This window comes from Erwinia magellanica (assembly GCF_039023495.1).
In the GTDB taxonomy this organism is placed as follows: domain Bacteria; phylum Pseudomonadota; class Gammaproteobacteria; order Enterobacterales; family Enterobacteriaceae; genus Erwinia.
This window is the reverse complement of sequence record NZ_JBCHVC010000006.1, coordinates 1-115,343: the sequence shown is the minus strand read 5'-3', so window position 1 is coordinate 115,343 and position 115,343 is coordinate 1. Positions and strand designations below refer to the sequence as shown.

Here is a 115,343-nt window from a genome sequence, read left to right as displayed (position 1 = left end):
AATGTGCAGGAGTGGATCGATGAGCTGAAACAGGAATGGCGTAATGATGTGGCGGTGTTACGGGAATGGGTTTCGGAAGCTGGAAAAAAATGACCCCGACCGAAGCCGGGGTGCGCGAATACTGCGCCAACACCAGGGAAAAGGGTAACCTGCGCTATTCTGAGAAGAAGAGTTTAAAAGCACAGGCGCGGTATTGGGTAAAACGCTCAGGAAGTACCTTAGCAAATCCTGCATCACCTGTTACCAGATTCATTAAAATGTGTGATGTTGAGCAGCGATTTCAGACAGAAAACATTAATTTGATAACACAGTCAAGCGGGAAATGATTTTTCACGCATTATTGTCTGTTTTTTGCACAAATAGCACAGCTTTTTCGGCATATTCTGTGACCGCTCACGCAGGAAGAAGTCGCAGGCGCTAGCAGGGATGCTAATAAAATTTGCCATAAATCCGCAAAGTTTAACTGATTGTATAACATATTCTTTTTGTGAGATTAGGGTCTCGCCTCACTCTGGCTCTGCGGGGCCACCCTGATAAGGGTGTACACAAGGTAAGACCGATTGATCCGGGCTTTTTCAACGGCTTTAGCAATCGGGACAGATCAGCAGTGAAAAGGGCCTGTGAAAAGGCTGGGTGAAGATTCTCAACAGGTTTCCTGCCTGTTAAGATGAATTTTGCAGAAGCTTAGGCAAGGAACTTATAAGCAATGTAAACCATTCATTTTCACCTTTGCCCTCTGATATTCGCTTTGCAGTAACGCGGCAAAGAGGTTCGTTTTGTGCATGGAACCGATTCCGTAAGCGCGGAAGTGGTTGAAGCAGATAGAACATTTAGGATTAAGCCGGGGATTAAACTGGCTGACCGCTATTTACAGCGTTCTTCTGCTGAGGTTACTGGTTGAAAAAGCAGGTGGGTTCAGACCGCTTCTCTGACAGGAATTGATAAGATAGTTATGGATATTATTGTATGAAAGGGTCTCAAAAAAAGGGGTTTCATCGTCTTAAATCCTGGGGTTTACGGGCTGTATTTACTCTGGTGGGCTTATGGATAGCGGGAATTGTTCTTTTCTCTTTTCTCCCGGTTCCCTTTTCGGCGGTGATGGCTCAAAAGCAGGCAGGCGCGTGGCTAAGGGGCGATTTCGGTTATGTCGCCCACTCCGACTGGGTGGGTATGGACGATATCTCACCCTGGATGCCGCTCGCTGTAATCGCCTCGGAAGACCAGAAGTTTCCTGATCACTGGGGCTTTGATGTCCAGGCCATTCAGTCCGTACTGGACAGTGAGGGAGGCGGGCGGATCCGGGGAGCTTCCACGCTTTCTCAGCAAACGGCCAAGAATCTCTTTTTATGGGATGGAAGAAGCTGGGTGCGGAAAGGGCTGGAAGCGGGATTAACCGTGGGTATTGAAACGGTATGGACGAAAAGGCGTATCCTGACGGTTTATCTCAACGTTGCAGAATTTGGTGAAGGCGTCTTTGGCGTGGAAGCCGCTGCGCAGCGCTACTTCCATAAACCGGCAAGCCGGTTAACGATGTCAGAAGCGGCGTTGCTGGCGGCAGTGTTGCCCAACCCCATTCGCTTCAGGGCCAGCGCGCCCTCAGGTTATGTTCGCCAGCGGCAGCAGTGGATACTGCGGCAGATGCGGCAGCTTGGAGGAGAAGGCTTCTTGCGTCAGCATAAGCTGAAGTAGGCCGGGTGCCACAGGCATGATGTACGCCTCATGCCTGTTCAGGCCATCACTCTTCGTCAAAGCCGGCGTTAAACAATTCAATAACCGCTTTTAGCGCCTGCTCTTCCTCAGGACCTGAAGCTTCAATTTCAATATGCCCTCCCTTTGCCGAATCCAGCATCAGTAAGGCGATAACGCTGCTGGCTTCCGCCTCGGTGCCGCTTTCGTTTCTCAGCAGCACTTCGGCATCAAAGCTTTGTACCAGCTCAAACAATTTCATTGCCGGGCGCGCATGCATTCCCAGCTTATTTTGGATCTCTACAGTTTGCCTGACGGTCATTTGCGTTTTTCCAGCGTACGATGGCGGGATTGCACATTTTTTCCACGTGAGCGGAAGTAGTCAGCCAGCTGCTCGGCAATATAAACAGAACGGTGTTTACCGCCGGTACAACCGATAGCTACGGTAAGATAGCTGCGGTTATTGGTTTCCAGCATTGGCAGCCACAACTCAAGATAGCTTCGCGTCTGGTAGATAAAGTTATGGACTTCAGTGTGACGATCCAAAAAAGCGGCCACGGGGCGATCCAAACCCGTCATGGGACGCAGTTTAGGATCCCAGTGCGGGTTCGGCAGAAAGCGAACGTCAAACACATAGTCAGCATCAATAGGGATGCCGTGCTTAAAGCCAAAAGATTCAAACACCATGGTCAGCTCACGCTCTCGTTTACCCAGTAAACGCGTGCGCAGCATCTCAGCCAGCTCATGTACTGACATCTCTGAAGTATCAACAATCAGATCCGCTCGCGAGCGTAAGGGTTCGAGCAGATCGCTCTCTTCATCGATGGCACTTTCCAGCGAGAGATTTTTGCTGGAAAGGGGATGCAGGCGGCGCGTGTCGCTGTAACGGCGGATTAACGTGTTGCGATCGGCGTCGAGAAACAGCAGCTGAGGTGAAAAGCTCTCCGGCAGGCTGGTCAGCGCTTTCTCAAAAATTTCTGGTGACTCAGGCATGTTGCGCACGTCGATGCTGACCGCCGCAGAGATATTTCTGTCTGCCAGAGAGTTCGCCAGCTCAGGGAGTAAAACTACGGGTAAGTTATCCACGCAGTAAAAGCCCATGTCCTCCAGCGCTCTTAAGGCGACAGACTTACCCGAACCCGATCGACCGCTGACAATCATCAGCACCATGACTCTTTCTCCCGATTTTGCCTGTTCGCAGGCTTTTCATCCGGCACCCGTGTCGGCCAGAGGCTTCCAGGAGCCGGTATCAGCCAGCCTGGTGGCATCAGTGGCTCTCTTCAGGGCTTTCCGCCATGATTTCGTAAAGTTCTTCATCCGTCTGTGCCGCACGTAAGCGGCGGCAGATGGTTTTATCCGCCAGACGTTTAGCCACCAGCGAAAGCGTGTGCAGATGGGTTTTGCACTGATCGGCAGGCACCAGTAAGGCAAAAAGCAGATCCACTGGTTGATTATCAATAGCATCAAAAGCAATGGGCTGATCCAGGCGAATAAAAACGCCCACCGCACGCAGGGTATCTTCAACCAGCTTGCCGTGCGGAATGGCAATGCCATTCCCAATGCCGGTACTTCCCATGCGTTCACGAGTCAGAATCGCTTCAAAGATGGTCTGGTGCGGAAGGTTCAGCTGCTTAGCCGCCAGTTCACTGATGATTTCCAGCGCCCGCTTTTTACTCTGGCAATGTACGCCGCTGCGGGTGCAGGAGACGCTCAGGACCGAGCTCAGTTCCAGTGTTAATTCATTGTTCATCATAGTTTCACTTACGTGTTCACTTCTGCCTGGCAAAATGACTTAGCCTCTTTGCCACCCCAAAAGGGGGGAGGGAGCTAAGGCACGGCCGATTGATTAACGGCCCGCACCTGAAAGGAAGCGAGCCGGCTATCATACGTCACCACTTACCCTTAGATAAGGGTGACGAAGAAATAATCAATGTTTGAGTGAAATTTAGTGCTGCTTCAGCTTGTCTTTGTGTTTATTAAGTTGGCGCGTCAGCTTATCCAGCAGGCCGTCGATCGCCGCGTACATATCTTTTTCTTCCGAGGTGGCATGCAACTCACCGCCATTCACATGCAGCGTAGCATCCGCTATCTGCGTGACTTTTTCGACCTTCAGAACAATGTAGACCTGGTTAATATGGTCAAAATATTGCTCCAGCTTGGCAAATTTAGTGGTGACAAAATCCCGTAAAGGTTCAGTGATTTCCACGTTATGGCCAGTGATATTGAGTTGCATATGCTCTTCCTTATCTGTTCGTTCAGACCAGCTGTTTACGCTGGTTTGAGGGCGGGATGGATAAAGACTCTCGGTACTTCGCGACGGTTCGGCGCGCCACCATGATCCCCTGATCGGAAAGCAGTGTGGTGAGCTTACTGTCACTCAGAGGTTTGGCGGGATTCTCCGCCGAGATTAATTTTTTCACCAATGCACGGATTGCCGTGGAGGACGCTTCGCCTCCTCCCTCGGTATTGACGTGGCTGGAGAAAAAATACTTCAGTTCAAAAATACCGCGTGGACTGTGCAGATACTTCTGCGTGGTCACGCGGGAAATCGTGGACTCATGCATCTCCACAGCGCTGGCAATATCGGCCAGCACCATCGGGCGCATAAATTCTTCGCCCTGTTCGAAAAAGGCCTGCTGCTGATCGACGATACAACGTGTGACTTTCAGCAGCGTATCGTTTCGGCTTTCCAGACTTTTAATCAGCCATTTGGCTTCCTGCAAATTACTGCGAATAAACTGGCTGTCGCTGTCATTGCGGGTCGTCCCGCTAAGCGCGGCATATTGCTGATTAATCTTTAATCTTGGCACGCTCTCTGAATTGAGTTCAACCATCCAGCGAGGTCCCACTTTACGTACCAGTACGTCCGGGATGACATATTCCGGCTCGGTAGTATTGATCGACTGACCAGGGCGCGGATCCAGCGTCTGGATAACCTGCATCGCCATTTTTAACACATCTTCTTTCAGCCGCGTGACGCGCATCAGGCTGCGGAAGTCATGATTTGCCAGCAGATCCAGATGTTCGCTGACAATCAGCCGCGCCTCTTTCAGGCTTGGCGCGTCCGGAGCGAACTGTGACAGCTGTACCAACAGACAGTCACGCAGATCGCGGGCACACACGCCCACCGGGTCAAAGCGCTGAACGCGTTTTAACACCGCCTCTACTTCGTCCATGCTCAGCTCATCGTTACCGATGCTGTCCAGGATCTCCTCCAGGGAGGCGGTGAGATAACCTGTCTCGTCCACGGCATCAACAATCGAGGTAGCTATCGCCCGGTCGGTTTCGGTAAAGGGTGTCAGCCCAACCTGCCACATCAGGTAATCCTGTAGCGTTTGCGTGGTTTCGCCCTGATAGACCGGCAGCTCATCATCATGGTAATCAGTGCCGGTGCCTGAGGGCGTGCCGGCGGTGTAGATCTCATCCCAGGTCGCATCCAATGGAAGCTCTTCAGGCATATCCTTTTGTTCCAGCGCTTCCCTGGTATCCAGCGCCTCTTTCTCCTGATACTCGCGCGCGTCCACTTCCTCATGAATGTCGGTTTGTTCAAGCAACGGGTTACTTTCCAGCGCCAGCTGAATTTCCTGCTGTAGTTCAAGCGTAGAGAGCTGCAACAGACGAATGGCCTGTTGCAGTTGTGGCGTCATGGCAAGCTGTTGGCTAAGCCTGAGTTGCAAACCTTGCTTCATATTCAGGATACTGATTCCTCGAAAATCTTACCGGGTTTTAACACCTTATCAGAGTCTGAACTCTTCGCCCAAATAGACTCGCTTAACTTGTTCATCCTCCAGAATCTCTTCTGGCGAGCCGTGTGCGATCAAATGCCCCTGGCTTACGATGTAGGCCCGTTCACAAACCGCCAGCGTTTCACGCACGTTGTGGTCGGTTATCAACACGCCCAGCCCGCTGTCGCGCAGGTGCTCGATGATTTTTTTAATATCGATAACGGAGATGGGGTCGACGCCTGCAAAAGGCTCATCCAGCAGAATAAATTTGGGGTTGGCCGCAAGTGCGCGAGCAATCTCGACACGACGACGCTCTCCCCCTGACAGCGCCTGGCCCAGACTATTGCGCAGATGCTCAATGTGGAACTCATTCATCAACTCGTTGGCACGGTCTTCACGCTGCTCAGTCGTCAGATCTTCGCGGATCTGCAACACGGCCATTAAGTTGTCGTAGACGCTCAGGCGGCGAAAAATCGACGCTTCCTGAGGCAAATAACCAATCCCACGGCGTGCACGGGCGTGCAGCGGCAGAATACTGATATCTTCGTCATCAATAATGATGCGGCCCGCATCACGCGGGACAATGCCTACCACCATATAGAACGTGGTGGTTTTACCCGCACCATTAGGGCCAAGCAGACCAACGATCTCGCCGGATTTGACCTGTAGACTGACATCTTCGACCACGCGTCGGCCTTTGTAAGCCTTCGCCAGGTTTTCCGCAATTAAAGTAGCCATAGCTGATTAGTTACTCTTTTTTTGTCCGGAGGACTGGGTGCCTTTATCCTGCAACTGAGAAGGAACCAGCACCGTCGTTACGCGCTTACCGCTGCTGCCGTAAGCCTGCATCTTCTGCTCTTTTACCAGATAGGTGATCCGGTCGCCCTTCACGTTGCTGTCGAGCTGCTCCAGATAAGCGTTATTCGTCAGTTCGACAAAATCTTTTGCCAGTTCATAATGCATTTTCTGCGCATGGCCCTTCACCGGTTTACCGTCATCCTGCAACTGATAGAAGGTGGCCGGGTTGCCATAGGCATCCACGATGGTTTTATTGCTGTCGCCACCAGGACGGGTAACGACCACTTTATCCGCGGTAATTTTGATCGAACCCTGGGTGACAATAACGTTACCCGTAAAGGTCGCTACGTTGCCCTGCATATCCAGAGCCTGATTTTCTGAGTCAACATTTACCGGCTTTTCGGAATCTCCGGTCAGCGCCAGGGCTGGAAGGCTGGCAGCCAGCAGCAGGCCGAGCGTCAGAAACTTAAGATTATTTTTCATTTTGGATTTCATAAGAGGTTTTGACCTTTTCAATCAACTCGGCAGTTTTCTTCCGTAAATTTCCACGCATCTTCATTCCCGTAGAGTTAAAGCTACGGCCATAAAGCGTCACCTGATCTTCCGATGTGACATCCTGCGTCACGAGGTTTACTACGGCATTATCGGTCTTAATCCGCTCAAGTTGAGCGTCTTGCGTCAGGCTGTTGACCTCAACGTGACCATAGAGATAGAGCATACGATCGTTGGTCAGTTTGGCTTTGTCGGCGCGCACGGACCAGGTCGGGATCTTATTTTCATCGTAGGTCGTCATTACCGGGTTATCGAACCAGCTGACGGCCTCTGTGGAAAAATAGGTGACTTTATCGGAGACGAGCTTGTAGCTCAGGGCGCCCTGCGGGTTATACACCACCGTATCAGATGTCTGGCTGGTATAGGTGGGTTCCTGATCGTTGCTGGCAACCTGCGACCCGTTATCGTCCGGTCCCGCCAGATTCCAGCCGATCAGCACGATGGCCACCAGCGCCAGTAACAAGGTAATCCAACGTCTGGTTTTACTCATACAGACTGCCCTTTGGCTTCATCAAACTTATCCTGTGCCATCAAAATCAGATCGCAAATCTCACGAACGGCTCCGCGTCCACCCGCAATGCGAGTGACATAATCTGCGCGAGGCAGCAGAACCGGATGGGCATCAGCCACGGCGACGCTGAGACCCGATTCCGCCATCACCGGCCAGTCAATCAGGTCATCGCCAATATAAGCCACCTGTTCGGGGCGAAGTGCTAGTGTATCCAGAAGTTCGCGGAAGGCCAAAAGCTTATCGGTTTGTCCCTGGTAAAGATGCGTAATCCCGAGCGTTGCACAGCGATCTTCCAGCAGTTTCGCTTTACGGCCAGTGATGATGGCGACTTCCACATCAGAGGTCAGCAGGCAGCGGATACCATAACCATCGCGAACGTTGAACGCCTTCAGCTCTTCGCCATTATTGCCCTGATAAATCACGCCATCGGACATCACGCCATCAACATCACAAATAAGCAGCCTGACGTTGCGCGCGCGGGTCATGACTTCCTGGCTTACGTCGCCATAGCAGGTTTTCACCCAGCCTGTAACAGTACTCATTTCTCTCTTATTCCTTGTTAAACCACGCCAGCGCGCAGCATGTCATGCATATGCACAACGCCCAGCAGCAGGTCGCCATCCGCTACCATTACCGCCGTAATGTTGCGGCTTTGCATCAGGTTCAGCGCATCCACAGCCAGCAGGTTAGGGCGTACCCGAATGCCGCCGGTCGTCATAACGCTGGCAATGCTGGCCGTCTGAATATCGATTCCCATATCAAATACCCGACGTAAATCACCGTCGGTAAAAATACCTTCGATTTTCATCAGGTCATTGCAAATCACGGTCATACCCATGTTCTTGCGGGTTATTTCCAGCAGAGCATCGCGCAACGAGGCATCCCGGCTGACATGGGGGATCTCGTCGCCAGTGTGCATAATATCATTTACGGTGAGCAGCAACTTACGACCCAGTGCGCCGCCCGGATGGGAAAGGGCAAAATCTTCAGCGGTAAAGCCTCGCGCTTTCAGTAAGGCCACAGCCAGGGCGTCACCCATCACCAGCGTAGCCGTGGTGCTGGAGGTGGGGGCCAGGCCCAACGGGCAGGCTTCCAGCGGTACTTTAACACAGAGATGGATATCAGCGGCACGGCCCATTGCGCTTTCAGGCTTGCTGGTCATGCAGATTAACGACACGCGCAACCGTTTAAGTACCGGGATCAGGGCCAGAATTTCTGAGGATTCGCCGGAATTGGAGATGGCAATCACGATATCGCCGGCGCTGACCATTCCCAGGTCGCCGTGGCTGGCTTCGGCAGGGTGGACAAAGAAAGCTGGGGTGCCGGTACTGGCAAAGGTCGCCGCCATCTTTTTGCCGATATGGCCCGATTTGCCCATTCCCATCACCACGACTTTTCCCAGGCAGCTGTAAATGCGTTCGCAAGCCTGAGTAAAGTCCTCATTGATGTATTGGTCGAGCTGCTCAAGTCCCTGACGCTCAATGGTCAGAACCTCTTTACCAGCCTGCTGAAAGTCAAACCCAGGCTCAAGATTGCCAGGTGCCATATTTTCCATTCCTTTTTACCAGAGGGTAGCGGAGGGCAGCCAGTAGAGCAGGGCAACCCAGGCTACAAAACCAGAGAGCAGTAGTGCGCCAGCCACGCGGCCAATACAGCGGCTGCGTTGTAAGCAGATCAGGGTAAAGAGCGCGCTGACGCCAAGCATGACCCAGTAATCACGGGCAAAAGCGTGTATATCGATATCGCCCGGATGAATCAGTGCCGGAACGCCCAGCACAATGGCAATATTGTAGATGTTAGAGCCGATCAGATTGCCGATGGCGATGTCATCTTCACCTTTCAGCGCTCCCGCTATAACCGTGGCGAGTTCAGGCAGGCTGGTGCCCACTGAAATCAGCGTCAGACCGATAACCAGTTCGCTGATGCCAAAGAAGTCCGCAATCACCGTGGCATTATCAATCACCATGCGCGTCGACATCGGCAGAATAATTAAGGCAACCGCCAGCCACAAAAACGCTACCGTGTTGCCGCTGTCATCCTGTGGCAGCTCAGCCAGCTGCTCGCGGGTCAGTGAGTCGTTGTTTTCGCGCTCGGCTTTCCGCGCAATTTTAATAATAAACAACAAGTAAGCGATGGCGATAGCGATCAAGGCGATACCGTCCTGGCGACTGAGATTATTATCAAACAGCATAACGCCGCACAACAGCGTAACCAGCAGCATCAGCGGCAGTTCACGCCTGACCAGATTGGAGTGGACAGTCAGCGGGTGAAGCAGCGCGGCCCCGCCAAGAATAAGCAGAATATTGGTGATATTCGACCCCATAGCGGTACCCACGGCGATATCCATCTGTCCATGCATCGCCGCAGAGAAAGAGACAATCAGCTCGGGTAATGAGGTGCCAATCCCCACCACCGTCATGCCAATAATCAAAGGGGGAATGCCCAACGCCCGGCTCAAAATGGCGGCGCTGAATACCAGACGATCTGCACCATAGACCAGCAAAACTAAACCGATAACTAATAGTGCTATTGCAACGAGCATGGAATGTCCTTTGATCGGGTATAATCGTCGGCTCGCCTTGCGCGACGTGTAAAGCAAGGGCGTTATGTTAATGTGCTGATTTTGACGGTCTGAAAGCAAAAAGTAAAACTTATGCCAACTTTAGCCACGTCTGCGAGGTAAGTTTCTGTAAAAGTGTCGTGCCTGATAGGTTTTACGTTACCATCAGAACTAAATATACGCCTGAAATCGTGGAGAGATAACTATGAGCCAGACGGAAACGAATTTGGTTGATGTACGCGGCGTGAGCTTTGCGCGTGGCGATCGGCCTGTATTCGATAACATCTCGCTGACGGTTCCAAAAGGGAAAGTGACGGCCATTATGGGGCCATCAGGCATCGGTAAAACTACCCTGTTACGCCTGATTGGCGGGCAGTTACGCCCGGATAGTGGTGAAATCTGGTTCAACGGTGAAAATATTCCCAGCCTCTCTCGTTCGCGCTTATATGAAGCGCGAAAAAAGATGAGCATGCTGTTTCAGTCTGGTGCGCTGTTTACCGATCTCAGCGTCTTTGATAACGTCGCCTGGCCGCTGCGTGAACATACGCAACTTCCCCCGGCACTGCTGCGCAGTACGGTTATGATGAAGCTGGAAGCCGTTGGGTTACGCGGCGCCGCGCAGCTGAAACCTTCTGAACTCTCAGGAGGCATGGCCCGCCGCGCTGCCCTGGCGCGCGCTATTGCGCTGGAGCCTGACCTGATTATGTTCGATGAGCCGTTTGTCGGACAGGATCCCATCACTATGGGCGTGCTGGTTAAACTTATTGATGAGCTAAACCACTCTCTGGGCATGACCTGTATCGTGGTTTCGCACGACGTGCCGGAAGTGCTGAGTATTGCCGACTACGCCTATATCATTGCCGGGCAGAAAGTGATTGCCCAGGGCACGGCTAAGGCGCTGCATGAAAATGAAGACGCCCGCGTGCGTCAGTTTATCGATGGTATCGCCGATGGCCCGGTACCGTTTCGTTTTCCTGCAGGGGATTATCTGCAAGACTTAACCGGTCAGGGAGTTAACTAACAGATGTTATTACGTGCACTGGGACGGCAGGGAATCAATACCTGCGCTTCCTTTGGCCGCGCAGGATTAATGCTCTTTCACGCGCTGGTAGGCATTCCACGCTTTCGAAAACATGCGCCGCTGGTGGTAAAACAGCTCTACAGTATTGGCGTGCTTTCGCTGCTGATTATTGTGGTGTCGGGTTTGTTTATCGGCATGGTGCTGGGCTTGCAGGGCTATCTGGTCTTAAACACCTATGGCGCTGACAGCAGCCTTGGCATGCTGGTGGCGCTTTCGCTGCTGCGCGAACTTGGCCCTGTGGTGACAGCGCTGCTGTTTGCCGGTCGGGCAGGTTCGGCGCTGACAGCGGAAATAGGGCTGATGAAAGCTACCGAACAGCTCTCCAGTATGGAGATGATGGCGGTTGATCCTCTGCGACGAATCATTTCACCCCGTTTCTGGGCTGGTTTTATCAGCATGCCGTTGCTGACGCTAATTTTTGTAGCGGTGGGCATTATGGGTGGCGCCATCGTAGGCGTGAGCTGGAAAGGGATCGACAGCGGATTCTTCTGGTCGGCAATGCAAAATGCCGTTGACGTTCGGGCTGACGTGGTTAACTGCGTGATTAAAAGTGCGGTGTTCGCCTTTACGGTCACCTGGATAGCCCTGTTTAACGGCTATGATGCTATCCCCACTTCAGAAGGGATTAGCCGGGCAACCACTCGCACTGTGGTACACGCCTCTCTGGCGGTACTCGGTTTAGATTTTGTGCTGACTGCACTGATGTTTGGGAACTGATTCAATGCAAACGAAAAAAAGCGAACTTTGGGTAGGGGCATTTTTACTGCTGGCGCTGTGTGCGGCGCTTTTCCTGTGCCTGCGCGTGGCGGATTTGAAATCTCTGGGCAATGAGCCTACCTGGAAGCTGTATGCCACCTTCGACAATATCGGTGGCCTGAAGACTGGCTCCCCGGTAAAAATTGGCGGTGTGGTCATTGGGCGCGTCACCGATATTGCTCTGGATGACAAAACCTATTCACCACGTGTATCGATGGATATTGAAGAAAAATATAATCAGCTTCCCGATACCAGCTCGCTGGCGGTCAGAACTTCCGGATTGTTGGGTGAGCAATATCTTGCGCTGAACGTAGGTTTTGATGACCCGGATATGGGAACGGCTATGCTTAAAGATGGCAGCACCGTACAGGACACCAAATCGGCGATGGTGCTGGAAGATCTGATTGGCCAGTTCTTGTATAAGAGCGGCAACGGTAACGATAATAAAGATGCAGCGTCGGCGGCACCGGAAACTGACGGACAACCCGCGCCAGCTGCAACCACTACTCCTTAAGAGGATAATCAATGTTTAAACGTTTCCTGATGGTGGCAATGCTGGTTATTGCCCCGGTAGCAGCCAATGCCGCTGCGGATCAAACTAACCCCTATCAATTGATGAACGAGGCGGCAGGCAAAACCTTTACCCGTCTGAAAACAGAGCAGCCGAAGATTAAGCAGGATCCCAACTACCTGCGTCAGATCGTTCGCCAGGAGCTGCTGCCTTATGTACAGATTAAATATGCTGGCGCGCTGGTATTAGGCCGTTATTACAAAGATGCGACACCAGCCCAGCGTGAAGCTTACTTCGCCGCCTTTGGTGATTATCTGGCGCAGGCCTACGGCCAGGCGCTCGCCCTCTATAACGGTCAGACTTACCAGATTGCACCTGAGCAGCCCTATGCGGATAAAAACATCATCGCTATTCGTGTGACCATTGTGGACCCTAATGGCCGCCCGCCTGTCCGCCTGGATTTCCAGTGGCGCAAAAACAGCCGTACCGGCGACTGGCAGGCGTACGACATGATTGCTGAAGGTGTTTCAATGATCACCACCAAACAGAATGAGTGGAGCGATACGCTGCGCCAGAAGGGCGTTGAAGGTCTGACTCAGTTACTGAAATCCTACGCTAATCAGCCGATTACTCTGGATAAAAAGCAATAATGCGCGAACAACTGAGCTGGCACCTTGAGGCGAATCAGTTACATCTTACCGGCGAGCTACAACGGGAAACGCTGCTGTCGCTCTGGGACCAGCGCGAGACGGTCATGAAACAGATCGATACAATCGACGTTTCGGCGCTGGAGCGCGTGGATTCTGCCGGGCTGGCGCTGCTGGTGCATTTGCGCCAGATTGCGCTGGAGCAGGGCAAAGCGCCGCTGTTTACAGGCGTTAATGAGAAACTGCTTTCGTTAATCACCCTCTACAATTTGCAGCAGATCATTGTTTCTGACCGCTAAAAAGTCCGTCTGAAACTGAACAGAACGAGCCCCTGCCCCCGCAGGGGCTTTTTGCTTGTTTAAGATAGCGGCGCTTTCCACTAATATGTGTGCCTGTTTATCATTAACTAATTTAGAAGCCTCATGGAAACTAGTGAAATTCAATCCGTGCTGATGGGCGCGTTAGCTTTGCAGGAAGTCCACGTAACTGGCGATGGCAGCCACTTTCAGGTTATCGCCGTAGGCGAACTGTTCGGTGAAATGAGCCGGGTCAAAAAACAGCAGGCTGTCTATGCTCCGCTGATGGCATACATCGCAGATAACCGCATCCATGCCGTATCGATCAAAACCTTTACCCCGGAAGAGTGGGCGCGCGACCGTAAGCTGAACGGTTTTTAAGCTTCGCTAAGGCCCTCGCAGAGCGCTGCGGTGGGGCGGGCGGTACTTTATTGTTAAAAAAGAGAGCTGGTGCAATGGATAAATTTCGTGTGCAGGGTCCGACCCGTCTGAGCGGGGAAGTGACTATTTCCGGCGCTAAAAATGCAGCGCTGCCGATCCTGTTCGCCGCTCTGCTGGCGTCCGATCCTGTAGAGATTCAGAATGTCCCTAAACTCAAGGACATTGATACCACGCTGAAGCTGCTGGGCCAGCTTGGTGTGAAGGCGGAGCGTAATGGCTCTGTGCATCTTGATGCCAGCAACGTGGATATTTATTGCGCGCCGTATGAACTGGTGAAAACCATGCGCGCCTCTATCTGGGCGCTGGGGCCACTGGTGGCCCGCTTTGGTCAGGGACAGGTTTCTCTGCCCGGCGGATGTGCCATTGGTGCCCGTCCTGTTGATTTGCATATCACCGGGCTGGAGCAGTTAGGCGCGGTGATCAAACTGGAAGAGGGTTACGTTAAAGCCTCTGTTGATGGCCGCCTGAAAGGGGCACACATCGTCATGGATAAGGTGAGCGTTGGCGCTACCGTGACCATCATGAGTGCAGCTACCCTGGCAACCGGCGTGACGGTAATTGAGAACGCTGCCCGTGAGCCTGAAATTGTCGACACGGCTAACTTCCTGAATACGCTGGGTGCGAAAATCACCGGTGCAGGTAGCGACCGTATTACTATCGAAGGCGTGGAACGTCTGGGCGGCGGTGTTTATCGCGTGTTACCCGATCGCATCGAGACCGGGACTTTCCTGATCGCAGCGGCCATTTCTGGCGGTAAAGTGGTTTGTCGGGCTACTCAGCCTGATACGCTGGATGCCGTACTGGCAAAACTGCGCGAAGCGGGCGCGGAAATTGAGACCGGTGAAGACTGGATAAGCCTGGACATGCATGGCAAGCGTCCCAAAGCGGTCAACTTCCGTACTGCGCCGCATCCCGGTTTCCCAACGGATATGCAGGCACAGTTCAGCCTGCTGAACCTGGTGGCTGAAGGCACGGGCGTGATCACCGAAACAATCTTTGAAAACCGCTTTATGCATATCCCTGAGCTGATCCGTATGGGCGCTCATGCGGAGATTGAGAGCAATACGGCTATCTGTCACGGCGTTGAAAAGCTCTCGGGTGCCCAGGTGATGGCGACCGATCTGCGTGCTTCTGCCAGCCTGGTTCTGGCGGGCTGCATTGCAGAAGGTACAACCATTGTGGACCGCATCTATCATATCGATCGCGGTTATGAGCACATTGAAGATAAGCTGAAAGCGATGGGCGCGAACATTGAGCGCGTTCGCGGCGAAGAGTAATCTTCCTGCTAAATCAGAGTGCAAGGCGGTAGGAAACTACCGCCTTTTTTATTATCTCATCAGCTTTTTACGATCGATCAATTGCTGGGTGTGAGGATCGTAATAGCGGCTTGGCCAGATTTCAGCAGGATGAATATCCAGCGCATTGGCAATCAGCCATTCGCCTTTCGGCCAGGGGCGGAAAAGGGCATTTGCCAGGGTAGATGAGCTCAGCCCCGCCTTTCTGGAGACGCCAGCAAGGCTGGTTCCCCTTTTGCGCAGGTTCGCGATAATGTCTGCGTTATGCCAATCTTGTTTATCTTTACACATATGTGTTTCCTCCTTGTACACACAACAAAATTGCTATGAAGGGTCTCAAACCGGGCGGGCAGAGCGCTGTGCCGGAAAGGGCAGTGGGCGATAATCCGCTACAGGAAACCCGGAGGTTTTATAACAATATTTGGATAATAATTTCCAATAGTTTCTCAATAAGGGTTTGGATTTGTGCCCCATCGCGCAAAAGTTACGCAACCCTTTAAACCGTTACATTCATGCAGAGCGCGCGCCAGGCATCGGGGCGCAGAGGAAAGGGAAGGAGAGCAAAAAAGAGGGAGATAAGCGCGGCTGCCCGCGCCTGGGAATATCAGAAATCGCGCTGAACGGACATATGTGCCAGAGCTTCCAGAGCGCTGCGCCATGGCGACTCCGGTAGCGCCTTCAGCGCGGCAATAGCTTTGTCAGCTTCATTCTCCGCGGCCTGACGCGTCCACTCCAGAGAGCCACACTGGCGCATGGTTTCCAGAACGGGTTCCAGTAAATGACGACCGTTACCCTGCTCGATGGCTTCTCTGATCAGTTTTGACTGCTCAGCATTTCCATTTCGCATCGCGTGCAGCAGAGGCAGGGTAGGCTTACCTTCACTCAGATCGTCCCCGACATTTTTGCCCAGCGTTTTGCCATCCGCACTGTAATCGAGTAAATCATCAATCAGCTGGAAAGCGGTACCGAGATAGCGTCCGTAATCCTGTAGCGCTTTTTCCTGCTCTGAAGAGGCATCGGCAAGAATGGCTGAGGATTGGGCCGCCGCTTCAAACAGACGAGCCGTTTTACTGTAGATAACCCGCATATAGCTCTCTTCAGTAATATCCGGGTCGTTGCAGTTCATCAACTGCAACACCTCGCCTTCCGCGATAACGTTCACCGCTTCCGACATCAGCGCCAGAACGCGGAGAGAACCAAGGCTGGTCATCATCTGGAAAGCGCGGGTATAGATGAAGTCGCCCACCAGCACGCTGGCGGCGTTGCCAAAGGCGGCATTCGCCGTGGCTTTCCCTCTGCGCATATCCGATTCATCCACCACATCATCATGAAGCAGCGTAGCGGTGTGGATAAACTCAATCAGGGCGGCCACGGTAATATGTTGTTTACCTGTGTAATTAACGGCGCGCGCCGCTAACACAGCAATCATCGGGCGGATGCGTTTGCCTCCACCACTGATGATGTAGTAACCCAGCTGATTGATGAGGGAAACCTCTGAATTCAGCTGTTCGAGTATGGTTGCATTGACGTCCGCCATATCTTGCGCGGTGAGTTCGTTTATCTGTTCTAAGTTCATCAGTCTGTTCAGCTATTGCTCAGTATGCTGCTATGATAAGCGTCTTTACCCGTGCCTGCGGCATATAATGTATAACAGATTGTACTGGAAAATCGCCGTAACGAAACAATTGCCTGTGCTATGTGTTTTTTTTCTGCAATACAGCGCATCAGGCACTTGTCATTACGAGGGAACTTGCGTAGAATTCGCGCCCTATTGTGAATATTTATAGCGCAGCCTGAAACCAAGACGGCAAGCGCGAGAGCGGAGTTTTATATGTACGCGGTTTTCCAAAGTGGTGGTAAACAACACCGAGTAAGCGAAGGTCAGACCGTTCGCCTGGAAAAGCTGGACATCGCAACCGGCGAAACGATTGAATTCGACCAGGTTCTGATGATTGCCAACGGTGAAGACGTGACAATTGGCGCGCCTTTAGTTTCAGGTGGCGTGATCAAGGCAGAAATTATTGCCCATGGTCGTGGCGACAAAATCAAGATTGTTAAGTTCCGTCGTCGTAAACACTACCGTAAGCAGCAGGGTCACCGTCAGTGGTTCACTGACGTGAAGATCACTGGCATCAGCGCCTAAGAGGAGATCTGACAAATGGCACACAAAAAGGCTGGCGGCTCCACTCGAAATGGTCGCGATTCCAATGCAAAACGTCTCGGCGTTAAGCGTTTCGGCGGCGAAGCCGTACTGGCAGGTAGCATCATCGTTCGTCAGCGTGGAACCAAATTCCATGCGGGTACCAACGTAGGCTGCGGCCGTGACCACACCCTGTTTGCAACTGCAGACGGCAAGGTCAAATTCGAAGTTAAAGGCCCGAACAACCGTAAATTCATCAGCATCGTTGCTGAATAAGGTTTTCGTGCCTGAAAGCGGTACCTGATACCGCTTTCCGCAGCGAATCTGAAAGCCCCGCTTTGATTGCGGGGCTTTTTACATTCTGTCTTAAGCCCCCGGCGTAATTCCACTTGTGGGTAGACAGTAAAGACGATTTTTACTGTACACTTTATACTCAGCTGCACAATGTCTTGAGGCGGATCCCCTTTCTGGAATTGACGCGAAGACAGATTCTGCGGCACCAGACGCTCCGTCACAGGCATCTTTGTTTGCCACGACGGATCACCCCCGGACAGGCGTACCCGTGCCGGGCGAATGATTTACGGAGAAGTAACATGAAGTTTGTTGATGAAGCGACGATACTCGTTGCTGCGGGCGATGGCGGCAATGGCTGCGTCAGCTTCCGTCGTGAAAAATATATCCCAAGAGGCGGTCCGGACGGTGGCGACGGTGGTGACGGCGGCGATGTCTACATGCAGGCCGACGAAAACCTGAACACCCTGATCGACTACCGTTTTGAAAAATCTTTCCGTGCTGAGCGTGGCCAGAACGGCCAGAGCCGTGACTGTACCGGCAAGCGCGGCAAAGACATCACTATCAAAGTGCCGGTGGGCACACGCATCATCGATCAGGGCACTGGCGAAACGCTGGGTGACATGATGACCCATGGTCAGGTGCAGATGGTCGCTAAAGGCGGCTGGCATGGCCTGGGCAACACCCGCTTTAAGTCATCCGTTAACCGTTCTCCCCGTCAGAAAACGATGGGAACGCCAGGCGAAAAGCGCGATCTTCAGCTGGAACTGATGCTGCTGGCCGATGTGGGCATGCTGGGCTTACCTAATGCCGGCAAGTCGACCTTTATCCGTGCCGTTTCTGCCGCTAAGCCGAAAGTGGCGGACTATCCGTTTACCACTCTGGTTCCCAGCCTCGGCGTGGTGCGTATGGACAGCGAGAAGAGCTTCGTCATTGCCGATATTCCTGGCCTGATTGAAGGTGCTTCTGATGGCGCAGGTCTGGGCATCCGCTTCCTGAAGCACCTTGAACGCTGCCGCGTCCTGCTGCACACCATTGACCTGGCGCCGATTGATGAATCTGACCCGGTTGAGAATGCGCGCATCATCCTGGGCGAGCTGGAAAAATACAGCGAGAAACTGTTTAACAAACCTCGCTGGCTGGTGTTTAACAAGGTTGACCTGCTGGATCAGGAAGAGGCCGAGGCGCGGGCTAAAGCAATTGCTGAAGCGCTGGGCTGGACCGACAAGTATTACCTGATCTCTGCCGCTAACCGCGTAGGCGTCACGCCGCTGTGCTGGGATGTTATGTCCTTCATTATCGCTAATCCTAAGGAAGCGGAAGAAGAGCAGAAGCAGCCTGAAAAAGTGGAATTCATGTGGGACGACTATCATCGTCAGCAGCTGGAAGAAGCCGAAGCAGAGTCTGAGATTGAAGTGGAAGAAGATGACTGGGATGACGACTGGGATGAAGAAGACGACGAAGGCGTCGAAATCATCTACAAGCGTTAATTCTTAGGGACACCCAGTGTGTCCCTTTTTTTATGGGCAACGCGCGGGCCACTCTCTGAGACGAAATAACGCTTATGTCGTTATGCGCCTTCCGCTTGCGGCTAATTCAGCTTTTGCGGTAGCCAGCAGGTAGCGTCAAGGCCAGGGCGATCCTGGCGATTGGTTAAGCGCAGCTCGCCATGATGAAGCTGAGTAATGCGCTGGACAATATTCAGGCCCAGCCCACTTCCCCCAAACCGCTGATCCATTCTTCTGAAGGCTTTAGTCAACTCCTGCGAGGCTGCGGGATCGATACCCGGCCCCTCATCTCTGACGGTAAAGCTGCTGCCCTCATTATCCTGCTGAGCCAGCAGGGTGATGTGGCTGCCTTCCGGACTGTAGCGTGAAGCGTTTTCGATCAGATTACGCACCATCAGGCGCAGCAAAACGGCATCGCCCTGAACCTCCAGCGACAGATCGCCCGTTACCTCCAGCGTCTGCTTACGGCTGGCAAGCATCTCATTCATTTCCAGTTCAAGCGGCTTAAAAACGGTCTCCCAGTTCACCACCTGATAGTGACCGCCTGCCAGCGCCTGACCGGCGCGGGAGAGCATCAGCAACTGTTCAATGACATGCATTAACTGATCGATACGCTCAACCAGCATCGGGCCCTGGGCTACGCCTTGTTGTCCAAGCAATTCAAGGTGAAGCCGCAGGCCTGCCAGCGGTGTACGGAGTTCGTGGGCGGCATCGGCAGTGAAAAGCCGCTCCTGCTGCAAGGTGTGATCCAGCCTGCCCAGCAGTTGATTCAGTGCCCGCGTCACGGCGGCAATTTCATCCATATCGGAGAAATGGGGAAGGGGAGTGAGATTATCAGCGGAACGCTCTGAAAGGCTGTTTTGCAGCGACTTCAGAGGGCGAACAATCCAGCTTATCGCCCAGAACGAGAGCAGCAGGGTGAAGCAGACCATAACCAGGGAGGGCAATAACAGGGAGGCGATCGCTTCCCTGATTTCGCCTTCGACATGCTCGTTGCGGGAATGGGCAGAGAGCGTCTCGTTGACCAGAAAACCAATCTGTTCACGGCTTTCATGCCACAGCCAGGCTGCACTCATCATCTGGCAGGAGAGCAGGATCAGCGCCAGCATAATCAGTAAACGCCGACGCATACTGTTCAAGAGCGGTTTTCCAGACGATAACCCACGCCGCGCACCGTTTTGATCCGATCCTTACCCAATTTGCGGCGAAGATTATGAATATGCACCTCCAGCGTGTTGGAGCCGTTATCGTCCTGCCAGCTATAAAGATCCTGTTGCAGCGTTTCACGATGCACGGTTTGATCGATGCGCATCAGCAACCGGGTCAGCAGCGCAAACTCTTTCGGTGTGATTTCTACCGGCTGCGTGTCGAGCCAGACCTGCTGTGATGAGAGATTCAGCGACAAATCGCCATGTTGCAGAAGATTGTCGCTGCGTCCCTGATAACGGCGGATCAGCGCGCGCACTCTCGCTTTGAGTTCCGCAAGGGCGAACGGCTTGACCAGATAGTCATCGGCCCCCGCATCCAGACCTCCAACCCGATCTTCCAGCGCATCACGGGCAGTCAGGATCAGGACAGGCAGGTCAATATGCTCTTTACGCCATTGCCGCAGCAGCTCTCCGCCATCACGATCCGGCAGGCCAAGATCGAGCACTATCAGACTGTACTGGCCAGATTGCAGAAGCGCGCAGGCCTCTGCCGCTTTGGTCGCGGCATCAACGGCATAGCCTTCACTGGTGAGCGCCTGAACCAGGCCGCCCAGCAGCAGAGCATCATCTTCAACAATCAGCAGTTTCATCGGGGTCAGTTGTTCTGGTAAACATCCTTATAGAGCCGGCTTTCAAAACGCACCAGCGGAATACGGCGCTGACGCTGATCTTCCGGCGGGACAGCATAACCGGAAAGATACTGGACAAATGCCACGCGCTGCCCGCTGGCGGTAGTCATAAAGCCAGCAAGGTTATACACACCCTGCAAAGAGCCGGTCTTGGCCGAGACCTTGCCGTCAACGCCTGCTTCATGAAGACCACCGCGATAACGTAACGTTCCGTCATAGCCTGCAAGCGGCAACATCGAGATATAATTCAGCTCACGATCGTTTTTCGCAATGTACTGCAACACTTGCATCATGGTAGCAGGGGAAATCAGATCGTGGCGAGAAAGCCCGGAACCATCAACCTGGATGCTGTTACCTAAATCCACATTCGCTTTTTGACGCAGGATCTGACGAATAGCATCAGAGCCGGCACGCCAGGTGCCCGGAACGCCAAAGCGCTCATGTCCAATGGTGCGAAAAACGGTATCCGCGATCATGTTGTCTGACTTCTTCAGCATAATCTTCAGCAGATCGTGCAGGGGGGCAGACTGCGTTTGTGCCAGCACCGTAGCGGGGGGCGTTACCAGAGTCTGACGCAGCAGATGGCCGGAATAATCGATATCCGCAGCCTGCAACTCTGCTTTAAGCAGTGCGCCCGCGTAGCTGGCGCCATCCTGTATGGCAAAAGCCAGCGGCAGCGGTTCTGAGCGCTGGGTCATACAGCCGGTGAGTGTAAAGCGGTTCAGTTCACCCGGTACCACATCCAGTTCACAATACTGTGCCTCTGGCGAGCCTTTCGCCAGCGTACGTACCTGACTGAACATGTTCACCGGATAGAAGGATGCCACGCGGATAAACGCGTTATCCCCAGCCTTTGGCGCACTGTACAGCGAGACAGAGAAGCAGTTACGGTCAACGATAGCGGCAGCGGGTGGCGCGCTGAAGCACTGGGTCATATCGTTCCACGGCCAGCCCGGTGCTTTGTCATGGCTGGCAAACACCGAGGTGTCGATAACCAGATTGCCATCAATATGATTTACGCCCTGTTTTTTCAGGGTGGCGACCATATTGCGCAGATCCTGCCGCGTCAGAGTGGGATCGCCGCCGAACCGCGCTACCAGATCTCCCTGTAAGGTGCCATTACTCACCGAGCCTTTACTCTCAAGCTGGGTATGGAAACGGTAATCCGGCCCAAGCTGAAGCAGCGCCGCCAAAGCGGTTATCACCTTCATGGTACTGGCAGGAAGTGCCATTTGCTGGCTGTGATAATCGATAGAAGGATTAGCTGCGCCTATTTTTTGCACAATTAACGCCAGGTTCGCGCCATCCGGCAGATATTGGGTATAGTCTTCAACCGAACCCGCCTGCGCATTGAGTACAAATGCACAGGCCAGACCGGTAACAATTCGTGAAAATCGCATAATCTCGCGTTTACTGACAGGTGATGCCGACATACTACGGTGCATCGTTGTGGAAAGTAAACGATGACCCATAAGGAACTCTGGGTTAAAATACGTATCAAAATGCAAAACCACCAGGCCCTGGGTCTCTCTCGGGTCAGGTTTATTTCGTTTGTAATTCAGTAGCAAGCGCCGCAGAACGCTTTTTCTGCATTAACCTGTCAGGATGACGAAATTTTGCACAGGACAGATTTTACGAGGTATTGAGATGAATCAGATTCCGATGACGTTAAGGGGCGCGGAAAAACTGCGTGAAGAGCTTGAAGAGCTGAAAACCATTAAACGCCCCAGAATTATTGCCTCAATTGCTGATGCGCGTGAGCACGGCGACTTAAAAGAGAACGCTGAGTATCATGCAGCGCGCGAAGAGCAGGGCTTTTGTGAAGGTCGTATTCAGGAGATAGAGGCTAAGCTCTCTAATGCTCAGGTGATAGACGTCACTAAAATGAACGCGAATGGTCGGGTGATCTTCGGTTCAACGGTTACCGTATTGAACCTGGATTCGGATGAAGAGTCGACTTACCGCATTGTTGGCGATGACGAAGCTGACTTTAAGCAAAATCTGATTTCTGTTAACTCGCCAATGGCGCGTGGCCTGATTGGTAAAGAAGTGGATGATGTGACCATCGTCAAAACGCCCGGCGGCGACGTCGAGTATGAAATTCTGAAGATAGAATATCTCTGATTTCTGCTACGCTGGAAAGTGCAGGCGTATTGTAAAGAAAGGAAAAAGGCCGCTTAGCGGCCTTTTATCAACATCAGGAGCATGTCACCTTCTGCGCAAGCGTCAGTTTTTTACTGCGCCTCAGCGTGGAAGTGCGATCTTGCGTTCCTTCGTTGGACGGTACAGTACCAGCGTCTTGCCGATAACCTGCACGTTTGCTGCTTTGGTTTCGCGCACGATAGCCTCAACAACCAGTGCTTTCGTCTCACGGTCTTCCGTAGCGATTTTCACCTTGATGAGCTCGTGGTGCTCCAGTGCTTGTTCGATCTCGGCCAGCACCCCTTCGGTCAAACCGTTGTTGCCCAGCATGACCACAGGCTTCAGCGGATGGGCCAGTCCTTTGAGGTGTTGTTTTTGTTTGGTACTCAGATTCATCGTATTTTTTACTTACATTGGGATTGAAAACGGGTCATTCTACCGCCATCTCTGGTGTATCACCAAATCGGCATTGCTGATTTGCGCGGTTTATTTATCGCATACGCTGAATCATAGTTGGAAATTGTATGACTGGTAAAAAGCGTTCGGCCAGTTCCAGCCGCTGGCTACAGGAACACTTTAGCGATAAATATGTGCTTCAGGCACAGAAAAAAGGGCTGCGTTCGCGTGCCTGGTTTAAACTTGATGAAATACAGCAAGGTGACAAGCTGTTCAAGCCTGGTATGACGGTAGTTGACCTGGGTGCTGCACCCGGCGGCTGGTCTCAGTATGTGGTAACACAAATTGGGTCACAGGGCCGCGTCATTGGATGTGATATCCTGCCGATGGATCCTATCGCCGGTGTCGATTTCCTTCAGGGCGATTTTCGTGATGAACTGGTGATGAAAGCCCTGCTGGAACGCGTTGGCGACAACAAAGTGCAGGTTGTGATGTCCGATATGGCACCCAACATGACAGGAACGCCCGCGGTAGATATTCCCCGCTCGATGTATTTAGTTGAGCTTGCGCTGGAAATGTGTCGAGATGTACTGGCACCTGGCGGCAGTTTTTTAGTGAAAGTGTTTCAGGGAGATGGCTTTGAAGATTACCTCCGGGAAATTCGCTCCCTGTTTACGAAAGTAAAAATTCGTAAGCCGGACGCTTCGCGCTCTCGATCGCGTGAAGTGTACATTGTAGCGACAGGGCGCAAACTATAGTACCCTACGCTGTCTGTTAACACAGTTGTAATAAGAGGTTAATCCCTTGAGTGACATGGCGAAAAACCTGATTCTCTGGTTAGTCATCGCAGTCGTGCTGATGTCTGTATTCCAGAGCTTTGGGCCCAGCGAGTCGAATGGCCGTAGGGTTGACTACTCAACCTTCCTGTCGGAAGTGAACCAGGATCAGGTCCGCGAGGCACGTATTAACGGGCGTGAAATCAACGTTGTCAAAAAAGACAGTAACAAATACACAACTTATATCCCCGTCAACGATCCTAAGTTGCTCGATAACCTGTTGACTAAAAATGTAAAAGTCGTGGGTGAACCACCTGAAGAACCGAGCCTGTTGGCGTCGATCTTTATCTCATGGTTCCCAATGCTGTTACTTATCGGTGTCTGGATCTTCTTTATGCGCCAGATGCAGGGCGGGGGCGGCAAAGGCGCGATGTCCTTTGGTAAAAGCAAAGCCCGCATGCTGACGGAAGATCAGATCAAGACCACCTTCGCCGATGTTGCCGGTTGCGACGAAGCGAAAGATGAAGTGGCTGAGCTGGTGGAATACCTGCGTGAGCCAAGCCGCTTCCAGAAGCTGGGTGGTAAAATTCCGAAAGGTGTACTGATGGTCGGTCCTCCGGGTACCGGTAAAACGCTGCTGGCGAAAGCCATTGCAGGCGAAGCTAAAGTGCCTTTCTTTACCATCTCCGGTTCTGACTTTGTTGAAATGTTCGTGGGTGTGGGTGCATCGCGCGTCCGTGACATGTTCGAACAGGCCAAAAAAGCTGCTCCCTGCATCATCTTTATTGATGAGATTGATGCGGTAGGTCGTCAGCGTGGCGCCGGTTTAGGTGGTGGTCACGATGAACGTGAGCAGACCCTGAACCAGATGCTGGTTGAGATGGATGGTTTTGAAGGCAACGAAGGCATCATCGTGATTGCCGCAACCAACCGTCCGGACGTGCTGGACCCAGCGCTGCTGCGTCCGGGCCGCTTTGACCGTCAGGTTGTTGTGGGCCTGCCAGACGTGCGTGGTCGCGAACAGATCCTGAAAGTGCATATGCGTCGTGTGCCTCTGGCTACCGATATCGAACCTTCAGTGATTGCCCGTGGTACTCCTGGCTTCTCCGGTGCCGATTTGGCTAACCTGGTCAATGAAGCGGCGCTGTTTGCTGCTCGCGGCAACAAACGCGTTGTTTCAATGGTCGAGTTCGAAAAAGCGAAAGACAAAATCATGATGGGTGCGGAACGTCGCTCCATGGTGATGACAGAATCGCAGAAAGAGTCCACGGCTTATCACGAAGCGGGTCACGCGATTATCGGTCGCCTGGTGCCAGAACACGATCCGGTTCACAAAGTGACCATTATTCCTCGTGGTCGTGCGTTGGGTGTGACTTTCTTCCTGCCTGAAGGCGATGCAATCAGCGCAAGCCGTCAGAAACTGGAAAGTCAGATCTCCACGCTGTACGGTGGCCGTCTGGCAGAAGAGATCATTTACGGCGTGGAGCACGTTTCTACTGGCGCGTCTAACGACATCAAAGTAGCCACCTCTATCGCACGTAACATGGTGACGCAATGGGGCTTCTCAGAGAAACTTGGCCCGCTGTTGTATGCTGAAGAAGAGGGTGAAGTTTTCCTTGGTCGTTCAGTGGCAAAAGCGAAGCACATGTCTGATGAAACCGCACGTATCATTGACCAGGAAGTGAAATCTCTGGTTGAAGGTAACTACCAGCGCGCTCGCCGGATTCTGAATGAAAATATGGACATACTTCACGCAATGAAAGATGCGTTGATGAAGTATGAAACCATTGATGCTCCGCAGATTGATGACCTGATGGCACGACGTGAAGTGCGTCCGCCACAAGGTTGGGAAGATCCGGGTAGCACCAATAATTCTGATACCAACGGTACGCCAAAGGCGCCGCGCCCGGTTGATGAACCGCGCACGCCTAACCCTGGTAATACCATGTCAGAGCAGCTGGGCGACAAATAACACCTTTGTTCGTCTCAGCTCACCCCAAACCCCGGCCTTGACCGGGGTTTTTTATATCCTTAGATTGACCATCCTGACCGACCCGCAGAATACGTTTGGAGAGTAACCGTTATGAAGCTTTACGCCCGGGATACCGTGCTCGATTTGTCTCATCCTCATGTGATGGGGATCCTGAATGTGACCCCGGACTCTTTTTCGGACGGCGGAAAGCATAACGAGCTGGTGCAGGCGCTGACGCATGCCAACGAAATGATTAATGCAGGCGCCACCATTATTGATGTGGGTGGGGAATCCACCCGGCCAGGCGCTGATGAAGTCAGCGTTGAGCAGGAGCTTGAGCGGGTCATTCCGGTGGTGGAGGCGCTGTCACAGCGTTTTGAAGTCTGGATCTCTGTGGATACCTCCAAGCCAGAGGTGATCCGCGAGTCTGCAAACGCGGGGGCACATATCATCAACGATATACGTTCCTTGCAGGAACCTGGTGCGCTTGAGGCCGCCGCAGAAACGGGACTGCCAGTCTGCCTGATGCATATGCAGGGCGAACCCCGCACCATGCAGCAGGCGCCAAAATATACCCGGCTTCTACAGGATATCGACGCCTTTTTCGTACAGCAAATTGCCCGCTGTGAAGCGGCCGGGATTAAAAAAGAGCAGTTGATCCTCGACCCGGGATTCGGTTTCGGTAAGAATCTCTCCCATAATTATCAGCTGCTGGCCCATCTGGGCGATTTTCACCGCTTTGGGCTGCCGCTGCTGGCAGGAATGTCCCGCAAGAGTATGATTGGTCAACTGCTGAACGTCGGGCCGTCACAACGGCTTACCGGAAGCCTGGCCTGCGCGGTGATTGCCGCAATGCAGGGCGCGCATATCCTGCGCGTTCATGATGTTAAAGAAACTGTCGAGGCGATGCGCGTCGTCGAGGCAACACTGTCAGCGAAGGAAGAGTAACGCTATGAGCAACCGTAAGTATTTTGGCACCGATGGTATCCGCGGCAAAGTAGGCGAGTCTCCAATCACGCCTGATTTCGTACTCAAGCTGGGCTGGGCTGCGGGGAAGGTGTTAGCGCGTAATGGCTCAAAGAAAATTATTATCGGTAAGGACACACGTATCTCAGGCTATATGCTGGAATCGGCTTTAGAAGCCGGCCTGGCCGCCGCAGGTCTTTCCGCAGCCTTTACCGGCCCGATGCCTACGCCAGCCATTGCCTACCTGACCCGCACCTTCCGTGCAGAGGCCGGCATCGTCATTTCCGCTTCACACAATCCTTTTGACGATAACGGCATTAAATTTTTCTCCGTAGAGGGCACAAAATTGCCTGATGACGTGGAAGAAGCCATTGAAGCGGAAATGGAAAAGCCGATCACCTGCGTGGAGTCTGCGGAGCTGGGGCGCGCCAGCCGTATTGTCGATGCCGCTGGCCGTTATATTGAGTTCTGCAAAGGTACTTTCCCCAGCGAGCTTAGCCTTAATGGCCTGAAGATTGTGGTGGACTGCGCAAATGGCGCTACTTACCACATCGCGCCTAATGTGCTGCGTGAGCTTGGTGCCACCGTTATCACTATTGGCGTACAGCCAGATGGCATGAACATTAACAAAGAGTGTGGTGCCACCGATGTACGCCAGCTTCAGGCACGCGTACTGGCTGAAAAGGCGGATATCGGCCTGGCTTACGATGGCGATGGTGACCGCATCATGATGGTGGACCACCTTGGCTTCAAAGTGGATGGCGACCAGATCCTCTATATCATTGCTCGTGAAGGGCTTCGTCAGGGACAGCTGCGTGGCGGCGTGGTAGGGACGTTGATGAGCAATATGGGGCTGGAGCTGGCGCTTAAACAGCTCGGGATCCCGTTTGCCAGGGCCAAAGTGGGTGACCGCTATGTGCTGGAAAAATTGCAGGAAAAAGGGTGGCGACTCGGTGCAGAGAACTCGGGTCACGTCATCCTGCTGGATAAAACCACCACAGGTGATGGCATCGTTGCCGGTTTGCAGGTGCTGACTGCAATGGTGCGTAATCATATGAGCCTGCATGACCTGTGCAGCGGTATGAAGCTACTGCCACAAATTCTGGTTAACGTTCGCTTTAGCGGCACTACTGACCCGCTTGAGGACGAAACGGTTAAAACGGTCACCGCCGAGGTGGAAAAGGAGTTAAAGGGCAGGGGACGCGTGCTGTTGCGTAAATCTGGCACGGAGCCGTTGATCCGCGTGATGGTTGAAGGGGAAGATGAAGCTCTGGTGACCGGGCTGGCTCACCGGATTGCGGATGCGGTAAAAGCAGTCTGATGTCTGTCTGGGGTGGTGATGACCCCAGCTGCTGCAAAAGGCCTGCATTGCCTCCGGGGAGTGCAGGCGCAGAACTGTCTGCTGCGCTCACTTTTTTCTACCCTTTTGGGGATTAAAAGACGCGCGCTACTATTTCTCTTTTCCTGCACAAATACTCACCAGATGAGTGATTTACGCGCAGATTATCGCTACCTTTGCCGTTTTTTTCCGCAATCAGCAGCAGGGCAGTAAATTGCTCTTGCGCACTCAGGCGGCTTTAGTTAGTATTCACACCCGCTTCTGATGGGTAGTGAAGACGCTATCTCTCTAACTGGTTTGAAGCTTTTGATGTGCGGTTAACGCGCAAGGAAACAGGTTAATTATGTACGAAGCTCTCTTGGTAGTTTTCCTTATTGTGGCAATCGGCCTTGTGGGTCTGATTATGCTTCAGCAAGGTAAAGGCGCTGATATGGGCGCGTCATTTGGTGCAGGCGGTTCCGCTACGCTGTTTGGTTCTAACGGTTCAGGCAACTTTATGACCCGTATGACCGCAGTACTGGCGACATTGTTCTTTATCATTAGCTTGATTCTGGGTAACCTCAATAGCAACAAAACACAGAAAGGAAGTGAGTGGGAAAATCTGACTCAGCCTGCACAGTCGCAGCAGAGCCAGCCAGCTAAACCGGCTACGCCGGGTAGCGATATCCCACAGTAAGCAGTAAGGGTGTGATTTCGACACGACAGAAATAAAAAAGTCGTCTCTTTAGTGCCGTGGTGGTGGAATTGGTAGACACGCTACCTTGAGGTGGTAGTGCCCGCATGGGCTTACGGGTTCAAGTCCCGTCCTCGGTACCAAACTTCAGTATTGCTTGCATTTTATGCAAGATCGGCGTAGTATTTGCCACGTTTTCGGACGCGGGGTGGAGCAGCCTGGTAGCTCGTCGGGCTCATAACCCGAAGGTCGTCGGTTCAAATCCGGCCCCCGCAACCACTTTCCCTTAGAGTTCTTTTTCAAATATACTGTATGCATCGCACGGCGCATCTTCAGCAGATTTTGAAAAAAATTCTTTTGGATTGTGCCGAACCGCCAGATTTTTGGCGTACAGGGTCCAGTCGCATTAAGCCCCGATTTATCGGGGTTTTTTGTTATCAGGAAACAGCATACTGGGCTATTAAGCCCTTTTTTTATGTCTTGGGGGTGGCCTTGTCCACATTAGAGCAAAAATTAACTGAGCTGATCACAGCACCGGTAGAAGCGCTGGGCTACGAACTGGTCGGTATCGAGTTTGTACGCGGTCGCACATCCACGTTGCGCATCTATATTGATAGTGAAGATGGCATCAATGTTGACGATTGTGCTGATGTTAGCCACCAGGTAAGTGCCGTATTCGATGTCGAAGACCCGATAACCGTCGCTTACAACCTTGAAGTCTCCTCACCAGGCCTTGAGCGCCCACTCTTTACCGCTGCGCATTACGCACAATTTATTGGCGAAGAAGTGAGCCTGGTGCTGCGTATGGCCGTTCAAAACCGCCGCAAATGGCAGGGCATCATTAAATCTGTTGAAGGTGAAATGATCACTGTTGCTGTTGAGGGTAACGACGAAGTGTTCGCGCTGAGCAATATTCAGAAGGCGAACCTGGTTCCCCACTTTTAAAAGTCCGGATTGAGGCATACCAGGATGAACAAAGAAATCTTAGCTGTAGTTGAGGCTGTGTCGAACGAGAAATCACTCCCGCGCGAAAAGATTTTCGAAGCGCTGGAGAGCGCACTGGCAACGGCTACCAAAAAGAAATATGAGCAGGAAATCGACGTGCGTGTCAGCATTGACCGTAAAAGCGGCGATTTCGATACGTTCCGCCGTTGGGTAATCGTCGACGAAGTGACTATGCCGACGCGTGAAATCACGCTGGATGCTGCTCGCTACGAAGATGAGTCGCTGAATCTGGGCGAGTACGTTGAAGATCAGATTGAATCAGTGACCTTTGACCGTATCACCACGCAAACCGCGAAACAGGTTATTGTGCAAAAAGTGCGCGAAGCTGAGCGTGCGATGGTGGTAGACCAGTTCCGTGAGCAGGAAGGTGAGATCATCACCGGCGTGGTTAAAAAAGTAAACCGCGACAACATCTCTCTGGATCTGGGTAGCAATGCTGAAGCCGTCATCATTCGTGAAGATATGCTGCCGCGCGAAAACTTCCGTCCGGGCGACCGTATTCGCGGCGTACTGTACGCAGTGCGTCCTGAAGCTCGCGGTGCTCAGCTGTTTGTCAGCCGTTCCAAACCGGAAATGTTGATCGAACTGTTCCGCATTGAAGTGCCAGAAATTGGCGAAGAAGTCATTGAAATTAAAGCCGCCGCGCGCGATCCTGGCTCTCGTGCCAAGATTGCAGTGAAAACCAACGACAAGCGTATCGACCCGGTCGGCGCTTGCGTAGGTATGCGTGGTGCGCGTGTTCAGGCAGTATCCAGTGAGCTGGGTGGCGAGCGCATTGATATCGTACTGTGGGATGATAATCCTGCTCAGTTCGTGATCAACGCTATGGCCCCGGCGGATGTTGCCTCTATCGTGGTGGACGAAGATAATCACACCATGGATATCGCTGTTGAAGCCGGTAATCTGGCTCAGGCGATTGGCCGTAATGGTCAAAACGTACGTCTGGCATCGCAGCTGAGTGGCTGGGAGCTGAACGTGATGACGGTCGACGATCTGCAGGCGAAGCACCAGGCTGAAGCCCATGCTGCCATCGACGTCTTTACCAAATATCTCGATATCGATGAAGATTTCGCCACGGTACTGGTTGAAGAAGGTTTCTCTTCTCTCGAAGAACTGGCGTATGTTCCGATTAATGAGCTGTTGGAAATCGACGGTCTGGATGAAGAGACAGTAGAAGCGCTGCGCGATCGTGCGAAAAATGCGTTAACCACCCTGGCGCTGGCGAAAGAAGAGAGCCTGGGCGTAAACCAGCCGGCAGAAGATTTGCTGAATCTGGAAGGTCTTGAACGTGAGCTGGCATTTAAGCTGGCCGCAAAAGGCGTCTGTACGCTGGAAGATCTTGCCGAACAGGGTGTTGACGACCTGACAGATATTGAAGGCCTGAACGATGTGCGGGCTGGTGAGCTGATTATGGCTGCACGTAATATCTGCTGGTTCGGCGACGACGCGTAATAAACTGTAGCAGGAAGGAACAGCATGACAGATGTAACTGTAAAATCGCTGGCCGCAGAGATTCAGACACCGGTAGAACGCCTGGTACAGCAATTTGCTGATGCAGGGATCCGTAAGTCTGAAACAGACTCTGTGACGCAGCAGGAAAAAGAAACGCTCCTTACCCATTTGAATCGCGATCATAATGGCGGTTCAGGTAAACTGACTCTGCAGCGCAAAACGCGCAGCACCTTGAATGTCCCCGGTACCGGGGGTAAAAGTAAGTCGGTACAAATTGAAGTCCGCAAAAAGCGCACCTATGTAAAAGGCGATTCTGCAGAAGCTGAACAGGCTGAAGCGGAAGAGCAGGCACAGCGTGAAGCGGAAGAACTGGCTCGTCGCGAGGCTGAAGAAAAAGCCCAGCGCGAAGCTCAAGACAAAGCGAAGCGTGAAGCCGAGGAGCAGGCTAAACGTGAGGCAGCTGATAAAGCCAAACGTGAAGCAGCGGAAAAAGACAAAGTGAGCAATCAACATACCGACGAAGTAACCCGGGCGACGCAATCTGACAAAGCCCGTCGCGAAGCAGAAGCTGCAGAACTGAAGCGTAAAGCCGAAGAAGAAGCGCATCGCAAGATTGAAGAAGAAGCGAAGCGCGTAGCGGAAGAGGCTCGTAAAATGGCTGAAGAGAAAGGCACCGAGTGGACCGAAGTGAAAGAAGTGGAAGACACTTCTGATTACCACGTGACCACATCAACGCACGCTCGTGCGGCTGAAGACGAGAACGATGCTAAGGTTGAAGGCGATCGTCGTACCCGTGCGGTTCGTCCGGCAAAAGCGCCTCGCTCCAAGAAAGGCAACAAGCATTCTGAAGCGAAAACTGACCGTGAAGAAGCGCGTGCGCAGGTTCGCGGCGGTAAAGGCGGCAAGCGCAAGCCAAGCACCCTACAGCAGGGCTTCAACAAGCCAGCTCAGGCTGTTAACCGTGACGTAATCATCGGTGAAACCATCACCGTAGCGGAACTGGCGAACAAAATGGCCGTGAAAGGTTCTCTGGTCATCAAAGCGATGATGAAAATGGGCGCTATGGCGACCATTAACCAGGTTATCGATCAGGAAACAGCTCAGCTGGTAGCGGAAGAGATGGGTCACAAAGTGACGCTGCGCCGTGAAAACGAGCTGGAAGATGCGGTAATGAGCGATCGTGATACTCACGCTACTCAGGAATCCCGCGCGCCGGTCGTGACCATCATGGGTCACGTTGACCACGGTAAAACTTCACTGCTGGACTACATTCGCTCCACCAAAATCGCCTCTGGCGAAGCGGGCGGCATTACTCAGCACATCGGTGCTTACCATGTAGAAACCGATACCGGTATGATCACCTTCCTGGATACCCCTGGCCACGCCGCGTTTACCGCGATGCGTGCACGTGGTGCTCAGGCAACGGATATCGTTATCCTGGTGGTAGCGGCTGACGATGGCGTGATGCCACAGACTATCGAAGCGATCCAGCATGCTAAAGCGGCGAAAGTGCCGGTTGTGGTTGCGGTGAACAAAGTCGATAAGCCTGATGCCGATCCAGACCGCGTGAAAAACGAACTTACTCAGTACGGCATCATTCCGGAAGAGTGGGGCGGCGAGAACATGTTTGTTAACGTTTCAGCCAAAGCCGGTACCGGTATTGATGACCTGCTGAACGCCATCCTGTTGCAGGCTGAAGTTCTGGAACTGAGCGCTGTTCGTCAGGGTATGGCAAGCGGTGTGGTTATCGAATCCTTCCTGGATAAAGGTCGTGGTCCGGTTGCTACCGTGCTGGTACGTGAAGGTACGCTGAACAAAGGCGATATCGTGCTGTGCGGCTTCGAATATGGCCGTGTACGTGCGATGCGTGACGAATTAGGCCGTGAAGTAACGGAAGCGGGTCCTTCTATTCCTGTGGAAATCCTGGGTCTGTCAGGCGTGCCTGCCGCCGGTGATGAAGCGACCGTGGTCCGTGACGAGAAGAAAGCCCGTGAAGTGGCACTCTATCGTCAGGGCAAATTCCGTGAAGTTAAGCTGGCGCGTCAGCAGAAATCCAAGCTGGAAAACATGTTTGCCAACATGACCGAAGGCGAAGTTTCCGAGCTGAATATCGTGCTGAAAGCTGACGTTCAGGGTTCTGTCGAAGCTATCTCCGACTCGTTGCAGAAGCTCTCGACTGACGAAGTTAAAGTCAAAATCGTGGGTTCCGGCGTGGGTGGAATTACCGAGACGGATGCCACGCTGGCAGCAGCGTCCAACGCTATCCTGATTGGCTTCAACGTTCGTGCCGATGCTTCTGCTCGCCGCGTAGTGGATTCCGAAAGTCTGGATCTGCGTTACTACTCCATCATCTATAATCTGATTGATGAAGTTAAGCAGGCGATGAGCGGTATGCTGGCGCCTGAGTACAAGCATCAGATCACCGGTCTGGCTGAAGTGCGTGACGTGTTCAAATCACCTAAATTCGGCGCTGTCGCGGGCTGTATGGTGACGGAAGGCAACATCAAGCGTCACAACCCAATCCGCGTACTGCGTGACAACGTAGTTATCTATGAAGGCGAGCTGGAATCCCTGCGCCGCTTTAAAGATGACGTTAACGAAGTCCGTAACGGCATGGAATGTGGTATCGGCGTGAAGAACTACAACGATGTGCGTGTTGGCGATATGATCGAAGTCTTCGAAATTATCGAAATCCAGCGTACCATCGATTAATGGTCGCCTGAAAATGTGACTTATTTGGGAGGCCGTCGTGCCTCCCGAATTATTTGGAGAGTATTAATATGGCGAAAGAATTTGGTCGCCCACAGCGTGTCTCTCAGGAACTGCAAAAAGAGATCGCAATCATTTTACAGCGTGAGATCAAAGATCCTCGTCTGGGCATGATGGTTACTGTCTCAGGCGTCGATCTCTCTCGTGACCTGGCCTACGCCAAAGTGTTTGTCACCTTTCTGAATGACAAAGACGAAGACGCTATTAAAAGCGGTCTGCGCGCGCTGGGTGATTCCACAGGCTATATCCGCTCTTTACTGGGTAAAGCGATGCGTCTGCGTATCGTGCCGGAACTGACCTTCTTCTACGACAACTCGCTGGTTGAAGGGATGCGTATGTCTAACCTGGTCACTAACGTGGTCAGAAACGACGCCGAGCGCCGTGGGCCAGACGCAGAGCAGGAAGAAGACAAGAAGGAAGAGTAATGAGCCGTCCTCGTCGTCGCGGTCGCGACGTCCACGGTGTTCTGCTGCTGGACAAACCACAGGGGCTTTCAAGCAATGATGCCCTGCAAAAAGTAAAGCGGTTGTTCACGGCTAACCGCGCCGGTCACACGGGCGCGCTGGATCCTCTGGCTACGGGCATGCTGCCGATCTGCCTGGGTGAAGCCACCAAGTTCTCTCAATATCTTCTGGACTCCGATAAACGCTACCGCGTTATTGCCCGTCTGGGGCAGCGCACCGACACCTCTGATGCCGACGGACAGGTTATCAGCGAGCGTCCCGTTGCGTTTACCCAGCAGGAGCTGGATCGTGCGCTGGAGAGCTTCCGTGGGGAAACCCAGCAGGTGCCTTCCATGTACTCTGCGCTCAAGTACCAGGGGCGCAAGCTGTATGAGTATGCCCGTGAAGGTATTGAAGTGCCGCGCGAAGCCCGCAGCATCACGGTCTATGAGTTGCAGTTTATCCGCTGGGAAGGGGATGAGCTGGAGCTGGAGATCCACTGCTCAAAAGGCACCTATATCCGCACCATTACTGACGACCTCGGTGAGATGCTGGGTTGTGGCGCACATGTGATTTACCTGCGTCGTTTACAGGTTGCCACTTATCCCATTACCAGCATGGTGACGCTGGAGCAGCTGGCTGCGCTGAGCGAAGAAGCGTTCCGTACTGAGCGTGAGCCGGCAGAACTGCTGGACTCTCTGCTGATGCCGATGGACAGTCCGGCTGCCGCCTGGCCTGTAGTTAACTTGCCGGTAACCGTCTCCGCTTACTTTAAACAGGGCATGCCGGTACAGGCTGCTAATGCACCCGCCTCCGGGCTGGTGCGGGTAACGGAAGGCGATGAGCATAAGTTCATTGGCATGGCGGAAATTGCTGAAGATGGTCGCGTAGCGCCTCGTCGGCTGGTTGTAGAATATTCCGACTAGTCATTTGCGTAAGCCTGTGGCTCAGAGTAGAATAGTGCGGCTTTACCATTGGGTTGCTGAATTAGAGATCGGCACCTGTACATTTATCTTATAATTTGGAGTTGTATCATGTCTCTAAGTGTTGAAACTAAAGCGCAGATCGTTGCTGATTACGGTCGTGATGCGAATGACAGTGGTTCTACCGAAGTTCAGGTTGCTTTGCTGACTGCACAGATTAATCATCTGCAGGGTCACTTCTCTGAGCACAAAAAAGACCACCACAGCCGTCGCGGTCTGCTGCGTATGGTTTCCCAGCGCCGTAAGCTGCTGGATTACCTGAAGCGTAAAGATGTTGCACGTTACACCAGCCTGATCGAACGTCTGGGTCTGCGTCGCTAAATCTTAGAGTCTGCTACGCCGCTTTCGGCGCATCACGGTGCGCCAAACAGGCACCAGGGCAGATTCGTGCGAGTTTCGCTAAAAAGGGGCCTTTATGGCCCCTTTTTTCAGGCGAACCGCAGCATTTCAGGTCAAACTATTGTATTGTTGCAGCGTGTGATCTTCAGTTGCAGAGATTCGCGCGGCTAATGAGAGGCTTTGTCCCATAAGGGATTAGGGTTGTCATTAGTCGCGAGGATGCAGATGAGGATTGAAAATTAACGGCAGGGTCAGTGCCTTGCCAGTACGTTAAGGACATAATTTTGCTGAACCCGATCGTAAGAAAATTCCAGTATGGTCAGCATACCGTCACCCTTGAGACCGGTATGATGGCTCGCCAGGCAACGGCAGCCGTAATGGTAAGCATGGACGACACCGCAGTGTTCGTTACCGTTGTAGGCAAGAAAAGCGCCAAGCCAGGCCAGGACTTTTTCCCGCTGACCGTTAACTATCAGGAGCGTACTTACGCTGCTGGTCGTATTCCGGGTAGCTTCTTCCGTCGTGAAGGCCGTCCGAGCGAAGGCGAAACGCTGACTTCGCGTCTGATTGACCGCCCGGTTCGTCCACTCTTCCCGGAAGGTTTTGTTAACGAAGTCCAGGTTATTGCAACCGTGGTTTCCGTTAACCCGCAGGTCAATCCAGATATCGTGGCGATGATCGGTGCTTCCGCAGCGCTGAGCCTTTCTGGCCTGCCATTCAATGGTCCTATCGGTGCTGCTCGTGTGGGCTACATCAACGATCAGTACGTGCTGAACCCAACTACCGATGAGCTGAAAGAGAGCAAACTGGATCTGGTTGTTGCGGGTACTCAGGGCGCTGTGCTGATGGTTGAGTCAGAAGCGGAAGTACTGAGCGAGGATCAGATGCTGGGCGCGGTGGTCTATGGCCATGAGCAGCAGCAGATTGTTATCGATCAGATTAACTCGCTGGTTGCCGAAGCGGGCAAACCTCGCTGGGACTGGCAGCCAGAAGCTGTCAACGAAGCTTTACATGCGCGTATCAGCGCCCTGGCCGAGTCTCGCCTGAGCGAAGCGTACCTGATCACTGAAAAACAAGAGCGTTATACTCAGGTTGGCGTGATCAAGTCAGAAACCACTGAAGCTCTGCTGGCGGAAGATGCCACCCTGGACGCTGGTGAAATCAACGACATCCTGCATACGCTGGAAAAGAACGTTGTTCGTAGCCGTATCCTGCGTGGTGAGCCGCGTATCGATGGCCGCGAAAAAGATATGATCCGTGGTCTGGACGTGCGCACTGGCGTACTGCCACGTACCCACGGTTCTGCACTCTTTACCCGTGGTGAAACTCAGGCCCTGGTTACCGCAACGCTGGGTACTGCCCGTGACGCGCAGAACCTGGATGAGCTGATGGGTGAGCGCACCGATAACTTCCTGTTCCACTACAACTTCCCTCCGTACTCCGTAGGTGAGACCGGTATGGTGGGTTCGCCTAAGCGTCGTGAAATTGGTCACGGTCGTCTGGCGAAACGTGGCGTGCTGGCCGTGATGCCTAAAGGCGACGCGTTCCCGTACACCGTGCGTGTAGTGTCAGAAATTACTGAATCAAACGGTTCTTCTTCTATGGCTTCCGTGTGCGGTGCTTCACTGGCACTGATGGATGCAGGCGTACCAATCAAAGCAGCCGTAGCCGGTATTGCGATGGGCCTGGTCAAAGAAGGCGAGAACTATGTGGTCCTCTCCGACATTCTGGGTGACGAAGATCACCTGGGCGACATGGACTTCAAAGTAGCCGGTAGCCGTGAAGGTATCACCGCGCTACAGATGGATATTAAAATTGAAGGCATCACCCGCGAAATCATGCAGGTGGCACTGAACCAGGCTAAGGGCGCGCGTCTGCACATCCTGGGCGTTATGGAACAGGCTATCAGCACTCCGCGTGGCGATATCTCTCAGTTTGCACCACGTATTCACACTATCAAAATCAGCCCGGACAAGATCAAAGATGTGATCGGTAAAGGCGGTTCTGTGATCCGTGCGCTGACTGAAGAGACCGGCACCACTATCGAAATCGAAGATGATGGTACTGTTAAAATCGCAGCGACCGACGGTGACAAAGCGAAATTCGCTATCCGCCGTATCGAAGAGATTACTGCTGAAATCGAAGTGGGCCGCATTTACAACGGTAAAGTGACCCGCATCGTAGACTTCGGTGCCTTCGTAGCTATCGGCGGCGGTAAAGAAGGTCTGGTCCACATCTCTCAAATCGCTGACAAGCGTGTTGAGAAAGTGACAGACTATTTGCAGATGGGCCAGGAAGTGCCAGTGAAAGTACTGGAAGTTGATCGCCAGGGCCGCGTACGCCTGAGCATCAAAGAAGCGACCGAGCAGACGGCTGAGCCGGAAGCAGGCGTGGCACCGGTAGCTCCTGAAGCAGAATAATGTCGGACGCTCTCCCTGTCATCAGGGAGAGCTGTATCATCGCGAGGGTAGGACGACACCTTGTGCACGGCAGGCGGATGAAAGGATAGTCATCCCAATGTTGGTATTTGGGAGTGGGAAATGAAGCCTTTTTTGCGCTGGTGTTTCGTTGCGACAGCTTTAACGCTGGCAGGATGCAGCAACTCGGATTGGCGTAAGAACGAGGTTCTGGCTGTTCCGCTTCAGCCTACGCTGCAACAGGAAGTCATCCTGGCGCGCATGGAACAAATTCTTGCCAGTCGATCCCTTAGCGATGATGAACGCGCACAGCTGTTATATGAGCGCGGAGTGTTGTATGATAGTTTGGGTTTGAGAGCACTGGCGCGAAATGATTTTTCATTAGCGTTATCTGTCAGACCAGATATGCCTGAAGTATTCAATTACTTAGGCATATATTTAACGCAGGCAGGCAATTTTGATGCTGCCTATGAAGCGTTCGATTCTGTACTTGAGCTTGATCCAACTTACAATTATGCGCATTTAAACCGCGGTATCGCACTCTACTACGGTGGAAGGTTTAAATTAGCGCAAGATGATCTGCTGGCGTTTTATCAAGACGATCCTAACGATCCTTTCCGTAGCTTGTGGCTGTATCTCGACGAAAGAGAGATAGATGCTGACAAAGCGAGAGTAGCGCTGAAACAGCGTTATGAAAAAGCGGTCAGAGACCAATGGGGATGGAAAATTGTCGAGTTCTACCTGGGAAATATCAGCGAAAGTACGCTGATGGATAGTCTCAAGGCAGACGCAACGGATAACACCTCGCTCGCTGAACATCTCAGTGAAACCAACTTCTATTTAGGTAAACATTACCTAAGTCTGGGGGAGAAGGACGACGCAGAAGCGTTGTTCAAGCTGACGGTTGCAAACAACGTACATAACTTCGTTGAGCACCGATATGCATTGTTGGAGCTGGCGCTACTCGGCCAGACACAAGACGATTTATCAGAATCTGACCAGCAATAGCTGACGAACTTTTATTGCCCTTTTTTCTCGAATGTCATCATCTTAGCGGATGAGGGCTTTCTTGTTCGTCGAAACCACTAATTTGAGCCGGTTCACACTTTTTGATGAAAATTACTGAATGTTTTCACGACGAGTTATGTAGACTGGCCGCCGCAATCTAAGAGGCACGTGTACTACATGACTGATATTGAAACCACTTTTGCTGACCTTGGCCTGAACGCCGAACTCCTCGAATCTCTGAACGGTATGGGCTACGTTAAGCCTTCTCCAATCCAGGCTGAGTGTATTCCTCACCTGTTGGCTGGCCGTGATGTTCTGGGTATGGCACAGACCGGTAGCGGAAAAACCGCAGCGTTCTCGCTGCCACTGCTGAACAACATTGATAGCTCCCTGAAAGCACCTCAGATTCTGGTGCTGGCACCAACCCGTGAGTTGGCGGTTCAGGTAGGCGAAGCTATAACCGATTTTGCTAAACATATGAAAGGCCTTAACGTTGTCGCCCTTTACGGTGGTCAGCGTTATGACGTGCAGCTGCGCGCTCTGCGTCAGGGTCCACAAGTTGTTGTGGGTACTCCTGGCCGCCTGTTGGATCACCTGAAACGCGGCACGTTAGATCTCTCTAACCTGCGCGGTCTGGTGCTGGACGAAGCCGATGAAATGCTGCGTATGGGCTTCATCGAAGACGTTGAAACTATCATGGCGCAGATCCCAGAAGGTCATCAGACCGCTCTGTTCTCTGCAACTATGCCAGAAGCGATTCGTCGTATTACCAAACGCTTTATGAAAGATCCGCAGGAAGTGCGTATCCAGTCAAGCATGACTACCCGTCCGGACATCAGCCAGAGCTACTGGACTGCGTTTGGTCGTAAGACGGATGCACTGACTCGCTTCCTGGAAGCAGAAGACTTTGATGCAGCTATCATCTTCGTGCGTACCAAGAACGCCACGCTGGAAGTTGCTGAAGCGCTTGAGCGCAGCGGTTACAACAGTGCCGCGCTGAATGGTGACATGAACCAGGCTCTGCGTGAGCAGACTCTGGAGCGTCTGAAAGATGGTCGTCTGGACATCCTGATCGCTACCGACGTTGCGGCCCGTGGCCTGGACGTTGAGCGTATCAGCCTGGTGGTTAACTTCGACATCCCTATGGATGCGGAGTCTTACGTTCACCGTATCGGCCGTACCGGTCGTGCAGGTCGTGCTGGCCGTGCTCTGCTGTTCGTTGAGAACCGCGAGCGTCGTCTGCTGCGTAACATTGAACGCACCATGAAGCTGACTATTCCAGAAGTTGAACTGCCTAACGCAGCATTGCTGGGTGAGCGTCGTCTGGCTAAGTTCGCGGCTAAAGTACAGCAGCAGCTGGAAAGCAGCGATCTGGAACAGTACCGCGCGCTGCTGAGCAAAATGCAGCCGGCAGAAGATGAGCTGGATATCGAAACGCTGGCCGCAGCTCTGCTGAAAATGGCTCAGGGTGAACGTCCTCTGATCGTTCCTGCTGATGCGCCACAGCGTCCGCGCCGTGAGTTCAAAGAGCGTGATGACCGTCGTGGCGATCGTCCGGACCGCGGTCCGCGTGAACCACGTAGCGAAGCCGCTGGCGATCGTCCTCGTCGTGAGCGTCGTGACGTTGGCGATATGGAAGTTTACCGCATTGAAGTGGGTCGCGATGATGGCGTTGAAGTTCGTCACATCGTGGGCGCGATTGCCAACGAAGGTGATATCAGCAGCCGTTACATCGGTAACATCAAGCTGTTCGGTACCCACTCCACCATCGAGCTGCCGAAAGGCATGCCGGGTGACATTCTGTCGCATTTCACTCGTACGCGTATTCTGAACAAACCGATGAATATGCAGTTGATTGGCGATGCCGTGCCAAGAACTAACGAGCGTAGCGGTGGCGGTGAGCGTCGTGCTGCTCCTGGCGGACGTGGTGGCTTCGGTGGCGGTAACCGTGACGGTGCTGCTGCCCGTCCGGAAGGTGGTCGTCGCTTCAGCAACGATCGCAACGGCGGCGGTGAGCGTCGTAGCGGTAGCTTCAGCCGTGATGGCGGCAACAGCCGTGGTCCACGTCCTGAAGGTTCTGCACCTCCACGTCGTCGTGATGCATAATCACTGACGTCTGAAAAAAAACCAGCCTTCGGGCTGGTTTTTTTATGTCTGCTATAAACTGAAATCTGCACGCTGAGCGGGCAAAAAGGGCGATCCGGAAATGCTCCCGCTCACCCTGACTCCGCGGGCCTCAGAGCGACTTATGGGCTTCCATGGTCAGCTCAAAGGAGCGGACGCGGGCTTGCTGGTCAAAAATCTGGCCATTCACCATGATTTCATCAGCCTGGGTTTCGCGGATCAGCGAAATCAGCCCCTGACGGACTTTTTCCACATCCCCCACAATCGACATGCTCAGCGCCTGCTGCACGCCATACTGTTCTGAAGGTGACCAGAGGTTATCCATATTTTCGACCGGCGCCGGAAGTGGGCCGGGCCTGCCGCGACGCAGGTTAATAAACTGCTGCTGCATCGAAGTAAACATAAAGCGCGCATCCCGTTCGCTGTCGGCGGCAATCACGTTGACACAGACCATCGCATGCGGCTTCTCAAGGCGGGCAGAAGGTTTGAAGTTTTCACGATAGAGATGCAGCGCCTGATAAAGCATATCGGGCGCGAAGTGCGAGGCAAAGGCAAAGGGCAGGCCAAGCTGTGCAGACAGCTGTGCGCTGTACAGGCTGGAACCCAACAGCCAGACGGGGATCTTCAGACCCAGTCCCGGCACGGGTTGTACCGCTGGCTGCTCACCCTCTTTGGCGTCAAACCATGAAATCATCTCAGCCACGTCTGACGGAAAATTGTCGACGTGCCCTCCCATATGACGACGCAGTGCCATCATGGTGCGCTGATCGGAACCGGGCGCGCGGCCCAGCCCCAGATCAATACGGCCAGGATAGAGAGATTCCAGCGTACCGAACTGTTCGGCAATCACCAGCGGTGAGTGGTTAGGCAACATGACGCCGCCGGAACCCAGACGCAACGTGTTTGTGTTGGCAGCCAGATAACCAATCAGCACCGATGTTGCGGCGCTGGCGATCCCGGTCATGTTGTGGTGTTCAGCCAGCCAGTAACGGTTGTAGCCAGACTTCTCTGCCTGCCGCGCAAGAGCCAGCGAGGAGTGAAAAGCGTCACGCGCCGTTGCACCCTGAGGAATAGGGGCCAGATCGAGGACTGAGAGCGGAACATTTTTTTTATCAGACATAATTGCTCACTTGTTCGAAGGGCGGGACTAGCGCCATTGCAAATCTCTATCCTGGACGATTTTTTAGCAGAAGGATTGGCAATTTGAAGCACTTTTCAGCTGACAGGGGCAGCCTGAAAGGCGCGCCAATCCCCTGCAAAAACTCAGGACTTAGTGAGTCCAGTATACCCTTCGCACCCCATATTTAAACTCCATTTATTTTTAGGGGCATCAGGCCCGCGCGGCGATCAGTTCACCAGTTCCAGCCCCGCCACCTGCCACCAGTAGCCGTTGCAGTTTTGCCCGGCAGCCAGCGGTAAAGGATGTTTTCCCGTTTCATTGGCCCGGTACGCCTCCAGCATCGTCAGCGTCTCTTTCCCTTCAGGTGAAAGGCGAACAATATCAACCAGCCCCTGCATGGAGATAAGGTCATTACCCAGGTTATAGCAGTAGCCGCTCATGGTCTGAATACCGTTCAGCACGAACACCTGCTGCTCCTCCTGAGAACGCACCGCCCGACCCTGGGGCCACTTGATACAGCAGGTCTGGCAATCATCTTTCCCCCGGTTTTCTGCTCTGGCGGTAAAGCAGCGCGCCGAGTAAGCCAGCGGCAGATGCCCGTAGCTCAGCACCTCCACCTCAAATTTATGCCGGATCCCCAACTCTTCACACTGTGTGAGCAAATTGGCCAGCCAGTCGCGGGAGAGTTCCACAGGCATGCACCAGCGTATCATGCCCAGTTTCAGCAGCAGCCTCAGCGTCACGGCGTTGTAGCAGTTCAGCGCATGGCCGGCCACAAAGGGAAGTCCGGCACGCGCGGCCATATTCACCGTGCCCATATCATTGGCTTCAATCAGAAACTCGCCGTTATCAACATACTTTTTCAGTTCGTTCAGCTCGGAAGATGACTGCAACAGCGCCAGCGTACTGAGAACCACCTGTTTCCCTCCCGCCGCCAGCTCTCTTGCCATTGCCAGCCAGTCGGCGCTTTTCGTGGCGCGGCGCTTGCTGCATACCGTTTCACCGAGGTAGATGATGTCGGCCTGGCTTTCTGCTGCGGCCTGATAAAATGCCTGCAACGTCTCTTGTGGCCAGTACCAGAGCACCGGGCCTAATGCATATTTCATGGAATATCCTTTACTGCCATTCACGATGATAGGCGCCCAGCGTGGTTTGTGTGCCTTCGCTCAGAGCACTCAGGGCCTTCATCCAGTTGGGGTGCGCGGAGAAATGTTCAGGATCGGCTTTGCAGCTGTCGATTGCCTGGCGCCAGATGCGGGCGATCTGCGCCACATAAGCCGGACTACGCTGACGACCTTCAATTTTTACCGACGCGATATTGGCTGCCAGTAGCGTGGGAAGCAGCTCCAGCGTATTCAGGCTGGTAGGCTCTTCCAGGGCGTGATAGGGGGCCTCTTCAACTTTATAGCGCCCCTTGCAGAGCGTGGGATAGCTGGCATTTTCATCAGCGCCATAGCGATCGATCAGCACTTCATTTAACCTGGACTCCAGCCCGGCAGGGGTTTGCTGCCAGCGTACGAAGCGCGCCGGAGAGCAGGCTCCCACCGTATTAGGCGACTCGCCTGTAAGATAAGAAGAGAGATAGCAGCGCCCCTCCGCCATGATGCAGAGGCTGCCGAAAGCAAAGACTTCAAGAGGAACCGTCGTCGCCCGAGCAAGCTGGCGCACCTGGTGAACCGAGAGCACGCGGGGCAGAACCACCCTGGCAACCTCGAAATGGCGTTGATAAAAGTTCACCGCCTCTGCATTGGTGGCGGAAGCCTGGACGGAGACGTGGCGCTCGATATGCGGGTAGCGACTGGCTGCATATTCCAGCATCGCAATATCTGCCAGGATCAGCGCATCCACTCCCGCCTGCGCCGCTATATCTACAGCGCGTTCCCAGCGCTGATAACCCTGCGGATGGGCAAAAGTATTAATCGCAACGTGCAGTTTACGTCTATGCTGATGAACGTAACGGGCCGCTTCCTGGAGGCGTTTCTCTGTGAAGTTCAGACCGGCAAAATGGCGGGCATTGGTGTCATCTTTCAGGCCGATATAGACGGCATCCGCGCCGTTTTCAATCGCCGCTTTCAGGGCGGGCAGATTACCTGCGGGACAAAGCAGTTCCATATAAAGAAATTCCGGATAAACAGAGGAAACGTTGAGTTTAGTCAGCCTTAAGACGACAACTTTTGATTTAAGGCAGCTAATGGCGTATTGATGGGAAGAAGAATTACCGACAAAAACCGGAACGTTCGCGCGCTTTTTTGATCCACCTGCCCGATCTGTTTTGCTGATATGGCAGAATAGCCGAAATTTACTCAAAAGGAGTCAGAATGGTGTTGAACCCATTACGCGCTCAACTTGTACGAAAAGGCCCGCAATGGCTGCGAACTCCCGTACAATTTGCCCCTTTCATGCTGAAAAAACAGCTGTTGCAGCAGATCCTCAACTGGCAATTTCATTATGCTCTGGCCGAAGGTGAGTTAGACTTTCTACAGGGGCGCTGGACAGGCATTGAGATCCGCGATCTGGGGCTGCGCTGGGCAACAACGGTTGAGCAGGGGAAATTACGGGTAGCCGATCGCACCCAGGCGGACGTCTGGTTTCGTGGTGACGCGAACGATCTGCTGCTGGTGGCCGCACGCAGAGTGGATCCCGATACGCTGTTCTTCCAGCGCCGGTTAGTGATTGAAGGCGATACGGTACTGGGGCTTGAAGTGAAAAATCTGATGGATGCGATTGAGCTTGAATTCATGCCAGCGCCATTGCGCTTTGGCCTAATGCAACTGGCCGATCTGGTTGAGGCTGGACTGACCGAGGACGCGAATTCCCCAGCGGATCGCGCGGGTGCACCATGTTAATTCGTTCTGAAATAGGAGTTGATGCCGCCAGCATAGACAGCCTTTTGCGTCGCTGTTTTGCCACGCCGGCAGAGGCTGAGCTGGTTCAGCAGCTACGTGAAGATGGTCTGCTCACGCTGGGCGTTGTTGCCACAGACGACGAGGGGCAGGTGCTGGGTTACGCGGCATTCAGTCCGGTTACGCTGAATGGCGAAGATAACCAGTGGGTTGGATTAGCGCCCTTAGCCGTTGATGAAAGCGTTCGTGGCCAACAGTTGGGCAAACAGCTTATATATGAAGGGCTGGATACGCTTAATGAGTTTGGCTATGCCGCGGTGGTGGTACTGGGCGACCCGGCTTATTTCGGACGCTATGGGTTTGAGCCAGCCGCCCGCCACCAGTTGCGCTGTCGCTGGCAGGGAACGGAAGCCGCTTTCCAGGTTTATAAACTGGCAGACAATGCTTTCACCGGCACGGAAGGGTATATCGATTACGCCGAGCCTTTCAACCGCGTGCGTTAAGCCACAGACTTAACGAAACAGGCTGATGCTCAATCAGCCTGATCTTTTCCTGCCTTTTTAACTGCTTGACCTGATACTCCAGGCGTGAGGCGCTGGAACGATCGCCCGCATCACACTGAAACAGCAGCTCCAGCGGCCCTTTGCCACGCAGCGCTTTTGCCCCTTTGCCACTCTGATGCTGCACAAAACGCCTGGCCACATCGTTGCTAATGCCGGTGTAGAGCATACCGCTGGCGGTGCGCAGGATATAAAGCTGCCACGGCGCAGTTTCACTTTCACTCATTGGTTCAGCCATCTTGATTCCTCTCTGCGCAGCATAGCAAAACCCGCCGCAGATGTGGCAAAGTAACGTTTTCAGGGAGAAACCATGTTTGATAACGATCAACTGAGCGCAATTGCTCGCTATTTGAAAAAGCAGCATGTGTTGTCGGTTTGCGGCGGCAATCCTGTGTGGTGCGCTAACTGTTTTTATCTCTTCAATGCTGAGAAGGCCGCGTTCTGGCTGATGACGGAAACCACAACCCGGCACGGCGAGCAGATGAGAGAAGATGAGCAGGTGGCAGGCACCGTCAATGGTCAGCCCAAATCGGTGCTGCTGATTAAAGGCGTGCAGTATGCCGGACGAATAGCTTTGCTGGAAGGCGATGAGGAGCAGGCGGCGCGCAGGGCGTACATTAAACGCTTCCCGATTGCGGCCAGAGCGACAGCGCCGTTGTGGGAAATTAAGCTGGATGAGTTAAAAATGACCGATAACGCGCTGGGCTTCGGTAAAAAACTGAGTTGGACGCGGGAATAAAGGGCCGGGGAGTGCCCCGGCCAGTCTGCAATCAGACAGTTTCGAGAATACGCAGTGACTCGCGGTTAAAGGCGGGCAGATCGTCAGGCGTACGGCTGGTGACAAATTGCTCATTGTCCACCACCACTTCTTTGTCATAGAAGTCGGCACCAGCGTTTTTCACATCAATCGCAATGGCCTTCACGGAGGTCATTTTGCGGCCACGTACGGCATTGGCGCTGATAAGCAGCTGCGGGCCGTGGCAGATGGCGAAAATGGGTTTTCCCAGGTCCACAAATTTTTTGGTGAAATTAACGAAGCGGTCATCGCTTCTCAGGCTGTCCGGCGAATGGCCGCCTGGCAGCAGCAGAGCATCAAACTCTTCGGCGCTGACGTGATCGATATCTTTATCGATCTTCACGCTGGCCTTTCCCTGCTTACCGGTAACGGTAATCCCGGCTTTTTTCTCAATGGTCACCACCTGATGGCCTGCTTTGGTATAGGCTTCTGCAGGGGACGTAAATTCTGAGTCTTCAAATTCATCGGTAATCAGTACCGCAATCTTCTTGCTCATCTTTTCCTCCGGTGATTATGTTGTTCAACGCCCTTAAGTGTGGTTGGTGATCCTGAAAAATCAAGCCAGACTGAAAGTTAACGCTTAATCTTACTGATCATACTGAAGATTTAACGGCAGGGTTTGCCAGCCAGGCAGCACATCATTTATCACAAATGGGAGAGGTTTATGAGTCGGGTACTGCTAACCGGAGCGACGGGGCTGGTGGGGAAGCATCTGCTGCGTATGCTGATTGAAAAGCCAGAGGTCAGCGAAATTATCGCCCCCACGCGCCGCAAACTTCCGGACTACCCTAAAGTCACTAATCTGGTTGAGGAAGATCTCACTGACGTCCTCAGCCCTCTGCAAACGCAGGTGGATATAGTGTTCTGCTGCCTGGGAACCACCCGCAAACAGGCGGGCAGTAAAGAGGCTTTTGTGCATGTGGATTACACGCTGGTGGTCGATACCGCCATTGCGGGGCAACGGCTGGGGGCGCAACATCTGGTCGTCGTCAGCGCCCATGGTGCTAATGCGCACTCGCCGTTTTTCTACAACAAGGTTAAAGGCAAGATGGAAGAGGCGCTGCAAAATGAGCTGTGGCTGCGTCTGACTCTGGTCCGCCCGTCGCTGTTACTGGGCGAACGCGACACCAAAAGAAGCGGCGAATCGCTGATAGCGCCCCTGTTCCGGCTGCTGCCGGGCAACTGGCGTGCCGTGTCAGCCAGAGATGTTGCCGCAGTGATGATGCGGGAAGGATTCTCTTCCACCGGGCAGGGGCTAAAAATTATCGAATCTGCTGACATCCCACGAACCGAAGCGTGAGATGAGCCGCGATTAAATTATGGCAAGAGAAAGCGGCATACTGTGGCGGCACCGGGTGTGGCAGCTTTTAGCGTAAGTAGTGAATAATCTGGTTGCTGCTTCCCCGCCAGAGCAACGCCGGATCGCGCAGCTCCTCGACATACCTGCCATCAATCAGCACGTTGATCAGATCCACCGCCTGCCGCTGCGCTGCTGTCAGCTCCTCCAGACGATAGCCGGTCCACAGCCAGACATCCTTACCGGCACACTCACGCCGTATCCGCTTCAGCAGCCTTACTATTTCCGGTACGTTAGCGGGATGCAGGGGATCGCCTCCCGAGAGGGACAACCCCTGGCGTGGGATACGCGTGTCGTTGAGGTCGGCAATCAGCTGCTCTTCCTGCTGAAGGGTAAACGGCCTGCCTGAGTTCAGGCGCCAGGTGCTCTTGTTATAGCAGCCGGGACACTGATGCTCGCATCCCGCCACAAACAGCGTACAGCGGGTACCCGGCCCGTTCACAATATCCACCGGGTAGTAGCGATGAATATTCATCCCAGCGGCCCGTCCAGGTGTTTAACGCGGCGTCTGACCTCTTCCTGCTTGCCGGCATTGAACGGACGCGCGTCCGGGCTGCCCAGATATCCGCATACCCTGCGGGTGACGGAGACCCGGCTTGCATCGTGGTTGCCGCATTTTGGACAGGTGAAGCCTTTGCTGGTGCAGGAGAATTCGCCGGTAAAGCCGCAGTCGTAACACTCATCAATTGGCGTGTTGGTGCCGTAATAGGGGATGCGGCTGTAGCTGTAATCCCAGACATCTTCCAGCGCTTTCAGGTTGTGCTGAATATTGGGATATTCGCCGTAACAGATAAATCCACCATTGGCGAGGGGCGGATAGGCGGCTTCGAAATCGATCTTGTCGTAAGGGTTAACCTTTTTTTCCACATCAAGATGGAAGCTGTTGGTGTAATAGCCTTTGTCCGTGACGCCCGGCACCACGCCAAACTCGGCCGCATCCAGCCGACAGAACCTGTCGCACAGGTTTTCGCTTGGCGTGCTGTAGAGGCTGAAGCCATAGCCGGTTTCGTTCTTCCAGCGATCCGTTGCCTGGCGCAGATGGCTGACAATAGCGATGGCTTTATCCTGTAGCCGCTTGTCGTCATAAGGATGAATTTCACCCCCGCTCAGCGCATTCAGGGTTTCGTGCAGGCCGATATAGCCCAGCGAGATCGAAGCGCGTCCATGTTTGAATATCTCCGCCACGTTATCATCCGCTTTCAGCCGTACGCCGCAGGCGCCTTCCATATATAAAATGGGTGCCACCCGTGCTTTAACATTCTCCAGCCTGGCGATACGCGTCATCAGCGCCTTTTTCGCCAGCGCGAGGCGTTGATCCAGCAGCGTCCAGAAGCGCGCTTCCTCTCCTTTTGCCTCCAGCGCGATGCGCGGCAGGTTCAGGCTGATTACGCCAATATTATTACGCCCGTCATGGACCATTTCACCGTTCTCTTCCCATACCCCCAGGAAGCTGCGGCATCCCATTGGCGTCTTAAACGAACCGGTAGTTTTCACCACCTGCTCGTAGTTAAGAATATCGGGATACATCCTTTTGCTGGCGCACTCCAGGGCAAGCTGCTTGATATCGTAATTTATATCGCCCGGCAGGCGGTTAAGCCCCTCTTTGATGGCAAAAACCAGTTTGGGAAACACCGCCGTTTTATGATTTTTCCCCAACCCGGCGATGCGATTGCGCAGAATAGATTGCTGCACCAGCCGGGCAGACCAGCTGGTTCCCAAACCGAAGCCGAAGGTGACAAACGGCGTCTGGCCATTAGCGGTATGCAGAGTGTTGACCTCATATTCCAGCGACTGAAAAGCGTCAAAGCACTCTTTTTCGGTGCGCTGCTGGGCATAGGCTTCCGCATCCGCTATCTGCCACTCCTGCGCCGTTCTGCGGTGCTTCTCCAGGCTGGCCTCAACGAAAGGTGCCAGCACTTCATCTATCCGGTTAATCGTGGTGCCGCCGTAGATATGGCTGGCAACCTGAGCAATGATCTGGGCGGTCACGGCGGTGGCGGTGGAGATGGACTTCGGCGGTTCGATTTCTGCATTGCCCATCTTGAAGCCCTGGGTCAGCATCCCCTTCAGGTCAATCAGCATGCAGTTAAACATCGGGAAGAAGGGTGAATAGTCCAGGTCGTGGTAATGCAGTTCGCCACGCTCGTGGGCCATAACAATATCACGAGGGATAAGATGCTGAGTGGCATAGTGTTTTGCGACAATCCCCGCCAGTAAATCCCGCTGAGTGGGAATGACTTTGCTGTCTTTATTGGCATTTTCGTTCAGCAGCGCAGGGTTACTTTGCTCAACCAGCCCCCGGATAGCTTTATTCAGTTTGCCCCGGAGTTCCCTGGCGAGGTCGCGGTCGTGACGATATTCAATATAGGTACGGGCAAGCTCCGGGTAACGGCCAGCCATAAGATGATTTTCAACGGTTCGCTGAATATCGTTAATATCCAGGCTCTCGTGTTGCAGCAGCTGCCGGCAAATTTCTGCGGTGACTTCTGCACAATACGCCTCATCATCAATCGCCGCCGCACGGGCGGCTCCTTTGATCGCTTCGCCAATGCGTGACGCGTCAAATAACACGTTGCAGCCATCTCGTTTGATTACCCTGACCACTCGCCCTCTCCTTACCGGTAACTATATATAGTTTGCTTGGGGCATGATAAACCCTATATATAGTGATTGCGCGAGTTTAACTGGGGGTTTGTTGATCCAGGACATAGACTGGAAAACTCTGGAGAGTTCCTCGCCAGGCGGCCTTTTATAACCTCTTTTTTTCAGGCGCAGGAGAGAAGGGGCCGACCACGGACGGGACGATCGGCGTTGGGCAATCAGGCGTTGATGCCGCCATCCACGTTCAGACCTGTACCGGTGATCTGGCCAGCGGCCGGACTGGCGAGAAAAGTGACCGCTGCCGCGACATCTTCCGCCTTACCGTAATGTCCCAGTGCTATGTACTGACGCTGAGCCTCAGCGCCTTCACCCTCTGCCGGATTCATATCACTGTCCGTTGGACCAGGGTGCACCAGATTAACAGTTATGCCTTTTGGGCCAAGATCTCTTGCCAGGCCGCGAGTAAAAGAGAGCAGCGCGGATTTGGTCATTGAATAGATGCTGATCCCCTGCATCGGCACGCGTTCTGCCAGACAGCTTCCAATATTGATGATGCGGGCGCCCTGACCTAAATGTGGCAGCGCCGCCTGGGTAGTGAGAATAACGCCACGAACGTTAACATCCAGCATGAGATCAATATCCTCCAGCGACATCTCCTCCAGCATGCCGCCGCGCGCCACACCGGCATTGTTCACCAGAATATCCAGCCCGCCGAGGGCGTTTACTGTCTCCTCTACTGCCCGCTGGGTCTCTTCCGCCACGGCACTGCTGGCCTGGATGGCGACGGCGCGACGGCCCAGCGCTTCAATAGCGGCCACCACTTCGGCGGCTTTATCCGCTGATTTCTCGTAGGTGATGGCGATATCAGCGCCCTGGCTGGCGAGAGAGAGGGCGATAGCTTTGCCTAATCCACGGCTGGCGCCGGTAACCAGCGCGCGTTTTCCTGAAAGTGCATTCATAGGTAACCTCTATTATGTGTCGATCGGTATGTAATTATCCTATGTGCGGTTGCAGCGTTCCGTCAACCGGATTATCATAACGATCGACACAAAAATTGAGGGTGCTATGGCTGTAAGAGGAAGACCAAGAAGTTTCGATCGGGAAAAAGCGCTGATCGCCGCAATGTGCCTCTTCTGGCAGAAAGGTTATACCGCGACCTCAATGGCGGATCTCTATCAGGTCATGGGGATCAATTCTCCCAGCCTCTATGCCGCTTATGGCAGTAAAGAGGATCTCTATCAGGAAGTGATTAACTACTACGTGCAGCACATGGCACCACGCATCTGGTCGGTGCTGGCCTCCGCCAGCTCTGCGTATGAGGGCGTCTCTGGCTGGCTGAACCAATCAGCTGAAGTACTCACCTGCAAGGATTACCCTCCGGGCTGCATGGTCACGCTCTCAACGGTCGCCAGTGAAGGTAACGAGAGGCTGGGCGCCTGCGTCAAACGTTGTCGTCTTGAAGGGCAGCAAATACTGGCAGACCGGCTGAAACGGGCCGTAGCGGAAGGTGAACTGCCGGCAGCGACAGATACCGGAGCGCTGGCACAGATGTATATCAGCCTTCAGCAGGGAATGTCGTTGCAGGCGCGAGACGGTGCCAGTCGGGAGGATTTACAGAAGGTGGCGCGGCTGGCGATGAATCTCTGGCCAGAGAACGCGCAGGATCGCATTTTTTGCCTCCTGAAAAGCTAGCTTTGGTTGCATTAGTGGCAGAGGAATTCATATTATTGCCTGTTATGCAGAGCAAACAGGGTTTTGCTCAGGTCATCCCGGGATAGAGTCTGATGCCTTCTGTGACGTACAATGAGAAACAGGTTAGCCGATGGATCGGTGCGCGCACCGTTGCCAGGGCAAAAAGCCTGGTAGAAAAAGCGCAGAATATTCAATGGCAAAACGATCTGCTGACCGGTGAAGTGCCGGGCAGAAAGGTTGAACCGTTTCAGGTTATGGTGCATTTCAGCCGCCCGCAGGGCAAGCTCCATGCCAGCGGCGAATGCACCTGTCCGGTGAAGAACAACTGTCGTCATGTTGCTGCGGTGATGCTGGCTAACCTCCAGCACTCCGTTGCCACAGCGCCGAAAGAACCGATAGCTAACAGCCTCTCTGTTCAGCCAGTTCCCACGCTCAGGCTGGAGTCTCGCGCAAAGTTTGTCAGCGGGTTTGGTCGCTACGGCCACCGCCAGAAAAAGCTGGATTTCGCCGCGGTGCATTTTGACTATGGCGGGATCGCGGTGGCCGCTGGCAGCAGCGGCGAGCGCTTCACCGACCGCAAGGGCACGCCGTTCCTGATCCAGCGTCACTCGGCTCTGGAAGAGAGCTGGCTGAATGAGATCAATGCTGCCGGGCTGAACACTATCCCCGCAGGCCATATTTATACGCCGGAATCCGCACCTTTACCGCCCTCTATATTTGCGCCTGATACGCCATCCGGATGGCGGGAGTTCATTCGCCTTCAGCTTCCCAAACTACGCCGGCGCGGCTGGAAGGTGAGCATGGATGAAGACTTCACCTGGAACGTCACCGAGATTGCTGAAATTGCCGGGAAGGCCATTCAGGAGCAGGATGGCTGGTTCAGCCTGGAGCTGGAAGCCAGCGTAGGTCGCCGCCAGGTACGCATGCAGCCGCTGCTGGCGGGGCTGTTTCAGAAAGACCGACGCTGGTTTTCCGGCAATCTTAACCAGATCCCCGATGAGGAAGTGATCGAACTCAGAAGCGATCGCAACGAACGGCTGCATATCAGCGCTGGCGTGATGAAACCGCTGGTGGGCAATCTGGTCGATCTGTTTGCAAAGGGGATGAGCACGCCGCTGCGCATTGCGCCTTATGAGGCCGGTCGGTTAACGGCACTGCATGACACCGGGCGCTGGCAATTCCACGGCGAGAGCAGCGTATATCAGCTGGCGGAGCGGTCAGGCGCCAGCGGAGGCATTCTGCCCGTTGAGCCGCCAAAGGGGCTACAGGCCCAGCTGCGCGATTATCAGCAGCAGGGATTGAACTGGATGCAGTTTCTGCGCGCCCACGATCTCTCAGGCGTGCTGGCGGATGATATGGGGCTGGGGAAAACGATCCAGACCCTGGCGCACCTTCAGTTAGAAAAAGAGGCGGGCAGGCTGGATCGTCCGGCGCTGATCGTCGTGCCTACCACGCTGGTCTATAACTGGACGCAGGAAGCAAGCCGCTTCACGCCAGAGCTGAAAGTACTGGCGCTGACCGGGCCGGATCGTAAAGCCTTTTATGATGAGATCCAGCACTACGACGTGGTGCTGACCACCTATTCCCTGCTGTGGCGGGATCAGCCGCAGCTGCTGGGCCACAGCTATCACCTGTTGATCCTGGACGAAGCGCAATATGTGAAAAACAGCGCTTCCCGCGCCGCCTCGGTGATCCGCTCGCTGAAGTCACGCCACCGCCTTTGCCTGACAGGCACGCCGCTGGAAAACCATCTTGGCGAACTCTGGTCGCAGTTTGATTTCCTGCTACCCGGTTTTCTTGGCAGCGAAAAGGAGTTTACCCAGGAGTGGCGTATACCAGTCGAACGTAACGGCGATCGGGTACGCAGAGAGCTGCTGGCGCGGCGCGTCAGGCCGTTTATGCTGCGGCGGCGCAAGCAGGAGGTGGCGAAGGAGCTGCCGCCCAAAAATACCATCGTGCGTTCCGTAGAGCTGGAAGGCAGCCAGCGTGAGCTTTATGAATCGGTGCGCAGTGCGATACAGGAGCGTGTGCAGCTGGCGGTTCAGCAGCAGGGCGCGGGGCGCAGCCATCTGCTGGTGCTGGATGCGCTGTTAAAGCTGCGGCAGATTTGCTGCGATCCCCGTCTGGTGAAGATCGACAAAGCGGCGAAGGTAAAACATTCCGCCAAGCTGGCGCTGCTGCGGGAAATGCTCACCGACCTGCTGGCGGAAGATCGCCGCATTCTGATCTTCTCTCAGTTCACCGCCATGCTCTCTCTGATTGCTGAGGAGCTGCAAAAGGCGCGGATCCCGTTTGTGACGTTAACAGGCAGCACCCGCGACAGAACCGAGCCGGTAAGGCGTTTTCAGGAAGGGGAAGTACCGGTATTTCTGATTAGCCTGAAAGCGGGCGGCGTCGGGCTGAACCTGACCGCCGCCGACACGGTGATCCACTACGATCCGTGGTGGAACCCGGCAGCGGAGAATCAGGCAACGGATCGGGCCTACAGACTGGGCCAGGATAAACCGGTCTTTGTCTATAAGCTGATTGTTGCGGGCAGCATTGAAGAGAAAATTGTGGCGATGCAGCAGCAGAAAGCTGAGCTGGCAGAGGGCATTCTGGAAGATGAGCTGAGCGAGCCGGGCCAGTTCACCAGTGATGACCTGGCCGCGTTGCTTGCTCCTCTCTGACAGCCTCAGCGCTTCTGATACCACCAGACCGCTTCCCACGGACGCAGCATCACCTCGCCTGGCGTGACGTGGGTATCGGGGTAGTTGCTGATCAGCACATCCCACTGGCCGCTGTAGGCCGGTGGGTGCCACACCTGCGTCTCCGCACTGAAATTGGTGGCGACCACCAGCGTTTCTTTTTCATAGCGGCGGCAGTAGCACCAGAGCCAGGGATGCTCCGGCAGCAGATCGAGATAATCGCCCCAGGTGAGGATCGCATACTCTTTTCTCAGCTGGATCAGCCGCTGATAGGTGTAAAACACCGATCCTTTATCCGCGACCGCCGCCTGCGCATTGATGGTCTCCATATTGTCGCACATGCCAATCCACGGCGTGCCGGTGGTAAATCCACCGTTTTCACTCGCATCCCAGGGGATGGGCGTCCGGCCATTATCGCGTGATTTACTGGCGAGGATCGCCAGCAGGTTATCGCTGTCGCGCCCCTGCGAGCGCAGCTCTGCATACATGTTGTGGCTTTCAATATCCCGGTAATCCAGAATGCGGGTAAAATGGGGATTGGTCATCCCCAGCTCTTCACCCTGGAAGATATAGGGCGTGCCCTGCATACCGTGGAGCACCAGCGCCAGCATTTTGGCGGACTGCACGCGATACTGTCCTTCATCTCCCCAGCGTGACACCACGCGAGGCTGATCGTGATTACACCAGAACAGCGCGTTCCACGCCTTATTATGCATTCCCTGCTGCCAGTGGGTGAAAATCGCTTTCTGCGCCACCAGATCCAGCGGCGTCAGGGTCCATTTCTGACCGTTGTAAAAATCCACCTCTACATGATCGAAGCTGAACACCATCGACAGCTCTTCGCCTTCCAGCGAGCCGTAGCGCTGGCAATGCTCCAGCGTTGCCGAGGACATTTCGCCCACCGTCATTAACTCGCGCGGGCGGAACACGTCGCGGCTCATCTCCTGCATATATTCATGAATGCGCGGCCCATCGGTATAGAGACGCAGTCCGTCTCCGTTGGGATCGTCAGGAAAGTCCTGATGCTTGGAGACCAGATTCACCACGTCAAGCCGCAGTCCGTCAATGCCGCGGTCTGCCCAGAAGTTGACGATTTGCTTGAGTTCCGCGCGAAGATTCTCGTTTTCCCAGTTCAGCTCCGCCTGTTCCGGCGCCCACAGGTGCATATAATACTGGGCGCTCTCCGGATGCCAGCGCCAGGCGCTGCCGCCAAATTTTGACTGCCAGTTATTGGGCGGCTGGTTGGGCGTACCGTCCCGCCAGATATAGTACGAGCGGTAAGGACTCTCTTTATTCAGCGCTTCGTAAAACCAGTGGTGCTGCGTGGAGCTGTGGTTAAACACCATATCCAGGATAAGGCGCATTCCGCGGGCGTGCGTCTCCTCCACCAGCCGGTCAAAGTCGTTCAACGTACCAAAAATGGGATCGATGGCGGTGTAGTTCGCCACGTCATAGCCATTGTCTACCTGCGGAGAAATATAAAAGGGCGTCAGCCAGATAGCATCTACGCCCAGCTCCTTCAGATAATCCAGTCGCTGTATCACCCCCGCCAGATCGCCCATGCCGCTACCGGTGGTGTCCTGAAAACTCTTTGGATAAATTTGATAGATAACGCCGTTCTGCCACCACGGTGGAATTTTTGTCATTGCTCAATCCTGATTCTCAGGTGAAAGGGTCTGGCTGCGCACAATAGTGTTCTAAAGCCTTGTTGTTCTTCCTTAAGATTAGCCATTAACTCGCAAGGTGTCACAAAACAAGAAGCAGGTTGTTCCCGAAGCGATGTGTAACTTGATGTGTAAAGCGAATTATGTTTTATGGTTTTTTTGCTTTTTTTTGCCCGTCGCCCCTCTGGAGAAGTGTCATGATCGGAACCCTGCGTTTTACGTTGCTTGCCACCTCATTACTGGTCTCACTTTATGCTCATGCCACCCCTGCTGGCAACCTGCCGCTGATGCCCTGGCCTCAGCAGGTTGAACAGCCGGAAGGGGGCGGAAGCCTGGCGCTGAATAACCAGCTCTCTGTAAACATCCGGGGGGATGCACTGCCGGGTGCGGTGGATCGCTGGCGTCAGCGGATTGGCCTGCAAACCGGCTGGCAAATGCTGCCGCAAACCGGGGATGTGGCGAACGCCACCATTACGATAACCATCGCCAAAAGCGTCGATCCTCTTCCCCAGCCGGACAGCGATGAGAGCTATCATCTTCTGGTAAACAGCGAAGGCGTTAAGCTGGAGGCGGCTACCCGGTTTGGCGCACTGCGCGGCATGGAAACGCTGCTTCAACTGGTAGAAAACGGTGAGAGCAACAGCGCTATTCCTTATGTGGAGATCCATGACAGTCCACGCTTCCCATGGCGAGGGATCCTGATCGACTCCGCCCGCCACTTTATGCCGCTGGAGACGATCCGCAGGCAGATCGATGGTATCGCCAGCGCCCGCATGAACGTATTTCACTGGCACCTTACTGACGATCAGGGCTGGCGCTTCGCTTCCACGCACTTCCCCCAGCTCCAGCAGAAAGGCAGCGACGGCCTCTTCTATACCCAGGATCAGATGAAAGCGATCGTGCAGTATGCGGCGGATCGTGGCGTCCGCGTGGTACCGGAGATCGATCTTCCCGGCCACGCTACCGCACTTGCAGCGGCGATGCCGGAGCTGATCAGCGCGCCCGGCCCTTATCAGATTGAGCGCGGCTGGGGGGTGTTTAAGCCGCTGCTGGACCCCAGCAACGAGCAGGTTTATGCCTTTATCGACACGCTGATTGGCGAAGTCACCGCAGTGTTCCCCGACCCCTGGCTGCATATTGGCGGCGATGAGGTGGACGCCACGCAGTGGAAGGAGTCCAAATCCATTCAGGCGTTTATGCAGCAGAAAGGGCTGAAGGATGAACAGGCGTTACAGGCGTATTTCAATCAGCGGGTCGAGAAGATCCTGGAGAAACATCAGCGAAAAATGGTTGGCTGGGATGAGATTGCCCATCCCGATCTGCCCAAAAGCATCCTGATCCACTCCTGGCAGGGACAGGATGCGCTGGGGGAAGTCAGCAAGCAGGGTTATCGCGGCATTCTCTCCGCCGGGTTCTACCTTGACCAGGCACAACCTGCTGCCTACCACTACCGTAATGAAGTCTGGCCGGAGGGGCTGAACGGACAGGATCGTCTGGAGAAACAAGACACAGCCCAGAGCTGGCAGTTTATTCTGCCCCGCCTGAAGGGAAGCGCGGTGAAGGGCAGCTTTACGCTGGTGCAACGGGACGGGGAATGGCGGGGCTTTATTGATTTTGCCGGCAAGTCGCGCCGCCTGGTGCGCAATGTGGCGTGGCTGACGCCGCAGCAGGTCACCTTCAGCGTGGATACGTGGATGGGCGAATTGCAGCCGGTAGTCACTCTGGCAGGAGAGAAACTCACGGGCTACATGCGCGTAGGCAACGTGCGCTATCCCACGCAGGGCAGCAAGCTGAAGGCCGTGCCTGAAGGTATCCAGCCCAGCGTACCGGACGAGCAGCAGATGAAGGATAACCTGCTGGGGGGCGAAGTGGCGCTGTGGGCGGAAATTATCAACCCGCAGGTGATTGATGTGCGCCTGTGGCCGCGAGCCTATGTGGTGGCAGAGCGGCTCTGGTCGGCAAAAGATGTCACTGACGAGCAGAATATGACTCAGCGGCTGGCGCAGGTGGACAGCTGGTCCGCCGTTTCGGTGGGTTTACAGCAGCATGCGCAGGCGCAGACCCAGATGATCCGCCTGGCAAACAGCAGCAGCATCGTTCCGCTGGAAATTTTTGCCGAAGCGCTGGAGCCGGCTCAGTATTACACCCGCCAGCACCTGAAGTTCCAGGCGGGGCACTACACTCTCAGCGAGCCGCTGAACCGCCTGGCCGATCTCCTGCCCGCCAGCAGTAACAAGGTGCAGGAGCTGGAGCGGCAGGTGGATGCGCTGATTGCCGATCGCGGTAACCAACAGGCAATGCAGGCGATTCGTCACCAGCTGCGGCAGTGGCAGCAGAATGTGCCAGAAGTGATGCCGTTGCTGGCGCAGAATTATCAGCTACAGCCGTTAAAGCCGGTGGCGCAGCAGTTGCAGGAGATCAGCAGCACAGGGCTATCTTTGCTGGATGCGATAGAGCAGAACCGGACGTTTGGCGCAGCCGATATCACAGCAATGCAGGCGAAACTGGACAAGGCCGCCGCAGTTCAGGATGAAGTGGTGCTGGCGCTGGTCTATCCGCTGGAGAAACTGCTGCGGGCAGTACGATAAGCGAAAAACCCTCTCCTGCGTGCGGGAGAGGGAATGTCTGCTGCTTCACTTTTTACTGTTTAGCCGGTGCAGAAGAGGCAGGCGCTTAGCGACGAACGGCGATCGCTTCGATTTCGATTTTCACATCTTTAGGCAGGCGGGCAACTTCCACGCATGAACGGGCCGGGAAGCTGGCCTGGTGCTCAGTGAAAAAGGCTTCATAAGTGCTGTTGACGGTAGCGAAATCGTTCAGGTCTTTCACAAAGACGGTGGTTTTCACGATATCGCCAACCTTCAGACCGGCAGCTTCCACAATCGCCTTCACATTTTCCAGCGACTGGCGCGCCTGAGCGGCGATATCGTCGGCAACGGAGCCGGTTTTGGGATCGACCGGGATCTGGCCAGACGTGATGATCATGCTGCCCAGATCGACGCCCTGCACGTAAGGACCAATAGCGGCTGGTGCGTTTTCAGTGCTGATTTCGCGAGACATAATTTCTCCCTGTAAATGAAGTTGTGGGTGAGAGGGAGAAACCTCTCCCGCTGTACCACCCGTCCGGCTCATTATAGGCTGCTGAAGGCTGATTACCAGTTCGCCAGCACCACGTGGTGAGCGAAGGATTTTTCACAATATTTGCAGGTCAGACGCACGTCATCCTCACGCTTTTTCACCGCAAAGCTCGATTTAACCGGCTCGCTGCGGCTGATGCAATTGCTGTTAGGGCAGGTCAGCACCTGTTCGATACGCTCCGGCAGGGCGGGGGCACTTTTGCCCACCACCTCATAATTATCGATGCGGTTAACGGTGGCATGGGGCGCGTAGACCGCCAGCTGGTTGATCTGATCGTCGGTGAGAAAAGTGTTCTCGATCTTGATCAAATCTTTCCGGCCCATCTCGCCGGAAGGCAGGTTCAGGCCGATGGTGATGCGCTGGTCGGTTTCTGTCAGGCGGAACAGCGACAGCAGCTTAAAGCCAATCTGTGCCGGAATATGGTCGATTACCGTGCCGCGTTTGATCGCTTCAACCTGCAATTTGTTATCTTGCGTCATTATGTTTCCCTCTTACAGAACCGGTTCGCTGTTCAGGACCAGCGCAAGCAGCGCCTGGCGTGCGTAGATGCCGTTTCCGGCCTGCTGGAAGTACCAGGCGTACGGCGTTTTATCCACATCAGTAGCGATCTCGTCGATGCGCGGCAGCGGATGCAGCACCTTCATGTTTTCACGGGCGGCGGCGAGATCGGCAGCGCGCAGCACAAACTGTGCTTTCACGTTGGCGTATTCAGAAGGGTCGAGACGCTCTTTCTGTACGCGGGTCATATAAAGAATATCAACCTGCGGCACGACCTCTTCAATGCTGTCGTGGCGGCTCCAGATGATGCCTTTCTCATCCAGCACGTCGGTGATATAGGAGGGCATCGCCAGCGCATCCGGGGCGATAAAGAAGAAGCGGTTGCCGTCAAATTTCGCCAGCGCCTGGGTCAGCGAGTGCACGGTACGGCCATATTTCAGATCCCCGACCATTGCCACGTTGAGGTTGCTCAGGCGGCCCTGGGTTTCCTGAATGGTAAACAGGTCGAGCAGCGTCTGGGTAGGGTGCTGGTTGGCACCATCTCCGGCATTCAGGATCGGGATGCCGCTGGAGAATTCCGTCGCCAGCCGCGCCGCGCCTTCCTGCGGATGACGCATGACGATGGCGTCCACGTAAGTGCTAATCACGGAAATCGTATCGGCCAACGTTTCTCCCTTTTTACCTAGCGAGGTGTTGCTGCCGTCAGCAAACCCCACGACGGAAGCGCCCAGACGGTGTATCGCCGTTTCAAAGGAGAGACGGGTGCGCGTGGAGGCTTCAAAGAAGCAGCTCGCCACCACGATGTGCTTCAGCAGTTCCGGCTGAGGAGTCGCCTTGAGGCTGGCGGCAGTGTGCAGCACCAGCTCCAGCTCTTCCCGGTTAAGGTCATTGATTGAAATGATGTGTTTTTGAAACAGGGGATTAGCCATGATCTCTCCTCTTAACCTTCACCTTTCAGGGCCAACCGGGCCTGAAAACTGTTGGCATGCCATTACTGTGAGCTGAAAAATGGGCAAAAAAAAGCCCCTCACTGAGGGGCTTTTTTTATGATCGGCGGTGCCAGGGAAGAAGAAACGGCGCTGCCCGCCTGCGGACAGGCTGGTCACTTCAGCAATGTGAACGATACTCAGTTTCATGCATTCTCCCGGCAAACGGTGGCGATTATACGCGTTCAGTTTGCGGCGGCAAGCAAAAATCCGCGCCTCTGAGCGCCTGATTACAGCCTGGCCAGCGTCGCAACCATCACCGCTTTGATGGTGTGCAGGCGGTTTTCCGCCTGGTCAAACACCACGCTGTGCGCGGATTCAAAGACCTCGTTGGTTACTTCCATGCCGCCGTGCAAATCGTACTGTTCCGCCATCTGCCGACCCAGCGTGGTCTGATCGTCGTGGAAGGCAGGCAGACAGTGCAGGAATTTCACCTTTGGGTTACCGGTTAACGCCAGCATCGCGCTGTTGACCTGATAGGGACGCAGCAGAGCAATACGCTCTTTCCACACCTCTTTTGGCTCGCCCATCGAGACCCAGACGTCGGTGTAGATAAAGTCTGCGCCGTAAACGCCTTCCGCAATCTCTTCCGTCAGGGTGATTTTGCCACCGTTTTTCTCTGCGGCCTGGCGGCACTCGGCCACCAGCGCCTCCTCCGGCCAGCAGCCTTTCGGCGCCACCAGACGCAGATCAAGGCCGACCAGCGCCGCTGCTTCCATCATCGTGTTGCCCATGTTGTTACGCGCGTCGCCCACGTAAGCAAACGTCATCTGGCTGAAGGCCTTTTCCGGCAGATGTTCCTGCATGGTCAGCAGATCGGCCAGCAGCTGAGTGGGGTGAAACTCGTTGGTCAGACCGTTCCATACCGGCACGCCCGCATGTTCAGCCAGCGACTCCACCAGCGCCTGGCCGTGACCGCGATACTGAATGCCGTCATAGAGCCGGCCCAGCACGCGGGCGGTATCTTTCATCGACTCTTTGTGGCCAATCTGGCTGCCGCTCGGGCCGAGGTAAGTGACGTTAGCGCCCTGATCGTAAGCGGCAACTTCGAAAGAGCATCGGGTGCGGGTCGAGTCTTTTTCGAAGATGAGCGCAATATTTTTGCCTTTCAGGTGCTGAATTTCTTCGCCATTTTTCTTATCAATTTTAAGCGTTGACGCCAGCGCAAGCAGGCCGGTCAGCTCCGCAGGCGTGAAATCCAGCAGCCTGAGAAAATGGCGTTGATATAAGTGACTCATAAAGCACTCCAGGTGACATTTATTGAATTAAAATTCAATCTAACCGTATGAATATGCATTTTCAACCCCAGGGTGCAGAAACTTTTGTTTAAAGGTAGTGGCGGGAACGGCACTGTGGGAAAATACTCTCAAGAGATGCCACATAATGAGGAACGGATCATGGCAAACGAAGCCTTGCTGGAAGAGCAGCGTGAAGAGACGCGGCTGATTATTGAAGAGCTGTTAGATGACGGTAGCGACCCGGATGCGCTCTATACCATTGAGCACCACCTCTCCTGCGACAGCTTCGACGCGCTGGAAAAGGCGGCGGTAGAAGCGTTCAAAATGGGATATGAAGTGACCGAGCCAGAAGAGCTGGAGCTGGAAGATGGCAGCAAAGTGATGTGCTGCGATATTCTCAGTGAAGGTGCGCTGAATGCAGAGCTGATTGATGCTCAGGTTGAGCAGCTGGTGGATCTGGCCGGTAAGTTCAACGTCGATTACGACGGCTGGGGCACCTATTTTGAAGATCCTGATGCACAGGATGAAGAAGAAGATGGCGACTTCATCGACGAAGAAGATAACGGCATCCGCCACTGATTGATTTTTACCAGGCCCGGCCCTGTGCCCGGCCTGTTTATTATCCGGGAGGCCCGTACGCGCTCCGCAAGACTCAAAGGGTGGACGCCGCTTCGCCCTTATTCATTTTCCGGACTCTCTCTTCATGCATACCGAACCGCTTCTTGCCCCCATTCACGCCTTTCTGCACTGCCGCACGCCGCAGGCATGGATTGATGAGGCCCGTAAACCTGAGAACCTGCCGCTGCTGCTGACGGATCATCTGGTCTGCGAGCTGAAAGCAGCCCAGACTGCGATGTGGCTGATCCGCCGTTACGTGGCAGACAAAGAGAGTAGCGAGGCGCTGCTGGCCTGGCTGAAGCCGTGGGAAGAGTTTATTCATCAGCAGACCAACGATCTGACCTTTCTTGAGCAACAGAAAGGGTTGTCGAAGGCGGTGATCAGCCGTGCTGACGTAAAGTACGGCGATGTGCTGGTGGACAAGATGGTGCTGCTGATTAAAGAGGAGCTGCACCACTTTTATCAGGTGCTGGAGATTATGCAGGCGCGCGGGATTCCCTATATCAAAATTACCGCCAGCCGCTATGCCAAAGGGCTGCTGCGTGAAATCACCACTCACGAACCGCAAACGCTGGTGGATAAACTGATCTGTGGCGCCTACATCGAAGCGCGCTCCTGCGAGCGGTTTGCCAGCCTGGCGCCCCATCTGGATCGGGAACTGGCGGCCTTTTACGTTTCGTTGCTGCGTTCAGAGGCCAGGCACTATCAGGATTATCTGGCCCTGGCAGAACAGGTAGCAAAAGCGGATATCAGTGAGCGCGTCAGGAAAATTGGCGAGACGGAGGCGCAGCTGATCCAGCAGCCCGACAGCCAGCTGAGATTTCACAGCGGCGTACCGGCCTTCTGACCAGGGCAGCCCGCACGGCCAGGCCCGGATGCATTAAAGCGTCTTCAGCATTGTGACTTCGCAATCCACGTGACCGGTATTGCCCATCGGGCCGTCAATATGCTCAAAGCCAAGATGTTCATACAGACGAATAGCACGGGTCAGTGACGCTGTTGTTTCAAGATAGCAGCGGCTGAAACCGCGCTCGCGGGCAAAATCCATCGCCTGCATTGCCAGCTCGCGCGCCAGCCCCATGCCGCGTACCGCAGGCATAAAGTACATCTTCTGCAACTCGCATACCCCTTCTTCACTGCCGTGCAGCGGCGCAACGCCACCGCCGCCCACAATCTTCCCCTCAAGCTCAATCACCCAGTAGGCGCTGTCCGGTTCGCTGTAAAGCTCAAACAGATGGTCAAGATTCGGATCGGCCACGGTAAAGCCTTTATCGGCGGTAAGGCCAAATTCGGCGGAAACGTCGCGGATCACGCGGGCGATATGCGGGTTATCAGCAAGTTGCATCGGGCGCACCCGAAGTGAAGTCGTAGTAAAAATAGTCATAGCGGTGCCGTGTTAGTCTGTATAAAAGCAGTGTAATAATATTAAGCGGTGTGATGCAAACTTCACCTGTGCCAGCCTGCCATGTAGACCGGCAATAAAAAAGGCCCGGTGAGAAGTTCTCAGCCGGGCCTGTGGTGCAGGGCGCTTACTGCTTACAGCGCTTTGATGACTGCCTGCTGTTCAATCAGTTTCGCTTTTGCCTGGCCGAACTCGGTCATACGCTCGCGCTCTTTGGCAACCACCGCTTCTGGCGCGCGGGAGACAAAGCCTTCGTTCGACAGCTTGCTTTCGATCTTGCCGATTTCCACTTCCAGTTTGGTGACCTCTTTCGCCAGACGCTCCAGCTCAGCCGCCTTGTCCACCAGATCCGCCATCGGGATCAGCAGCTCTGCGCCGTCGATGATTTTGGTAACCGATACCGGTGCTTTCTCATCAGCAGACAGACAGGTGATGCTCTCCAGACGCGCCAGCGTTTTCAGGAAGCTGTGGTTATCGTTCACACGACGAACCACATCAGCGCTGGCACCGCGCAGCAGCACATCCAGCGGTTTGGAAGGGGAGAGATTCATCTCCGCACGGATATTACGCACGGCAACGATAGCCTGCTTCAGCCACTCGGTATCGCTCAGCGCGGCTTCGTCCACCTTAGCGGTGTCGAAAGCTGGCATCGGCTGCAACATGATGGTGTCGTCGCTGATGTTTTTCAGCACTTTCACCCGCTGCCAGATGGTTTCCGTGATAAACGGAATAATCGGGTGCGCCAGGCGCAGCAGGGATTCCAGCACCTCAACCAGCGTATGACGGGTACCGCGCAGCTGCGCTTCCGTTCCGCTCGTCATCACCGGCTTGGCCAGCTCCAGATACCAGTCGCAGAACTGGTTCCAGGTGAACTCATACAGGATGCCGGCCGCAATATCGAAGCGGAAGGTATCCAGCGCTTCGCGGTAGGCTTTCACCGTCTGATTAAATTCAGCAAGGATCCAGCGGTCCGCCAGCGACAGCTCCAGTTCACCGCCGTTGAAGCCGCAATCCTGCTCTTCGGTATTCATCAGAACAAAGCGGCTGGCGTTCCAGAGCTTGTTACAGAAGTTACGGTAGCCTTCCAGGCGCTTCATATCCCAGTTGATGTCGCGGCCGGTAGAGGCCAGCGCCGCCAGGGTGAAGCGCAGAGCATCGGTGCCGTGCGGCTCAATGCCGTTCGGGAACTGCTTCTCGGTGCGCTTGCGGATCTTATCAGCCAGCTGCGGCTGCATCATGTTGCCGGTGCGCTTGGCAAGCAGGTCTTCCAGCGAAATGCCGTCAACCATATCCAGAGGATCGATGACGTTGCCTTTCGATTTCGACATCTTCTGCCCTTCATCGTCCCGGATCAGGCCGGTCATATAGACCTTTTTGAACGGAACCTGAGGCTTGCCATCTTCATCCTTGATGAAGTGCATGGTCAGCATGATCATGCGGGCGATCCAGAAGAAGATGATGTCGAAGCCGCTCACCATCACGCTGGTGGGATGGAAGGTACGCAGCGCTTCGGTGTTCTCTGGCCAGCCCAGGGTGGAGAAAGTCCAGAGGCCGGAAGAGAACCAGGTATCCAGGACATCTTCATCCTGGTTCAGCGCCACGTCGGCGGCCAGATTGTTCTCTTTACGCACCTCTTCTTCGGTGCGGCCTACATAGACGTTGCCTTCGGCATCATACCAGGCCGGAATGCGGTGACCCCACCACAGCTGACGGGAGATACACCAGTCCTGAATATCACGCATCCAGGAGAAGTACATGTTTTCATACTGCTTAGGTACAAACTGGATCTCGCCCTGCTCAACGGCTTCCACCGCCACTTTGGCCAGCGGCGCGGTACGCACGTACCACTGGTCGGTCAGCATCGGCTCGATAACCACGCCGCCACGATCGCCGTAAGGCACGGTGAGATCGTGTGGCTTAACCTCTTCCAGCAGGCCCAGCGCATCCACAGCCGCCACAATCGCTTTACGCGCGGCGAAACGCTCCAGATTCTGGAATTCAGCCGGGATGGTGGCGTCGTAAATGTCAGACTCTTCGCCGTTGCAGTCATAGACCTGCGCCAGATCGCGAATATCGCCATCAAAGGTCAGAATATTGATCATCGGCAGCTTGTGGCGGCGGCCCACTTCATAGTCGTTGAAGTCGTGCGCCGGGGTGATTTTCACGCAGCCGGTGCCTTTCTCCATATCCGCGTGTTCATCGCCCACGATCGGAATGCGACGATCCACAAAAGGCAGCACCACAAACTTGCCGATCAGATCTTTATAACGCGGATCTTCCGGGTTCACGGCCACGCCGGTATCGCCCAGCACCGTCTCCGGGCGGGTGGTGGCCACCACCAGATAATCTTTGCCGTCGGCGGTTTTAGCGCCGTCAGCCAGCGGATAGCGGATATGCCACATCGAGCCTTTCGACTCGCGGTTTTCCACTTCCAGGTCGGAAATGGCGGTGCGCAGTTTAGGATCCCAGTTTACCAGGCGTTTGCCACGGTAGATCAGGTCTTCTTTGTACAGGCGCACAAACACTTCTTTTACCGCATGAGAGAGACCCTCATCCATGGTGAAGCGCTCGCGCTCCCAGTCCACGGAGTTACCCAGGCGGCGCATCTGGCGGGTGATGGTACCGCCGGACTCTGCTTTCCATTCCCAGATTTTGTCGATAAACGCTTCGCGACCGTAGTCCTTACGCGTTTTGCCCTCTTCAGCGGCAATTTTACGCTCAACTACCATCTGCGTGGCGATACCCGCGTGGTCAGTACCCGCCTGCCACAGAGTATTTTTACCCTGCATGCGCTGGTAACGGATCAGAGTATCCATGATCGTTTGCTGGAATGCGTGACCCATATGCAAGCTGCCGGTAACGTTCGGCGGCGGGATCATTATGCAGTAGCTTTCCTGGCTGGTATCGCCATTAGGTTTAAAGTAGCCCTGCTGTTCCCAGTGCTCGTAAAGCGGCTGTTCGATCTCTTGCGGGTTATATGTCTTTTCCATTTCTGCTATGTCTTAGGCACGGGAGGCGGTGCCGTATTCAAGTGGAATCCAACGCTGCGATACGCTTTGTAGCGGTCGCGCGCCAGCTGTTTCAATGATTCTTCGTAAGGGACGAAGTCTACCACTTCATAGAAAGCGGTGGCAAAATCTGCAAACTGCGGCAGCAGGCTGATCAGCAGGTCACGCGGGGCGTTTCCCCGACGCTGTGGCCACGCCAGCTCAACCGGTGCGCCATACTTCGGTCCTTCACCCGCCAGATTATGCGGCACAAAGGCGTTCGCCGGACGCTGCCACAGCGCTTCGTCCAGCCGGACAGCCTGCGCTTCATCCTCACAGGCTATCAATACGCGTTTCCCCTCGCGCCAGCGCGCCTCTGCTATATCGCAGACCAGCGCCTCAAGGGCGCTGATCCCGTCAACCGGGGTATCGGTTTCCAGCAGATAGAAGGTTGCGGTTTTCATCAGTTTTTAATCGTCGCCGTTAAGGCCAGCACGGTTCAGCAGGAACTGGGAGAGCAGCGCCACAGGACGGCCGGTGGCCCCTTTGGCTTTGCCGGAGCGCCAGGCCGTACCCGCGATGTCCAGATGCGCCCAGTTATATTTACGGGCAAAACGCGCCAGGAAGCAGGCGGCGGTAATCGCTCCGCCAGGGCGGCCACCAATGTTTGCCATATCGGCAAAGTTGGAGTCCAGCTGCTCCTGATATTCATCTGCCATCGGCAGACGCCAGGCGCGGTCACCCGCCTGTTCAGAGGCGCCAATCAGCTCATGCGCCAGCGGGTTGTGGTTCGACAGCAGGCCGCTGACGTGGTGACCCAGCGCAATCACGCAGGCACCGGTCAGGGTAGCGACATCAATCACTACGTCCGGATCAAAACGTTCCACGTAGGTCAGCGCATCGCACAGCACCAGACGGCCTTCCGCATCAGTATTCAGCACTTCCACGGTCTGACCGGACATGGTGGTCAGCACGTCCCCCGGACGATAAGCGCGGCCACCAGGCATGTTTTCACAGCCTGCCAGCACGCCCACCACGTTCAGCGGCAGATTCAGCTCCGCCACCATACGCATCACGCCGTAGACCGACGCCGCGCCGCACATGTCATATTTCATCTCGTCCATCGCTTCGCCCGGCTTGATGGAGATGCCGCCGGAGTCGAAGGTGACGCCTTTGCCGACCAGTACGATGGGCTTGCTCTCTGCGTCCGGGCTGCCTTTGTATTCGATAACCGACATCAGCGACTCGTTCTGCGAGCCTTGTCCCACGGCCAGATAGGCGTTCATGCCCAGCTCTTTCATCTGCTGCTCGCCAATCACGCGGGTAGTGATGTTCTTGCTGTAGGCATCGGCCAGCTGACGCGCCTGAGAAGCCAGGTAGGCGGCGTTACAGATGTTTGGCGGCATATTCCCAAGATCTTTCGCGGCTTTAACACCAGCAGCTACGGCCAGACCGTGCTGAATGGCGCGCTCGCCGCTGGTGAGTTCACGGCGGGTAGGCACGTTAAAGACCATTTTGCGCAGCGGACGGCGTGGCTCGGTTTTATTGCTTTTCAGCTGATCGAAGCTGTACAACGTCTCTTTAGAGGTCTCCACTGCCTGGCGCACTTTCCAGTAAGTGTTGCGGCCTTTAACGTGTAGCTCGGTCAGGAAGCAGACCGCTTCCATTGAACCGGTATCGTTCAGCGTGTTGATGGTTTTCTGGATCACCTGCTTGTACTGACGCTCATCAAGCTCGCGCTCTTTGCCGCAGCCAATCAGCAGAATGCGCTCAGAGAGGATATTGGGCACGTGATGAAGCAGCAAAGTCTGGCCGACTTTGCCTTCCAGTTCGCCCCGGCGGAGCAGGGCGCTGATGTAGCCATCGCTGATCTTATCCAGCTGTTCAGCAATCGGTGACAGCCTGCGCGGTTCAAACACGCCAACCACGATACAGGCACTGCGCTGCTTTTCCGGGCTACCGCTTTTTACACTGAACTCCATGCACTCTCCTGAATCTTAAAGACAACGGCGCTTGCTGCGGCTAGAATGTAGCGCTTTCGTCAAGCTCGGTGCCAGGCATTACGCCACTGGGGTATCGGGCGTCTGAATGAGTTTTGGTGATAATACGTTTTTTTTTGCATCACCAGAACGCGATTGTTGTCATACTATTTTAGCTATGACGGAGGCCATTGATGAGAAAAAATGGCGTATAAGCGATGAAACTAGCGATTTTCCTGCAAAAAGACAAGTTTTCACAGGCGTACTCAGCGTGATCATCATTAGATATCTGGTTAGGGAAACGCTCAAAAGCCAGCTGGCTATCCTCTTCATCCTGCTACTGATCTTCTTTTGTCAGAAGTTAGTCAGGATTTTGGGAGCCGCGGTGGATGGCGAAATTCCAACAAATTTAGTCCTGACATTATTGGGCCTTGGCGTGCCAGAAATGGCGCAGCTTATCCTGCCACTGAGCCTGTTTTTAGCCATTTTGATGACGCTTGGGCGGTTATACACCGAAAGCGAGATCACGGTGATGCATGCCTGCGGCCTGAGCAAAGCGGTGCTGGTGAAGGCCGCTATGGTGCTGATGCTGTTCACCGCGGTGGTGGCTGCTGTCAATGTCGCCTGGCTTGGCCCCTGGTCTTCCCGCTATCAAAGCGAAGTTACGCAGAATGCAAAAGCTAACCCAGGCGCCGCGGCGCTGGCTGCCGGGCAGTTCCAGCAGTCGGGGGATGGCCAGTCGGTCATGTTCATTGAGAACGTTAAGGGCAACACCTTTGGCAACGTCTTCCTGGCGCAGCTGCGGCCTAAAGGCAATGCCCGTCCTTCTGTGGTGCTGGCTGATAAAGGCCATATGACCCAGCGGCCAGACGGCTCGCAGGTGGTGACGCTGGAGAAAGGTACCCGATTTGAAGGCACGGCGATGCTGCGCGATTTCCGCATCACGGACTTCGTAAACTATCAGGCGATAGTCGGGCACCAGGACGTGGTGCTGGACCCGAACGATGCCGAGCAGATGGATTTCAAAACGCTGGCGCAGTCCAGCAAGCCAGAGTTCAGAAGCGAGTTCCACTGGCGCATCACGCTGGTGTTCTCGGTGCTGGTGATGGCGTTAATGGTAGTGCCGCTCAGCGTGGTTAACCCACGTCAGGGCCGGGTTCTGTCGATGCTGCCCGCTATGCTGCTCTATCTGATCTTCTTCCTGTTGCAGAGTTCGCTGCGCTCCAGCGGCCAGAAAGGCCGCCTCGATCCTGCGGTCTGGATGTGGGTGGTGAATATCTCTTACCTGGCGCTGGCCGTGCTGCTTAATCTGTGGGATACCGTGCCCATGCGGCGTCTCCGTGCCCGCTTCAGCAAGGGAGGCTCCGTCTGATGTTTGGCGTACTCGACAGATATATCGGTAAAACGATCTTCAACACCATTATGGCGACGCTGTTTATGCTGGTGTCGCTCTCGGGCATCATCAAGTTCGTGGACCAGCTGCGCAAAACCGGGCAGGGCGAATACACCGCGCTGGGTGCCGGGTTGTATACCGTGCTCAGCGTGCCGAAGGATATTGAAATCTTCTTCCCGATGGCCGCCCTGCTTGGCGCGTTGTTAGGGCTGGGGACGCTGGCCCAGCGGAGTGAGCTGGTGGTCATGCAGGCTTCCGGCTTTACGCGGATGCAGATCGCCGCTTCGGTGATGAAAACGGCCATCCCGCTGGTGCTGCTGACCATGGCAATTGGTGAGTTTGTGGCGCCGCAGGGCGAGCAGATGGCGCGTAACTACCGTGCGCAGCAGCTGGTGGGCGGTTCGCTGCTCTCCACGCAGAACGGCCTGTGGGCAAAGGATGGCGACAACTTTATCTTTATTGAACGCATCAAGGATAACAGTGAGCTGACCGGCATCAGCATCTACAGCTTCAACAAAGAGCGTCGTCTGCAAAACGTGCGCTACGCGGCCTCCGCTAAGTACAACGCGGATAAAAAGTCCTGGGATTTGGCGCAGGTGGATCAGTCTGACCTCACCAATCCGAAGCAGGTCAGCGGCAGCCAGACGCTGAGCGGCGAATGGAAAACCACGCTGACGCCAGACAAGCTGGGCGTAGTGGCGCTGGACCCGGATGCGCTCTCTATCAGCGGCCTCTATAACTATGTGAAGTATCTGAAGCAGAGCGGCCAGGTTGCCGGGCGCTATCAGCTGAACATGTGGAGCAAAATCTTCCAGCCGCTGTCGGTGGCGGTGATGATGCTGATGGCACTGTCGTTCATCTTTGGCCCGCTGCGCAGCGTATCGATGGGGATGCGGGTAGTCACCGGTATCAGCTTCGGTTTCCTGTTCTACGTGCTGGATCAGATCTTCGGGCCGCTGAGCCTGGTGTACAACATCCCGCCTGTCCTCGGCGCGTTGCTACCAAGCGCAGCGTTCTTCGCCATCAGCGTCTATATGCTGCTGAAACGACGTTAATCAGCCCTGTCAGGCAGCACATACGCTGTCAGCTTACAGTCATACTGAAACCGCATCAGAACTCAGGCTCACCAGCGAAAGCTGGCGAGCCTGAGTTGTTTTTATCGCCCGCAAACCGTGCCGACATCATTCCCGCTTATTAAAGAATGTCACTTTCAGCAGGCGGCAAGGGCTGATGAAACCGACGCAGGAGGGCCAGGCGCGGATCGCTTTAATCTCTGTGGTGTCACTTTCCCGGCGCGGCGTTGACAGAACCTCTGCTATCGGCTGGTTCAGAGAAAAACGGTAATATAATGACCTTGTCTGCGGCTTCGCTTATTGCAATTACCTGTGTTAGTTATTTTTATTTAAAAATTAAAAGCAGACTTAAAGATAATAAGCTGACGGCGCTATCGCTGAAGGTGATTTATGTTAACAATAAGGGCCAGTCTTAATTTAGCTTTGTCAGTGAAAAAAATTTTCCATTACATTTTATTTTCCTTCCCCCCGCTAAAGCGTTCCGGCTGCGCTAAGATTTAATTACTTCGCGTAATTAATCCCTTGCCTTATTAAAGGAGTCGCTATGGGCGGCAAATCTGATCCCCCGAAGCGAGCTTCCGGTGAGGAGCAACGGCTGCCGCTGTCAGAGGAGCATGCCACTCTCACCAAGGCTCGCGTGCTGGACAGCCGCATCAGAATCGAGCGGACTACTACCTCCGCTGCCGAGCTGCTTGAAACCGAATTAGCACGCGATGAAGTGGAGATTAAACATATTATTAAGAACCAGCTGGTAGAGGATGACTACTCTGCTGAAGTTCGTTATGAAGGCGACCTGTTAATTATTCCGGTTATCGAAGAGCGCGTTGAAATTATCCGCCGGAAAATCCTGAAAGAAGAAGTGCATATCCGTAAAGTCAAAAAAGTAGAGCCTTATCAACAAGAGGTTTTGGTCAGAAGCCAGGAGGTGAAGATTCGTAAGGAGAAAGGAAAACCCTAAACCCATTTACGAGGAATCTGTTATGGCACATGAAAAAATCGTTACCGCATTTAACCAGGAACAGCAGGCGCAGGTTGCCCGTGAAAAGCTGATTGCCGAAGGCATCGCCGAGAAAAATATCGATATTATCTCTGGTGAGCGCCTGCGGGTGGAAGACAAAGAGATCCGCCATCCCAGCTTCTGGCAGCGCATTTTTGGTGACGATGTGGATGAAAGTTACGCCAGCGAATATAACCGTGCGCTGCAAACCGGCGGGGTGTTGCTGACCGTTCGCGTCTCGAAAGAGGAAGCAGGTAACGTCGAGATGCTGCTGGATCAATATTCCAGTGATTACTCCAGCCTGACGCCAGGCGCGGGGCAGGGAACGGATCGTCAGTTGCTGGGGGAGACGGATGAGCGGCTTTCCAGAGGCGTGGGGGGAAGCTATGAGACGGAAAAAGATGACTCTCTTGCCGCTACATTGGGTGGCAGTCCGGTAAGGGATAATAACGATCCTCTTACCACCACCTCGGGCGGAGGCTATGAGACGGATACGGACGACCGTCTTACCACCGGAGCGGAGAGTCGCCTGGGCACGGATACGGACGACCGTCTTACCACCGGAGCAAACAGTCGCCTGGGGACAGATACGGACGACCGTCTTACCACCGGAGCAAACAGTCGCCTGGGGACAGATACGGACGATCTTCTTACTACCGGGGCGGACAGCCGTCTGGGTACAGAGAGTGATGACCGTTTCGCCACCGACGAACCGCTCTACAATGAAGGGGCAGACCGCCCACTGGCCAGTGAAGGGGTAGCGTCGGTCACCGGTGGCGGACTCCAGCGCGATGATCAGCGCGAAGGGTTGACGCTGGCTGAGGAAGAGGTAGAGATTGGTAAACGTCAGGTCAGCGACGGCTTTGTTCGCCTGCGCCGTTACACGGTGGAAGAGTCAGTCTCTGAAGACATTTCGCTCTACGATCAGCATGCCGAAGTGTTCCGCCATGCGGTAGATGACCCCTCCTATCTCAACGACGTTGACTGGTCTGACAAGACCATTGAGGTGGAAGAGTCCCACGAAGTGCCGGTGGTCAGTAAAACCGCCCACATCCGTGAAGAGGTGGGCGTACGAAGCGAAGGCACCGAGCGCGTGGAAACGGTGAAAGAGAGCGTACGTCGCCAGGAAGTGAAGGTGGAAAAAGAGGGCGACACGGAGCACGATCTGTCGCGCCTTGATGACGACCCTAAATAACCCTCTGCCTTTATAAAGCTCCCGCGCGGATCCAGTCGATCAGCGCGGGAAGCTGCGTCACTCCCCATAAGATTAGACCAATCACGCCACCTACCACCGTGCCGTTAATCCGGATGCGCTGTAAATCCTTGCCGATGTTCAACTCAACCTGATGGGACATATCTTTTGCATCCCAGCTTTTCACCGTGTCGCTGATATGGCTACTGAGAAAGGCGGAGAACTCCGGCGCGGCGCTGGTGGCGGCCTCTTCCATATGCTGATTCAGCGAGGCGCGCAGGCTGGCGTCCTGCATCAGCGTTTCGCCCAGCCACTGACCGGCCGCGCTGACTTTTGCATGCAGCACAGAGTCTGGCTTATCCAGATCCTCCTTCAGCCAGTTGCGCAGGTCGCCCCACAGCTGGCTGATATAGGTGTTCAGCGCCTCATCCTGCTTGAGATAAGCTTTGATCTCTTCCGCTTTCTCCACCATCTCCGGATCGCTGCGCAGCCGCTCAATCAACCGTTGTACCGCCCGGTTAAAGCCCTGACGGATCTCGTGCGCGCCATCCTGCTCAATATCGCTGAGAATCGACTTCACCGCGTTGGCGGCCAGCTCCGCGCTTTTTTCTCCGACCCATTCCGTCGGCAGCATCTTCTCTTTCAGCGGATGTTCCCGCTTCAGCCATCGCATCACCTGCTGGGCGATAAAGTCGTGCGTGCCGGGCTTGTTCACCAGATGCAGCACCTGCGCGATGGCGTCATCCAGCAGCGCCTGATGCCGGTTATTTTTGGTCAGGCTCTCCAGCACCATCGCGGCGGACTGCGTCAGATCGACCTTATCAATCGCCTTGTGGATAGCGCGGCGCATAAACGCCTGAATACGCGTGTCATCGGCCAGATCCAGAAAGCCGCGAACAATCTTCAGCAGATAGCCGCCAAGCCGTGCAGCGTTGTCCGGCTGGCTCAGCCACCTGGCGATGATCTGCGCCGGATCGTGACGTCGGATCAGCGTCAGCAGGGATTCGGTATTAAGAAATTTATCCTGAACAAACATCGCCAGGTTATCGGCGATGCGATCTTTATTGCGGGGGATAATGGCGGTGTGGCGGCCCACCAGCGGGATCGGCACGCGGCGGAACAGCGCGCTGACCGCAAACCAGTCCGCCAGTGCGCCGACCATTGAGGCTTCCGATACCGCTTTCAGGGCGCCAACCCAGTGATTTGTGGGATACCACAGCGGGTAAAGTACGGTGGCAATAAAGAGAAGGGCGGCGCCGCACAGCAGCAGCAGCGGCGTCCGTTTTGCTCTGATCAGTTCTGATTCTTTATCCATGGATGCTCTGCTCTCCCGGTTACTGCTTTCCTTAATTCAGCCCATTGCCGGGCTTGTCCCTGTTGGCGCTTTTAACGCAGCCTCTGACTGTAGCAGGGCTGACGGCAGAGTGTTAATCTCCTTTGGCTGGTGCCGCAGAGTAGTGACTTACTGGAGATCGCGCAGCCCGCTGCTATTCCCTCTTTTCTGATCCAGCCGCTCAGCGCTTCCTGCCGCCCATAATGCTGCCCAGCACGCCGCGGATAATCTGGCTGGTGACCTGACGCGCCGCGCTTTTCGCCACGCTCTGCACTATGCCGTCGCGCTTGCCGCCGCGCGGGCCGGTGCTGCCAAACAGAATATCCTTCAGCCCGCCCAGAATACCGTCATCCACCGCAACATTATTGCCTTTCGCCGGGGGTGCTTTGGCTTCTTCCGTGGCCGCCTGCACGCCTTTGCTCAGCTTCTCGTAAGCGGACTCACGATCTACCGCCTCTTCATACTTGCCCGAGAGCGGCGAGTGATTGATCAGTCCGTTACGTTCGTCCTCAGTAACCGGCCCCATCCGCGAGAACGGCGCTATCACCGAGGCACGCTGCACCATCGATGGACTCCCTTTCTCATCCAGGAAAGAGATAAGCGCCTCGCCGGTGCCCAGCTCCTGAATGGCGGTCACGGTATCAAAGGCGGGATTGGCACGCATGGTTTGCGCCGCCACTTTCACCGCTTTCTGATCTTTCGGCGTGAACGCACGCAGCGCATGCTGTACGCGGTTCCCCAACTGGCCAAGCACCGTATCGGGGATGTCTGCCGGGTTTTGCGACACAAAATAAACGCCTACCGCTTTTGAGCGGATCAGTCGGATGACCTGCTCAATTTTATCCAGTAATACCTGAGGCGCGTCGCTGAACAACAGATGTGCCTCATCAAAGAAGAACACCAGCTTTGGCTTATCACGATCGCCCGCTTCCGGTAGCTGTTCATACAGCTCGGAGAGCATCCACAGCAGGCTGGTAGCGTAGAGTTTCGGCATCTGGTAGAGCTTCTCTGCCGAGAGGATATTGATGATGCCTTTGCCGTTGCTGTCCGTACGCATCCAGTCTTTGATATCGAGCATCGGCTCGCCGAAGAAATACTCCGCGCCCTGCTGCTCCAGGGTCAGCAGCCCGCGCTGAATGGCGCCGACCGATGCGCTGTTGATATTGCCATACTGCGTCTGGAAACTTTTGGCGTTATCACCAATGTACTGCGTCATCGCCCGCAGGTCTTTGAAGTCCAGTAACAGCAGACCCTGATCATCCGCCACACGGAAGATAATGTGCAGTACGCCGCTCTGTACCTCATTGAGGTTAAGCAAACGAGCCAGCAGCAGCGGACCGAGATCGGTAACGGTGGCGCGCACAGGATGGCCTTTCTCGCCGAAGATATCCCACAGCACAACCGGATTGCCCTGCGGTGACCACTCCGTCACACCGATCTTCGCCAGCCGCGCCATTAGCTTCTCTGAGGCCTCGCCTTCTCTGGCAATACCGGTCAGGTCGCCTTTCACATCGGCCATAAAGACCGGAACGCCGATACTGGAAAAACTCTCCGCCAGCTTTTGCAGCGTGACGGTTTTGCCGGTTCCGGTCGCGCCGGTAATCAGCCCGTGGCGGTTGGCCATGCCGGGCAGTAAGTTCACCGGGAGGCCGGCAGATTTGGCAATCAGCAGTGGTTCGGTCATTGATGTAATCCCTGAAGTAAGCAAATGGGCAACTTATCCTTTAAGCGTAGCGCCCGGTACGCAGCGAGGCGAGAAGGGGATTGCCCTTTTTAGCCCGCCATGCGTATGTTATATCGGGATAGTTCTCAGGAGGCGAGAAAAATGGCGACGGCAATTCTGTCGGTGACCACGATTGGTGGCGCGCTGTTGCCGGGCGCTCTCTTCGCGCGGCCCTCGCACCACTTTGCGCTATAAGGCGATGTTTGATCGTCCGGGCGGAAGCGTAATGGCGCTGTTGAGCCTCAAGCTTATGGTGAAATAAAAACGAGCCGCACAGTGGCGGCTCGCGGGAAGACGGTGAGGGGACAGCCTCACCGTTTTAGAGAGAGTGAGGAGAGAGCCTTACTGTGATCGGTACAGGTTCAGCCTGGTAATCATCAACAGTGACGCTCGCCTTTACTGTAAGAGAGAAAATCTCTTTATGAGCAGCAGGCTCGCCTTCTCCATGATAAAAATATTGTCTGTATGATCAACTGCCTGGTCTTATCACAAGTGAGGAGATCTTGTGATAATCAACAGGCTCGGCTTTATCAGGAGATAAAGTTTTTGCCCTGCTTCAGCACCAGGTCACAGGCTTTGGTTTTCACCTTCTTGCCCATAGCGGTGTCGCCCAGACTGCTCAGGTTCACCTGCTGGTTGTTGCCGGTATTCAGCAGACCCATCAGGCCCTGTTTGTAGTCGGTGGTTTCCTGCTGTTTGGTGGTATCAGTCAGGCCCAGCTTGCCCAGCAGCTGATCTTTCACTGAGCTGACGTTGTTATCCACCAGGTTATTCTTCATGCAGTATTGCAACACGCCCGTGGCGTTAGTCATGGTGCTGGAGCTGAGCGACTGATTACCGCCGTTCAACAACCCGGCCAGCGCTCCCAGAGAGGTGCCAGTCGGCTGCGGTGAAGTGGTAGAACTGGAGGAGTTAGAATTCTGGCTGAGCGAAGAAGCCGCGCTGCTCAGCTGATCCTGCCAGCTGGCCGCCGAGGCCACACCAGCGAACAAGGAAGCAGAAACCGTCAATGCCAAAACCATCTTAGAAGCTTTCATAGTTAACCCTTTACGTTTGTTATCCGGCGCGCGCCCTCCCGGCATCACGCTTTATGTTCCTTTGGGACTGTCGGAATGCAGGGGAGTTCCGCTGTTGCAGAACAGAGAAGGGCAGGAGGCGGGCTTTGAGATTTGTCTTAAGGAGCAGAGTTGCCTGGTGAGCATTTTATCGATTCCAGGGCAAGGCCAGAACTTCTGTTTATGCTTAAGAAGGAGCCTGCCGGTGGATTTTTCAGCACTTGCATCACATCGGGGCGGATAGTAGTTGCGTGCTGAGAGGGTAACGGTATAATCCACAACGTTTTCCGCATACCCTTCAGTGCCGAAGTGGCGAAATCGGTAGACGCAGTTGATTCAAAATCAACCGCCGCGAGGCGTGCCGGTTCGATTCCGGCCTTCGGCACCAATCAAGAAAAAGGGGTTATAAACAAAGAGTTAATCTAAGTATTGTCTTTCTTGTCTGTGTTTTTTGCTTGAATAACTTCACTAACGATTGCCGCTGTGTTTAGAAGTGACTTTTGTGACGTTATCAAACATCTTCAGAAAGTTTCCAGGCTCAATCCCGAAGAAAAAGTGAACAGTCAGCACTGATGACATAGAATTATGTCGCAGCTCTATTCGTTCCATTTTCCCTGTGAAGCCGGAATATCTCACCAGCGTCTCAAACCCTCTTCCTGAAACTCTTGTCAATATGGTTCGCAGTTCGTGCGGCGCATCCATGATGCAACACGTCGAGATGATGTTGCAGCAAATAATCAGATGTAATGATGGGAAGACTATACGGATTGAGAAAAAATGCGGTTCTGCCAGGGTTTCAGCCACCGGATCAAAATGGCTACTTAATAAGAAGCCATAATAAGTCGTCAGCATTTCTGCAGAAGTCGCTACGCTCCGCCTTTCCTTATGTGCTCAACACGGCACGTAGTGGGCACTTATTGCCTTCGATACCATTTGATAGGGTGGTTTTGCATTCGAATTTATTAATGAGCTTTTCGATAACTTGGTGGAATGCCCCGACAGTGGACTATTCTGAAAGCAATCATGGCGATAAATATAGCAGCAACAAAACGCAACAACCGTAAAATTCACGCCCGTAAGATTGCTCCTTACCTTGCAATACTATTTTGGACTGCTGCGATTGGCCGCATTGACATCTGCAAATTTTTTAAAAATGGAGCCAGTTTCAGGCTCCATCAATGATTGCTCTTTTTATTTTATGTATGTGGGCCGAGGAATCGATCACCATTCAGATGAATCATATGAGTAGGTGCATCGGCGACCCAAACCTCTGTTTCCCATGATAGATCCATAAGATATTTAGCCATTACTTTACGGTCAGGAAATGCCGTGACATACACCAATCCGGGTTTTGCACTCGCAAATAATTTTGCTAATTCTCCGTGTCGCTTTCCGTCAACTGGGCCATGCGAGGTGACTGACTCGATTAGCAATAACCAATTACGTTCTTCCCAATAGAGTACAACATCGGGCAGTTTTCCTTTGCGATTAACAGTTACTCCCAGCTCGGCAAGCCGCTCCTTGCGGAAATGATCTTCTTTCGCACCAGTGTCGCCGATATATATAACTTCGGCTTCTGGGGCGAAGCGAGGGCCAAATTCAACAATAATATCCTTAATTAACTGGCTGTGGGCGCCTGGGCTTAAGATGAGATCTGTTCCATCGTTCAGCTTCACAGGGATCATTTCCATTTTTCTTGCCATTGCATATTGCTCAACCAGGGTGGATATGTTCGCCATATGCCTTTTGAGCGATTCATCCCATTCGGGAGTATCATATGTTAGCAGTACAGTATGCAATTCAGGTGCTATTTGGTAGCAGGCTTTAGGAGAGTTAACCGCACGGTTAGGTTCATCAGGGTTGTATAGAGCAATTCCACCATCACAAAATTGATGAAGTGTTTGCCGGCGGAACGTCTCACGTGTGTTCGGCGCATATTCCTTACCATATACGTTTCTACACCAATCCATGATCGGAGTGACGCCTATCATTGGTCGTTGTATTTTTGACCAATGTCCGTCAGGGTGAAGGTCAAGAAGAGCGAGTAAGGTCAGTGCTGAACGTTCATTTAGCTGAGCTCGTGGCATCCCCAATAAGCGCAAAATCTCAAGAGTTTGTTCTATTTTTTCTTGAGCTTTCAATGGATTAGTCGTTTTTCCTTCTGTCATCAGATCTAATTCCCTGTTAATTATTTCATCTATTTGGTTCTGACTAAGTACTTCACCGTCTAACTCACTGCCCATTCTCCGCAGGATTTCCAGTGATGGGTAGTGGATCGATCTTAGGTCTGAGGCATTTATTTGAGTGTGTCCGCCAAACTGGCGATAGTATTTGTCCAACAAAGTGCAGTTCAAATAAACATAAAGTCCACGGGCAAGATCTGCGTCCATACCAACTTTTTTAATATGGAAGACATTGGTTTTATTATCAAAACCGATCAAATCACCCGGAAGAGATGAGTCATACAAAGTTGCTACGATTCGACGTTTTTCTTCTTTACTACTAAATCTTTTAATGATTAGAAAGTAGCCTTCATTTTTCCAAAGCCATGGGCGTGATGAATCTGATACTCTTATAGCATTTGGCTTTTTTCCGACAAGGGGCCAATGAATTTTCCCGTTTAAATGCTGGGGGAAAAGAAGCGGGACGGATTCTGAATCTAAAGTTTCGCGCAGGTCATCTCGAAGCCGAAAGTCAACGACAGGACCTGTACTGACCTGAATTTTTAGATCGTCTAAAGTTGATGTGAATGGTGACAATCTTTCAATTATGTCCTGCTCACGCGGACTTGCTGCAATATGAATGAATTTCTGTTTATCCGTAGGTTTTACTATTTTATCGATCGAAACCTTACGTTGAGTCATGTCGGTGGCTGTTATTTGCCCGGTTTCTTCATCAAGATGAAAATCAGAGGTTGGACTCGAAGTGATTATAACTTCGTCTTGAGATACACCTTTAATGCAGTGAATGATGATATTTTCTTGAAGAACTTCATCTTCGGCAAAAGCAGTATTTCGAGAGTCAAAAATATGAATATGCTTGATGGATGTTTCCGAAAGTAACTGTTCGCGGAAAGATTGATAGTACGGGCCATTACAGAAAGATCGAGGAATGATTGCTACTATTTCTCCCCCCAATTTCAACTGTTTTAAAGATAAAGCAACGAATCCCGAGTATAAATTGACCGTTTCAATTCCTGCATTGCTCATCGAGATTCGGTGAGGGCTTGATGATAGAATTTTTTTGTACGGGGGGTTCATGATTACATGAGTATACGTTGCAATCTCTTCAAGATTGAAAAGGTTTGCTATGCGCAGACTTGTCTCGATAATGTAATCTTTATTATTGATTTTATGTGATAATTTTCCCCCAAATTCATTTGCACATGCTCTTAATGTATTATCCAAAAATGGTAGCATCACCTCTTCGACGTCATAGACGTCAAGCTCTATTCTTTCAACTCCTAAGGATAAGGCTCGATCTACGAATGCAGCGGACAGTGATCCCACCCCACAGCCAGGATCAAGTAACTTTACGTCACTTTCGATGTTGTCGAACAGACTTGCCATGAACAGACAAATCGGGGCTGGAGTCATAAATTGACCGAGTGCCGATTTAGTCTTAGGGTTGAGTAGCTTATTTGCTTCTTTTCTATTCTGTTCAGCCAATTCCAAAAGACGCATCGTATTTCCACTTATTTGCTAAAAATTTAAAGCTGCGTTTTGTTCTCTTCCATTAAAAGTTAATCTTAAGAATCAAAAACGCCTCACAAGGGGACAATATTACTACAAATGGCTAAGGGAAGAAGGTATAGCGTTAACTAAATGATTCACCACCACTGGTCAGTGGAGCTTCTTTCTTCATTAATCTGAATCCTCCGTGTCGAAGGTTTCTTGCTTCGAGTCACATAGCTGAATGAATACCTTGAAATTTCAAAGCGGTAAGTGTTTTGCCGTTTTCATTCTTCTCTTTAGGGCACTAAGCGTACCGATAATTTTATCCGTCACCATTTTTTTGGCCTCATCAAATGCCCTGCTGGCTGACGCGGGCGGCCGGACGCAATGAGGCAAAACAGGAGCGTATCCTCGCGGCGTTATTTATGGTGCTGGCAAACCGCTACGACTGGCAGATGTTCCTTGAGGTGACAGGCCCCGGCGGCAGTGGGAAAAGCGTGATGGCGTCGATTGCCCGCCTGCTGGCCGGAGAGGACAATACCACGGCCGCCACCATCGACACGCTGGAGTCATCTCGCGAACGTGCAAGCGTGGTCGGCTACTCGCTGATTATCCTGCCGGATCAGGAAAAGTGGAGCGGTGACGGCGCGGGCATCAGGGCGCTTACCGGCGGTGACCCCAAGTACCGTGACGCCTATTCACCCCACATCCCGGCGGTAATTCTGGCGGTGAACAACAACCCGATGCGCTTCAGCGACCGCAGCTGCGGCGTGTCGCGTCGGCGGGGTATCCTGCCATTCCCGGACGTGATACCGGCAAGCGAACGTGACCCGCAGCTGCTGGAAAAGATTGCCGGTGAGCTGGCGGTTATCGTGCGCCACCTGATGCAGCGCTTCACCCGACCTGATGATGCCCGCGAGCTGCTACAGGCACAGCAGTCGTCTGAGGAAGCGCTGGAAATCAAGCGCAGCGCCGACCCGCTGGTCGATTTCTGTGGCTACCTGACGCCGCTGAGCACGCCGACTGGGCTGTTTATCGGCAACGCAAATATCCGCCCGATGAATCCGCGTCGCTATCTCTATCACGCCTACCTGTCGTTTATGGAGGCCAGAGGGCACCAATACCCCATGAGCCTGACGGCGTTCGGCCAGGCTGTACCGCAGACGCTGAAGGAGTACGAGATAGAGCTGCTGAAGCGCAAGACAAAGAACGGCATCCAGACCAGCCTGGAGCTGAGCGAGGACTGTGAAGCCGAATGGCTGCCGCGCTGCGATGCATAAGCCAGACGACAGGCTACAAACTTTAATTACAAACATTTCGGCACGTAAATCAATGAGGAATAGGTGATTGTGCCCCTTAAAGCCAGTTACTCTTAGTACTGGACCCGCAACTTACGCATGTTTGGAATCGCATCCTAAATTTTCTTTTTTTGGAGATATAGATACTTTAAAATTTCTCAAGTATAAATGTTGATAATATTCTCTTTAAAGGGTAAAACTTATTCATCTTAACCTACTAAAGCACAAGGTCTCACAATGGCAATTGATACAATTTTGACAGGAGCTGCCAGCATCGCTGGCAAAGCATTAATAAACAGCACAGTAAAAGTATCATTAGATAATTTAGTTAGTAAAATAAAAAGCCTCAAATGGAGGCACGGTAGTGATGCAGGCAGAAAGATCTATGATGAGATAACTGGAAAAGATTTATATTACCTTAAATATATCGAGGTTTGTATAGAAAAGAATCTTTCGTCATATACGTTGTTAGATCCGGAAAATAAAACAAGTATCAGCACGACTTACTATCCTATCAAAATAAAAAAGAAGACAAAAAACGAAAAGAAAGAGGAGGAAATACTCACCATAAACGATAGCTTTTATATTTCTGATGAAAAAATAACAAATGTATCAGGAACTGCAGGTCAAGGTAAAAGCACAATCCTAAGGAAAATACTTATAAACCAAATAGAACATGGTGATAAGCTACCATTCTTTATAAACTTAAGCGCAATGAAAAGCGACTCAATCTTTACTGAAATCTTAACATTTGTTGAGCAAGTAGGAGTAGACTGCAATCTTGAATCTTTAAATTCATTGTTCACATCTGGTAGAGTTGTAATTTTTCTTGATGGTTTTGATGAAGTACAAACAGCGAAACGCGAAGATATATTAAAAGAAATAATAAATATCAATGAAAATTTAAAGACTCAAATCATAACGTCATCACGGCCAGACACTATAATATGCGACACATCAGGAATAAAGCAGCTCCAAATAGAAAACTTGAATGTAAATGATGTTATCGGAATGATAAAGAGAGCAGGTACACAAATTGACGTTAGCACTGCTGAAAACGCCTTAAATTCAAATCCTAAATTCTCATCTTCACTAAAGACACCTATCTTAGTCATATTATTCATAAAATGCTTCCCATTCATGAAGGTAATACCGAATGACACTATAGAATTTTATAAAAGCATCTTTGATGTAATGTATGAGACTCATGATAAAATAAAACGCTTTTCAGGAAGGGATAAAATTGTAAAAAGTGCTTCGAGATCATTTAGTTATGACATGTTCTGCGCATTGTGTTTTGTGACTTTATTTGATGAAATGACCTCCATGACTGAAAAAGAAATTCAAAAAAAAGCATTTGAAGCGATGGAACTAATCAATCCAGAAACTGAAAATACTGCAAATTACAGAGACCTTTCAAGAGATTTAATAACTGACATAAAAAATATTACATCTCTTTTAATAAAAGACTCAGATCAGTTTTACACATTCCCTCATAAATCAATACAAGAGTATCATGCTGCCGAATTCATTAAAACACAACCTCTTAGTGATGGGGCAAAAGAAAAATACTGTGCAATAATCAGCGAAAGGATAACAACTACAGAACACATGCTTGATTTCATTTATTTCTTAGGAAGAATAGATAAAATAGACTCCATAAATTACATACTTGAGCCTTATCTAACAAAGTTGGGAGTTAAAATCGATGAGAGTACGGTTTCAATAGATGATAGAAATCTAACAAATCTTATAAAAAAGGAATTAAGCGAATCATTCATAGTATTTATTCCTCGAGGTACAAAAAGCATTAAATATAAAGATGAATTTATAACAAATTCACCGGGTCATAATAAAAAAAAGGGTGGGATGATAATTGGCCCAACAAATGAAATACTTAATATATTAAACTCATTCGCTACCGAATTAAGAAATAATTATGCAGATGATGTAATGCATGTTTTAAGCACTAACGAAGATACTATTCTTAAGTTAATGAATTCCAAAGAGCAACAAAAGATCCCTCTTAACGCTCATATAGAAACATTAAATGACGCGACAAAAAAACAAATAATGAATTGTTATAGAAATAAACTTACTGATTTCCATACATCGTTTTATATAAAAAATAAAAAAACCCCTATTAAAAGCAAACCATCTTTCTTAGAGAGATATAAATCATATTGATGCACTATGGCGAGGCCTATTAATCTCGCCATAACCCCTTGACATCATATAAGAGCGGAAATAATATAACACACCTTATTAATAAATGACTCTCAACCACTCATGTAACATGGTAATTATAATAAAAAATTTCAAAATGGATATATTAGGATCTTTCAAGCCGCTTATGTTGAAAGGAGTGATTTTGATATTGGTCGGTAATTTTTTAGACGATCTCTGACGTAATTTATAAACTATTACTAATTAATTGAAACAAGATAAAGTACTTAATTTCTGGTTCTCGTTTATGGCCGCAATAAGACGTAGAAGATGGCCGATATGCAAATTCGCGTTGTTTTGCATGATCCATGAGCCTAACTTCAATTTACCAAGCGGTGAAACCGGGCAAATGCCGTGTAAAATATAGTCGTCCAAAAAACAAACTAGCAAATTCAATTTTTAGCGATTTAAAGTGGATAGTGTTCACCTAGGGTGAAGAGTGGTGAATAGAACCCATGCAAGTAATCACCGGCTAACACCATGATAATAATCAATAAAAATTAAAGGTGAACAGGGTGAACACTTTTCAGTTAAATCTTTTTTTCTGAGTAGATATTAAAATTTTAGGGGCGGTAGTGCCGGTAAGGGTCTACGGCACGGAACCGAACTGAAAGAACAAATTTATAAAAAAAAAGAAATGGGTTATTTTTAATCAAGTCCATAACTGTCTGTTTTTAAACACATAGCCATGTATTCACTCGGGGGCACAAAAAGGAGCACTCTTGGGTTTAACTTATAAAAAACTCAATTAAAACATTCTGTTGCATTATTGTTTGAGTCCGGCCTTCGCACCATGAATACGTATGAAAAAATCTGTCACCTTATAGGTGGCTTTTTTGCCTGTAAATCTTGTTCCCACAAGGTTTTACCCCGCTTTTCAGTCAACCTAAGTCAACCTGATTCAATCTACATCAACTTACTGATGTAGGTACATCTGGGTGTATATCCCGTTTCGACAATGTTTGTACCCACACCGAACCCTTGAAAGGATACTCATCACAGTTCTGAGTAATGTGAAGGTTCGTACTGCTAAGCCTGAAGCAAAAGCCTGTAAGCTGTCAGATGATGACGGTATAGTTTTGACCCGCCCCCAGGATCCCATAAGGGGAACGGATCAATATGTAGACATCACTAACATCGGGGCGTACTAATCAACAAAGAGCAGGTCAATTGCGTCACGGCTTTTGCTATTTTTACTTTTTCATTTGTTCCTCAGACCATCCACCGCGCTAAGCGAAAGTGCCAAAACCGATTTCAGGCTTGTCTCAATTCTGTCGATGATGGCTTCTCTTGGACCACTTCTCCAGCCTGCACTTGCGTAGAAATCTTCAAGAACGCTTTTCATCTGTTCTTCGCTCTCAAAAGCACGTATGAGGTAGTAGCTGTCAGCATCGTGCAGAGAGTTTCCATACGCAACGACATCAATGCCGTTCTTTGCATGTAGGGGAACACTGACTTCAAGCATGACCTGATGAAACTCTTCACCAGAACCTTTTTTCAAGGTGTATTGCAGTATTTCGACGATCCTATTCTTCATACCTTCTCCATCCATGACCATGAGAAACTGTTTCAATGACGCTAACTCATTCGGCTGGTTAAAGAAAGTAGGGCTGTTAGTTATGGTGCGGGGGAGCAGAAGTGACGTTTTTTGTAAGAGGGGACAATAATTAATAAGCCATTTCTATCTAATATTAATTTAGCCTGCCCGCCCGCGGGTATCGCCCGCTTCCAGGCGGGTAACCATCGTTTCTACGCCAATCACCGCGTCATCCACCATCAGGCCGAGGGCGATAATTACCAATGGGGCTTTATGGCTACCGTCGTCTAAAATTACATCTCCCACTAAAAGGAGGAGAGTAGATGAGCACTAAATTCAAAATCACTTATGAACATAAAAGCGGTGATGAAACTCATTCAGAAGAAGTTTTCTTACATAGTGAGGGTGAACCTTCACAGAGCGAAGTGCATGAAGCCGTGTTGCAGGATACCGCCCGGTTTAATCGTCCGGGCGCGGGAGTAGCAGGGGTTGCTGATTTCACCGTGATTTCAGTAGTGCCCGATCCCTGAAAGAAGGGGCTGAGGCCCCTTCAATTAACACCCATGCCCCGTCATACCAGCTACACCCCCTTCAGCCTGGCTGCATATTCTGGTAACCAACAGATTGCCGCCCCATTCAGACAAAGGCATCCAGCCCGATGCAGAATGGAAATGACGCTTGTTCCGTTAAGCGCAGCGTCTGCCCCGTGCCAATCCTCTGACATTCATGCGTGAAGAGACCAGTCATCCTCAGCCGCCGTCCATCAAACAACGCGTCAGAAATAAAATTTCTGCCCCGGCTATCACCGCCTGGGCTTATGCCGCCGCACAGAGTTATTGCGGCAAGGACGTTTAAGGCGCAGCCGCACTCCGGGATGCTCTTCGGTCAATGCTGGCTTTTTTACCGGCGCAACCTTCCTTCAGGGGGAATTATCATGCCGGAGTTCTGTTGCTGAAAAGAGCAGATTGCGGGCAGGGGCAGTTACTGGTTAGCCCCTCCAGCAGCTAATCCAACGCTGTCGTGCGCCCAGCGTTTGCACAGAAAAAAATTGTGGTTGCAGTTTTATTAACTTTTGCCTGGGTATTATCGCCGCAATTTGAGTTAACTCAGTAACAAGGATCGCCTCATGCAACAGAACCAGCCAGTCCAGCTTTCACGCCGGAACATCCTGAAACAAACTCTGGCAGTTTCCGCCTTATCGGTCACTGGCCTGACAGCCTTATCGCTACCAACCATCTCTTTCGCCGCCTCACTGAGTCAGCAGGAGCGTGATGCTATGACCCCGGATGCAGTGATTGAGCATTTTAAACAGGGCAACCTACGTTTCCGGGAAAATCGTCCGGCAAAACATGATTACCTTGCGCAGAAACGTTCAAGCACCGCCAGCCAATATCCTGCGGCAGTGATCCTCAGTTGCATTGACTCACGCGCGCCGGCGGAAATTGTGCTGGATGCGGGTATTGGTGAAACCTTTAACTCCCGTGTAGCGGGCAATATCAGCAATCGCGATATCCTGGGCAGCATGGAGTTCGCCTGCGCTCTTGCTGGCGCGAAATTGGTGCTGGTGATGGGACATACCCGCTGTGGGGCAGTGCGTGGTGCTATTGATAATGCTGAACTGGGCAATCTCACAGGGCTGCTGGATGAGATTAAACCGGCGATCGATAAAACAGAATACAGCGGAGAACGTAAAGGAAGCAATTACGACTTTGTTGATGCGGTAGCGCGTAAAAATGTCGAGTTAACCATCGAGAATATCCGTAAAAACAGCCCGGTGCTAAAAAATCTGGAAGATCAGAAAAAAATCAAAATCGTTGGCAGCATGTATCATCTTGCTGGTGGCAGGGTCGAGTTCTTCACGGTATAGCTGCCCCCCTGTTTTTAAATAACCGGACCAGTGGTCAGGGGCCATTTGGAAAACGAAAAATTCTGATGCGGCCATGCCAGACCGCTCTCTGTTAGTACAGCAAAGGTTTTACTTCCCAGGGCAGTGGCGGCCTGCTGCTGGCCCGGACCGGCATATGCCACTGCATAACTTTGAGTTGTTCTTATTACTTTTTCCGGGCAGATTGCCTGCCCGGATTACTTTATTAACCAGACACATTCATAAGGGCGTAAGCTCCCCGTGTCCAGCTGTTGGGCTGGATGATGATAATTTGCACATACCAGCTTCCACTCCTTCTCAAGGGGAACAAGCCTGTCGGGAAGTGAAATAGGGTCGGGACTAAGATTGGCGATCACCAACAATGTATTATCACTGTTGCGTCTCTGGTAGCACCAACACACTTCTGATGCTGGATCGAGATCAACATAATTGCCCGAGGTCAGGATCGGCATGCTTTTACGGAGCGCGATAAGGTGCCGATAAGTGTACAGCACCGAATCAGTATTCTCTCTTTCCTGCACCACGTTGATGTCACGATAATTATCAGCAATATCGATCCAGCTTTGGCCGTTGGTGAAGCCAGCATTTTCTCCGCTATCCCACTGTACCGGCGTCCTGGCGTTGTCGCGTGACCTGGCCGCCAGCACCGCCATAACCGCATCCTCTTGATGATGGATGCGCAAAATCTTATACATATTCAGGCTTTCGACGTCACGATATTGATCAATATAACTAAAGTGAGCATTGGTCATGCCGATCTCCTCGCCCTGATAGATATACGGGGTGCCCTGCATGCCATGTAATACCATTGCCAGCATTTTGGCCGAAACCGTGCGCAAAGAGCCATCATCACCCAGGCGCGACACAATGCGGGGCTGATCGTGGTTACACCAAAACAGCGCATTCCATGCCCGTCCGTGCATGCCGCATTGCCACTCAGAAAATATTCGTTTCAGCGCCACTCTGTCCGGCGAAGCCAGCGTCCATTTTTCCCCGCCAGGATAATCAATTTTCAGATGATGAAAGTTGAAGGTCATCGACAACTCTTTACCATCTACACGGGCATAGCGCTGGCAGTGTTCAAGCTGCGTGGAAGACATTTCACCCACCGTCATCAACCCACGGGGCTGGAACACATCCTGACTCATCTCCTGCAGAAAATCGTGGATTGAGGGGCCGTCAGTGTAAAAACGGCGTCCGTCACCTTCATAGTCATCCGGCAGATCGGGATGTTTTGAAACCAGGTTGATGACATCAAGACGTAACCCGTCCACGCCTTTGTCCGCCCAGAAATGACAAATATCTTTCAGCGCATTGCGCACATCCGGATTTTCCCAGTTTAAATCTGCCTGATGCGCAGAAAAGGAGTGCAGGTAGAATTGCTGGCTCTCTTCATGCCAACTCCAGACACTGCCGCCAAATTTAGAATGCCAGTTATTCGGCAGCCTTCCTTCTTTGCCATCACGCCAGATATAAAAATCTCGCCACGGACTGTTGCGGTCGCCCGCAGCAGCTTTAAACCAGGGATGTTCCGTGGAGGTATGATTAAACACCATATCCATGATCACCCTGATTTGACGCTCGTGCGCAGCGGCGACCAGCGCGTCAAAATCTTCCATGGTGCCAAACAGAGGATCAATGGCGTAATAATCAGCGACGTCATATCCGTTATCTACCTGCGGCGAGGAATAGACCGGCGTTAGCCAGATCGCACTCACACCCAGCCATTGCAGATAATCCAGACGTTGTGTAATCCCCCGAATATCGCCAATACCGTTGCCGCTGCTGTCCTGAAAACTACGCGGGTATATCTGGTAGATAACCCCGCTCTGCCACCAGTGCGCTTCGTCTTTCATGTTGTGATTTCCTTTCACTCAAACCACCAACAGCTTGCCGGCAGCGTACTTGCGTTTATAGATTGCCATGGTGAGCATAAGCGGAATCGCAATGGCAACAACCATGGCAATGCCAAACACTGACCAGTACTGGGTTTTTACCGACAGGATAGCAGGCAGCCCGCCGACGCCAATCCCATTTGCCATTACGCCTGAGAGGCCGCAAATAAGCCCCGCACAGGCTGATCCAACCATGCCGCACAGCATCGGGAAGCGATATTTCATATTGATGCCGTACATGGCAGGTTCTGTAACGCCCAGATAGGCTGAGATGGCTGCCGGTACCGAAATTTCACGTTCATTCACCTTCTTGCTCATGAAAATGACGCCAAGCACTGCCGATCCCTGCGCCATGTTTGACAGCGCGATGATGGGCCAGACAGGCGTCCCACCAAGATTCTGAATCAACTGCAAATCCACCGCCAGCGTGGTCTGATGTACGCCGGTAATAACCAGTGGCGCATACAAAAAACCAAACAGTGCGGAGCCAACCGGCGCAAAAGGCCCGGTCATCAGGTGGCTGACGCCCCAGGCAATACCGTTACCAATAATTCGGCCGAAAGGCCCGATGATGGTGTGCGCCAGGAAAACGGCGAGCAGCAGCGAGACGACGGGCACCACTACTAACGTCAGGTAGTCTGGCACGATGCGTTTCAGTTTCAGCTCAATCCATGCCAGGGTCAGACCCGCCAGAATGGAGGGGATCACCTGGGACTGATAACCAACTTTGTCTATGGAGAACCAGCCAAAATTCCAGACATCAGGGATCTGCTGGCCCAGTAGATAAGCATTCATCAGCTGAGGTGATACCAGCGTGATACCCAGCACAATCCCCAGAATGGGGGTTCCTCCCATTTTTTTTACCACCGACCAGCATATTCCCACCGGAATGTAAAAGAAGATCGCCTCACCGATTAACCACAGAAAATCGTAGATGCTTTTCCATACCACGGACGCTTCAGTCAGAGGCGCATCGTTATACAGTGGTAAGTCACCAATTAAATTACGAAAACCTAAAATCAATCCTCCGCTGATAAGTGCTGGCAGTAACGGGAAAAAGATTTCAGCAAAATGAGATATCAGACTTTCGTGCCATTTCATGTTTTGCCGGGCGACACGCTTTGCACTCTCTTTATCCGTACCGGAAAGCTGCGTCTGGGCCAGTAAAACCTGATACCAGGCATCCACATCCGTGCCGATCACCACCTGAAATTGCCCGGCGTTAGTAAAACAGCCTTTCACCATCGGCAGCGTTTCAATATCCTTGGGTTTGGCTTTTGATGGATCGTTAAGCACAAAACGTAATCTTGTAATACAGTGAGTTACAGTGGCTATGTTGCTTTTCCCGCCAACCATTTCAATCAGTTTATCAACATCCCGAGCGTTACTTTTTATCGCCATTTTCGCCTTCCGAAGGTGTTGGATGAGTCTTTTTGAACATTGTTTTTTGTGGAGTGAAATTTTGTATTTCAGGACGAGTGAGAACATAGCTGCTTAAAAAAACAACTGATAGTAGGAACGTTCCAATTATTGAAATCGATCACAAATATCTTTAAAAAAGCTTAAGGAATATGCCAGAAACAGGTCTGAGCGTTGATGGTAGAATGCTCGCTACAGCACTTTGAACGGACGATATGCAATGAATGAGAAAAAGTTGACTCTGAATGATATTGCCAGGCTGAGCGGCGTTGGAAAATCCACCGTATCACTGGTCATTAATAACAGTGACAAGGTCAAAGCCTCAACACGTAAGCACGTTGAGGCCATTATCAGTAAGCATGGCTATACCCCATCGAAAGCAGCCCAGGCACTGCGCTCTCAGCGTGAAAAAATCATTGGCGTTATTGTCACTCGTCTTGACTCGGCCTCGGAAAACCAGGTTGTCAGAGCGATTCTTCCTGATATTTATGCACAAAAATATGACGCTATTTTGATGGAGAGTTTGCTGGATGCGAAATTGCTTGAAGACCATTTGCATGTGCTCGAACAACGGAATGTTGAAGGCGTCATTCTTTTTGGTTTTTCAGAAATGAACAAGAAAATCCTGAAAAAATGGAAGGATAAAATGGTGGTTATCGCTTCCCCCATTCCGGGTTTCACTTCTGTCACTTACGATAATGCAGGTGCCGTCAGAGTGCTGATGGAAAAAATAAAAAATCAGGGACATCAAAATGTTAGTTACATAGGCGTAACTGATAACGATCACACCACTGGCAGCCTACGTTATCAAAGCTACCTGAAATGCTGCCAGGAGTACGGTTATGAACCCGTAGCTGCGCTTGGTGATCTCAGCTATCAAAGTGGTTATGAGCTTGCAAAAAAAAGCCTTACGGCAACAACCAGCGCATTAATTTGTGCCACAGATACTATTGCCCTGGGAGCAATAAAATATATCAGAGAGCAGTCCTGGAATATAAAAGTAGCCAGCATTGGCTCTACGCCGCTCATGACTTTTCTTGAGCCTGACATCATGTCTGTTGAGCTGGGTTATCAGAGTGCAGGTTTGAAATCTTCACAGCTACTGTTCGCCATGTTAAGAGGAGAAAGCGCTCCACAGCGTGCTGTTATCCCTTTTCGGCTGTCCTGAAAAAATCAGTGGCCCGAGGTCAGATCATACAGGAACGCCAATAGCTTGCATCGCCGCTTTTACTCTGAGGATTATCTGGTGCGTGGTGCTGAATTCACGAGCAGTTACGCTGATACTGTTTCCCTCATTAACAACTAAAACCGTCTTCTTTTATTCATCACACAGAACTGGCGGGCGGCTAAAACGCTTTCCGGATGCTTTTGCCCGTGCAATAGCGGCACGCGTGCGCTCAATTAACAGATAACGCTGAAACTCTGTTACTGGAAAGATAGCCTGTAACGTCATTCTTCTTCCAACTTACAGCCCTGCAATCTCCCTGCTCAGCGCAACGGGAGTGCGTTTGCGATGCACTTTCGGTGAATTTTCTGGATATCTCCGGCGACATGGCTTTCTGCACGGGCAGCAGTTTATGCTCTTATCCTCCAACGCCAGCTGAAGGTATCACAATGGTCATAACAGGCCGTATGCCCGGACAGCTGTTTAAACGCTGGCCGCGCATGGTGCTGACTGAAGAGATGTTCTGGACAGACACCGCCTTGTCATCTCACAGCCGCCTGGCATCGCCATTGCTGACCCTGAGCCATTCTTAAACTGAATCAAAACCATCATATTTCCGCCAGCGTTCAACCGGTTGAACTGTTTTTACTGTGCTATCCTTTATTTTTCAGCTGGTAATGATCAAAGCGTAAACAACAGAGTGTCCGGACAGGATCAACTGAGCAAGGCTGGAGGTAAGCGGCCTTATATGGCTATAGCGATGGTAAAAATTTAGTGATTTCTTAATGATTTATATAATCGATGGCACTATTGCTTACAACTCAGAGGATTGCTCCCTGAGTCATCTGCCCACCCAGGAATCGCTAAGCCTTAGTATCTCTTCGGGTCGACTTTTCGAGCGCCTGTTGAATTCTGCCGGGGAGATCCTGCCACGGGATACTTTACTGACGGAAGTGTGGGATAAGTATGGACTGCGCGGCTCCAACAGCAATCTCAACCAGTATCTGAGTATCCTGAGAAGGGCGCTGGCCGCTTATGGCTGTGAAAATCTCATTATAACCATTCCTAAAGTTGGCATTCGCCTTAACACCGAGATACCCGTTGAGCGCGAGTCCGGGCAAGCAGAGTTAATAGCGGAAGCGACGCCGGTCATCGCAGCAAATCAGCCAAACGACAGCACTCTCTCCGTCCCCACAGAAAAAAAACGGCTTAAGAGTGGCTGGCCTGGCGTCTGGCTTTTGCTGCCACTGCTTATGGCTCTCCTGAGCCTCAGCGCAGGCTGGTATTATCTGAAGCTGAATGCCAGCGAGGAGGAGATTTCCCCCGTTTCTGCCACGTTGCCGGGTGGTTGCAGTGTGGTGTATTTAGAGGGGCTGAACGTCAGTGAGAGCCAGAAGCTGGATAAACAAATCCTGCAAATGCTCAGTGAAAATCACCAAACCTGTGATTCCAGCCGTCGCCTCTATTTTGATAAGAACACCGCCTTCACCTCGCTAAATTACGGCCGTACCATTCTTTCATCCTGTAAACTCAACAATCGCGGGCAGGTCATTTCCTGCGACAATTTTTATTATCTTGACTGGAGACTGGATTGAAACGGCGCATTAGTATTGCTTTGGCTGTTATACCTGCTGCACTGGTCGTGCTGTTTATTGGCCTGAAATATTTCACGAATCGGGAAGAAGCATTTCCTTTTCGTTGCGCCACATTCACCCGTTACGATCTCAGCCGTACAGAGGGGAAACATCTGGACTTTGCCGTTACTCAGGATCTGCGCTTTCAGACTCGTGATTCCGGTTATCTGTTACTTAACGGGCAAGTGACCAATGGTGAAGAGACAACCCTGCTTAACCGAAGAATTATCCTCACCACCGGTGATAAAGTCGATTATGATACTTATCGCTACCGGATCGCTAAAACCATTACCTCTGCAACCGATACTACGCCCGATGCCACATTTAATATGCTGTTAGCTGAACTGACGCTGGACCCTTCTTATTTGCAACTTGATGTCATTAAAGTTGATGAGAAGGCCTACCTTATCAGCGGCCCGCTCTCCTACTTATTTACCTGCCAGCGTTATTAATTTTCTGCGTATTACATTACCTGCCATGAACTAAAGATCGTTCTTTAGTTCCCTTACTGTTCTCCTGACCTGCAAGGCAGTAGAGCACAGTCAGGCTCTCTCCTGTCACAGGACAATAAAGCTTCCCCAATATTTAATCCCATCAATAAAATAAACGTCAGAGCAAAAAACTAAATATATCCTTTTTATGGATTTAAATTGTGGAAAAAGCGCGGCAGTAGTCTCATAGGCGACATCAGGGAGATGCCCTGAAATCTAAATTCCGGAGATCATGTTATGCGTATCTTGAAAAAATCCGTAATGTTTACCGTGGCTTCTGCACTGATGGCTGCTTCCGTTATTCCCGCAGCGATGGCGGTTGAGGGTGGCGTGAATGTAGGTAAAAACTTCACTGATGTTACTGTGGGTATGGGTCAGGAGAGTGAAGGTCTCTATATTAACGGTAACTGGATTAAAAATACCGGGAATGGCCGCGAAAAAACCGGCGCTGAAGCGGGCTTAAATATGAAAGCAGGTGCGGTGGACGTCAACGTCGGCATCCAGGCTGACTATGTAAAAGGCGCCTCAGGCAGCAGCGAAGGGGTGGTATTCCCGGTCGGCGTTGGCGTTAAAATCCCCGTTATTTCTCAGGTTGGACTCTACGGCAGTATGTATACCGCTCCTCGTCAGCTGAGCAATACAAGCAAAAGCTATCTGGATGCTGATGCTGGCGTAAGCTGGCAGCCTGTTGATCTTGTCACGCTTAAAGCAGGTTATCGTTATATCGGTATGGATGGAAAAGGTACGCGTGAGAATCAGCGTCTGATTGAAGGCCCTTATATTGGCGGCCAGGTGAACTTCTGATTTATCTCTGTATGGCTGCCGCGAGAAGGGATTATCCGGCAGCCGCCCATGAAAATCGCATAAAAAAAAGCCGCTGATTAGCGGCGAACGGAAAATAAGTCCGAAAAACAGCATTTCTGATTATTCAACATTATTGATTTTTTGTATCGCTGTTTCTACGAATTAATAATTTGTCATTCTTAGTGGTAACTTATTAAAACATCATAATTATCTTAATTTTTAAATTTTTTGAATTTAACAGATGACTTGATGTGAGAGTTATGATTGAGAAAAAACGATCTGAATTAAACTTTTATGCATTATTAGCGCTGGCTGTTACATTTTTTGGTAACAATGTGGTTTATTATTTTGATAAGTTGCAATGGTTTCTGGCTTCATCGGTTAAAAAGAAGATCACCAGCGTGATCTTCTTCAGAGCATAACGAGGCTGAACCGGTTTTTACCGGCGCGGGCGACGAAAGGGAAAAATATTGCTGTTACTTGCTCAGCTCAGCCAGGTTATCTTTGGCTATTTGCAGTTCCGACTTCGCTTCCTCAAGTTTAAATCTCTTCTCCGCCAACTTCCGCTGGTACTTTGCCATTTTCTGTTCATTTCCGTTATTCACGGCGTGATTATAATCTCTTTGCGCTTCCAGAATATCTTCCTGAATTTCATCTATTTTTCGCTGTTTATCCGCTATCTCCTCAGAGGCACGTATACGCTGATCGCCATCATTGCAATACGTTTTCACTTTATCCCTGGCAAGCTCCAGCCCGGAAATCTGATAGGAATTTCCTGCTGACCTGGCCGCAGCCAGTTTTGAAGATATTGCAGCAAGTTGCTCAGCACAGGATTGCGTACCGGCAAAGGCCATCATTGAGCATGAAGAGAATAATAAAGCGGCGACTGTTCTGTACATTTTATTTCCTTTTAAAATGAATGCGCCAGCAGGCGCAAACGTGCAGAAGATGGTAAAAATCCCATTTTCCCCGGTCTTATGCCGGGGCTTTTCATGAACAGGGTTGGAAGCTTTTCAGCGTATCCCTGAAGTGCTGAATATCCTCCTCAGTGAGCAGAGAGGTTTTAGAGAGCGAGAAAATCAGCAAATTTTCCATATCCAGAGTAAAAATCGCCTGTTTTTGATAAAGGCGAACATTATCAGGACGCATAAAATCATAAGTTATCATTACGCCGGAGGCATAATTCTCTCCCAGCATGGCGGCTTCGTTTGGCCCCTGTTGCCAGTTTTTCATCTGCTTTTGCAGCAGGGCGATCTGACTGGCAATATACTCTTCCACATTGTTATGGTTGCCTAACGTATCACGGGAAATAGTGATCGGTGGCAGAACCGAGCGCGTATCAACCAGCGTGTTTAACGTGCGTTCGCAATAGCCCTCCGGCAAAGTAATCTCCCCTTCGCTAAAGCGACAAAGCTGCTTTTCCATGTGTAATCTCCATTTCTTTACTGGGTTCTCCACGGGCGAATAGCTCTTCGGCCGTGACTTCGCTGAGCGTACCGTTATGCAGCATCACGATCTTATCTGCGCTGCGTATGGTTTCAGGACGGTGTGCGATAATAATGCGGGTAATATTCATCCGCTTGATGGCGGTATTAATCTGTGCTTCGTTATAAATATCCAGATGGCTCGTCGCTTCATCCAGCACCAGGATTTGCGGCTCGCGATAGAGTGCGCGGGCCAGCAAAATACGCTGCAACTGGCCGCCGGAAAGGAACGAACCCATATCACCCACCAGGCTTTGATAATTCATCGGCATTTTCATGATATCGCCATGAATTTGCGCCAGTCGCGCTACGCGGGTAATTTTTGCGTGGTCAGGATCGTTATCAAAAAAGCTGATGTTCTCGCTGATAGATCCTGAAAAGAGAATATCGTCCTGCATCACGCAGCCGATGCGGTTGCGATGATGTTGCAGGCCTGTCTGGGTAATATCCATGCCGCCGACCGTGATGCTGCCGCTTTCAGGATGCAACAAACCAAGCATAATTTTGGCTAACGTTGTTTTACCCTGGCCGGAGGGACCAACAATCGCAATGCTTTCGCCCGCCGGAATCTTCAGGCTGACGCCGTTAATGACCCAGGGTTCGGTAGGCGCATAGCGAAAACGAATATCAGTCAGTTCGATATCCTGCGCCGGTTGCGCCTCATCGGTTTTATGAACCAGGGCTGGAGTGGCATCGGCACTCGGTTCGGTTTCAGACAGCACGATATCAGCCAGGCGCTCCCCATGCATTCGCAGCATGCGGAAGTCGATGATCGCATTAATAAGGCCGGCACCGCGGCTCATAAACTGATCGGAAAAACTGATAAATGCCGTGAGCATCCCGGCAGAAAAATTACCGTCAAGCACCTGTAATGCAGCCAGCCACACCAGCACCACCCGCCCGACGGAGGTAAGCAGCCCTTGTGCCGAACCAAACAGAATATTGAGCTTTTGCATCACGATGCCTTTATTGGTGCTATCCACCAAAAAATTCATATAGGCGGCAAGGCGCGGCATCTGCTTATTGTTAGTTTTAACGGCCTGAATACCACGCAGCGTTTCCAGCAGCGATGACTGGGTTCGCGCCGAGCTGATAATCTGCTCTTCATTAGCGCGACGCACCGGGTCATAAGCCATAAAGCGCAGCAGGGCATAAGCCATGAACAGGGCGATCACCAGCCAGGCAAGTTTTGCATTATAGATAAACAGCATCGCCACGGTGACCATCGACATTACCCCATCCAGCACCGTACTGATAAACCGGGTTGTGAGGGTGTTCTGTATCGTATTCAGCGAGCCGTAACGCGAGAGAATATCCCCAACGTGGCGCGACTCAAACCACTCAAGCGGGAGCTTCAACATATGATGACAAACGTTGGTCGTCCACTGCACGCTGAGCTGGCTGGAGAACCAGCTCATCACCCAGGATCGCAACGCGGTAATCAGCGTCTGAAACAGTGCAATCATGATAAAGCCGACGCCGAGCAGGGTGAGCAGCGAATAGTCGGCGGAGACCAGCACCATATCCATCACCCACTGCATAAAGAAGGGGGTGAGCACGCCGAACAGTTCCAGCGCTACCGACAAAATCAGTACCTGGACAAACGCGGACTTTACGCCCGTGACGCTTCCCACCAGTTTTCGCATCGAAATGCGCGCTTTCTCTTCTTTTGCTTCAAAGGTGGAAGAGGGGATCAGCTCCAGCGCGACGCCGGTAAAGGCAGCAGAGGCTTCCTTAAGCGTCAGAACCCGGATGCCACGTGCGGGATCGTGCAGAGTAATCTTGTTGCCGCGTACCCGTTTCAACACTACAAAGTGGTTAAGATCCCAGTGAAGAATGCAGGGCGTGCGTAGCTTAGACAGCTCTTCGAGATCAATTCGCAGCGCGCGTGAACTCATATTAAGCTGCTGCGCCATAGCAATGACGTCCGCAAGCGTGGCGCCTTTAAGCGAGGTGGCAAATTGCCGGCGCAGGGTGATCATATCGATCTCATGCCCGTAATAGTTGGCAATCATACCCAGGCAGGCCAGCCCACACTCAGCCGCCTGGGACTGACGAATCAACGGCAGGCGGTTAAACCATTTAAAATTGAGTTTCTCTTTTAACAACACAGCAAAGACCTTTTAATCAGAGAGAAATTTTGTGTCCCAGCGCGAATAACGGCTCCAGCACCCACTCATAGAGATGGCGCTTGTCGACGATAAAGTCGGCATCCAGCGCCATACCCGGTTTGAGCGGCTCGTTTTGCCTGTAAGCTTTGATAGTTTGTTTATCCAGCGCCACCAATACCCGGTACTGCTGCTCCTGGACGTTGTTTTTGCCGGTTAAGTTCGTCACTTCCTGTGGCGTAAGCGCGGTGCGAGAGACCTCGATAACTTTGCCATATTGCTGACCAAATTTTTGATAGGGGAAGGCTTTGTACCGCAGCACAACGCGTTGTCCCGCCTGAATAAAGCCAATAGATTGCGTGTTCACCATAATGCGGGCCACCAGCTCACTGTCGCTGGGCAAAATTGCAATCGCGGACTGACCGGCATTCAGCATCTGACCATTTTTGACCATAATCATGCCGACATAGCCGCTTTTTGGCGCACGCAGTTCGAAAGAGCGACGGGCCTCATTTTCAACCAGCGCCTGGCGGTTATCCGCCAGCTGACGTTCGATATCGTTACGCTTTTTCTCATCATCCAGCGGTTTTTCATGCAGCTGCTGCCGTGCCTGTACGATTTTCTGAGTGATATCCAGCAGCTGACGCTGATACTCCTGATAGCGTGCCTGGCTATCGAGCAGATTGGATTCCTGCTCTTCCAGTTGACGATTAGAGGCATAACCCTGGCTTTGCATCGATGTCAGCTTGTCGAGTTGCAGCCGCGCAAGGGCAACCTGCTTTTTACGGTGGGCCAGTTGCAGCTTTAACTGCTCCTGCTGCAATTTCAGGCTCTCTATCGTGGCGTTAAGTCCCTGCATCTCCACTTCGTGCAACTTACCGAGAGTAAGAAGATCCTGTTGCAGGCGTTCACGCTGCGCGGCCAGGTTTTCGGCAATGACCTGACGTGTTTGCCCCAGCTGCGTCGAGACTTCTGACGACAGCACCATAAGCACATCACCTTTTTCAACGTGCTGACCCTCTTTAACCGGAATATCGATAACGGTCGCGCTGACCGGCGGCGGGATAATCAACATGCCGTTTTTTGGCAGTAGTTCGCCGGTTGAAGATTCATATTTGGTGTAACTGCCAAAAATAAAAAAAAGGGCGGTTGCCGCAGTGATAACGATCACCACGCTGATAACCAGCCAGCGATAGGGCGGGCAATAGAGCGCCACGGTACCCAGACTGCCGCGGTTGGCCGCATCAAGGGCTTCCTGGCGGAAAAGCGACTGTTCCATTTATCTCTTCATCATGTGGGGGATTAACGGCACTGAAAAAAATTCAGCATCTCAGGGGATAAGGAGCCGGTGCTCTGCGCCAGACTGACCAGTGCATTCAGGTAGTTCAGCCGCGCTTCAGCCTGATCTTTAAGCGTGCTGTAATATTTTTGCTGGGCATCCAGCTCATCATTCACCGTGCGGAAACCCATTTCCCGGCCATATTGAACGGAAACCACCTTCTCATGAGCTGATGCCACCGCATTTTTCTCCGCTTCAATCAGCGCCTGACCATTGGTCAGACTGAGCCAGGCAGAGCGCGTCTCCTGAACCGCTTTACGCTGGGCTTCTACAATGGAATATTTTGCGGCTTCGCGCCGGTAAGCGGCTTCAAAGGATTGTGAAAGCTGGCTGCCTCCGGCAAATAGCGGAACAGTGACGTTGACGCCGTATTGCAGATTATTACTCTTGGACTTGGTGCCGAAAATGGCGTCATAAAGAATGTTGTCATCGTTATCATTCCGGCTCCAGTTTTTACCGTAGCTGGCGTAAAGCGAGACGACCGGCATATGCGCGCCGTCCGCGGCCAGGACATCAGCATCCGCCTGATCATTCTGAAACAGGGCGACCTGAATATTGGTGTTACGCTGCTGGCTGGCATTTATCGCTTCTGTTAACGACGCATAAGGGGTGGCGTTCAGACACTGAAAATTAACCGGTTCCAGCGTATCAGGGTTAATACCGGACAGACGACGCACGGCTTCGCCAGCTAACAGCAGCTGGTTGCTGGCTTCAATCTCTTTTGCCTGAGCGATGGCGTAGTTGGCTTTTGCTTCGTCCAGTTCAGTGCGGGTATTCTGGCCATTGCGTAAACCAGCCTGAAGTTTTTCCATTTGCTGTCTGAAATTATGGCTGGCCGCCTGTGCTGCCTGCAAAACCTCCTGCTGATAAAGCACCGAGAAGTAAGCATTGGCAATGGAGGTCAGCAGTTTCTCTTCAGCCAGATGCGCCTGGGCCTGGGCAGTATCAGCAATGGCAACACCTTTACGCCAGCCCGCATATTTGCTCATATCAAACAGGGGTTGCCTGACGCGTACGTCGTAGTTATGCGTGGTTACACCGCTCTGATATTTTTTATCGGGCTGCTCCTGACGGTCCCAACTGCCTTCCAGCGTCAGCGTGGGCAACATGCCTGCCATGCCTTGCCAGTATTTCTGCCTGTCGGCTTCGCTGGTTTTTTTACTGGATTGCAGTGCCGAATCATAGGTTAATGCAGCCTGCGCGGCCTGCTGTAACGTTGTTGCCTGCGTGTAGAGAGGGACGCAAAAAAGCGCCAGCAATGCACGATTGATGTTATGGAATTTCATGGTTTTCGCTGTTTCAGACAATAAATAATGCCAGGGTTAAACTAATTCCTGGGAAAATACATATTTAATTAAATCAGTATTGGAATGCAGCTGGAGTTTATGCATTGCATTATATTTTTGTGTTGCAACCGTACTTACGCTACGTTCACGTAATTTGGCGATATCCATTAAGCTGTAACCCATGGCAAAAAGCCGGATGACTTCCATTTCTGACGACGATAAAAGCGTGTTTGCCGAACAGGCCAGAGACTCCTGCGCCAGCTTTTTCATCTGCCTGGAGTAATAGATGCCAGGGGAAGCTGAACAGACCCATTGCACAGCCTCAATCAACTCACGTTGATCGTCACGTTTACTGACAATAGCCTTAACCGGAATTTGCAGTATTCTGTTTAAAATAGCTTTGCTGCTCTGCGTGGTAAACACAATAATATTCAGCTCAGGCAGCTGTTTATGAATTTCTTCCAGCTTCTTTACGCCGTTTAAATCATTTCGTTCAAAGCTGAAACTAAAATCCGTGATAAGTATATCGGGGGTTTGCTCCTTCAGCCGTATAAGGAGGTGTTCCGCCTCAACCGGATAGGAATAAATTTCCTGACGGGTGATCTCAGCCGCCAGGATCGACTGAATAGAATAGATGATGAATGGGCTCTCATCAGATACACCAATCCTGAGCATCCTTTTTCTCTGAAGCATTTCGTCTGAATAATCCTTTAATCAGTTTGTCATGGACCAGGGCTTCGCAAAGCCCTGCATATTACTGGTAGCTGAGAGTATAAGTTGCTACCGCATTAGCCGTTCCCGGATTTATGGTGGCTGCCGTCTGGTAATAACGAGCATACAAAGGCACCCTAACCAGTGCGGCAGATAACGGATAAGAGGCGACGCTAAAGGGCGCAGCAAGGGCGATCGGCTGCTGATTTTCATTCAGGATCTGCACGCCTACGCCGCTGGCGGTTGAGGTGCTGTTCAGCGCGACAACCCCCATATCCCCCAAGCCGCTGGAGGCATCGCCATCAAACTGCATCATGACGTCAAATGCCCCTGAGAGTAATGCTTCGCAGTTGAGCTGGATATCAAAGGCAATCACACTGCTGGTTTGACCAATTCCGGCACCTAATCCGCTGCTTTTACTGACCGAATAGCTCCCCAGAGGGACTTCCTGATTAGCATTGCCGGTGACCGTACAAGTTTCGTCCTTTACCGTGACAGCATTACTTCTGAGATTACTGGCTATGTATGTTTCATCACTTCCGATCACTAAAGAGCCAATCTGGAACAGATTCAGGAAAGTACGCGTTACCGGAGTCAGTGAAGAAGAGGTACGAACGATCCTGAAAGGTATGTTCAGGCTAAACTCCGTATAATCGTTCAACACCCCGCCAGTAGTGATACCTGCATAAGTCTTGATTATCTGTCCTGTCGGCACACTCCCCGCTTCGTTCGAATATTGGCCGCCATAACCCAGATACATAGTCAGCCCATAACCTAACGACCCTTCCGGGATGTTCAGTCGCTTAAAATAGACCTCTGCGCTAAGGCCATCGCTATAATCGAGGAAATTAAGGCCGCATTTCACATCAACCTTCATCGTATCCTGATAAACCACAGTACCAATGGGAACGGCGGCTGAAAGGGTCAGCCCCAGCGTTCTCAGATCTAAAGCATTGGTTGTCTGCGGCGCCTTACATATTAATTTTGTATCCGCCGCCGCATAAACGTCGGTAGTCGTCATGATAATCATATTGATTGTTAATATGACCAGAGCGAAAATTCTGCCCGCTGTTTTTAAAGATTTAAAAAATGTCATAACGGTTTACCTGATTAACCCTGATTTTCGTTATCGCTTAAGCTATTTGAAACATAGCGAACAGGCTGGCTCTGATCGCTGTTACATGTTGTGGTGAGTCTTGCCAGGGATCTATTTTCACTGGCCTGAACAGCATCTGACTCAAGGTTAACCAGACAACTATCCGCCGGCGTTTTGCCCCAGGTGACATGCAGGCGACTCACATCTTTGTTCAGCCTCACATAGATCTGGCCGCCCTGCGAAACGGTTGTAATAAGATTGCCATTTTCATCATTTACCGATGCGCCAAAAGGCAATGCATTTCCGTTCAGCTGATTAGCACGAATTAATAGCGGCTGACCTTTACTGGTTTTGTAATCAAGCCTGACGACGGCGCCTTCAACAGGGATCACGCGCTGCTGTGTCGCTTCCAGTTCAACATCAAGCGGAAGACCTTTTGGGTCTATTGCCAGTTCGTTTATCCGGTAAGGATTAAGATTTGGCACAATGGCCCGTCCGCTGCCGTTTAACACGATATTGGGATAGCCAGGCACCCGCGCACCACCTGCATCTTCTGCACTCACCACGGCATAAGTGGATGACTGATAAGCGCTGAAGGTCAGACTGTCGGATAAGGCTACGACGGTGCCGCTGGCGCCGCCTGAAGCGGAATAGTAGTTCTCCCCTTTGGTATAAGATGCTGTCAGCGTACTGTAAGGCGAACGATATTGCCCACTAAGCGATCCTGACGTGTTGTTATCAACATCACGCGCTGCGCCAAGGTTATAGTTATATTGGTCATGATCGCCCAGAATCCCATTAACCGCTGTTTGTGCATTGACGCCATCTTTAGTATGGGTCGCACTGCCGGTAAAGTAGTGTTTATTATCACTACCCAAAGGAACAGAAAAGTCGAGTGAGAGCTGCGTATCATGTCCACCGGTTGAGTATAATAATCGGTTAGCGGAAAATGTATAGGAGAGCTGGCCAATTGTATTATTGTAACCGAGCTGAAATTGGGTGTTTGTACCCGCATCATTCCAGTAGTTCTGAACGAAACCAGTAAGATAGAGATTCCCAAATGAGTCTCCAAAATTTTGGCTGGCGCTCATCGAAAAACGTTGCTTTGGACGTGAGAGATAATTAACTTTACCTTCACCGCCATGCTTTTTGGAATGGTTGTTAATCTGCAACGCATTATCAAAGCTGTAATAGCCGGATGAAGAGAAGCGATAGGCCGCCAGAGTAAAGTTGGTATTAGTTTGCGGGATTTTCTTACTGTAAGTTGCCCGATAACTTACACCCTGTTTCTTCTCATCACCATATTTGGTTTGCGCCCCAGTGATATCCAGTGAAATAGCCCCGACAGGCAAACCAAAAGCGCCGCCCAGTAACACCGAAGTATAATTGTCAGAACCCAAAATACCTGAATAGCCCGTAAGGCTGTTGGTAAAACCGCGCTGAATAGTGCCCTGGTACACAGAAGGGGTGTAAACCATGTTATCGCGGCGCGACACGCCACCAGTCAATGAATAATAGGTCATGCCCGGACGTTTTAATCGCGCCATAGCGGCATAAGGCACGGAGAAATGGGTTTCACTGCCGTCCGCTTCTTTCACCGTCACTGCCAAATCACCGCCGTAACCGGTGGGATAGAGGTCAGTGATATCAAATGGGCCAGGGGAAACGGTGGTTTCATAAATTTTGCTGCCATTTTGCAAGACGGTAACCTGGGCATTCGTCCGGGCAATGCCGCGAATTGCTGGCGCATAGCCGCGCTGCGAGTCTGGCCACATCTGATCGACTGTTGAAAGCTGCGCCCCGCGAAAGGAGAGGGTATCAAAAATCTCACCGCTGGTATTACCTTCCCCCAGCAGTAAACGTGATTTCAACTGCGGAATATCGCGCTGGACATAGGTATTGATGTCATCGTAATGATGATATTCGCTGTTCTGCTGCCGCCGCCAGCTTAACGCGCCATCATGGCGGAACATCCAGCCACCCAGGTTAAAACCTGCCAGCGCACGACCATAGAAAGAGTCATATTCGCGTCCACTGTACACAGAGCGGTAGTAGTTAGTGTTATAATTCAGCGTGAAAGCGGTTTCACCCTTATCCCAGAATTCCGGTGCAACATAACCCCGCGCCGAACGCAGGAGATAGATTTGCGGAATAGAGATATCCATCTGCATATCTGCACTGTTGATGGCAGCATGGCTCCCTTCCACAACATCTTCCAGAGCGAGACACTCTTTTCCTGCCCGAAGATTTTCTGCCTGCTTTGAATTAAAAACGCTGTCTTTAATTGACAGGCTTTTTACCAGGTCGTACGAGAGACATGCCCTGGTCTCCTCTCCTTCACGTATGACGCGAACATTGTTGCGGCTGACCTGACGGCCATTGAGAAAAATATCGAGGGTGTAAATGCCAGGATCGATAGGATTGCCATTTGCATAGCGTGAAACATCAACTTTTACGCCTGGCATATTTTTTATAAAGGATTCGTCGAAGTCGTAATACTTTTCAGCCCATGCTGAAGTTGTTGCGGAAGTAAGAAAAAACGCTAATAAAGAGCGACAAAAATGTCGGCCCGCTGAATTATCTACAGAGACTGTCCTTGCCATCCTGATTCCCCTTAATTATCACCATAAAATCACTGGCTGATCTGGCCTTCTGCATTCCGTGCTGCGCCAAAATCATCCAGATACTGGTAATGAAACTTCATTTTTATTTGATTTATATTTGTTCCTTTCAGGGTAAAATCTTTGCTTCCCCCTGGTACCAACATATCACCCTTTTCACTTGTTATTTTACGACCTGTACTATCCTCTGCATTGATTTGTGCAACGTTGATAAAGTAAGGGGAATTATTAACGGCTGTCAGCTGATTGCTTTTTTTACCTTTATGCCATACCAGTTCGGTGGCGGCGGTACTGGCACCCTGGCTATTAAGTTTTCCCGGACGATAAAATAATTTAATACGACTACGAATAGCCATCTGTAGCTGGTTCTTATTCGCCAGATTTTTATCTCGTGGTGGAATATCCAGCACGTTCAGCCAGAATATGGATTCTTTATTGGTGGGAAGGTCACTGCCAGTATAAACGATACGCAATGTTTGCCCTTTGTTTGCTTCCATGCGAAAAACGGGCGGCAACAGAACAAAAGGGACGTTAATTTTATCCAGTGGCTGATTAAGATCGCCATCGTCAATCCACGCCTGAACCAGTGCAGGCCGGTCGCTGCGATTATCTAATCGCACCGTTATCTCTTTCTCAGAAGCGGGATAAATGACCCTGGTACCAATGATGGTAACGCTGGCAAAAGCAGAGGATGAAAAAAGCCATGCAAACAGAAAAGAGGTGATAAATTTAACGCTTTTTTTTTTCATAATATTAGTGGAATGACTAAAAGTGAAAGAGAGGTGGGAGCAGGCTCCCACCCTAATCAATTACAGATAATTGATTGAGTAAGTTACAGATGAAGCAACGGTACCTGAGCTTGCTTTCGCAGTAGCGTAATACTGAGCGGCATAGTTCAGGGTTGCAGTACCAGCAGCCAGGGTTGCGGTAGCTGGTGAGGTTGTCTGATCGGTACTGCCAGCGTTCAAGACATTGTTTGCGCCGTCCAGCAATTGCAGCTCAACATTTGTCGCTGTACCTGTGTTGTTCAGACGACCATTAGCATTGACGTTGGCGCCCTGTTCAAAGTAGGCATAAACTCCACCCGTTTCAGTAGAGCAATCGTTGAGTTCGATGGTAAAACGGGTACTACCCGCAGTCTGACCCGCATTTTGCAGCACGCTGGAAGAGACTTTTGGCAGGGTTACCGTAGCGGAACTGCTGCCACCGTTAATGCTGACAGTGCAGGTCTGGCTGTCGATGTTACCCGTGAAGGAGATCGTACCATCAGACGCTTCTGCTGCATTAACCTGAGCCGTTGCCAGCAGCAAGCCAAGAGAAACCATAGTTACCTTTTTCATATACTTTCCTTTGTATAATTAAAAAAACGTTGAACCCTAACTATAATGAGTGACGGCCACTACTTGCCCTCACTCAGAGAGGTTTTCAGGGAGATCGCGCTTCCCTGAAAATTAAAAAATCAGCAGGGCGAAGGCAACAGCAGCCACTACGCCAATAATGCCCATGCCAAAAGATTCACCACTTACGGTATTTGCCGCGGGAATATTTTCCGGCCGCGTCCATTCGGTGGTTTCTTGCTGAGAAGAAGCATTTAAGTTTTTAATAAAATTAAGGATCAGCGAGGTCAATGAACCGCCGCTGACGTTTGAGATTTCGCTCGTTTTAAGTTCACGCATAGCTCTTCCTTACGCTGTGATTGGCTTTGTGCCCATATCAAATTGGTTTTCTACGATTTGGTTGAACCATGCAGAGGTGGCATCCCAGCCGTTCATGGCGCCGTACAGCGTGCCATCAATCAACCCAACCACAGCCCCTACCACTAATCCAATACCACCAGAAATAATCCCGGCACCCAGCACTCCGCCTGTACTGCCGCCGCTCATTGCCCAATTCAGACCAAAAGCAGTAATACCAGCCATGCCACCAACAACTACAGAACCAACAAAATCAAAAAAACCTGCACCTGAAACGTTTTGCATTTCAAAAGATGTTAACTCTCTCATTTTACTCTCCATCATCCTGTATTAAATCGCCGCTTCAAGCAGGCTGCGCTATTTAATAGCTAAACCGGAGTGGGAGGAATAGTAAAAAATCCATAATTTATCTCTGGATTCTCTCTTTTTTAGTAAAGAATATAAATTTTTTACATTGTTTTAACTGCCAGTGTAAATGGATACCTGTTTTGCGTAAAAAAGAGGAGGTTTAAAGGTCAGGAAAGAGTGGGGATGTTAACCAGGTTTTCTTTTGAAAGTATTAATAATAATTAACATTAAGTAAAGATAGCAGGAGTGCCCGCCAGATTAACTCTCTCCATAAAAAACTAACTCGATGTTGTTAAAACAACTGTTAATGACTCTGTCAGTTACCTGTTCAACTAATTTTTCAGCCTCTCTCTGAAGAAAGGCTTAAGCGGATTGTTTATCTAATAATCTCTATTTTTTAGAATAAAAAACTAAATTTCTGGTTTTTACATATTTAATTATCTGTTTATGGCATTGCATGTTTTAATTTTAAGCAGAAAAAGAATTTGAGGAGGATTTTCGTAAATTACAAGCAACATGGACTCCAAAATAGAAACCCATGTTTCACCCTTGATCATGTTTTTTATTTTATTGTCCGAATATTAATGCTGGAGAGGGTGTACATAACATTTCATTTCAAATGAGAATGGAAAAACCTATTTTTCAGAAAAAAGTTATAACGCAGTCAGAATGGCTCCTTTTACTGATCACTTGAACTAAAAAAAGGAAGTTAAATGGTTTAAAGCTCTACATGATAATGACTTAGTGGTCTTTTATGCTTTCTTTTAACCTGTTTATGGGATTGAATTTTACTTGTATGGCTCTATTATTGCGAGACAAGCAAGTCACTTAATTATAGTCCATAACCAGGAGGTGATCGGTCTCAGACACAGTGCATCAGGGAAAGTAAATAGATCATAACAAAACAAGCATTTTACTATTTTTATACTACTTACTGACTACGACGCACTTAGCTCCGGATGTTGGTTAGATTGAGTTTATTGATATGTATAGAGTGACTGAGAATCATGAGCGAATCATCGACGCATTGGCCGGCTATACGCAAATTGCAAATCCAGATGAAATTTCGCGAGGCAAGCGTCGTTATCACTTAACTAAAGATAACGTACGTCGGGTGATGTTTATTCTGGATGGTGACTTTTTGTTAAAGCTAAAAGGTGAGCATAAAGTACTCAATATTCTTTCTGCACCCTCTGTGGTCGGCGTTACGCCAGCACTGGATGAACCTCCGGTTTATCTGGAAAGGATAGATTATGGCAAAGTTAGTTTTATTGACTATGAGACATTCTGGCGTTTGATCTTTGAAAAGGATCTTTTCCACGACGCAATGTCAATTTTATCGGGTCAATATTCAGATTTAATGGATTACATTCAGCTGCCAAAGGGGAATTCCTATGAAGAGGTTCTTTCCTTAATTGGACGTTGGGGGAAGTTGCCACCACATCTGAAAAAACGGTTTTCTGCTCTTTATCTGATAGAACACAGTTCTCATCTTTCCAAGAGTTCGATTTGTCGGGTGTTGAAAGAACTGAAAGAGAAAGGAGAGATTCAGTTGGTGAATGGAAAATTTGTTTAGCACTATTTTGCTCCCACAGTTTGGGGATGCTTAAGGGGAAATAGTATGGATGTTAAGGTAATTTGCACGGATGACAATTATTACTTCAGACTAGGCATCTCCGGAGTGATTGAAGCGGCATTTTTATGCACGGCCAATGTTGAGTTTTTGTCTAACTACGATAGCAAAAATATTCAGCAAGCAGATTTTATACTGGTCCATGTTTCACAGTGGCGACTCTTTATGTGCCAGCCGGCGTACCGCCATCGTAAGCCTGGCAGCGTATTACTGGTGTTTGTCGATCGTACCGATAGCATCAGTTCCGAGCAGTTGCCGGTATGTTATCAATCTTTAACGCTGATCGATCCTACTGAAAACGTCAGTAAGATCAGGGATAAGATCGCTAATGCCTGGCTTACGGCGCAGAAGAAGACAAGCACCTTTATGCCTTCAGATTGCGTGCGGTGTAAATTTTCCCGTATTTCACTGGTTCAACTACAGGTTATTTCTTTTATCAAAAAGGGTAGCTCAGTCCGACAAATTGCTAAAAGTCTTGGGCTATCCATTAAAACTATATATGCGCATAAATACAATGTGATGAAGAAATTCAATATCAAAAGTGATTGCGATTTCTGTTTTTTTCTTAACGATCTGTCTTTAATCGAATTATATAAAGGGGTGGTAAATGATAATGAAAGCTAGGTGAGGATAGATTTAGTAAAAAGCCTCTCGAAAAGGCTAAGTAGAATAATTACACCATCAATAAAAAGCGGCCTGTTGGGGCGCATGTAGCCAGGAAGAAATTCCATTTTTTGTTTCTGCTTGTTAGAGGCATTTATGAATAACAAATCTCAACACAGTACCTCCAGTCTGGTTATTCCCTCTAAATTTTTAACGGGAATCATAACAGGCCTTATGGTTGTTTTATCAACCTTTATTGTCAGCAATTATGCTGCCGCTATGCCGTTGCAACCCACGCCTGCGCTTTCCCAGCCAGCTCATGTGCCACAAGGGCAGAATCACTGGCAAACGCTGGACACCCACGCACACGTCATTATCTTTCGTGATGATGACGGCGCGTCGCTGCCGTCAAAAACGATTATCAACTTTTTTGTTAACGATCAATATCATACCAGCGTGCATCCACGCACCCGCGCGGTTGAGCTGGTTCTTTGCCCCGGTAAAAAAGAAGTCAACGCCGCGCTCAGCCATCTTGATAAACATTATTTTGTACAGCCAACAAAATTTGCAGGCATTTCGCCAACACTACAGGCTGGCGAGCGTTATTACGTTCGGATTGCCTTAGATAATTTGGGGAAAATTAACGCCCGTTGGGTGCCTGAAAAAGAAGCTGAATCCGTGCTGGCCAATTTTAAGCCGCAAATGCACACATTATCACGGGTGATGAAAGAACGTTATTGCCCTGAAGTCACATACACAATTAATACGGCAGAAGTTTTTACACCGCATAAAAACTCAACCTCATTAAGCAGTGAGGGGGCGCACGAAATGAGGGCGCTTGTGAAAGCCGTTAAAGAAGAATTCAAAGAAATCGACAAGGTAGTCGTCAAAAATAAAAGCGACGTTGATGATCATGATATTACCGCGCATCCGCTTTCTCAAATGCGCGCTAATAGCGTGACAACATGGTTAGTAAATTCTGATTTCCCATCGCCATTCTTTACAGCGCAAGGGAAAGACCTGAATTGCTCCGCACTTTCTGCCAGTAAGCATGATAGCCAGGCTTGTCTTGATTTCAGGCAAAGCGTGGACGTCGAGGTTTACGGTGCCAGAAGAAGCCTGCGTTCTACTCAGTAATTAGTCTCATTTTATCAATCCTCGTGTACAGAAGGTTGCCATGCTGAAAATTAATATGCGTAGTGTAAAGGGAATTATCTCTTCTTACACCGTTGATACCAAAGCCGATCTGGCTACAGTGATTAAAGTCCCTAAGAACGGGGCACTGAATATAGAACTGATCGATAGCGCTACCGGCCATGCGCCACAAATTGTCATGACTAAGCGCGTCGGTAATAATCTGCTTGTCGTCATTGGCCAGGATGATTTCGAACACCCTGATGTCGTGCTGGAAGACTATTACGCAAACGGCAATGTCCACTTAATGGGGCAGGGCGAAAATGGCCAGTATTACGAATTTGTTCCCACTTCCGGCAATGTCGCAGAATATCCGCCAGCTTTAACTGAAGGAAAAAGCGGTGAGCTGGTACTGGGTGGCGAAGGTTACGCCGGTGCCGATCCGGTCTCCTCCGGAGAGAGTAGCTTTAGCTGGCTGCCCTTCCTGCTGCTGGGTGGAGCCGCAGCAGCAGGCGGCATCGCCATTGCGGCTTCTCAGGGTGGCGACGATCACCACTCCTCGGGCAAATCCATTTCAATAACAATGAATCCGGTCACTGATTTGGATAACGATGGTCGTCCGGAACTCTCCGGCACCACAAACAGTCCTGACTCACAGGTTATTATTCAGTTGCCTGACGGCTCGCAAATAACAACGCAAACTGACAATAACGGCAATTGGGCTGTAGAGGCACCTTCATCACAACCTAATGGCACTCTCACCGTTACCGTTACCGATAATGCCGGCAACAGTGGCAGCATAACCGAAGAATATCGCGATGTGACGCCTCCTGATGCCGCCGTCATTAACGTAAATGACGATGAGCAGATCGCCGGTAAAGCTGAAGCAGGCTCGACGGTAATTATTAACGACGGCACCACCGGCGAAAGTATTACGGTCGATGTCGATGAGAACGGCAACTGGAGCGTTCAGCCCAACCCTGTCAATGAAGGGGATAGCAATGTCACCGTCGTTGTGGTTGACCCTGCCGGCAACACCTCTCCAGCTATTGATGCTTCGCGCCCGGATATTACCGCTCCCGACAATATTAGTTCCGGCATTATCGCTGATTCCATCAGCCTGACCGACGATGTGGGGCCGGTAACGGGCGAGATCGCCCACGGCGGCGTTACTGACGATGCACGTCCAACCTTCTCGGGCAACGCGACCGCCGATATCGACCACGTCAATATCTATGACAAAGGCGAGCTGGCCGGCAGCGCAACTGTTGATGAGAATGGTAAATGGAGCTGGACGCCGGAGCAGGATCTGGCCGACGGCACTGAGCATGATCTGACCGTCACGGCGGTGGATGCGGCGGGCAACGAAGGCCCGGCGGCTGACGGCAGCTGGGGCTTCACCGTTGACACCAGCACCATGACGCCGGAAATCACCACCAATACCGAAGCGGAGCTGGCCGGTAATGCCGAGCCGGGCGCGGTGATCGTTATTACCGATCCGGCCAACAACAACGTGACCGAAACGGTGGCCGACGCTGACGGGCACTGGAGCATTCAGCCGAACCCGGCAGGGGTGGGCGACAAAGAAGTAGTGGTGGAAGCCACCGACGAGGCGGGCAACAGCAGCACCATCATTATTGACGGTCCTGCCGACACCACGGCACCGGACAACCAGACATCCGGCATCGTGATTGATTCCATCAGCCTGACCGACGACGTTGGCCCCGTTACCGGTGAGATCGCCGACGGCGGCGTCACTGACGACACGCGTCCGACCTTCTCGGGCAACGCGACGGCAGACATCGATCATGTCAATATCTATGACAACGGCGAGCTGGCCGGCAGCGCAACTGTTGATGAGAACGGCAGCTGGAGCTGGACGCCGGAGCAGGATCTGGCCGACGGCACTGAGCATGAGCTGACCGTCACGGCGGTGGACGCGGCAGGTAATGAAGGCCCGGCTGTCAGCGGCACCGCTGACGGCGGCTGGAGCTTCACCGTTGACACTTCCGCCCCGGACAACCAGACCTCTGGCATCGTGGCTGATTCCATCAGCCTGACCGACGACGTCGGCCCGGTAACCGGCGAGATCCCCGACGGCGGCGTCACCGACGACACGCGTCCGACCCTTTCGGGCAACGCGACGGCAGACATCGACCACGTCAATATCTACGACAAAGGCGAGCTGGCCGGCAGCGCAGCTGTTGACGAGAACGGCAGCTGGAGCTGGACGCCGGAGCAGGATATGGCCGACGGCACTGAGCATAAGCTGACCGTGACTGCTGTTGATGCGGCGGGAAATGAAGGTCCGGCGGCTGACGGCAGCTGGGGCTTCACCGTTGACACCAGCACCATGACGCCGGAAATCACCACCAATACCGAAGAGGAGCTGGCCGGTAATGCCGAGCCGGGCGCGGTGATCGTTATCACAGATCCGGCCAACGACAGCGTGACCGAAACGGTGGCCGACGCTGACGGACACTGGAGCATTCAGCCGAATCCGGCAGGTGTGGGCGATAAAGAGGTGGTGGTGGAAGCCACCGATGAGGCGGGCAACAGCAGCACCATCATTATTGACGGCCCTGCCGACGGTACGGTACCGGACAACCAGACTTCCGGCATTATCGTTGACTCCATCAGCCTGACCGACGACGTCGGCCCGGTCACCGGCGAGATCCCCGACGGCGGCGTCACCGACGACACGCGTCCGACACTTTCAGGCAACGCGACCGCGGATATCGACCATATCAATATCTACGACAACGGCGAGCTGGCCGGCAGCGCAACTGTTGATGAGAATGGTAAGTGGAGCTGGACGCCGGAGCAGGATCTGGCCGACGGTACTGAGCATGAGCTGACCGTGGCCGCCGTTGATGCGGCGGGCAAC

The 115,343-nt window shown here is 52.0% G+C and carries 108 protein-coding genes, 3 tRNA genes and 2 pseudogenes (1 of these 113 running past the window's edge); 59 read left to right on the top strand and 54 right to left on the bottom strand.

Translation table 11 applies throughout. The annotated features are described in order from the left end of the window. The 3 genes from arcB to mtgA form a co-directional block, all read left to right on the top strand. Positions 1-93, top strand: partial view of an aerobic respiration two-component sensor histidine kinase ArcB gene (arcB, locus tag AAH450_RS19165; protein ID WP_342911643.1) — the 3' portion only. Its footprint begins 2,238 nt before the window's first position; 93 of the gene's 2,331 nt are visible here — the last part of the coding sequence; its start codon lies off the left edge, out of view; it ends in the stop codon at positions 91-93. Beyond that, on the top strand, positions 90-326 hold the full coding sequence (locus tag AAH450_RS19160; protein ID WP_306210155.1) for a hypothetical protein: 237 nt from the start codon (positions 90-92) through the stop codon (positions 324-326). Before arcB ends, AAH450_RS19160 begins: the two co-directional genes overlap by 4 nt. A 640-nt stretch (positions 327-966) precedes the next feature. Then, positions 967-1,689 carry a monofunctional biosynthetic peptidoglycan transglycosylase gene (gene mtgA / locus AAH450_RS19155; protein WP_342911642.1) on the top strand — a complete coding sequence of 241 codons (723 nt, stop codon included), beginning with the start codon at positions 967-969 and terminating at the stop codon, positions 1,687-1,689. Positions 1,690-1,735: 46 nt separating this feature from the next. Here the strand turns inward: mtgA and npr are convergent, their stop codons facing one another. The 11 genes from npr to AAH450_RS19100 all read right to left on the bottom strand — a co-directional run bounded on the left by npr (position 1,736) and on the right by AAH450_RS19100 (position 9,814). Continuing rightward, a complete protein-coding gene (gene npr, locus AAH450_RS19150) occupies positions 1,736-2,008 on the bottom strand; it encodes a PTS phosphocarrier protein NPr (protein ID WP_342911641.1) in 273 nt (90 codons plus the stop codon). Further along, positions 2,005-2,856: an RNase adapter RapZ gene (gene rapZ, locus AAH450_RS19145; RefSeq protein WP_342911640.1), complete on the bottom strand. Its 852-nt coding sequence runs from the start codon at positions 2,854-2,856 to the stop codon at positions 2,005-2,007. The genes npr and rapZ overlap by 4 nt, the downstream gene beginning before the upstream one ends. 97 nt (positions 2,857-2,953) lie before the next feature. Further along, a complete protein-coding gene (ptsN, locus tag AAH450_RS19140; protein ID WP_318791637.1) occupies positions 2,954-3,436 on the bottom strand; it encodes a PTS IIA-like nitrogen regulatory protein PtsN in 483 nt (160 codons plus the stop codon). Positions 3,437-3,631: 195 nt separating this feature from the next. Beyond that, positions 3,632-3,919 carry a ribosome hibernation promoting factor gene (gene hpf, locus AAH450_RS19135; RefSeq protein ID WP_318791545.1) on the bottom strand — a complete coding sequence of 96 codons (288 nt, stop codon included), beginning with the start codon at positions 3,917-3,919 and terminating at the stop codon, positions 3,632-3,634. 22 nt (positions 3,920-3,941) lie between these two features. Beyond that, positions 3,942-5,375, bottom strand: coding sequence for an RNA polymerase factor sigma-54 (gene rpoN, locus AAH450_RS19130; protein ID WP_342911639.1), 1,434 nt, complete (start codon positions 5,373-5,375; stop codon positions 3,942-3,944). 48 nt (positions 5,376-5,423) lie between these two features. Further along, positions 5,424-6,149: an LPS export ABC transporter ATP-binding protein gene (gene lptB / locus AAH450_RS19125; RefSeq protein ID WP_306210168.1), complete on the bottom strand. Its 726-nt coding sequence runs from the start codon at positions 6,147-6,149 to the stop codon at positions 5,424-5,426. 6 nt (positions 6,150-6,155) lie between these two features. After that, positions 6,156-6,704 carry a lipopolysaccharide ABC transporter substrate-binding protein LptA gene (gene lptA, locus AAH450_RS19120; RefSeq protein WP_342911638.1) on the bottom strand — a complete coding sequence of 183 codons (549 nt, stop codon included), beginning with the start codon at positions 6,702-6,704 and terminating at the stop codon, positions 6,156-6,158. Next, positions 6,682-7,251, bottom strand: a complete 570-nt coding sequence (gene lptC / locus AAH450_RS19115) for an LPS export ABC transporter periplasmic protein LptC (RefSeq protein ID WP_342911637.1) — start codon at positions 7,249-7,251, stop codon at positions 6,682-6,684. The genes lptA and lptC overlap by 23 nt, the downstream gene beginning before the upstream one ends. Further along, positions 7,248-7,814 (bottom strand): 3-deoxy-manno-octulosonate-8-phosphatase KdsC, encoded by a 567-nt coding sequence (kdsC, locus tag AAH450_RS19110; RefSeq protein ID WP_342911636.1) that lies wholly within the window; start codon positions 7,812-7,814, stop codon positions 7,248-7,250. Before kdsC ends, lptC begins: the two co-directional genes overlap by 4 nt. Before the next feature lie 17 nt (positions 7,815-7,831). Continuing rightward, positions 7,832-8,818, bottom strand: a complete 987-nt coding sequence (gene kdsD / locus AAH450_RS19105) for an arabinose-5-phosphate isomerase KdsD (protein WP_342911635.1) — start codon at positions 8,816-8,818, stop codon at positions 7,832-7,834. A gap of 15 nt (positions 8,819-8,833) precedes the next feature. Continuing rightward, positions 8,834-9,814, bottom strand: coding sequence for a calcium/sodium antiporter (locus AAH450_RS19100; protein ID WP_342911634.1), 981 nt, complete (start codon positions 9,812-9,814; stop codon positions 8,834-8,836). Between the two features lie 223 nt (positions 9,815-10,037). Between AAH450_RS19100 and mlaF the strand changes: the two genes are divergently transcribed. The 7 genes from mlaF (at position 10,038) to murA (ending at position 14,841) form a co-directional block, all read left to right on the top strand. Next, positions 10,038-10,853 (top strand): phospholipid ABC transporter ATP-binding protein MlaF, encoded by an 816-nt coding sequence (gene mlaF / locus AAH450_RS19095; protein WP_342911633.1) that lies wholly within the window; start codon positions 10,038-10,040, stop codon positions 10,851-10,853. Positions 10,854-10,856: 3 nt separating this feature from the next. Further along, positions 10,857-11,630, top strand: a complete 774-nt coding sequence (gene mlaE / locus AAH450_RS19090; RefSeq protein ID WP_306210182.1) for a lipid asymmetry maintenance ABC transporter permease subunit MlaE — start codon at positions 10,857-10,859, stop codon at positions 11,628-11,630. Between the two features lie 4 nt (positions 11,631-11,634). Continuing rightward, positions 11,635-12,183, top strand: coding sequence for an outer membrane lipid asymmetry maintenance protein MlaD (gene mlaD / locus AAH450_RS19085; protein WP_342911632.1), 549 nt, complete (start codon positions 11,635-11,637; stop codon positions 12,181-12,183). An 11-nt stretch (positions 12,184-12,194) separates the two neighbouring features. Continuing rightward, complete coding sequence (gene mlaC, locus AAH450_RS19080) at positions 12,195-12,830, top strand: phospholipid-binding protein MlaC (RefSeq protein ID WP_342911631.1); 636 nt, start codon at positions 12,195-12,197, stop codon at positions 12,828-12,830. Further along, positions 12,830-13,126 carry a lipid asymmetry maintenance protein MlaB gene (gene mlaB, locus AAH450_RS19075; protein ID WP_342911630.1) on the top strand — a complete coding sequence of 99 codons (297 nt, stop codon included), beginning with the start codon at positions 12,830-12,832 and terminating at the stop codon, positions 13,124-13,126. The genes mlaC and mlaB overlap by 1 nt, the downstream gene beginning before the upstream one ends. A gap of 123 nt (positions 13,127-13,249) precedes the next feature. Then, a complete protein-coding gene (gene ibaG, locus AAH450_RS19070) occupies positions 13,250-13,504 on the top strand; it encodes a BolA family iron metabolism protein IbaG (RefSeq protein ID WP_342911629.1) in 255 nt (84 codons plus the stop codon). A 74-nt stretch (positions 13,505-13,578) separates the two neighbouring features. Next, positions 13,579-14,841, top strand: a complete 1,263-nt coding sequence (gene murA / locus AAH450_RS19065; RefSeq protein ID WP_306210193.1) for a UDP-N-acetylglucosamine 1-carboxyvinyltransferase — start codon at positions 13,579-13,581, stop codon at positions 14,839-14,841. Between the two features lie 51 nt (positions 14,842-14,892). Here the strand turns inward: murA and AAH450_RS19060 are convergent, their stop codons facing one another. Together AAH450_RS19060 and ispB are read right to left on the bottom strand one after the other, a co-directional pair. Then, complete coding sequence (locus AAH450_RS19060) at positions 14,893-15,150, bottom strand: helix-turn-helix domain-containing protein (protein WP_342911628.1); 258 nt, start codon at positions 15,148-15,150, stop codon at positions 14,893-14,895. A 313-nt stretch (positions 15,151-15,463) separates the two neighbouring features. Continuing rightward, on the bottom strand, positions 15,464-16,435 hold the full coding sequence (ispB, locus tag AAH450_RS19055; protein ID WP_342911627.1) for an octaprenyl diphosphate synthase: 972 nt from the start codon (positions 16,433-16,435) through the stop codon (positions 15,464-15,466). Between the two features lie 255 nt (positions 16,436-16,690). Between ispB and rplU the strand changes: the two genes are divergently transcribed. From rplU to cgtA, 3 genes are all read left to right on the top strand, one after another. Further along, the gene (rplU, locus tag AAH450_RS19050) at positions 16,691-17,002 is read left to right on the top strand and encodes a 50S ribosomal protein L21 (RefSeq protein ID WP_024966679.1); all 312 of its coding nucleotides are present in this window, start codon (positions 16,691-16,693) and stop codon (positions 17,000-17,002) included. Between the two features lie 15 nt (positions 17,003-17,017). Further along, positions 17,018-17,275, top strand: coding sequence for a 50S ribosomal protein L27 (gene rpmA, locus AAH450_RS19045; RefSeq protein WP_306210199.1), 258 nt, complete (start codon positions 17,018-17,020; stop codon positions 17,273-17,275). A gap of 317 nt (positions 17,276-17,592) precedes the next feature. Further along, positions 17,593-18,780 (top strand): Obg family GTPase CgtA, encoded by a 1,188-nt coding sequence (gene cgtA, locus AAH450_RS19040; protein WP_342911626.1) that lies wholly within the window; start codon positions 17,593-17,595, stop codon positions 18,778-18,780. A 101-nt stretch (positions 18,781-18,881) separates the two neighbouring features. Here the strand turns inward: cgtA and pmrB are convergent, their stop codons facing one another. Genes pmrB through dacB form a run of 3 tightly spaced genes read right to left on the bottom strand, consistent with a single transcriptional unit; the run spans position 18,882 to position 22,035 of the window. Beyond that, entirely contained in the window at positions 18,882-19,937 is a 1,056-nt protein-coding gene (gene pmrB / locus AAH450_RS19035) for a two-component system sensor histidine kinase PmrB (RefSeq protein WP_342911625.1), read from the bottom strand. After that, positions 19,934-20,596: a two-component system response regulator PmrA gene (pmrA, locus tag AAH450_RS19030; RefSeq protein ID WP_318791562.1), complete on the bottom strand. Its 663-nt coding sequence runs from the start codon at positions 20,594-20,596 to the stop codon at positions 19,934-19,936. The genes pmrB and pmrA overlap by 4 nt, the downstream gene beginning before the upstream one ends. A 5-nt stretch (positions 20,597-20,601) precedes the next feature. Beyond that, positions 20,602-22,035, bottom strand: a complete 1,434-nt coding sequence (dacB, locus tag AAH450_RS19025; RefSeq protein WP_342911677.1) for a serine-type D-Ala-D-Ala carboxypeptidase — start codon at positions 22,033-22,035, stop codon at positions 20,602-20,604. Between the two features lie 247 nt (positions 22,036-22,282). Between dacB and greA the strand changes: the two genes are divergently transcribed. Continuing rightward, positions 22,283-22,759 (top strand): transcription elongation factor GreA, encoded by a 477-nt coding sequence (greA, locus tag AAH450_RS19020; protein ID WP_342911624.1) that lies wholly within the window; start codon positions 22,283-22,285, stop codon positions 22,757-22,759. Positions 22,760-22,879: 120 nt separating this feature from the next. Here greA and yhbY read toward each other — a convergent pair whose 3' ends face one another. Beyond that, positions 22,880-23,173, bottom strand: a complete 294-nt coding sequence (gene yhbY, locus AAH450_RS19015; protein WP_158782080.1) for a ribosome assembly RNA-binding protein YhbY — start codon at positions 23,171-23,173, stop codon at positions 22,880-22,882. 128 nt (positions 23,174-23,301) lie between these two features. Between yhbY and rlmE the strand changes: the two genes are divergently transcribed. From rlmE to AAH450_RS18935, 17 genes are all read left to right on the top strand, one after another. Then, a complete protein-coding gene (rlmE, locus tag AAH450_RS19010; protein WP_306210211.1) occupies positions 23,302-23,931 on the top strand; it encodes a 23S rRNA (uridine(2552)-2'-O)-methyltransferase RlmE in 630 nt (209 codons plus the stop codon). A 55-nt stretch (positions 23,932-23,986) separates the two neighbouring features. Next, positions 23,987-25,921: an ATP-dependent zinc metalloprotease FtsH gene (gene ftsH / locus AAH450_RS19005; RefSeq protein ID WP_342911623.1), complete on the top strand. Its 1,935-nt coding sequence runs from the start codon at positions 23,987-23,989 to the stop codon at positions 25,919-25,921. 111 nt (positions 25,922-26,032) lie between these two features. Next, positions 26,033-26,869 carry a dihydropteroate synthase gene (gene folP, locus AAH450_RS19000; RefSeq protein WP_342911622.1) on the top strand — a complete coding sequence of 279 codons (837 nt, stop codon included), beginning with the start codon at positions 26,033-26,035 and terminating at the stop codon, positions 26,867-26,869. Positions 26,870-26,873: 4 nt separating this feature from the next. After that, a complete protein-coding gene (gene glmM / locus AAH450_RS18995; protein ID WP_342911621.1) occupies positions 26,874-28,208 on the top strand; it encodes a phosphoglucosamine mutase in 1,335 nt (444 codons plus the stop codon). A gap of 361 nt (positions 28,209-28,569) precedes the next feature. Beyond that, positions 28,570-28,902, top strand: coding sequence for a preprotein translocase subunit SecG (secG, locus tag AAH450_RS18990; protein WP_013204019.1), 333 nt, complete (start codon positions 28,570-28,572; stop codon positions 28,900-28,902). Between the two features lie 53 nt (positions 28,903-28,955). Beyond that, positions 28,956-29,042: transfer RNA gene (locus AAH450_RS18985), tRNA-Leu, on the top strand. Between the two features lie 59 nt (positions 29,043-29,101). Then, positions 29,102-29,178 (top strand) — tRNA-Met (locus AAH450_RS18980). A gap of 213 nt (positions 29,179-29,391) precedes the next feature. Beyond that, a complete protein-coding gene (rimP, locus tag AAH450_RS18975; protein WP_306213042.1) occupies positions 29,392-29,844 on the top strand; it encodes a ribosome maturation factor RimP in 453 nt (150 codons plus the stop codon). Between the two features lie 24 nt (positions 29,845-29,868). After that, complete coding sequence (gene nusA, locus AAH450_RS18970; RefSeq protein WP_342911620.1) at positions 29,869-31,356, top strand: transcription termination factor NusA; 1,488 nt, start codon at positions 29,869-29,871, stop codon at positions 31,354-31,356. A 24-nt stretch (positions 31,357-31,380) separates the two neighbouring features. Beyond that, positions 31,381-34,068 (top strand): translation initiation factor IF-2, encoded by a 2,688-nt coding sequence (gene infB / locus AAH450_RS18965; protein ID WP_342911619.1) that lies wholly within the window; start codon positions 31,381-31,383, stop codon positions 34,066-34,068. 68 nt (positions 34,069-34,136) lie between these two features. Next, positions 34,137-34,550 (top strand): 30S ribosome-binding factor RbfA, encoded by a 414-nt coding sequence (rbfA, locus tag AAH450_RS18960; RefSeq protein WP_318791567.1) that lies wholly within the window; start codon positions 34,137-34,139, stop codon positions 34,548-34,550. After that, a complete protein-coding gene (gene truB, locus AAH450_RS18955) occupies positions 34,550-35,494 on the top strand; it encodes a tRNA pseudouridine(55) synthase TruB (RefSeq protein WP_342911618.1) in 945 nt (314 codons plus the stop codon). Before rbfA ends, truB begins: the two co-directional genes overlap by 1 nt. Before the next feature lie 108 nt (positions 35,495-35,602). After that, positions 35,603-35,872, top strand: a complete 270-nt coding sequence (gene rpsO, locus AAH450_RS18950) for a 30S ribosomal protein S15 (protein ID WP_024966694.1) — start codon at positions 35,603-35,605, stop codon at positions 35,870-35,872. A gap of 302 nt (positions 35,873-36,174) precedes the next feature. Next, complete coding sequence (gene pnp / locus AAH450_RS18945) at positions 36,175-38,310, top strand: polyribonucleotide nucleotidyltransferase (RefSeq protein ID WP_342911617.1); 2,136 nt, start codon at positions 36,175-36,177, stop codon at positions 38,308-38,310. 120 nt (positions 38,311-38,430) lie between these two features. Beyond that, complete coding sequence (gene nlpI / locus AAH450_RS18940) at positions 38,431-39,315, top strand: lipoprotein NlpI (RefSeq protein WP_342911616.1); 885 nt, start codon at positions 38,431-38,433, stop codon at positions 39,313-39,315. Between the two features lie 104 nt (positions 39,316-39,419). Then, positions 39,420-39,476 (top strand): protein YrbN, encoded by a 57-nt coding sequence (yrbN, locus tag AAH450_RS21180; RefSeq protein ID WP_151038654.1) that lies wholly within the window; start codon positions 39,420-39,422, stop codon positions 39,474-39,476. A 16-nt stretch (positions 39,477-39,492) separates the two neighbouring features. Next, positions 39,493-41,421, top strand: a complete 1,929-nt coding sequence (locus AAH450_RS18935; protein WP_342911615.1) for a DEAD/DEAH family ATP-dependent RNA helicase — start codon at positions 39,493-39,495, stop codon at positions 41,419-41,421. Between the two features lie 130 nt (positions 41,422-41,551). Here the strand turns inward: AAH450_RS18935 and AAH450_RS18930 are convergent, their stop codons facing one another. The 3 genes from AAH450_RS18930 to ubiU all read right to left on the bottom strand — a co-directional run bounded on the left by AAH450_RS18930 (position 41,552) and on the right by ubiU (position 44,671). After that, positions 41,552-42,559, bottom strand: a complete 1,008-nt coding sequence (locus tag AAH450_RS18930) for a luciferase-like monooxygenase (RefSeq protein WP_342911614.1) — start codon at positions 42,557-42,559, stop codon at positions 41,552-41,554. A 227-nt stretch (positions 42,560-42,786) separates the two neighbouring features. Further along, on the bottom strand, positions 42,787-43,665 hold the full coding sequence (locus AAH450_RS18925; RefSeq protein WP_342911613.1) for a U32 family peptidase: 879 nt from the start codon (positions 43,663-43,665) through the stop codon (positions 42,787-42,789). Positions 43,666-43,675: 10 nt separating this feature from the next. Then, positions 43,676-44,671, bottom strand: a complete 996-nt coding sequence (gene ubiU, locus AAH450_RS18920) for a ubiquinone anaerobic biosynthesis protein UbiU (RefSeq protein WP_342911612.1) — start codon at positions 44,669-44,671, stop codon at positions 43,676-43,678. A 206-nt stretch (positions 44,672-44,877) separates the two neighbouring features. Here ubiU and ubiT point away from each other — a divergent pair, with 206 nt between their 5' ends. Together ubiT and AAH450_RS18910 are read left to right on the top strand one after the other, a co-directional pair. Then, entirely contained in the window at positions 44,878-45,405 is a 528-nt protein-coding gene (gene ubiT / locus AAH450_RS18915) for a ubiquinone anaerobic biosynthesis accessory factor UbiT (RefSeq protein ID WP_342911611.1), read from the top strand. Further along, the gene (locus AAH450_RS18910; protein ID WP_342911610.1) at positions 45,399-45,905 is read left to right on the top strand and encodes a GNAT family N-acetyltransferase; all 507 of its coding nucleotides are present in this window, start codon (positions 45,399-45,401) and stop codon (positions 45,903-45,905) included. Before ubiT ends, AAH450_RS18910 begins: the two co-directional genes overlap by 7 nt. On the opposite strand, the gene AAH450_RS18905 is transcribed toward AAH450_RS18910, so the two are convergent. Next, positions 45,889-46,200, bottom strand: a complete 312-nt coding sequence (locus tag AAH450_RS18905) for a GIY-YIG nuclease family protein (RefSeq protein WP_342911609.1) — start codon at positions 46,198-46,200, stop codon at positions 45,889-45,891. The genes AAH450_RS18910 and AAH450_RS18905 overlap by 17 nt on opposite strands. 72 nt (positions 46,201-46,272) lie before the next feature. Here AAH450_RS18905 and AAH450_RS18900 point away from each other — a divergent pair, with 72 nt between their 5' ends. Then, positions 46,273-46,701: a YhbP family protein gene (locus AAH450_RS18900; RefSeq protein WP_342911608.1), complete on the top strand. Its 429-nt coding sequence runs from the start codon at positions 46,273-46,275 to the stop codon at positions 46,699-46,701. A 31-nt stretch (positions 46,702-46,732) separates the two neighbouring features. Here AAH450_RS18900 and AAH450_RS18895 read toward each other — a convergent pair whose 3' ends face one another. Next, entirely contained in the window at positions 46,733-47,254 is a 522-nt protein-coding gene (locus AAH450_RS18895) for a type 1 glutamine amidotransferase domain-containing protein (RefSeq protein ID WP_342911607.1), read from the bottom strand. Between the two features lie 168 nt (positions 47,255-47,422). Here AAH450_RS18895 and AAH450_RS18890 point away from each other — a divergent pair, with 168 nt between their 5' ends. Continuing rightward, positions 47,423-48,058: an NAD(P)H-binding protein gene (locus AAH450_RS18890; protein WP_342911606.1), complete on the top strand. Its 636-nt coding sequence runs from the start codon at positions 47,423-47,425 to the stop codon at positions 48,056-48,058. Positions 48,059-48,125: 67 nt separating this feature from the next. On the opposite strand, the gene nrdG is transcribed toward AAH450_RS18890, so the two are convergent. From nrdG to AAH450_RS18875, 3 genes are all read right to left on the bottom strand, one after another. Next, positions 48,126-48,590 carry an anaerobic ribonucleoside-triphosphate reductase-activating protein gene (nrdG, locus tag AAH450_RS18885; RefSeq protein WP_342911605.1) on the bottom strand — a complete coding sequence of 155 codons (465 nt, stop codon included), beginning with the start codon at positions 48,588-48,590 and terminating at the stop codon, positions 48,126-48,128. Beyond that, positions 48,587-50,719 (bottom strand): anaerobic ribonucleoside-triphosphate reductase, encoded by a 2,133-nt coding sequence (nrdD, locus tag AAH450_RS18880; RefSeq protein WP_342911604.1) that lies wholly within the window; start codon positions 50,717-50,719, stop codon positions 48,587-48,589. The genes nrdG and nrdD overlap by 4 nt, the downstream gene beginning before the upstream one ends. 215 nt (positions 50,720-50,934) lie before the next feature. After that, entirely contained in the window at positions 50,935-51,675 is a 741-nt protein-coding gene (locus AAH450_RS18875; protein WP_342911603.1) for a 3-oxoacyl-ACP reductase family protein, read from the bottom strand. A 106-nt stretch (positions 51,676-51,781) separates the two neighbouring features. Between AAH450_RS18875 and AAH450_RS18870 the strand changes: the two genes are divergently transcribed. Both AAH450_RS18870 and AAH450_RS18865 read left to right on the top strand, forming a co-directional pair. After that, entirely contained in the window at positions 51,782-52,408 is a 627-nt protein-coding gene (locus AAH450_RS18870) for a TetR/AcrR family transcriptional regulator (RefSeq protein ID WP_342911602.1), read from the top strand. A gap of 92 nt (positions 52,409-52,500) precedes the next feature. Beyond that, entirely contained in the window at positions 52,501-55,077 is a 2,577-nt protein-coding gene (locus AAH450_RS18865; RefSeq protein WP_342911601.1) for a DEAD/DEAH box helicase, read from the top strand. A 5-nt stretch (positions 55,078-55,082) separates the two neighbouring features. On the opposite strand, the gene treC (AAH450_RS18860) is transcribed toward AAH450_RS18865, so the two are convergent. Next, the gene (gene treC, locus AAH450_RS18860; RefSeq protein ID WP_342911600.1) at positions 55,083-56,741 is read right to left on the bottom strand and encodes an alpha,alpha-phosphotrehalase; all 1,659 of its coding nucleotides are present in this window, start codon (positions 56,739-56,741) and stop codon (positions 55,083-55,085) included. A 215-nt stretch (positions 56,742-56,956) separates the two neighbouring features. Between treC (AAH450_RS18860) and AAH450_RS18855 the strand changes: the two genes are divergently transcribed. Further along, positions 56,957-59,347: a beta-N-acetylhexosaminidase gene (locus AAH450_RS18855; RefSeq protein ID WP_342911599.1), complete on the top strand. Its 2,391-nt coding sequence runs from the start codon at positions 56,957-56,959 to the stop codon at positions 59,345-59,347. 85 nt (positions 59,348-59,432) lie between these two features. On the opposite strand, the gene ridA is transcribed toward AAH450_RS18855, so the two are convergent. The 3 genes from ridA to pyrB form a co-directional block, all read right to left on the bottom strand. After that, positions 59,433-59,819 carry a 2-iminobutanoate/2-iminopropanoate deaminase gene (ridA, locus tag AAH450_RS18850; RefSeq protein WP_318791588.1) on the bottom strand — a complete coding sequence of 129 codons (387 nt, stop codon included), beginning with the start codon at positions 59,817-59,819 and terminating at the stop codon, positions 59,433-59,435. 92 nt (positions 59,820-59,911) lie between these two features. Then, positions 59,912-60,376: an aspartate carbamoyltransferase regulatory subunit gene (pyrI, locus tag AAH450_RS18845; RefSeq protein WP_318791589.1), complete on the bottom strand. Its 465-nt coding sequence runs from the start codon at positions 60,374-60,376 to the stop codon at positions 59,912-59,914. A gap of 12 nt (positions 60,377-60,388) precedes the next feature. Next, a complete protein-coding gene (gene pyrB / locus AAH450_RS18840; RefSeq protein ID WP_342911598.1) occupies positions 60,389-61,324 on the bottom strand; it encodes an aspartate carbamoyltransferase in 936 nt (311 codons plus the stop codon). 117 nt (positions 61,325-61,441) lie between these two features. On the opposite strand from pyrB, the gene AAH450_RS18835 reads away from it, so the two are divergent. Then, a complete protein-coding gene (locus tag AAH450_RS18835) occupies positions 61,442-61,603 on the top strand; it encodes a hypothetical protein (RefSeq protein ID WP_342911597.1) in 162 nt (53 codons plus the stop codon). Positions 61,604-61,611: 8 nt separating this feature from the next. On the opposite strand, the gene argF is transcribed toward AAH450_RS18835, so the two are convergent. Further along, complete coding sequence (gene argF, locus AAH450_RS18830; RefSeq protein ID WP_342911596.1) at positions 61,612-62,619, bottom strand: ornithine carbamoyltransferase; 1,008 nt, start codon at positions 62,617-62,619, stop codon at positions 61,612-61,614. A gap of 159 nt (positions 62,620-62,778) precedes the next feature. On the opposite strand from argF, the gene rraB reads away from it, so the two are divergent. After that, positions 62,779-63,198: a ribonuclease E inhibitor RraB gene (gene rraB, locus AAH450_RS18825; protein ID WP_318791593.1), complete on the top strand. Its 420-nt coding sequence runs from the start codon at positions 62,779-62,781 to the stop codon at positions 63,196-63,198. Between the two features lie 124 nt (positions 63,199-63,322). Next, positions 63,323-64,084, top strand: a complete 762-nt coding sequence (gene miaE, locus AAH450_RS18820) for a tRNA isopentenyl-2-thiomethyl-A-37 hydroxylase MiaE (RefSeq protein ID WP_342911595.1) — start codon at positions 63,323-63,325, stop codon at positions 64,082-64,084. A 33-nt stretch (positions 64,085-64,117) separates the two neighbouring features. On the opposite strand, the gene AAH450_RS18815 is transcribed toward miaE, so the two are convergent. The 4 genes from AAH450_RS18815 to pepA all read right to left on the bottom strand — a co-directional run bounded on the left by AAH450_RS18815 (position 64,118) and on the right by pepA (position 69,608). Then, complete coding sequence (locus tag AAH450_RS18815) at positions 64,118-64,621, bottom strand: GNAT family N-acetyltransferase (protein ID WP_342911594.1); 504 nt, start codon at positions 64,619-64,621, stop codon at positions 64,118-64,120. Positions 64,622-64,773: 152 nt separating this feature from the next. Beyond that, complete coding sequence (locus tag AAH450_RS18810; protein WP_342911593.1) at positions 64,774-67,629, bottom strand: valine--tRNA ligase; 2,856 nt, start codon at positions 67,627-67,629, stop codon at positions 64,774-64,776. Positions 67,630-67,634: 5 nt separating this feature from the next. After that, a complete protein-coding gene (locus tag AAH450_RS18805; RefSeq protein ID WP_342911592.1) occupies positions 67,635-68,090 on the bottom strand; it encodes a DNA polymerase III subunit chi in 456 nt (151 codons plus the stop codon). A 6-nt stretch (positions 68,091-68,096) separates the two neighbouring features. Further along, on the bottom strand, positions 68,097-69,608 hold the full coding sequence (gene pepA, locus AAH450_RS18800; RefSeq protein ID WP_318791597.1) for a leucyl aminopeptidase: 1,512 nt from the start codon (positions 69,606-69,608) through the stop codon (positions 68,097-68,099). A gap of 268 nt (positions 69,609-69,876) precedes the next feature. Between pepA and lptF the strand changes: the two genes are divergently transcribed. The 4 genes from lptF to AAH450_RS18780 all read left to right on the top strand — a co-directional run bounded on the left by lptF (position 69,877) and on the right by AAH450_RS18780 (position 74,263). Further along, positions 69,877-70,977: an LPS export ABC transporter permease LptF gene (lptF, locus tag AAH450_RS18795; RefSeq protein WP_342911591.1), complete on the top strand. Its 1,101-nt coding sequence runs from the start codon at positions 69,877-69,879 to the stop codon at positions 70,975-70,977. After that, positions 70,977-72,053: an LPS export ABC transporter permease LptG gene (lptG, locus tag AAH450_RS18790; RefSeq protein WP_342911590.1), complete on the top strand. Its 1,077-nt coding sequence runs from the start codon at positions 70,977-70,979 to the stop codon at positions 72,051-72,053. The genes lptF and lptG overlap by 1 nt, the downstream gene beginning before the upstream one ends. 562 nt (positions 72,054-72,615) lie before the next feature. Next, the gene (locus tag AAH450_RS18785; protein WP_342911589.1) at positions 72,616-73,029 is read left to right on the top strand and encodes a DUF2382 domain-containing protein; all 414 of its coding nucleotides are present in this window, start codon (positions 72,616-72,618) and stop codon (positions 73,027-73,029) included. Positions 73,030-73,051: 22 nt separating this feature from the next. Continuing rightward, positions 73,052-74,263 (top strand): YsnF/AvaK domain-containing protein, encoded by a 1,212-nt coding sequence (locus AAH450_RS18780; RefSeq protein ID WP_342911588.1) that lies wholly within the window; start codon positions 73,052-73,054, stop codon positions 74,261-74,263. A 10-nt stretch (positions 74,264-74,273) separates the two neighbouring features. Here AAH450_RS18780 and AAH450_RS18775 read toward each other — a convergent pair whose 3' ends face one another. From AAH450_RS18775 to AAH450_RS18765, 3 genes are all read right to left on the bottom strand, one after another. Continuing rightward, the gene (locus AAH450_RS18775) at positions 74,274-75,575 is read right to left on the bottom strand and encodes a DUF445 domain-containing protein (protein ID WP_342911587.1); all 1,302 of its coding nucleotides are present in this window, start codon (positions 75,573-75,575) and stop codon (positions 74,274-74,276) included. A 199-nt stretch (positions 75,576-75,774) separates the two neighbouring features. After that, positions 75,775-77,277: a helicase HerA-like C-terminal domain-containing protein gene (locus AAH450_RS18770; protein WP_342911586.1), complete on the bottom strand. Its 1,503-nt coding sequence runs from the start codon at positions 77,275-77,277 to the stop codon at positions 75,775-75,777. 569 nt (positions 77,278-77,846) lie between these two features. Then, positions 77,847-78,353 (bottom strand): YjjA family protein, encoded by a 507-nt coding sequence (locus AAH450_RS18765; protein ID WP_342911585.1) that lies wholly within the window; start codon positions 78,351-78,353, stop codon positions 77,847-77,849. 321 nt (positions 78,354-78,674) lie between these two features. Between AAH450_RS18765 and AAH450_RS18760 the strand changes: the two genes are divergently transcribed. Beyond that, a tRNA-Leu gene (locus tag AAH450_RS18760) sits at positions 78,675-78,759 on the top strand. 808 nt (positions 78,760-79,567) lie between these two features. On the opposite strand, the gene AAH450_RS18755 is transcribed toward AAH450_RS18760, so the two are convergent. Beyond that, the gene (locus tag AAH450_RS18755; protein WP_342911584.1) at positions 79,568-82,054 is read right to left on the bottom strand and encodes a BsuBI/PstI family type II restriction endonuclease; all 2,487 of its coding nucleotides are present in this window, start codon (positions 82,052-82,054) and stop codon (positions 79,568-79,570) included. 353 nt (positions 82,055-82,407) lie between these two features. Here AAH450_RS18755 and AAH450_RS18750 point away from each other — a divergent pair. Together AAH450_RS18750 and AAH450_RS18745 are read left to right on the top strand one after the other, a co-directional pair. Continuing rightward, positions 82,408-83,325, top strand: a pseudogene (locus AAH450_RS18750) (DNA primase family protein); the annotation flags it as partial. Positions 83,326-83,580: 255 nt separating this feature from the next. Further along, positions 83,581-85,530 carry an NACHT domain-containing protein gene (locus AAH450_RS18745; RefSeq protein ID WP_342911583.1) on the top strand — a complete coding sequence of 650 codons (1,950 nt, stop codon included), beginning with the start codon at positions 83,581-83,583 and terminating at the stop codon, positions 85,528-85,530. A 1,240-nt stretch (positions 85,531-86,770) separates the two neighbouring features. On the opposite strand, the gene AAH450_RS18740 is transcribed toward AAH450_RS18745, so the two are convergent. Then, positions 86,771-87,106 (bottom strand): NIPSNAP family protein, encoded by a 336-nt coding sequence (locus AAH450_RS18740; RefSeq protein WP_342911582.1) that lies wholly within the window; start codon positions 87,104-87,106, stop codon positions 86,771-86,773. Between the two features lie 323 nt (positions 87,107-87,429). Here AAH450_RS18740 and AAH450_RS18735 point away from each other — a divergent pair, with 323 nt between their 5' ends. Both AAH450_RS18735 and AAH450_RS18730 read left to right on the top strand, forming a co-directional pair. Continuing rightward, complete coding sequence (locus tag AAH450_RS18735) at positions 87,430-87,636, top strand: hypothetical protein (protein WP_318791615.1); 207 nt, start codon at positions 87,430-87,432, stop codon at positions 87,634-87,636. A gap of 596 nt (positions 87,637-88,232) precedes the next feature. Continuing rightward, entirely contained in the window at positions 88,233-88,973 is a 741-nt protein-coding gene (locus AAH450_RS18730; protein ID WP_318791616.1) for a carbonic anhydrase, read from the top strand. A gap of 215 nt (positions 88,974-89,188) precedes the next feature. Here AAH450_RS18730 and treC (AAH450_RS18725) read toward each other — a convergent pair whose 3' ends face one another. Both treC (AAH450_RS18725) and treB read right to left on the bottom strand, forming a co-directional pair. Next, on the bottom strand, positions 89,189-90,847 hold the full coding sequence (gene treC / locus AAH450_RS18725) for an alpha,alpha-phosphotrehalase (RefSeq protein WP_342911581.1): 1,659 nt from the start codon (positions 90,845-90,847) through the stop codon (positions 89,189-89,191). A gap of 18 nt (positions 90,848-90,865) precedes the next feature. Then, positions 90,866-92,287 (bottom strand): PTS trehalose transporter subunit IIBC, encoded by a 1,422-nt coding sequence (treB, locus tag AAH450_RS18720; protein WP_342911580.1) that lies wholly within the window; start codon positions 92,285-92,287, stop codon positions 90,866-90,868. A gap of 238 nt (positions 92,288-92,525) precedes the next feature. On the opposite strand from treB, the gene treR reads away from it, so the two are divergent. Further along, positions 92,526-93,473, top strand: a complete 948-nt coding sequence (gene treR, locus AAH450_RS18715) for a trehalose operon repressor TreR (protein WP_342911579.1) — start codon at positions 92,526-92,528, stop codon at positions 93,471-93,473. Positions 93,474-93,497: 24 nt separating this feature from the next. Here treR and AAH450_RS18710 read toward each other — a convergent pair. Further along, positions 93,498-93,761 (bottom strand): annotated as a pseudogene (locus tag AAH450_RS18710) (recombinase family protein); the annotation flags it as partial. A 158-nt stretch (positions 93,762-93,919) separates the two neighbouring features. Between AAH450_RS18710 and AAH450_RS18705 the strand changes: the two are divergent. The 4 genes from AAH450_RS18705 (at position 93,920) to AAH450_RS18690 (ending at position 96,399) form a co-directional block, all read left to right on the top strand. After that, a complete protein-coding gene (locus AAH450_RS18705) occupies positions 93,920-94,063 on the top strand; it encodes a hypothetical protein (protein WP_342911578.1) in 144 nt (47 codons plus the stop codon). Positions 94,064-94,255: 192 nt separating this feature from the next. Further along, positions 94,256-95,065 (top strand): winged helix-turn-helix domain-containing protein, encoded by an 810-nt coding sequence (locus tag AAH450_RS18700; protein WP_342911577.1) that lies wholly within the window; start codon positions 94,256-94,258, stop codon positions 95,063-95,065. After that, on the top strand, positions 95,062-95,556 hold the full coding sequence (locus AAH450_RS18695) for a FidL-like protein (protein ID WP_342911576.1): 495 nt from the start codon (positions 95,062-95,064) through the stop codon (positions 95,554-95,556). Before AAH450_RS18700 ends, AAH450_RS18695 begins: the two co-directional genes overlap by 4 nt. Before the next feature lie 276 nt (positions 95,557-95,832). After that, on the top strand, positions 95,833-96,399 hold the full coding sequence (locus tag AAH450_RS18690; protein WP_342911575.1) for a YfaZ family outer membrane protein: 567 nt from the start codon (positions 95,833-95,835) through the stop codon (positions 96,397-96,399). Between the two features lie 476 nt (positions 96,400-96,875). Here AAH450_RS18690 and AAH450_RS18685 read toward each other — a convergent pair whose 3' ends face one another. The 12 genes from AAH450_RS18685 to AAH450_RS18630 all read right to left on the bottom strand — a co-directional run bounded on the left by AAH450_RS18685 (position 96,876) and on the right by AAH450_RS18630 (position 109,047). Beyond that, positions 96,876-97,298, bottom strand: coding sequence for a DUF1090 domain-containing protein (locus AAH450_RS18685; protein ID WP_342911574.1), 423 nt, complete (start codon positions 97,296-97,298; stop codon positions 96,876-96,878). Positions 97,299-97,389: 91 nt separating this feature from the next. Beyond that, positions 97,390-97,824, bottom strand: coding sequence for a DcrB-related protein (locus AAH450_RS18680; RefSeq protein ID WP_342911573.1), 435 nt, complete (start codon positions 97,822-97,824; stop codon positions 97,390-97,392). Continuing rightward, positions 97,799-99,994: a peptidase domain-containing ABC transporter gene (locus tag AAH450_RS18675; RefSeq protein WP_342911572.1), complete on the bottom strand. Its 2,196-nt coding sequence runs from the start codon at positions 99,992-99,994 to the stop codon at positions 97,799-97,801. Before AAH450_RS18675 ends, AAH450_RS18680 begins: the two co-directional genes overlap by 26 nt. Before the next feature lie 16 nt (positions 99,995-100,010). Beyond that, positions 100,011-101,270: an HlyD family secretion protein gene (locus AAH450_RS18670; protein ID WP_342911571.1), complete on the bottom strand. Its 1,260-nt coding sequence runs from the start codon at positions 101,268-101,270 to the stop codon at positions 100,011-100,013. Positions 101,271-101,293: 23 nt separating this feature from the next. Next, the gene (locus tag AAH450_RS18665) at positions 101,294-102,616 is read right to left on the bottom strand and encodes a TolC family outer membrane protein (protein WP_342911570.1); all 1,323 of its coding nucleotides are present in this window, start codon (positions 102,614-102,616) and stop codon (positions 101,294-101,296) included. A gap of 36 nt (positions 102,617-102,652) precedes the next feature. After that, positions 102,653-103,309, bottom strand: coding sequence for a response regulator transcription factor (locus AAH450_RS18660; RefSeq protein WP_342911569.1), 657 nt, complete (start codon positions 103,307-103,309; stop codon positions 102,653-102,655). Between the two features lie 61 nt (positions 103,310-103,370). Further along, complete coding sequence (locus tag AAH450_RS18655; protein WP_342911568.1) at positions 103,371-104,348, bottom strand: fimbrial protein; 978 nt, start codon at positions 104,346-104,348, stop codon at positions 103,371-103,373. Between the two features lie 89 nt (positions 104,349-104,437). Beyond that, positions 104,438-107,026: a fimbria/pilus outer membrane usher protein gene (locus AAH450_RS18650; RefSeq protein ID WP_342911567.1), complete on the bottom strand. Its 2,589-nt coding sequence runs from the start codon at positions 107,024-107,026 to the stop codon at positions 104,438-104,440. Positions 107,027-107,055: 29 nt separating this feature from the next. Beyond that, positions 107,056-107,793, bottom strand: coding sequence for a fimbrial biogenesis chaperone (locus AAH450_RS18645; RefSeq protein WP_342911566.1), 738 nt, complete (start codon positions 107,791-107,793; stop codon positions 107,056-107,058). Positions 107,794-107,853: 60 nt separating this feature from the next. Further along, positions 107,854-108,384 (bottom strand): fimbrial protein, encoded by a 531-nt coding sequence (locus tag AAH450_RS18640; protein WP_342911565.1) that lies wholly within the window; start codon positions 108,382-108,384, stop codon positions 107,854-107,856. Positions 108,385-108,495: 111 nt separating this feature from the next. Next, positions 108,496-108,720, bottom strand: a complete 225-nt coding sequence (locus tag AAH450_RS18635; RefSeq protein WP_342911564.1) for a hypothetical protein — start codon at positions 108,718-108,720, stop codon at positions 108,496-108,498. Positions 108,721-108,729: 9 nt separating this feature from the next. Continuing rightward, entirely contained in the window at positions 108,730-109,047 is a 318-nt protein-coding gene (locus AAH450_RS18630; protein WP_342911563.1) for a hypothetical protein, read from the bottom strand. 1,024 nt (positions 109,048-110,071) lie between these two features. On the opposite strand from AAH450_RS18630, the gene AAH450_RS18625 reads away from it, so the two are divergent. The 4 genes from AAH450_RS18625 to AAH450_RS18610 form a co-directional block, all read left to right on the top strand. Beyond that, positions 110,072-110,662: a transcriptional regulator gene (locus tag AAH450_RS18625; protein ID WP_342911562.1), complete on the top strand. Its 591-nt coding sequence runs from the start codon at positions 110,072-110,074 to the stop codon at positions 110,660-110,662. A 45-nt stretch (positions 110,663-110,707) separates the two neighbouring features. Beyond that, positions 110,708-111,343, top strand: coding sequence for a helix-turn-helix domain-containing protein (locus AAH450_RS18620; protein WP_342911561.1), 636 nt, complete (start codon positions 110,708-110,710; stop codon positions 111,341-111,343). Between the two features lie 135 nt (positions 111,344-111,478). Next, entirely contained in the window at positions 111,479-112,459 is a 981-nt protein-coding gene (locus tag AAH450_RS18615) for a hypothetical protein (RefSeq protein ID WP_342911560.1), read from the top strand. A 40-nt stretch (positions 112,460-112,499) separates the two neighbouring features. Beyond that, the coding region (locus AAH450_RS18610; protein ID WP_342911559.1) for an Ig-like domain-containing protein at positions 112,500-115,343 on the top strand (2,844 nt) is incomplete at its 3' end.

Bases quoted from the DNA above. Each gene is read 5' to 3' on its own strand.
- greA (WP_342911624.1), top strand. From the start codon at position 22,283: ATGAATCAGATTCCGATGACGTTAAGGGGCGCGGAAAAACTGCGTGAA.
- AAH450_RS18895 (WP_342911607.1), bottom strand. From the start codon at position 47,254: ATGAGCAAGAAGATTGCGGTACTGATTACCGATGAATTTGAAGACTCA.
- ptsN (WP_318791637.1), bottom strand. From the start codon at position 3,436: ATGAACAATGAATTAACACTGGAACTGAGCTCGGTCCTGAGCGTCTCC.
- AAH450_RS18815 (WP_342911594.1), bottom strand. From the start codon at position 64,621: ATGACTATTTTTACTACGACTTCACTTCGGGTGCGCCCGATGCAACTT.
- AAH450_RS18890 (WP_342911606.1), top strand. From the start codon at position 47,423: ATGAGTCGGGTACTGCTAACCGGAGCGACGGGGCTGGTGGGGAAGCAT.
- lptB (WP_306210168.1), bottom strand. From the start codon at position 6,149: ATGGCTACTTTAATTGCGGAAAACCTGGCGAAGGCTTACAAAGGCCGA.
- AAH450_RS18835 (WP_342911597.1), top strand. From the start codon at position 61,442: ATGATCGGCGGTGCCAGGGAAGAAGAAACGGCGCTGCCCGCCTGCGGA.
- lptG (WP_342911590.1), top strand. From the start codon at position 70,977: ATGTTTGGCGTACTCGACAGATATATCGGTAAAACGATCTTCAACACC.
- infB (WP_342911619.1), top strand. From the start codon at position 31,381: ATGACAGATGTAACTGTAAAATCGCTGGCCGCAGAGATTCAGACACCG.
- AAH450_RS18700 (WP_342911577.1), top strand. From the start codon at position 94,256: ATGATTTATATAATCGATGGCACTATTGCTTACAACTCAGAGGATTGC.
- AAH450_RS18735 (WP_318791615.1), top strand. From the start codon at position 87,430: ATGAGCACTAAATTCAAAATCACTTATGAACATAAAAGCGGTGATGAA.
- AAH450_RS18645 (WP_342911566.1), bottom strand. From the start codon at position 107,793: ATGAAAAAAAAAAGCGTTAAATTTATCACCTCTTTTCTGTTTGCATGG.
- pmrA (WP_318791562.1), bottom strand. From the start codon at position 20,596: ATGAAACTGCTGATTGTTGAAGATGATGCTCTGCTGCTGGGCGGCCTG.
- AAH450_RS18650 (WP_342911567.1), bottom strand. From the start codon at position 107,026: ATGGCAAGGACAGTCTCTGTAGATAATTCAGCGGGCCGACATTTTTGT.
- AAH450_RS18805 (WP_342911592.1), bottom strand. From the start codon at position 68,090: ATGAAAACCGCAACCTTCTATCTGCTGGAAACCGATACCCCGGTTGAC.
- lptA (WP_342911638.1), bottom strand. From the start codon at position 6,704: ATGAAATCCAAAATGAAAAATAATCTTAAGTTTCTGACGCTCGGCCTG.
- AAH450_RS18690 (WP_342911575.1), top strand. From the start codon at position 95,833: ATGCGTATCTTGAAAAAATCCGTAATGTTTACCGTGGCTTCTGCACTG.
- AAH450_RS18740 (WP_342911582.1), bottom strand. From the start codon at position 87,106: ATGAAGAATAGGATCGTCGAAATACTGCAATACACCTTGAAAAAAGGT.
- npr (WP_342911641.1), bottom strand. From the start codon at position 2,008: ATGACCGTCAGGCAAACTGTAGAGATCCAAAATAAGCTGGGAATGCAT.
- AAH450_RS18765 (WP_342911585.1), bottom strand. From the start codon at position 78,353: ATGAAAGCTTCTAAGATGGTTTTGGCATTGACGGTTTCTGCTTCCTTG.
- AAH450_RS18655 (WP_342911568.1), bottom strand. From the start codon at position 104,348: ATGACGACTACCGACGTTTATGCGGCGGCGGATACAAAATTAATATGT.
- secG (WP_013204019.1), top strand. From the start codon at position 28,570: ATGTACGAAGCTCTCTTGGTAGTTTTCCTTATTGTGGCAATCGGCCTT.
- AAH450_RS18665 (WP_342911570.1), bottom strand. From the start codon at position 102,616: ATGAAATTCCATAACATCAATCGTGCATTGCTGGCGCTTTTTTGCGTC.
- AAH450_RS18910 (WP_342911610.1), top strand. From the start codon at position 45,399: ATGTTAATTCGTTCTGAAATAGGAGTTGATGCCGCCAGCATAGACAGC.
- ubiT (WP_342911611.1), top strand. From the start codon at position 44,878: ATGGTGTTGAACCCATTACGCGCTCAACTTGTACGAAAAGGCCCGCAA.
- treB (WP_342911580.1), bottom strand. From the start codon at position 92,287: ATGGCGATAAAAAGTAACGCTCGGGATGTTGATAAACTGATTGAAATG.
- AAH450_RS18625 (WP_342911562.1), top strand. From the start codon at position 110,072: ATGTATAGAGTGACTGAGAATCATGAGCGAATCATCGACGCATTGGCC.
- AAH450_RS18865 (WP_342911601.1), top strand. From the start codon at position 52,501: ATGCCTTCTGTGACGTACAATGAGAAACAGGTTAGCCGATGGATCGGT.
- rapZ (WP_342911640.1), bottom strand. From the start codon at position 2,856: ATGGTGCTGATGATTGTCAGCGGTCGATCGGGTTCGGGTAAGTCTGTC.
- mlaF (WP_342911633.1), top strand. From the start codon at position 10,038: ATGAGCCAGACGGAAACGAATTTGGTTGATGTACGCGGCGTGAGCTTT.
- rplU (WP_024966679.1), top strand. From the start codon at position 16,691: ATGTACGCGGTTTTCCAAAGTGGTGGTAAACAACACCGAGTAAGCGAA.
- AAH450_RS18870 (WP_342911602.1), top strand. From the start codon at position 51,782: ATGGCTGTAAGAGGAAGACCAAGAAGTTTCGATCGGGAAAAAGCGCTG.
- lptC (WP_342911637.1), bottom strand. From the start codon at position 7,251: ATGAGTAAAACCAGACGTTGGATTACCTTGTTACTGGCGCTGGTGGCC.
- yhbY (WP_158782080.1), bottom strand. From the start codon at position 23,173: ATGAATCTGAGTACCAAACAAAAACAACACCTCAAAGGACTGGCCCAT.
- AAH450_RS18810 (WP_342911593.1), bottom strand. From the start codon at position 67,629: ATGGAAAAGACATATAACCCGCAAGAGATCGAACAGCCGCTTTACGAG.
- AAH450_RS18615 (WP_342911560.1), top strand. From the start codon at position 111,479: ATGAATAACAAATCTCAACACAGTACCTCCAGTCTGGTTATTCCCTCT.
- AAH450_RS18635 (WP_342911564.1), bottom strand. From the start codon at position 108,720: ATGCGTGAACTTAAAACGAGCGAAATCTCAAACGTCAGCGGCGGTTCA.
- ftsH (WP_342911623.1), top strand. From the start codon at position 23,987: ATGGCGAAAAACCTGATTCTCTGGTTAGTCATCGCAGTCGTGCTGATG.
- AAH450_RS18660 (WP_342911569.1), bottom strand. From the start codon at position 103,309: ATGCTTCAGAGAAAAAGGATGCTCAGGATTGGTGTATCTGATGAGAGC.
- rpsO (WP_024966694.1), top strand. From the start codon at position 35,603: ATGTCTCTAAGTGTTGAAACTAAAGCGCAGATCGTTGCTGATTACGGT.
- AAH450_RS18780 (WP_342911588.1), top strand. From the start codon at position 73,052: ATGGCACATGAAAAAATCGTTACCGCATTTAACCAGGAACAGCAGGCG.
- mlaE (WP_306210182.1), top strand. From the start codon at position 10,857: ATGTTATTACGTGCACTGGGACGGCAGGGAATCAATACCTGCGCTTCC.
- kdsC (WP_342911636.1), bottom strand. From the start codon at position 7,814: ATGAGTACTGTTACAGGCTGGGTGAAAACCTGCTATGGCGACGTAAGC.
- ibaG (WP_342911629.1), top strand. From the start codon at position 13,250: ATGGAAACTAGTGAAATTCAATCCGTGCTGATGGGCGCGTTAGCTTTG.
- AAH450_RS18705 (WP_342911578.1), top strand. From the start codon at position 93,920: ATGGTCATAACAGGCCGTATGCCCGGACAGCTGTTTAAACGCTGGCCG.
- AAH450_RS18640 (WP_342911565.1), bottom strand. From the start codon at position 108,384: ATGAAAAAGGTAACTATGGTTTCTCTTGGCTTGCTGCTGGCAACGGCT.
- AAH450_RS19060 (WP_342911628.1), bottom strand. From the start codon at position 15,150: ATGTGTAAAGATAAACAAGATTGGCATAACGCAGACATTATCGCGAAC.
- treC (WP_342911581.1), bottom strand. From the start codon at position 90,847: ATGAAAGACGAAGCGCACTGGTGGCAGAGCGGGGTTATCTACCAGATA.
- AAH450_RS18620 (WP_342911561.1), top strand. From the start codon at position 110,708: ATGGATGTTAAGGTAATTTGCACGGATGACAATTATTACTTCAGACTA.
- mlaC (WP_342911631.1), top strand. From the start codon at position 12,195: ATGTTTAAACGTTTCCTGATGGTGGCAATGCTGGTTATTGCCCCGGTA.
- nusA (WP_342911620.1), top strand. From the start codon at position 29,869: ATGAACAAAGAAATCTTAGCTGTAGTTGAGGCTGTGTCGAACGAGAAA.
- AAH450_RS18670 (WP_342911571.1), bottom strand. From the start codon at position 101,270: ATGGAACAGTCGCTTTTCCGCCAGGAAGCCCTTGATGCGGCCAACCGC.
- pyrI (WP_318791589.1), bottom strand. From the start codon at position 60,376: ATGACGCAAGATAACAAATTGCAGGTTGAAGCGATCAAACGCGGCACG.
- mlaB (WP_342911630.1), top strand. From the start codon at position 12,830: ATGCGCGAACAACTGAGCTGGCACCTTGAGGCGAATCAGTTACATCTT.
- folP (WP_342911622.1), top strand. From the start codon at position 26,033: ATGAAGCTTTACGCCCGGGATACCGTGCTCGATTTGTCTCATCCTCAT.
- pyrB (WP_342911598.1), bottom strand. From the start codon at position 61,324: ATGGCTAATCCCCTGTTTCAAAAACACATCATTTCAATCAATGACCTT.
- treR (WP_342911579.1), top strand. From the start codon at position 92,526: ATGAATGAGAAAAAGTTGACTCTGAATGATATTGCCAGGCTGAGCGGC.
- nlpI (WP_342911616.1), top strand. From the start codon at position 38,431: ATGAAGCCTTTTTTGCGCTGGTGTTTCGTTGCGACAGCTTTAACGCTG.
- AAH450_RS18745 (WP_342911583.1), top strand. From the start codon at position 83,581: ATGGCAATTGATACAATTTTGACAGGAGCTGCCAGCATCGCTGGCAAA.
- AAH450_RS18730 (WP_318791616.1), top strand. From the start codon at position 88,233: ATGCAACAGAACCAGCCAGTCCAGCTTTCACGCCGGAACATCCTGAAA.
- AAH450_RS18875 (WP_342911603.1), bottom strand. From the start codon at position 51,675: ATGAATGCACTTTCAGGAAAACGCGCGCTGGTTACCGGCGCCAGCCGT.
- ridA (WP_318791588.1), bottom strand. From the start codon at position 59,819: ATGTCTCGCGAAATCAGCACTGAAAACGCACCAGCCGCTATTGGTCCT.
- mlaD (WP_342911632.1), top strand. From the start codon at position 11,635: ATGCAAACGAAAAAAAGCGAACTTTGGGTAGGGGCATTTTTACTGCTG.
- AAH450_RS18785 (WP_342911589.1), top strand. From the start codon at position 72,616: ATGGGCGGCAAATCTGATCCCCCGAAGCGAGCTTCCGGTGAGGAGCAA.
- miaE (WP_342911595.1), top strand. From the start codon at position 63,323: ATGCATACCGAACCGCTTCTTGCCCCCATTCACGCCTTTCTGCACTGC.
- AAH450_RS18930 (WP_342911614.1), bottom strand. From the start codon at position 42,559: ATGTCTGATAAAAAAAATGTTCCGCTCTCAGTCCTCGATCTGGCCCCT.
- AAH450_RS18770 (WP_342911586.1), bottom strand. From the start codon at position 77,277: ATGACCGAACCACTGCTGATTGCCAAATCTGCCGGCCTCCCGGTGAAC.
- AAH450_RS18680 (WP_342911573.1), bottom strand. From the start codon at position 97,824: ATGGAAAAGCAGCTTTGTCGCTTTAGCGAAGGGGAGATTACTTTGCCG.
- AAH450_RS18775 (WP_342911587.1), bottom strand. From the start codon at position 75,575: ATGGATAAAGAATCAGAACTGATCAGAGCAAAACGGACGCCGCTGCTG.
- rlmE (WP_306210211.1), top strand. From the start codon at position 23,302: ATGACTGGTAAAAAGCGTTCGGCCAGTTCCAGCCGCTGGCTACAGGAA.
- dacB (WP_342911677.1), bottom strand. From the start codon at position 22,035: ATGCGATTTTCACGAATTGTTACCGGTCTGGCCTGTGCATTTGTACTC.
- nrdG (WP_342911605.1), bottom strand. From the start codon at position 48,590: ATGAATATTCATCGCTACTACCCGGTGGATATTGTGAACGGGCCGGGT.
- murA (WP_306210193.1), top strand. From the start codon at position 13,579: ATGGATAAATTTCGTGTGCAGGGTCCGACCCGTCTGAGCGGGGAAGTG.
- ubiU (WP_342911612.1), bottom strand. From the start codon at position 44,671: ATGGAACTGCTTTGTCCCGCAGGTAATCTGCCCGCCCTGAAAGCGGCG.
- AAH450_RS19100 (WP_342911634.1), bottom strand. From the start codon at position 9,814: ATGCTCGTTGCAATAGCACTATTAGTTATCGGTTTAGTTTTGCTGGTC.
- rraB (WP_318791593.1), top strand. From the start codon at position 62,779: ATGGCAAACGAAGCCTTGCTGGAAGAGCAGCGTGAAGAGACGCGGCTG.
- rpoN (WP_342911639.1), bottom strand. From the start codon at position 5,375: ATGAAGCAAGGTTTGCAACTCAGGCTTAGCCAACAGCTTGCCATGACG.
- AAH450_RS18630 (WP_342911563.1), bottom strand. From the start codon at position 109,047: ATGAGAGAGTTAACATCTTTTGAAATGCAAAACGTTTCAGGTGCAGGT.
- AAH450_RS18905 (WP_342911609.1), bottom strand. From the start codon at position 46,200: ATGGCTGAACCAATGAGTGAAAGTGAAACTGCGCCGTGGCAGCTTTAT.
- AAH450_RS18855 (WP_342911599.1), top strand. From the start codon at position 56,957: ATGATCGGAACCCTGCGTTTTACGTTGCTTGCCACCTCATTACTGGTC.
- ispB (WP_342911627.1), bottom strand. From the start codon at position 16,435: ATGAACTTAGAACAGATAAACGAACTCACCGCGCAAGATATGGCGGAC.
- argF (WP_342911596.1), bottom strand. From the start codon at position 62,619: ATGAGTCACTTATATCAACGCCATTTTCTCAGGCTGCTGGATTTCACG.
- AAH450_RS18900 (WP_342911608.1), top strand. From the start codon at position 46,273: ATGTTTGATAACGATCAACTGAGCGCAATTGCTCGCTATTTGAAAAAG.
- pepA (WP_318791597.1), bottom strand. From the start codon at position 69,608: ATGGAGTTCAGTGTAAAAAGCGGTAGCCCGGAAAAGCAGCGCAGTGCC.
- AAH450_RS19160 (WP_306210155.1), top strand. From the start codon at position 90: ATGACCCCGACCGAAGCCGGGGTGCGCGAATACTGCGCCAACACCAGG.
- rpmA (WP_306210199.1), top strand. From the start codon at position 17,018: ATGGCACACAAAAAGGCTGGCGGCTCCACTCGAAATGGTCGCGATTCC.
- hpf (WP_318791545.1), bottom strand. From the start codon at position 3,919: ATGCAACTCAATATCACTGGCCATAACGTGGAAATCACTGAACCTTTA.
- truB (WP_342911618.1), top strand. From the start codon at position 34,550: ATGAGCCGTCCTCGTCGTCGCGGTCGCGACGTCCACGGTGTTCTGCTG.
- glmM (WP_342911621.1), top strand. From the start codon at position 26,874: ATGAGCAACCGTAAGTATTTTGGCACCGATGGTATCCGCGGCAAAGTA.
- AAH450_RS18755 (WP_342911584.1), bottom strand. From the start codon at position 82,054: ATGCGTCTTTTGGAATTGGCTGAACAGAATAGAAAAGAAGCAAATAAG.
- mtgA (WP_342911642.1), top strand. From the start codon at position 967: ATGAAAGGGTCTCAAAAAAAGGGGTTTCATCGTCTTAAATCCTGGGGT.
- treC (WP_342911600.1), bottom strand. From the start codon at position 56,741: ATGACAAAAATTCCACCGTGGTGGCAGAACGGCGTTATCTATCAAATT.
- rbfA (WP_318791567.1), top strand. From the start codon at position 34,137: ATGGCGAAAGAATTTGGTCGCCCACAGCGTGTCTCTCAGGAACTGCAA.
- cgtA (WP_342911626.1), top strand. From the start codon at position 17,593: ATGAAGTTTGTTGATGAAGCGACGATACTCGTTGCTGCGGGCGATGGC.
- AAH450_RS18925 (WP_342911613.1), bottom strand. From the start codon at position 43,665: ATGAAATATGCATTAGGCCCGGTGCTCTGGTACTGGCCACAAGAGACG.
- AAH450_RS18935 (WP_342911615.1), top strand. From the start codon at position 39,493: ATGACTGATATTGAAACCACTTTTGCTGACCTTGGCCTGAACGCCGAA.
- AAH450_RS18685 (WP_342911574.1), bottom strand. From the start codon at position 97,298: ATGTACAGAACAGTCGCCGCTTTATTATTCTCTTCATGCTCAATGATG.
- kdsD (WP_342911635.1), bottom strand. From the start codon at position 8,818: ATGGCACCTGGCAATCTTGAGCCTGGGTTTGACTTTCAGCAGGCTGGT.